The organism is Xanthomonas translucens pv. undulosa (genome assembly GCF_017301775.1).
Lineage (GTDB): Bacteria > Pseudomonadota > Gammaproteobacteria > Xanthomonadales > Xanthomonadaceae > Xanthomonas_A > Xanthomonas_A translucens.
Window position 1 is genome coordinate 1,202,086 of record NZ_CP063993.1, and the last position, 115,343, is coordinate 1,317,428.

The window sequence follows — 115,343 nt, forward strand, 5'->3', positions numbered from 1 at the left end:
CGCGCCCGGCTACAGCGAGCACCACAGCGGCGACGCGCTGGACATCGGCACGCCCGGCGAACCGCCGGCCGAAGAGAGCTTCGAGCGCACCGCGGCCTTCGCCTGGCTGTGCGCGCATGCCGCCGGCTTCGGCTACCGGATGAGCTATGCGCGCGACAATCCGCACGGCATCGTCTACGAACCCTGGCATTGGCGCTGGCACGCGGGCGCGCCGGCATGAAGGTCGGCATGCAGCAGCGTGCAGGGCGCCTGCTGTGCGGCGGCCTGGCGTGTTGCGTCCTGGGGTTGCTGGCCCTGCCGTTTGCCGCCTGCGCACAGTGGCACGATCATCAGGGCAAGCCGGTCGCCGACAGCGCCGAGCGCGCGCACGACAAGACTTTCGCAGCGGCCGTCCACGTCGCCGACGAAGCCGCGTTCGCGCGCTTCGGGAACGAGTGGACCGAAACCGACAGCAGCCACCGCCCACAATTGCGGACGGCCGCGCGCGTGCGCCGCGGCGAACCGCTGCGCGTGGTCGTGCTGTATTCGGGCTGTGCGCCAAGTTCCAACAACGACGGCGCCTGCGAGGCGCAACTTAGCCTGCGCATGCTCGGGCCGGATGGTCAGGTCGCGCTGCAGGAACCCGCGCGGCCGCTAACCACCGGCGGCAAACCGGCCGCAGCGGGCATGCTGGAACTGGCACCGCTGTCGCTGCAGTTACGCTTCGAACCCGAGGATCCGCTCGGTCCCTATGTCCTGCACGCCACGCTCAACGATCCCAGCCAGGACGCCTGGATCCGCGTGCAGACGCAGGTGGAACTGGTCGCGGATTGACGTGCAACCCCTGCCAATACCACTGAGAACACCTTAAACGTGCGGCGGAAGACCCGTTGGCGAGCACAGGCGCACTCCCTGCAACGCGACCGGAGCCTTGCTTGCTGATAACGCCCGGTCGCGGCTGAAGCCGCTCCTACAGTGCACCCAGCAAGCGCGGCAAGCTCCTGTATGAGCGGCTTCAGCCGCGACGAGCGGCGTCGGGAACCACGACGGCTTCAATCGCTATCGGGGCTGAAGGTCACTGGGACTGGAACCCTCATGCAAGGTCGGATGCGCCGCAACGCCGCTCAACGCTCAGGCGACAGACTGCGCAGGCGGCGCGCGAACGCGGCCAGTTCCGGCGTGCCCGGATCGATCGCGCGGGCGTGGCGCAGGGCTTCGCGCGCGAAGTCGGCATCGCCGGCGCTCAGGCGCTCGTCGCCGACCGCGAGCCAGCGCTGCGCCAGCCGCCGCCGCGCCGCGGCCACGCCGTTGCCGCCCGGCGCCAGCGCGCGCCAGGCGTCGTAGCACGCGCTCGCCGCCAGCACCCGGTTGCCACGCAATTCGTCGTCGAAGCAGCGCCGCAGCGCCGCCAGCACGCGCTGCTCGGCGCTGCGCACGCGCGCATCGCGCGGCGCCAGCACCTGCGCCGCCTGCAGCGCGTCGTAGGCACTGCTGCCGGGCGGGGTCAGCCAGTCGCCGCGCGCCTCGGCCGCCTGCAGCTCGCTCAGCGCGGCCTGCAGGCGGCGCGCGCGCGCGGCGGGCGACAGCGGCGAATGCAGCGTGGCCTGGCGCTGTTGCGCCCGCAGCACCGCCTGCCGCGCGTCGGCCAGCGCACGGCTGTCGGGCGCCAGCGCCTGGCCCTTCTGCAACGCGCGCTCGGCCTCGGCAAAACGGAAGTCGGCGGCCGCGCGTGTGGCCTGCGCGGCATAGGCCGCGGCCACGCGTTCGGCGCTGTCGCGCGCGCCGGCGGCATCGGGTGCGGCCGCGCGCAGCGTGGTCAGCGCCCGCGCCGCTGCGTCCAGCCGCTGCCGACGCAGCGCCGCATCGGCGTCGCGCTGCAAGGCTTCCAACGCGCGATTCAGCGCCGCCTGCGCCGCCGGCAGGTCGACATGCCCGGGATCGTAGTCGCGGGCGCTGTCCACCAGCGCCGCGGCCGCCGCCACGTCGCCGCGCGCCAGCGCCGCCTGCGCGCGCTGCAGCAACTCCGACAGCGCATCCTCGCGGCCTTCCAGCGCCTCGGTGCGTTCCGGGGCGAACTCCAGCACCTGCCGGTACAGCGGCAGCGCCGCGTCGGGCGCGCCGTCCAGGCGGCCTTCGCGGCGGGCCTGCGCCGCCCGTTTCAGCAGTTGATCGAGCCCGGCATGCGCAGCCTCGCGCCGGCGCAAGGCGGCGTCGATACGATCGGCATCGGCGCGCGGCACCTGCAGCGCGCGCGCCAGCGCCAACGCCGAGCGCACCTGCGCATAGCGTCCGGCGGCCAGCGCCGCACGCGCCTGGCCGAGCGCGGCGCGGCCGGTGGCGGCGAGTCCGGCGCGGGCCTGCAGGCGGTCGCCGTCCAGCGCCAGCGCCGCCTCGAAACGCTCGCGCGCGCCGCTGCCGTCGGCCACGCTGAGGCGGCCGGCGCGCAAGGCGGCATTGCCCTGGTCGAGCAGTTGCTGGATGCGCGTCTCCGGCCACAGCAGATCGGCCAGCGGGCCGCGGAACATCACCAGCGCCAACGCCGCCAGCAGCAGCGCCGCCAGCGCCCAGCGCCAGACACGGCGATCGCGCCACAGCGGCACCGACCGCGGCGGACGCCGGCGTTCGTCCCTGACCTGATCTGGCGGCTTGCTCACCGCGCAAGCTTAGCGCGCGTGCATGGCAAGACCATGCATGCGCCGGCCGCGCCCGGCCTGCGTTCAACCCAGGCGCCGCGCCTCGTCCACCCCGGGCAACGCGTCGAGCTTGCCGAGCAGCGTGGACAACTGCCCGTAGTCGCCGACCTTCAAGCGCAGCCGCAGCTGGGTGCGGCCGCTGTCGCGCACATTGTCGCTGTTGATCTCCAGCACGTGCGCCTCCTCCTGCGCGATCAGGTTGGTGATGTCCTTGAGCAGCCAGCGCCGGTCCATCGCCCGCACCAGCACGTCCACCTCGTAGCCGCCACCGGCATGGCCCCACTCCACCGGCAGCACCCGTTGCGGGTTGCTGGCGGCGAGCCGGGCGAAGGACGCGCAATCGACCCGGTGCACGGTGACGCCGCGGGTGCGGGTCAGGTAGCCGGCGATCGGCTCGCCGGCGACCGGCTGGCAGCAGCGTGCCAGTTGCACCAGCAGATTGCCTACGCCCTGCACGGTGAACTTGGACTTGGCCAGTCCGCTGCGGCGTGCGGTCGGCCGCGGCAGCGCCGGCGCCGCCGGCTGCGCCGCGGCGCGTTCGGCCTCGTGCAGGGCGCGGCCGACCTGGCTGGGCCCGACATCGCCCAGCGCGACCTGGATGTACAGCTCCTCGATGCCGTCGGCGTGGAATTTCTTCGCCGCCGGCAGCAGGTCGGCGTGCTGCAGGCCCAGGCGCTTGAGCTCGCGCTCGAGCAGGTCCTTGCCGGCCTGCACGTTGCGCGCGCGGTCGAGCTTGTGGAACCAGGCGCGCACCTTGTCGCGCGAACGGCCGCTGGCCAGGTAGCCGTTGGCCGGCAGCAGCCAGTCGCGGCGCGGCTCGGCCTCCTTGCCGGTGAGGATCTCGACGCGGTCGCCGCTGCGCAGCTTGTGGGTCAGCGGCACGATGCGGTTGTTGACCTTGGCGCCGCGGCAGCGGTGCCCGACCATGGTGTGCACGTGGTAAGCGAAATCCAGCGGGGTGGCGCCCTGCGGCAGGTCGATCACCTCGCCCATCGGGGTCAGCGCATAGACACGGTCCTCGACCAGCTCGGCGTCGAGCGCGCCGGCCAACCCGCCCTGCTCGCCGTCCTGCGACTGTTCCAGCAATTGCCGCATCCAGGTGATCTTGCGATCGAATGCCTTCTCCGCGCCCTTGCCGCCTTCCTTGTATTTCCAGTGCGCGGCCACGCCCAGTTCGGCCTGCGCGTGCATGTCGTGAGTACGGATCTGCACCTCGATCGTGCGCCCTTCCGGGCCGACCACGGCAGTGTGCAGCGAGCGGTAGTCGTTGGCCTTGGGCCGGGCGATATAGTCGTCGAACTCGCTCGGCACCGGCGCCCACAGCGCGTGCACCACGCCCAGCGCGGCGTAGCAGGCGGCAACGTCGTCGACCATCACCCGCACCGCGCGCAGGTCGTACAGCTGGTCGAAAGCCAGCCGCTTCTTCTGCATCTTCCGCCAGATGCTGTAGATGTGCTTGGGCCGGCCGCTGATCTCCGCACGCAGGCCCTGCTCGCTCAGCGCCTTGGACAGGATCTTCTTGACCGCTTCGATGTAGCGCTCGCGCGCCACCCGGCTCTCGTCCACCTCGCGCGCAATGCGCCGGTAGGTGTCCGGTTCCAGATGGCGGAACGCCAGGTCCTCCAGCTCCCACTTCAGCTGCCAAATGCCCAGCCGGTTGGCCAGCGGCGCGTGGATGTCGCGGGTCAGCTGCGCCAGCGCGCGGCGCTGCGCCTCGGGCAGCTTGTCGGCCACGCGCATCTTCGCCAACTGCCGCGCCAGCAGGATCGGCACCACGCGCAGGTCCTGCACGATCGACAGCAGCAGCCGGCGCAGGCCTTCGCTGTTGCGCCCGGCCTCGCGCCCGGCATGCAGCGCCCAGACCTGATCGGCCGCGTCCTGGCCATCGAGCAGGCCGACCACCGCCTGCGCCCGCGCCGGTGGCGCGACCGGCAACTGCGCCAGTTGCGCGCGCAGTCCGGGCAGGTCGAACAGCAGCGCTGCCAGCAGCGCCGCTTCGTCGGCGGCCAGCAGCGCCAGCGCATCGAGCGTATCGGCCAGCACCGGCCACGGCGCACGCGCGGTCTGTTCCGGCTGCGCGTGCCAGGCCTGCAACAGCGCTTCGCGCAGCGCGGGCGCCAGTGCGGCGGCAGCCGGACGCTGCAGCAGCGCCTCCAGGCCGGGATGAGCGAAGACAGTCAAGGAGCGGCGGTCGCGAAAAGGGATGCAGATACACTAACCCGCTTGCGCCGCGGGTCACAATCGCCCGTAGATGGCGGCCGGGCGCGCCGGGCGGCGGCGCCTTTTCGCCGGCACCGATGACATTTCGCACCGGTCGCGCGATCGCGCAACGCGGATCCCTATGCTCAGGCGCCGTGTTTCGGTAGAACTGCCATGAAAATCAGCCCAAATAGCGTGGTCAGCCCATCACGTTCGGAGCCTGCCGTTGCCGGCGGTCACAGCGACGGCAGCATCCGGCAAGCGCAAACATCCACGGAATCGGCGGTGGGCGCCGCCTTGTCGCCCCTTCCGAAAGCACCGTCGCTACGCCGCACGCGTTCGCTGCCGGCCATGGCGCTCGGCACGCCCTTGCCCTCCGCACGGCTGGATACGCTGTTCGGCAGTTGCCAGCCCGCCCGCGGCAAGGTGATGGAAAAAGACGGCGGGCTGGTCAAGAGAACGCCGATCCAGAAGCAGGAAGTCGAGAATCTCGGCGAAGGCATGGGGCGGGTCAAGATCAATCCGAGCCGGGTGGTTGTCGCCACTGCAGGGCCGTTGCGCAAGCTCGGCCGCGCAGCAACCGCCCCGGCCGCCTCCAGAGCGGCGGCCAAAGCATTGCAACTGAGCGAGGCAGAACTGCATCAGATCGCCCAGCAGCCGCCCACCCTCCTTATGCAGCAACAGATCGAGAAAATGCAGCCCCCCACGCCAGGCGTGCAGCTGGCGCAATGCCTGAACCTGGACGCGCTGCGCAAGCGCAGCCTCGAATACAAATGGAACATCAGCCGCAACGGCAGCCTGATCGTCGGCGAGACCCATCCGAATCACACGTTCACCGGCGACATGAAGGAAAAGCCGGTACGCAAAGCCGCGCAGCCGTTCGCGCAGGGGCATGTCACCCTGGTCGGTGGCCAACAATGGAACAGCCCGTGGGAACGCAATCGCTTCATTCCCGAATCGAGGATCTGCGGCAGGCTGTACTACGACGAAAAAGACCGGCTGTGCATCGACAACGACTCCGGCCGGTTCAGCGAATACGCGGACCGTACCCCGTCCCATCTGGCCAATGTCGCGGCGCTGTTCCAGGAACTTGGCTTGCACGTGGAAACCGAGTGGGTCCAGAAGAAACCGATCGAACTTGTTAAGCAGGCGCGCCGCGCGGACGCGACATCCGACTCGGCGGCAGCGGTTTCCTGATGCCGCGGGGTCGCCTGGCGACTCGGCGGCCCAAAACAACCCGCCTCCACCCCACCGCCAATTTTCTGACTCACTTTTAGCCCAGTGTGATCGGACTTACATTTGCGAACTGTTTCACTGAAAATTCACAACACCCGTCAAGTGCATGCCTATTCTGGGCATGACGCGCACTCGTCGTTTGCGGCGAATGTCGAGCGTCGTTGCCGAGCTGTTCGAACCTTCCAGAGGCATTGCAATGAAGACATGGAACAAACCCGTGATCCGCGAGATCTGCGTCGGTGCGGAAATCAACTCTTACGTTTCCGGCGAGCTTTGATCGCGTGTCAGCCGCGTTGCCGAGACGCTGCGTGACCGGCCAGGCGCCGTAGACGGAGACCGGATGCACCTCATCGTATTGGGATCGGCGGCCGGCGGCGGGCACCCGCAATGGAACTGCCGCACACCCGCGAGCCTGCGGGCATGGCAACAGCTTACGGGTGCCCAACGTCGTACCCAGGCCAGCATCGCGGTCAGCGCCGACAAACAGCACTGGCTGTTGATCAACGCCTCGCCCGATTTGCGCCAGCAACTGCTGGCGACCCCGGCGCTGTGGCCGCAACGCGGCCTGCGCCATTCCCCGATCGAAGCCGTGCTGCTGACCAGCGGCGAGATCGACCATATCGCCGGCTTGCTGTCGATGCGCGAAAGCCAGCGCTTCGATCTGTACGCCAGCGGCCGCGTGCTCGACCTGCTGGCGCAGAACCCGATCTTCGACGCGCTGCACCCGGCCCACGTGCAGCGCCATGCCTTCGCCCTGGACGCGCCGCTGTCGCTGCTCGGCCTGCAGGTGACGCCGTTCGCGGTGCCGGGCAAGGTGCCGCTGTTCATGGAGAGCCGCCACAGCGGCGACCTGGCCGGCTCCGACGGGGAAACGCTGGGCCTGACCATCGACGACGGCCGCCATCGCCTGCACTACATTCCCGGCTGCGCCGCCATGACCGACGCGCTGCGTGCGCGCCTGCGCGGTGCCGAACTGGTGTTCTTCGACGGCACCCTGTGGCGCGACGACGAACTAGTGCAGCTCGGGGTCAGCACCAAGACCGGCCAGCGCATGGGCCACCTCAGCATCGACGGCGAGGCGGGCACCCTGCGCGCGTTCGCCGACCTGGACGTGGCGCGCAAGGTCTTCATCCACATCAACACCACCAACCCGATCCTCGACGCCGGCTCGGCCGAACGCGCGGCGGTGGCCGCGCACGGCTGGGACGTCGCCCACGACGGCATGGACATCACGCTGTGAAAAACCCGCCTGCGAGCGCATTGCTGAGCCCCGAACAGCTGGAAGCGGAACTGCGCGCGATCGGCGCGCGCTTGTACCACGACCAGCATCCGTTCCACGCGCTGCTGCACAGCGGCCGACTCGAACGCGGCCAGGTGCAGGCCTGGGCATTGAACCGCTACGAATACCAGCGCTGCATCCCGCTGAAGGACGCGGCGATCCTGGCGCGGATGGACGATCCGGCGCTGCGCCGGATCTGGCGCCAGCGCATCGTCGACCACGACGGCAGCGCCGACGGCGAAGGCGGCATCGCGCGCTGGCTGCACCTGACCGACGCGCTGGGCCTGGACCGCGCGCTGGTGCAGTCCGGCCGCGCCTTGCTGCCCGGCACCCGCTTCGCGGTGCAGGCCTACCTGCAGTTCGTGCGCGAGAAGAGCCTGCTGGAGGCGATCGCCTCGTCGCTGACCGAGCTGTTCGCGCCGGGCATCATCGGCCGCCGCGTCGCCGGCATGCTGCAGCACTACGATTTCGTCTCGCGCGAGGCGCTGGCGTATTTCGAGCACCGCCTGCACGAGGCGCCGCGCGATTCGGACTTCGCCCTGGACTACGTCAGGCGCCACGCCGACACGGTGGAAAAGCAGCAGCTGGTCCAGGACGCGCTGCGCTTCAAGTGCGGCGTGCTGTGGTCGCAGCTCGACGCGCTGCACTTCGCCTACGTGCAACCCGGCGTGGCCTGGCCGGAGGCGTTCGTCGCCGCCCCGGCGCAGGCGGCGGCATGAGCGCAGCGGCGTCCGACAGCTGCCCGCGGCTGGCGGCCGGCGTGCGCCTGCAGCACGACCGCACCCGCGCGCAATGGGTATTGCTGGCGCCGGAACGGGTGATCGAACTGGATGAGATCGCGCATGCGATCGTGTCGCGCTGCGACGGCACGCGCTCGCTGGCGGCGATCGCCGCGGAGCTGGCTGCGGAATTCGATGCGGACCCGGCCGAAGTGGAGCGCGACGTGCTAGAGCTGGCCGCGGACCTGCATGGCAAGCGCCTGCTGCGCGCATGACCGCGACCGTGCCGCCGCCGCTGTCGCTGCTGCTCGAGCTGACCCACCGCTGCCCGCTGGCCTGCCCGTACTGCTCCAACCCGATCGCCCTGGCCGGCCTGCGCGAGGAAATGGACACCGCCGGCTGGCGCTCGGCGCTGGACCAGGCCGCGGCGATGGGCGTGCTGCAGGCGCATTTTTCCGGCGGCGAACCGATGCTGCGCCAGGACTTGCCCGCGCTGGTCGCGCATGCGCGCGCGCTGGGCCTGTACAGCAACCTGATCACCTCCGGCGTGGCCGGCGGCGCGCCGATGCTGGCGCAACTGGCCGCCGCCGGGCTGGAACACGTGCAACTGAGCGTGCAGGACGCCGATGCCGCCGGCGCAGACGTCATCGCCGGCTATCGCGACAGCCTTGCCAAGAAGCGCGCCTTCGCCGCAGCGGTGCGTGCGCTCGACCTGCCGCTGACGATCAATGCGGTGATCCACCGCCACAACGCCGAGCGGGTGCCGGCGATGATCGAGCTGGCGCTGGAACTGGGCGCCGAACGTCTGGAAGTGGCGCACACCCAGTACTACGGCTGGGGCCTGCGCAACCGCGCCGCGCTGATGCCCAGCCGCGCGCAGATCGATGCCACCGTGGTCGCGGTGACCGCGGCACGCGAACGCCTGCGCGAGCGCCTGGCCATCGATTTCGTCACTCCCGACTACTACGCGCACCGGCCCAAGGCGTGCATGGGCGGCTGGGGCCAGCGCTTCGTCAACATCTCCCCACGCGGCGACGTGCTGCCCTGCCACGCCGCCGAGACCTTGCCGGACATGGTGTTCGAGAACCTGCGCGAGCGGCCGCTGGCGGCGATCTGGGAGGACGGCGAAGCCTTCGCCCGCTACCGCGGCACCGCGTGGATGCCGGAGGTGTGCAAGGGCTGCCCGAAACGCGAGATCGACTGGGGCGGCTGCCGCTGCCAGGCGCTGGCGCTGAGCGGCGACGCGGCCACGCTGGACCCGGTCTGCGAGCGCGCGCCGGAGCATGCCGACCTGCAGGCGCTGGCGCAGCGTGAGGCCGCCGACGCGGCGCCGGCCTTCGTGTACCGGCGCCCGCCCCGCACCGCGTCCACGGCGGAATCCGGCGCGGGCTGAGCGCCGCCGCAACCGCGCCCATTTCGGACCAGCGCGGGCGCCGCCGCCCTGCCATGCACGCGGCGCCGGCGCCGCGTCTTGCGACTACACTAAGCCGCATTCCACTGCCCGGATCACGCCATGCTGCTTGCGCGCCTCACTCCCCTGGTCCTGTGCGCGGCGCTCGCCGTGGCCGCCGCTCCCGCCGCCGCGCAGCGCGCCGTGTCCGGCGACCTGCAGACGCAGATGTCGGCGCAGCAGTTCAAGGCAGCCGGGCTGGACAAGCTGTCGCCGCAGGAACTGACCGCGCTGAACGACTGGCTGCAGGGCAAGGTCGCCAAGGAGACCGCGGTGGCGCTGGAGAAAGCCAAGGAAGAAGGCCGCCAGGAAGTGATCGTGAAGAACCGCGGCTTCTTCGACTTCGGCAGCCAGGAACCGATCGAGAGCACCCTGGTCGGCACGTTCAGCGGCTTCTCCAAGGGCCGCCACTACGTGCTGGCCAACGGCCAGGAATGGGAGCAGACCGAAGCCGCCAGCCTGGCCAGCGTGCGCAGCAACGCGCCCAAGGTGAAGATCACCCCGGGCATCATGGGCGCGTGGTACATGCAGATCGACACCTACAACACCCGCGCCAAAGTCCGTCGCATCAAGTAACCGCCTGCCGTGAACGTGCGTCAGCAGCCGCGGCCGGGCCTGGCCGACGCCTCGCACAGCCTCGCCGACGCGCTGCGTCGGCGCTTCCGCGCCAGCGATGTCTGGTTCATCGCGCTGGCGCTGTTGGTCGGCCTGCTCGCCGGCCTGCTGACCCTGCTGCAGAGCGGCCTGGCGCACGGCGCGCAGGCCTGGCTGTACGGCCTGGACGTGGATGCCCGGCTCAGCGCGCTGCCGGAGTTGAGCCTGGGCCAGTTGCTGGTGCTGCCGCTGGGCGGGCTGCTGGTCGGCCTGCTCGGCATGGCCGCGCGCGCGCGCAAGCGCCAGCTGATCGATGCGGTCGAAGCCAATGCGCTGTACGGCGGGCGCATGTCGATGCGCGACAACCTGATCGTCTCCGCGCAGACCTTGCTGTCCAACGGCTGCGGCGCCTCGGTGGGGCTGGAGGCGGCGTACACGCAGATGGGCGCGGGCAGCGGATCGCACCTGGGGCGGATCCTGCGCCTGCGCCGCGCCGACATCCGTACCCTGGTCGGCGCCGGCGCCGGCGCGGCCATCGCCGCCGCGTTCGGCGCGCCGCTGGCCGGCGCGTTCTATGCGTTCGAGATCGTGATCGGCGCGTACTCGCCATCGGCGCTGGCGCCGGTGGCGGTGGCCTCGCTGGGCGCGGTGTTCGTGGCCCAGGCCGCCGGCGTGCAGCCGTACCTGCTGCCGGCCTCAGCGGCATCCGCGCTGGAAGCGCGCGACTACCTGCTGTACGCGCTGCTCGGCGCGATCTGCGCGCTGCTGGCGGTGGCGGTGATGCGCCTGGTCGGCGCGATCGAGCAGGCGGTCAACCGCAGCCCGCTGCCGCGCTGGGCGCGGCCGGTGGCCGGCGGCCTGATGCTGATCCCGCTGGCGCTGATCACCCCGCAAGTGCTCTCCTCCGGGCACGGCGCGCTGCACCTGGATCTGACCAGCCCGACCTCGCTGCAATGGCTGGGCGTGCTGTTGCTGCTCAAGTGCCTGGCCTCGGGCATTTCCCTGGGTTTCGGCTTCCGCGGCGGCCTGTTCTTCGCCTCGCTGTTCATGGGCTCGCTGGTCGGCGGCCTGTTCGCCGGCCTGCTGAACCTGGGTACCGGCATGGCCCTGGTCGACGGCACCGCCGCTTCGCTGGCGGGCATGGCCGCGCTGGCCGCGGCGGTGGTCGGCGCGCCGATGACGATGGCGATGCTGGTGCTCGAGGGCACCCACGATTTCGTGCTGGCCAGCGCAGTGATGGTAGCGGTGCTGGTGGCCAACACCATCGTGCGCCAGGTGTTCGGCTACTCGTTCTCGACCTGGCGCCTGCACCTGCGCGGCGAAACCATCAAGAGCGCGCGCGACGTGGGCTGGGTCAAGCACCTGAGCGCCGGGCGGATGATGCGCCAGGACGTGCACCCGCTCGCCGCCGGCACCTCGGTGGCCGAGTTCCGCCGCCGCTTCCCGCTCGGCTCGAGCACACGCGTGGTGCTGGAAGACGAACACGGCCACTACGCCGGACTGGTGACGCTGGCCGCGGCCTACGCCGACGGCGTGAACGCCGACGCGGCCATTGCCGACTACGCCGGCAACCGCGACGTGGCGCTACGCGCCGACACCGACGTAGTCACCGCGATGCGCCAGTTCGACCTGACCCAGAGCGACGAACTGGCAGTGGTCGACGCACACGGCAAGGTGCTCGGCGTACTGACCGAAAGCTTCGTGCGCAAGCGCTACGCCGAGGAGCTGGACAAGCGCCAGCGCGAGCTGATGGGCGAGCGGGTGGACGATTGAGGCGGGACTCGGGACGGCAGAATGATGTCCCGGGGTAAATTGCTGTCAAGCGATTTGATGCAAAAAGGGCCGGTTTTTTTAAAAAAAAAGCGGCTTTTTTTGCAGCTCCGGCGCAACTGCTTTTTTTGTAGGAGGGGCTTCAGCCCCGACGCGTTACCGGTAAGGCGTCGGGGCTGAAGCCCCTCCTACAGAAAAGCAGAAATGCGGCGAACTTGCGAAAATCCCGAGTCCCGAGTCCCGAGTCCCGAGTCCCGAGTCCCGAGTCCCGAAGCGTCCCGAGTCCCGAGCCTCACCGCCCCCCAGCCACCCGTTGCGCCAGCTTCTTCGCCGAGATCCCGGCCTTGGCGCCCAGTTCCTGCGCGAACAGCGACACGCGCAATTCCTCCAGGTCCCAACGCAGCGCCTGCCATTGCGGATCGGCGCTGCGTCCGGCCGCGGCGGCAGCGGCCAGCGCATCGACGAAGGGCTTCAATTCCAGCATCCGCGCCTGGTCGCGCGCCGGATCGCGCTTGGCGCGTTCGGCGCGCAGGATCATCGCGCGCAGGTAGCGCGGGAACTGCGCCAGCGCCGTGGCCGGGGTTTCGCGCAGGAAGCCCGGATGCACCAGCGCCGCCAGCTGCGCGCGCAGGTCGTCGAGGTTGCCGCTGGCCCAGCCCATCAGCGGCGATTCCAGCTGCGGTTTCAATTCCGCCGCCGCGCCCATGATCGCCTCGGCCAGCTTCAATCGCTCCATCGCCTCGCCGAACAACTGCTTGCCGGCCGCATCGCGGCGCTGGGCGAAGCTGCCCGGGTCGCGGATCGCGTCCAGGCCCTCTTCGAGCAAGGCATTCAACGCCGCATCGACCAGATCGCCGCGCAGCCGCTCCTGCGACTCGATCGCCGCATACAGCAGCCCGGTCTTCGGCGACACCGGCAGCTGCTTGCGCGCCTGCTTGACCTTGTCGGCCAGCGCGATCTCCAGCAGCCGGCGCACGCCGCGCGGATGTGCCGCCTCGGCCTGCGCGCGGTCGGCGAAGATGCGCAGCGCCGCGGCTTCGCCTGTGTCCACCAGGGCCGGATACGCCGGCACCCCCGCCTCGCCCGGCACCTGCAGCGGGATCGGCGCAGACGGGAACTCGCGCAGCCCGTCCGCAGCCATCTCGCGCCCGGCGCGTGCGGCGAAGGCCTGCCCGGCGCGATCGCCGAAGCGCGCGCGCAACGCCTCCAGGTCGCGCGATTCGGCCAGCACCTTGCCGGCATCGTCGCGCAGCCGCAGGTGCATACGCAGATGCGGCTCCAGCGCGCTTTCGTCGAAGTCCAGCGCGCTCAGCGCCGCGCCGGTGGCGCGTTGCAGGAAGCGCGCCAGCTCGCCGCGGATGTCGTCGGCACTGGGCTGCGGGAACGCCTCGTAGAAGGCGCGGGCGAAGTCCGGCGCCGGCACGTAGTTGCGGCGCAGCGCCTTGGGCAGGCTGCGGATCAACGCCGCCGCCTTGTCGGCGACGAAGCCCGGCGCCAGCCACGACAGCCGCGCCGCATCCAGCGCATTGAGCAGGTGCATCGGCACCTCCAGGGTCACGCCGTCGTCGGCCGCGCCCGGTTCGAACTTGTAATGCAGCGCCAGCCGCGCGTCGCCCAGCGCGAAGTACTTCGGATAGCGGTCGGCCTCGCTGCCTTCGCCCGGCAGCAGGTCGGTCAGCGACCAGTGCAGCGCGCGCCGCTGCTCCGGCGCCAATGCCTTCCACCACGCGTCCAGGCCGGCGGCCGAATGCAGTTCGCCGGGAATCCGGTCCAGGTACCAGCGCGCCTGCCAGTCCTCGTCGGCGACGATGCCGGCGCGGCGCAGCTTGGCTTCTTCCTCGTGCGCCTGCGCCAGCACTTTCTGGTTGTCGGCGACGAAGCTGGCGCGGGTATCGATCTCGCCCGGCACCAGGCCCTGGCGCACGAACAGTTCGTGCGCGCCGGGCGGGTCGATGCGGCCGTAATGCACCGGCTTCTTCGGCGCCAGCACCAGCCCGAACAGGCTGATCTGCTCGGAGGCAAGCACCTGCCCCTGCGCGCGCGACCAATGCGGGTCGAAATGCTTGCGCGCCAGCAGGTGCGGCAGCTCGGCGATGACCCAGTCCGGCTCGACCGCGGCATTGGTCATGCCCCACACCTTCTGCGTGTCCAGCAGCGTGGCCGGCAACACCCACGGCGGCGGCTTGCGGGCAAGCGTGGAGCCGGGGAACAGCAGGAAGCGGCGCTGCCGCGGCGCCAGGAAATCGCCCTTCTCGGTACGATGGCCGACCTGCGTCGGCAAGCCGGCAAGCAACGCGCGATGCAAGGCCTGGTAGGCGGCGGCGCGTTCCCGCTCGCTGGCACGTGGCGCGTCGCCGGTTGCGTTGGCCGGCGGCGCGGGCCTGGCAGCGACCGGCGCGACCGCCGCCGGCTCGCTGCGCCCTTCGCGCGCCAGCCGCGCCGCGCGATGCAGTTGCCCACGCGTGGCGCGCGCGCTGGTCTCGGCATCGCGGGCCGGCGGCGGCGATGCGGCACCGGCCAGCAGCGGCTGCAACGACGCGCTCGCCGGCTCCTCGCTCCAGCCCAGTTCCTCGCACAGCAGATGCAACTGGCGGTGCAGTTCGCGCCATTCGCGCATGCGCAGGAAACCGAGGAAGTGGCGCCCGCACCAATCGCGCAGCTTGGACTGGGTCAGCTCCTCGTGCGCCTGCCGGTAGCCGTCCCACAGGCGCAGGATGCCGACGAATTCCGAGCGCGCATCGGCGAATGTGGCGTGCGCGTTGTCGGCCGCCTCGCGCGCTTCCGGCGGGCGTTCGCGCGGGTCCTGGATGCCCAGGAACGCGGCGATCACCAGCATCGGCCGCAGGCAACCGTGCTGCTGCGCGGCCACCAGCATCCGCGCCAGCTTCACGTCCACCGGCAGCCGCGCCATCTTGCGGCCGATCTCGGTGAGCTTGCGCAGTCCATGGCGATCGGGCTCGCCGACCGCGCCCAGTTCCACCAGCTGCTGCCAGCCATCGGCGACCGCGCGCTCGTCCGGCGGTTCCAGGAACGGGAAATCCTCGATCCGCCCCAGCCCCAGCTGCAGCATGCGCAGGATCACCCCGGCCAGGCTGGAGCGGCGGATCTCCGGATCGGTGAACTCCGGCCGCGCCTGGAAATCGGCCTCGGCGTACAGCCGATAGCAGATGCCTTCGGCCACGCGCCCGCAACGGCCCTTGCGCTGGTTGGCACTGGCCTGCGAAATCGGTTCGATGTGCAGCCGGTCCAGCTTCTGCCGCGGGCTGTAGCGCTTGACCCGCGCATAGCCCGGATCGACCACGTAGCGGATCCGCGGCACCGTCAGCGAGGTCTCGGCGACGTTGGTGGCCAGCACCAGGCGCCGCCGCGGGCCGGGATTGAACACCCGGTCCTGATCGCTGTTGGACAGCCGCGCGTACAGCGGCAGCACTTCGGTCTCGCGGTACTTGCGCCGCTCCAGCGCCTGGTGCGCATCGCGGATCTCGCGCTCGCCGGGCAGGAACAGCAGCACGTCGCCGCGCGGATCCAGGCGGGTGATCTCGTCCACCGCGGCCACGATCGCATCGTTGACCGTGCGCTCGCCGGCACGGTCCTCGCCCTCCCCGTCCGCACCGCCGCACTCGCCCTCCAATGGCCGGTAGCGCACTTCCACCGGGAAAGTGCGGCCCTCGACACTGATCACCGGCGCGCCGTCGAAATGCTCGGCGAAGCGCGCGGTGTCGATCGTTGCCGAGGTCACGATCACCTTCAGCTCCGGGCGTTTGCGCAGCAGCTGCTTGAGGTAGCCGAGCAGGAAATCGATGTTGAGGCTGCGCTCATGCGCCTCGTCGACGATGATCGTGTCGTAGCTGGACAGCCAGCGGTCGCTGGCGATCTCGGCCAACAGGATGCCGTCGGTCATGAACTTGATCCGGGTCTCCTCGCCGACCCGGTCGTTGAAGCGCACCTGGAAGCCCACCGCCCCGCCCACCGGCGTGCGCAATTCCTCGGCCACGCGTGCGGCCACCGCGCGCGCGGCGATGCGCCGCGGCTGGGTGCAGCCGATCATGCCGGCGGCGCCGCGGCCGGCGGCCAGGCACAGCTTCGGCAGCTGCGTGGTCTTGCCCGAGCCGGTCTCGCCGGCGATGACCACAACTTGGTGGGCGCGGATCAGCGCCACGATGCGCTCGGCCTCGCGCGCGATCGGCAACTGGTCGTCCAGGGTGATCGCCGGCGCCGCTGCCGCGCGCGCCTGGCAGCGCGCCCGCGATTGCCCCAGCGCCTGCTCGAACGCTGCCTCCAATGCGGGATTGCCGGGCGCGGCCTGCCAGCGCGACCATAGGCCGAACAGCCGGCCGCGGTCGCGGGTCAGCGCCGCGTCGATCGCGTCGCGGCGCTCGCGCAGGCGGGTGGCCAGGTGTTTTTCGATCGTGCTCATCAATCGGATGCCGTTGAACGTTGAATAACAGCGCATGCTTTAGTCTGTCTATTGTGACGCCATATCGTTCCCAACCCCTCAAGAGGATTCCCTGATGGCCAAGAGCAAGACCCCCGGCAAGACCAAGCGCCCCACCAAGCAGGCAACGTCCACCATGCCGCTGGCCACGCTGGCGCCGTCCGCGCCCAACATCGATATCGGGATCAGCGGCGGCGACCGCAAGAAGATCGCCGACGGCCTGTCGCACTTCATGGCCGACGCGTTCACCCTGTACCTGAAGACCCACAACTTCCACTGGAACGTGACCGGGTCGATGTTCAACTCGCTGCACCTGATGTTCGAGACCCAGTACACCGAGCAGTGGGCGGCGCTGGACGATGTCGCCGAGCGCATCCGCGCGCTGGGCTTCAATGCGCCGGGCTCGTACAAGGAATTCGCCGCGCTGACCTCGATCCCGGAAGAGCCGGGCCTCAGCGACAGCGCCGACTGGCGCGAGATGGTGCGCCAGCTGGTGGTTGGCAACGAGGCGCTGTGCCGCACCGCGCGCAAGGCGCTGAAGACCGCCGACGACGCCGGCGACGACCCGTCGGTGGACATGCTGACCCAGCGCCTGCAGACCCACGAGAAGTACGCGTGGATGCTGCGCTCGCTGCTGCAGTAAGGGGTATGGCGGCCATGCCTGCGCAGCAGACATAGCCTCCCAGCTGCGTGGCTCCCAATCCCCACGCCTTCGGCGCGCCCCCTTACCAAGGGGGCTTGCACGCTGCAAGGTCTGCGCAAGAGGCCTCCTGCCTCATACACATCCTGCATACAGACCCACCAGGGTCGCGGCCCGCCCACATGGACGTTCGACGCGTGCTGCGTCTCCCTCGCTGCGTCGCCCGCTGTTGGCCATCGTGCCGGGATGCGCCGTCGGTGTCGCAGCCGGCGTGTCCGCCGGCTTTCATGCGTGGTAGCAGCTCAACCATTCGGGCGTGCCCACCAATAGCGGACATGGCCTGGTCGCGTTGCCGGCGTTGTCGATCGGCTATGTCGCCGGCAGGCGCCGCGTGCGTCGGGCAATACAGACGCACGCGGCAGCTGCCGCCTGACATCGCGGTGCGTGGCGGCGGCGCGCTGCCGCGCTTGACCTACGCGGTATCCTAAGCGCATGCAATCTTCCGCTCATTCCGTGCTCAACCGCGTGTTCGGCTACGACCAATTCCGCGGTCCGCAGCAGGACATCGTCGAACACGTCGCCGCCGGGCAGGACGCGCTGGTGCTGATGCCCACCGGCGGCGGCAAGTCCCTGTGCTACCAGATCCCCTCGCTGCTGCGCGACGGTACCGGCCTGGTCATCTCGCCGCTGATCGCGCTGATGCAGGATCAGGTCGAGGCGCTGCGCCAGCTAGGCGTGCGCGCCGAATACCTCAATTCCACACTGGACGCCGAGACCGCGCAGCGGGTCGAGCGCGAACTGCTGGCCGGCGAGCTGGACCTGCTGTACGTCGCTCCCGAACGCCTGCTGACCCCGCGCTTCCTGTCGCTGCTCGAACGCAGCCGCATCGCCCTGTTCGCGATCGACGAGGCGCACTGCGTGTCGCAATGGGGCCACGATTTCCGCCCCGAGTACCGGCAGCTCACCGTACTGCACGAGCGCTGGCCGCAGATCCCGCGCATCGCCCTGACCGCCACCGCCGATCCGCCGACCCAGCGCGAGATCGCCGAGCGCCTGGACCTGACCCAGGCGCGCCACTTCGTCAGCTCCTTCGACCGCCCCAACATCCGCTACACCGTGGTGCAGAAGGAGAACAGCAAGCGCCAGCTGCTGGATTTCCTGCGCGCGCACCGCGGCAGCGCCGGCATCGTCTACTGCATGTCGCGGCGCAAGGTCGAAGAGACGGCCGAATTCCTGGCCAAGGAAGGGCTCAACGCACTGCCCTACCACGCCGGCCTGCCGGCCGAGGTGCGCGCCGGCAACCAGCGCCGCTTCCTGCGCGAAGACGGCATCGTGATGTGCGCCACCATCGCCTTCGGCATGGGCATCGACAAGCCGGACGTGCGCTTCGTCGCGCATACCGACCTGCCCAAGTCGCTGGAAGGCTACTACCAGGAAACCGGCCGCGCCGGGCGCGACGGCGAAGCCGCCGAGGCCTGGCTGTGCTACGGCCTGGGCGACGTGGTGCTGCTCAAGCAGATGATCGAAAAGGGCGAAGCCGGCGAAGACCGCAAGCGGGTCGAGCGGCGCAAGCTCGACCAGCTGCTCGGCTATTGCGAATCGATGCAGTGCCGGCGCCAGGTGCTGCTGGCCGGCTTCGGCGAGACCTATCCGCAGCCCTGCGGCAACTGCGACAACTGCCTGACCCCGGCCGCGGCCTGGGACGCCACCGTGGCCGTGCAGAAGGCACTGAGCTGCGTCTACCGCAGCGGCCAGCGCTTCGGCGTCAGCCACCTGATCGACATCCTGCGCGGCAGCGACGGCGAGAAGATCAAGCAGTTCGGCCACGACCGGCTCAGCACCTACGGCATCGGCAAGGACCTGGACGCGCGCGCCTGGCGCGGCGTGTTTCGGCAACTGGTCGCCACCGGGCTGCTGGAAGTGGACAGCGACGCCTACGGCGGGCTGCGCCTGACCGACGCCAGCCGCCAGGTGCTCAAGGGCGAACGCCAGATCATGATGCGCCGCGAGGCGCCGAGCCGCGGCCGCGAACGCGGCGAGCGCAGCGGCAGCCCGCGCACCGGCGTCCCGGTGCAACCGCAGGACCTGGGCCTGTTCAACGCGCTGCGCGACCTGCGCGCCGACCTGGCCAAGGAGCAGAACGTGCCGGCGTTCGTGATCTTCCACGACAGCACCCTGCGCAATATCGCCGAACAGCGCCCGACCAGCCTGGACGAGCTGGCCCATGTCGGCGGCATCGGCGGCACCAAACTGGTCCGCTACGGCCAGCAGCTGATCGATATCGTCCTGCAGCAAGGCTAGCCGCAGTAAGAAGAAGGCGGCGCTTGCCACCGCATCGCGGAAGATGGCCGGCGCCGGCAAGAAAATTCCCCGGCACCGACAGGCCGGGTTCAACGTGCTATTGATAGCGTCGGCTGATGGTGGCGCGCAGCGGCGGCTGCCGCCGCCCTCCAGCCCCTCTTTCCTTGGCGTACGTCCGATGAAACGATCCCTCCTGGTTGCCTGCGCCCTGCTCGCCGGCCCGGCCATGGCGCAAACCTCCGCCGACGCAGGTTCCGGCAGCAGCGACAGCGCGGCGGCCAGGCGCGCGCTGGATCTGAGCGTGCCGCAGCAGCCGATCACCTACGGCAGCGACCCGGTGTACAAGGCCGATCCGCCCGGCGCCTACTACGGCGACACCAGCGGCACCTCGGCCTCGGCGCAGAAGGCCGCGGCCACCCAGGCCGTGGCCGAGGCCGAGCAAGCGCGTACCGACCGCTGCAAGGGTGATGTGCACGGCAGCGTCGCCACCGGTTTCGGTTATTCCTCGCGCGGCGGCAACAGCAACTACCAGGCCGCCAACCTCAACCTGTGCAAGACCTACTACAACGACGACGGCAAGCCGCGCGAAGTGGGCATCAGCATCAGCGTCGGCCAGAGCGAAGGCCACGGCGGCTACTACAGCCGCGGCGGCTACGGCTATCCCTACGGCGGCTGGTAGCGGCCAAGCCGCCGGCGCAGCGGCGGCATGCGAGCGTCGGCATCGGGCCGGCGCACCACGCGCGGCACTGAACTTCCCTGTCGGGCGCTACAGCGCGTCCATCTGCGCGCGCACGTCTGCGGCCATAAGGCCGTAGCCCGCCGTGGTGGGATGCGTGCCGTCGGTGGTCGCATAGCGCGCGGCTCCGGTCGCCAGAAATTTCAGATCGTCGCTGCCGCGGATCGATGGCCAATGCTGGAACGCATCGACCGCTGCGCCCATATTCGGCGCAAGCCAGGCGCTGAGTTGCGCAGCGATTCCGGTGCTGCCCCAGCCGCCAGGGCCACCGCAATAGTTCTGGTTCGCTTCGGTGGCCCAGCCGTCGGTAGAGGTGGTCCGCGGCAACAGGTCCGCGGCGAGGATCTTCTGCACCTGGTTGGCACGAAGCATCGCGTAGATGGCCGACAGCCGCATCTGCAGCGTGTCCAGCGACACGCCGGTGCCGGCGAGGCCGATGTCGTTGGTACCGTACATGACGACGGCATGCGTCGCGTATCTCGCCAGCGTCGCGCTGCGCGCATCAGCGACGGCTATCGTGCTGGTGCTGCCGTGCACGGCCATGTTCATGTAGCCGATCTGGCTTGCATCGGCGTCGCTCGAATCGCGCATTGCCCTCGACATCCAGCCCAGGCCGGCCACGCGCGTGGCGCTGCCCGCATCGCCGGTGCCCTGGCAGAGCGAATCGCCCACGCACAGCCATGCCTTGGCGGCCGCATCGACGTGCCGACCGACCAGTTTGGGCACATAACCGTTCGGGCGGCTCTGCACCGCATCTCCGGTTTGCGTCCATTGCCCCACTGCATACACGTCGCTACTGACGGTCAGCGTTGGGTCGAACCAGGCCACGCGGGCTCCGGATTGCGACGTGGCGCGCGCCGAGCTGTTGCACAGGTTCGATGCCGTGGACAGGTCGAACAGCACCAGCAGCTTCACGTACGCGGTCGTCCCGCGCGCAAACGTCGCAAGCGCGAAGTCGGCCGGCGTGAGCGGATCGCTCAGGACGTCGTTGGCGCCATCGTCCAGCGTGATACCGGCCGCGCCGCCGAAAGTGATCGGCTTCACCACGCCACCGATCTCCAACGATGCCCCCTGAATCGGCAGCGTGTTGCCCGGGTTGACCATCGCGTTGTTGCTGTAGGAAAAGCACCAGTTGTCCAACAGCAGGCGCAGCTCGGACAGGTCACCGGAGCCGAGCACGTAGGGCCAGCGGATCTGCACGCCGCGCTTGCCGATCGACTCCTTGCCGTTGTGCACCACATTGCCGGAGGACGCGAAGCGCAACGGGTTCTGCGCAACCGGAGGGTCGCCCTCGCAGTACCGCCGCGGCGGCAGCGCCTGCACGTGGCCTGCGCTGGACGCGGCCGCCGCCAACGGGACGCGCAGCAGGCCCGCGGCCGCCGCCAGCGCACTGCACTGCAGGAAACGGCGCCGCGACGGATCCTGTGCCGCCGCATCGGCAGCGTCGGCATGCACGCACTGCGCCGCATGATCAGGACCGGAAGGCGCACTCATCGGATTCCGCGCGGATGGACAGCCGCAGGATGTGATGTGGAAAAACGGCAATACATCGCTTGCTCCTATGTACTTGGCTATCCCAAGCCTAGGCCCCACCGCTGCCGCAAACAAGCGATCTGTCGCCGTTGTGCAATCGATACGCCATTACGTCTTGTCGCCAGACTGGGCAAACATCGGCAGCTGCGCGCAATCGCGTCTCTGGCTCACAGTTTCAGGCGCATCGCGCCCTCGTCCACGCGCCCGATCCCGCCTTGCACGCCGGCACGGTAGCCCATCTCGAAATGGGTCGCGCCGGCCTCGCCTGCAGCACCCACAGCGACGCGCGCGTCGATGCGCCTACCGTCTCTGCCGCCGTCGGCGCATCGCGCAGTGCGACGTTGCAGTCCTCGCGCCGAACATGGCGCAGCGCACGGCGCGCATCCCGATCATCGCCAGAGTGCAACGCGCAATGTCGCGAAAGCAAGCACATCGCGGAAAACGCTGCCGGCACATGGCGCGCGGCATGCAGGCACCGAGTAGGCAGCAGCGCAGGGATCAAGCGGGCGAGATCGGGCCGCAGAGGATGCAAACCTTATTTTTACTGGTGGGCCGTGATGGATTCGAACCATCGACCAAAAGATTAAAAGTCTTCTGCTCTACCGACTGAGCTAACGGCCCCAAACAACGTCCCGGTCTTGCGCCGGGTGCGTAGTCTACCCCAGCCCCGGGTCAACGCGAAATCAGGCGTAGCGGGTCGGGTCGGCCACGCCGGCATCGGCGAAACCGGCGGCGCGCAGCCGGCAGGCGTCGCAGTGGCCGCAGGCGCGGCCGTCGGCATCGGCGCGGTAGCAGGACACGGTGAGGCCGAAATCCACGCCCAAGCGCTCGCCCTCGCGCACGATGTCGGCCTTGCTCATACGCTGCAGCGGCGCGTGGACGCACAGGCCTGCGCCTTCCACGCCGGCCTTGGTCGCCAGGTTGGCCAGGGTCTGGAACGCGTCGATGAACTCGGGACGGCAGTCCGGGTAGCCGGAGTAGTCCACCGCGTTGACGCCGCAGAAGATGTCCGCCGCGCCCAGCACCTCGGCCCAGCCCAGCGCCACCGACAACATGATGGTGTTGCGCGCCGGCACGTAGGTGACCGGGATGCCCTCGCCGCCCGCGTCCGGCACCTCGATGTCGTCGGTCAGCGCGGAGCCGCCGATGCTGCGCAGGTCGACGTTGACGGTCTTGTGCGCCACCGCGCCGAGCGCGGCGGCCACGCGCGTGGCCGCGTCCAGTTCGGAGGTATGCCGCTGCCCATAGCTGACGCTCAGCGCATGCACGGCATAGCCCTGCTCACGGGCGATGGCGACGACGACGGCGGAATCCATGCCACCGGAGAGTAGGACGACGGCGTTTTTCATTGGGGTGCCGGGAATGGGGAATGGAGAAACGCGAATGGGTAGAGCGTAGCAGCCGCACCGAACAGGGAGGATCGCCGGTTTTCGGGAAGCGGAAGCGAGGCCAGCAACAAGACGCCTGCAATGCAGCGCTTTGCCGATTCCGGTTGCTCCATTGCCGATTCCCGGCTGCGCGCCCGCGCAGCTAACGCCCCGGCTCGTCGTTCCACAGCAGCTTGTGCAGCTGCATCTGGAAGCGCACGGGCAGGCGGTCGGCGACGATCCAGTCGGCCAGCTCGCGCGGCGCCAATTCGCTCTTGCTCGGCGAGAACCACACGGTGCAGCGCTCGTGCAGGCGGTGTTCGGCGACGATCGCGCGCGCCCAGTCGTAGTCGGCGCGGCCGCACAGCACGAACTTGATCTGGTCGCGCGCGGTCAGCAGCGGCAGGTTTTCCCAGCGGTTGCGCTGGGACTCCTGCGAGGCCGGGGTCTTGATGTCGAGCACCCGCGACACGCGCGGGTCCACGTCGGCGATGTCCAGCGCGCCGGAGGTTTCCAGCGATACGTCGTAGCCGGCGTCGCACAGTTGCTCGAGCAGGCGCAGGCAGCGCTTCTGCGCCAGCGGCTCGCCGCCGGTCACGCAGACGTGGCGCACGCCGTGGCGCGCCACTTCGGCCAGGATCGCGTCGATGTCCCACCACTGCCCGCCGTGGAAGGCGTAGGCGGTATCGCAATAGCTGCAGCGCAGCGGGCAGCCGGTCAGGCGCACGAACACGGTCGGCCAGCCGGCGCTGTCGGCCTCGCCCTGTAGCGACAGGAATATCTCCGTCAGCTTCAGGCGCGGTAGCGGGCTTTGAACGATTTCGCTTGGAACGGCGGCCATGGCGGGAAAGTATGCCCCCGCGACGATGGCGGCAGCGTTCGGGGGCTCAGCGCAGCTGCTGGCCGATGCGGATCGACTGCAGGCGGTCCTGCGCGGTGCGCGCGGCATCCGATCCAGGATACTGGCTGATCACCTGCTGCAGGGTCTGCTCGGCGTCCTGGGTGCGGCCCTCGCCGTACTGGGACAGGCCCAGCTTGAGCAGGGCGCCGGAGGCCTTGTCGTGGGTCGGATAGCGGCCGATCAGGTCGCGGAACTGCGCCTCGGCCAGCGGGAAATTCTTGGTGGCGTAATAGCTCTCACCCAGCCAGTACAAGGCATTGGGGGCATACACGCCGTTCGGGTACAGCTCGAGGAAGCTCTGGAACAGATTCGCCGAGTCAGCGTATTTGCCGGCCTTCAGCGCGTCGAAGGCGACGTTGTAGCTGGTGCGCTCGTCGCCGCTGGCGGCGAGCGTGCCGGCGTCGCCATGCACCGACGGCGGCCGTTCGGAAACGGCGGCAGCCGGCTTGGCGGCGGGTGCGGGTGCGGCAGCGGCGGGTGCGGTAGCGCCAGCCGGCGGCAACGGCGGCGTGGCGCCACCCTCGATCCGGTTCAGGCGGCCGTCCAGGTCCAGGTACTGGTCCTTGGCGCGCTGCTTGAGTTGTTCGTTGTCGTGCTGCAATTGCTCGATCGTGGCCTCCAGCGACTGCACCTGCGTCCGCAGCTGGTTGAGCTGGTTCAGCATGTCGGTGTTGCCCTGGGTGTTCATGGCCTGCTGCTCAAGCGCGGACACGCGATCGGCGAGACTTGCGCGCTGCGCATGAGCCGGCGCGGCGGCCACCAGGGCCGCCGCAACGATCATCGATGTAAGGACACCGATACGCATCTATTACTGAGCCGTGTACACGATCTCGACGCGGCGGTTCTGCGACCAGCAGGACTCGCCCGACTCGGTGCACACCGGACGCTCTTCGCCGTAGCTGACCACGGTCAGCTGCGCAGCCGAACCGCCGGCAGCCTGCAGCGCCGAAGACACGGCGTTGCCACGACGCTCGCCCAGGCCCATGTTGTACTCGCGCGAACCGCGCTCGTCGGCATTGCCCTGCAGGGTGATGCGCGAGGACGGACGGTCACGCAGGTACTTGGCGTGGCAGGCCATGATCGCCTGGAACTCCGGCTTCAGCGAGTCCTGGTCCAAATCGAAGTAGACCACGCGCTGGCGCAGGCAGGCATCGGTATTCAGATCGCCCGGGCCGTAAAGGCCGGAGGTCGACGGGCCGGTCGGGGTGGTGGAACCGGTGGTGCCGGTGGTGTCGGTCGGGGGAACTTCCTTGACCTTCTTGGAGCAGCCGGCCAGAGCTGCAACGGACAACAGCGAAACAAGCAGTACGCGGGTGGTCTTGTTCATGGGGATACCTATATGGCTCCTGAGCCGAAAAGGGGTTCAACGCAGCGAAATATTAACATCAAACTTACGTGTCAACGCGCCGTCCGGTACGGCGACCACGACGGCTCGCGCACGTCGCCATCGGCCAGCACCAGGCGCTGACGGACGCGGGCATCGGCCGAGACCGCGTATAGCACCCCTCGCCCGCCTTCGCGGGCGGCGTACAGAACCATGCTTGCGTTCGGGGCGAAGCTCGGCGACTCGTCCAGCGACCCCGTAGACAATGTGCTCCAGCGCGGCGAACCCAGGCTGCGGTCCATCATCGCGATCTTGTAGGTGTTTCCGCTGCCCTGGGCGACGGCGATCTTGTTGCCGTCGAAAGACACGCTGGCGGTGGCGTTGTAGTTGCCCTGGAAGGTGACCCGGTTGGCGCTGCCGCCGGTCGCCGCCACCTGGTAGATCTGCGGCCGGCCGCCGCGATCGGAGGTGAAGTAGATGCTGTTGCCGTCCGGCGCCCAGGTCGGCTCGGTGTCGATGCCGAAGTGGTTGGTCAGCTGGGTCAGCTGCTTGCTGCCCAGATCCATCACGTAGATCTCCGGGTTGCCGCTGCGCGACAGCGCCAGGGCCAGCTTGCGGCCGTCCGGCGAGAACGAGGGCGCGCCGTTGATGCCGCGGAAGCTGGACACCAGCTGGCGGGCGCCGGTGGCGATGTCCTGCAGGTAGATAGAGGAATTACCGCGCTCGAAGCTGACGTAGGCCAGCTTCTTGCCGTCCGGGCTCCAGTTCGGCGACAGCAGCGGTTCGGCCGAGCGCACGATGGTCTGCGGGTTGTAGCCATCGGAGTCGGCGACCATCAACGCATAGCGCATCGCCCCGCCCTTGCCGCTGGCGGTGACGTAGGCGATGCGGGTCCAGAACGCGCCGCGCACGCCGGTGATCTTCTCGTAGATCGCATCGGCCATCTGGTGCGCCACGTCGCGCATCGCACTGGCGCGCGCGGTCATCGCCAGGCCGAGCATGCGCTCGCCCTTGGCCACGTCGAACAGTTCGTACTCGACCCGGTAGGTGCCCTCGCCTGCATCCATCACCCGGCCGGCGACCAGGTAGTCCTGCTTCAGCGCGCGCCAGGTGGCGTATTGCACTTCACTGCCGCGGGTCGGGCGCTCGACGATCTGCGCCTCGGGCAGGTTGCGGAACTGGCCGGAACGGTCCAGGTCGGCACGCACCACCGCGGCCACGTCGGTGGACGGTGCGGCCGCCGAGCCCTGGTAGGGCATCGGCACGACGGTGATCGGGGTCGCCGACGCGTTGCCGCCGACGATGTCGATTTCCAGGCCCTTGTCCTGCGCGAACGCGGCCAGGGGGAGCAACAGGGCAGCCAGGACGGCAAGCCAGCGCGGCAGTTTCTTCATGGGTCGCTCAGCGGTACTCGGGAAAGGCGCAAGAGATAGCAATGCGCGGGTGAACGTATTCGCAATCATGAACCATCGATCTGTGAAGCCGATGGCAGGAAGCCCGGATTATCGCCTATCAAGCCGCCCGGGAGTGAAAGCGCAAGCTTTGAGTCCCGAGTCCCCGCATCTCACCGATCCTGCGCAGTGAAGTTGAAGGTCAGATCGCGCGCGAACACCGATTCGAAGCCCCGGTACGGCAGCGGCTGCGCCCGCAGCACCGCGGCCTCGATCGAACGCCGGCCCGCTTCGTCGTAGGGACAGTCGGGACTGACCTTGGCCTCGATCACCTGCCCGCCGACGATCTGCTTGATCGCGATCTTGCACTTCTGCCCCAGCGGCACCGAATCCGGGCGCACCCACTGGCTCAGCACCGCCTGCTGGATCGCCGCGGCGTACTTGGCCGACAGGTCGGTATTGGTGCCGTTCTGCCCAGGCGTGGCCTGCGGCGTGGACGCGGCAGTGGCCGAGGCCTGCTTGGCGCGCACGTCGGCCAGCTGGCGCAGCTTCTGCTCGGCCAGCTTGGCCTCGCGGTCGGCCTGCTCGCGCTGCTTGCGGATGTCGGCGATCTTCTTCTGCCGCTCCTCTTCCTGCTGCGCGGCCAGGCGCTGCTTCTGCTCGGCCTCTTGCTGGCGCTTCTGCTCGGTCAGGTCGATCTGCTCCTGGCGGCGCTTGGCTTCCTGCTCCTGCTTCTCCTTTTCCTGCGAGATCGCGGTGCGGCTGGCGCGGTCCTGGTCGACCTTGTCCGGCACCGGGATGAAGTCCTGCGCCTTCTGCTGCTGCTCGGTCGGCGCCTGCTGCGGCTTGGGCACGGGCACCGGTTGCGGCGGCGGCACCGTGTCGTCCTCGGCGACCTCCTTGACCGGTTCGGGCAGCGGGTCGGGCAGCGGCTTGGGCGCGTCCTGCACCGCCTTCTGCGCCGAACGCACATCCGCCGCCGACACCACCAGCGAGGCCTCGACCATCGGCGAACCGGCGGCCGGTTCCACCTCGCGCACCGGCGACCACCACCAGGCAAGGAAGAACAGCAGCCCGAGCAGCACGTGCACGGCCAGCGCGAGGAGCACGCCGACGATCAGGCCCTGGTCGCTGTCCTGTTCGCGGGGCGGTCGGGAATCGGCTTCAGCGTGCATTGGTACCGGGCTGGCTCATCAGGCCCACCTTGGGAACGCCAGCCTGCTGCAGCATGACCATGGTATCCATGACCAGCTGGTAGTTGGAATTGCCGGGCGCGGCGACGAACACCGGCACGTCCTTGTTCTGGCCGACGAAGGCCTGCATCTTCGCCTTCAGTTCCGGCGCGCCGATCTTCTCCGGCTTGCCGTCCTGCAGGGTCAGCGTGTAGTGGCCCTCGGCATCGACGCTGACGATGACAGGGTCCTTCTTGCTTTCCACCGAACGCGCGGTGGAATCGGGCAGGTCCACGTCCACGCTCAGGCTGAGCAACGGCGCGGTGACCATGAAGATGATCAGCAGCACCAGCATCACGTCGATGTACGGCACGACGTTGATCTCGGACTTGAGCTTGCGGCGTTTGCGGCGGGAAATGGCGGCAGTCATGCGGGAATCCTGGGGTCTTGGGCGGAGCGCGCGGCGGCGCTCAGTCGCCGCTGGCCTGGCGCTGCAGGATGGAGCTGAACTCTTCGGAGAAGGTCTCGAAGCGCACCGCCATCCGCTCGGCCCGGGTGGTGAAGCGGTTGTACGCCCACACCGCCGGGATCGCCACGAACAGGCCAATGGCGGTGGCGAACAGCGCCTCGGAAATGCCCGGCGCGACCGCGGCGATGCCCGCCTGCTGGCCGCTGTTGAGCATGTCGTGCATGGTCACCATGATGCCGAACACGGTGCCGACCAGGCCCACATAGGGCGCGGTGGAGCCGATGTTGGCGAGCAGCTCCAGGTTGCGCTCCAGGCGGTCCACTTCGCGCGCATAGGTCGCGCGCATCGCCCGCTGCGCGCCTTCCAGCTGGATCCGCGCATCGAGCTTGCGCTTGTCGCGCAGGCGGGTGAACTCGCGGAAACCGGCCTCGAAGATCGCCTCCAGCCCGCCGACGACGCGGTTGCGGTCGGCCGCCCCGGCGTAGAGCTTGGTCAGGTCGGTGCCGGACCAGAAGCGGTTCTCGAAGTCGTCCGCGTCGCGGTTGGCCTGCTTAAACACCCGCGCCTTACGGAAAATGATCACCCAGCTGATCAGCGAGCCGAGCAGCAGCAGCAGCACGATCACCTTGACCGGCAGGCTGGCCTTGATCAGCAGATCCAGATAGTTGATGCCGCCATGGGCGGCGGTGCTGGCGACGGCCTGCGCGGCGTTTTGGGTCACGTCCTGCGGTAGCGCCTCCGCCACCGTGTCCTGCAGGGCCAGGAGCAATGCGATCATCCGTCGTTCCTCAATAATTCGGTTTCAGTGATTTCGAGAGCTTTCAATTGGTCGTACAACGCGTCGTCGATGCCGCGCGGGCGGAAGTTGCCAGCGCCCAGCGCCGCCACCTTCACTTGCGCACGCAACAGCAACTCGCCGTCGCGGTGGATCGACTGCGCGAACAGCAGGCTGGCGCGCTTGCATTGCGACAGCGCGACACCGACCTGCAGCGTATCGTCCAGGTGAGCCGGGCGAAGGAAGTCGAGGTGCATCGCGCGCACCGCTAACACCAGATCGTGCTGCAGGCGCAAGCGCTCCTGTCCGTAGCCCAGCGCGCGCAGCCATTCCGTGCGCGCCCGCTCAAGAAAGGCGACGTAGCGTGCATGGTAGACCACGCCACCGGCATCGGTATCTTCCCAGTAGATGCGTGTCGGCCAACTGAATAGCAGGGACTGTGAACTCGGGACGCGGGACGCGGTGGTCATGAAACCGACCTGGTCGAAGAGAAAGCCCGGTGCGCCATGGCGACTGCGCGACTCAAAACAGTTCCCCCGGGTCCCGAGTCCCGTGTCCCGAGTCCCGCGGCGGCTTCAGGCCCAGGTGCAGATAGGCCTTGTTGGTCGCCATGCGCCCGCGCGCGGTGCGGATCAGGTAGCCCTGCTGGATCAGGTAGGGCTCGATCACGTCTTCCAGGGTGCCGCGCTCTTCCGACAACGAGGCGGCCAGCGACTCGACCCCGACCGGGCCGCCGTCGAAGTAATCGATGATGGTGCGCAGCAGGCGCCGATCCAGGTCGTCGAAGCCTTCCGGATCGACCCCGAGCATCTGCATCGCCGCCTGCGCCACGTCCAGGTCGATGTGGCCGCTGGCGCGGACCTGGGCGAAATCGCGGACCCGCCGCAGCAGCCGGTTGGCGATGCGCGGGGTGCCGCGCGCGCGCCGCGCGATCTCGGCGCAGCCGTCGGCGTCGCAGGCGATGCCGAGGATGCCGGCGGAACGGCGCACGATCCTGCCCAGCTCTTCGGGGGTATAGAACGCCAGGCGCTGCACGATGCCGAAGCGGTCGCGCAGCGGCGCGGTCAGCAGGCCGGCGCGGGTGGTGGCGCCGATCAGGGTGAACGGCGGCAGGTCGATCTTGATCGAGCGCGCGGCCGGGCCCTCGCCGATCATAATGTCGATCTGGAAGTCTTCCATCGCCGGATACAGCACTTCCTCGACCACCGGCGACAGGCGGTGGATCTCGTCCACGAACAGCACGTCGTGCGGCTGCAGGTTGGTCAGCAGCGCGGCCAGATCGCCGGCCTTCTCGATCACCGGGCCGGAGGTCACCCGCAGGTTGACCCCCAGTTCGTTGGCGATGACATGGCTGAGCGTGGTCTTGCCCAGGCCCGGCGGCCCGAAGATCAGCACATGGTCCAGCGCCTCGCCGCGCGCCTTGGCCGCTTCGATATAGATCGACAACTGCTCGCGCACCGGCTGCTGGCCGAGGTAGTCGGCCAGGCGCTTGGGACGGATGCTGGCCTCGACCGCGTCGTCTTCGCGGGTGGCGCTGCTGGCGATGATGCGGTCCATCAGCGCGACTCGGGACTCGGGACTCGGGACTCGGTAAACGCTCCGGCCATCGGGCGGGTCATCGGCAAACGGACAGTGGCGCGGGCGCAGGTCGGCATCCGGCTATTGTAGGCAACTGGCAGGCGAACTGCCGTTTTTCCGATTCCCGAGTCCCGAAACCCGAGTCCCGGCCCCACTCAGATCTCCACCTGCGCCCCAAGCTCCACCAGCCGGTTGCCCGGAATGCGGAAGAAGCCGGTGGCCGGGGCGGCGTTGCGGTGCATGACCGCGAACAGCTTGTCGCGCCAGATCGGCATGCCGCGGTTGGCGCTGGCCACGATGGTCTCGCGGCTGGCGAAATAGGTGGTATCCATCGGGTCGAAGTAGATGCCGCCCTGGTCGCAGGAGCGCATCAGCGCCAGCGGCACGTCGGGGGTCTCCATGAAGCCGAAGCGCACGATCACCCGGTAGAACTCGTCGCCGATGGCGTCCATCTTCAGCCGCTGCTTGGCCGTGGCGTACGGCACCGGCAGGGTCTCCACGGTCAGGAACACATTGCGCTCGTGCAGCACCTTGTTGTGCTTGAGGTTGTGCATCAGCGCGTGCGGCACCACCAGCGGATCGGCGGTCAGGAACACCGCGGTCCCCGGCACACGCACCGGCGGCGCCAGCATCAGCCCGGGAAGAAAGGTATCGAGCTTGATGCCGTCCTTGCGGATCTCGCCCTGCAGCAGCTTGCGACCGCGACGCCAGGTGCGCATCAGGGTGAACAGGATCAGCCCCAACAGCAGCGGGAACCAGGCGCCATCCATGAACTTGATGATATTGGCGTAGAAGAACGCGCAGTCCACCGCCACGAACACTACCGCCATCATCCACAGCAGGACCCTGGGCACGCGCGGATTGGCGCGCGCATAGATGACCATCAGCACGGTGGTGATGAGCATGGTGCCGGTGACCGAAACGCCGTAGGCGGTGGCCAGGGCGGTGGAATTGCCAAAGCCCAGCACGGCCATGATGACCAGCGCCAGCAGCATCCAGTTGACCCCGGGAATGTAGATCTGGCCGATCGTCGAATCGGAGGTGTGGCGGATGTGCATGCGCGGGATGTAGCCGAGCTGGATCGCCTGGCTGGCCACCGAGTAGGCGCCGGTGATCACCGCCTGCGAGGCGATCACGGTGGCCGCGGTGGCCAGCACGATCATCGGATACAGGCCCCACTCCGGCACCGATTCGTAGAACGGATTGCGCACCGCCGCCGGGTCGCGCAGCATCAATGCCCCCTGCCCCAGGTAGGTCAGGGTCAGCATCGGCAGCACCAGGAAATTCCACGAATAGCGGATCGCCTTGGCGCCGAAATGGCCCATGTCCGCATACAGCGCTTCGCCGCCAGTGACCGCCAGCACCACCGCGCCGAGGACGAACACCGCGTGCCAGTTGTGCTCGGCGAAGAAGCGCACGCCCCACCACGGATTGAGTGCGTGCAGCACCTCCGGCGCCTTGGTCAGGTTGTAGACGCCGATCGCGCCCAGCGCCAGGAACCACAGCACCGTGATCGGACCGAACGCCTTTCCGACCCGCTCGGTGCCGAAGCGCTGCGCCACGAACAGCATCACCAGCACCATCACCGTGATCGGCACGACGAAGCTGTGCAACCGCGGCGCCGCCACCTCCAGGCCCTCCACTGCCGACAACACCGAAATGGCCGGGGTGATCACCCCGTCGCCGAAAAACAACGAGGCGCCGAAAATGCCCAGGATGCCGACCACATATACCGAACGCGAGCCGCCGGGCAGCGTGCGCTGCGCCAGCGCGGTCAGCGCCATGATGCCGCCCTCGCCATCGTTGTCGGCGCGCATGATGATCGCCACGTACTTGAGCGTCACCACGATCATCAACGCCCAGAACACCAGCGACAGGATGCCCAGCACCGTGTCATGGTCCGGGGTCAGGCCGTAATGCGGCGAGAACGCTTCCTTCAAGGTATACAGCGGACTGGTGCCGATGTCGCCGAAGACGACGCCGATGGCGCCCAGTACCACGGCGAAACCGGTCTTGCCGTGCGCGGCGTCGTTGCCGTCGCAGGGGGCTGGAGTAGGAGTGTGGTTCGAGGACATGTCGAAGTCAGGTTAGCGCCGCGAGGCGTGAAGAAGGAGGTACGGCGCGCGGTCAGCGCAACGCGGCCTGCAAGGCCTTGCGGATGACGCTGGCGACCTCGTCGCCGTCGGCTGCGGCGTCGCGCGCCATCTTCGCCGCCTCGGCCGGCTTGTAGCCGAGCTGCTGCAGCGCCACGGTGGCCTCGGACACCGCATCGGTGCCGAGCTGGCCGCTGACCGGCGCGCCGCCGCTGAAGTCCGCAGCCCGGTCGCGCAGCTCCACCACCATGCGCTCGGCGGTCTTCTTGCCGATGCCGGGGATGCGGGTCAGTGCGGTGACGTCGGCCGTAGTGACCATCCGCGCGAACTCGTCCACGCTGACCCCGGACAGCACCGCCAGCGCGATCTTGGCGCCGATCCCGGTGACCCGCTGCACGTCGCGGAACAGGCGCCGCTCGCCCTCGCGCAGGAAGCCGTACAGCGACACGCTGTCCTCCTTCTGCGCGTAGTGGGTGAACAGGATCACGTCGCGGCCGACGTCGGGCAGATCGTAGAAGGTGCTCATCGGCGCCTCCAGTTCATAGCCGACCCCACCCACGTCGATCACCAGCCACGGCGGCTGCTTGTAGGCGAGGATGCCGCGCAGACGGCCGATCACTGGAGCGCTCCTTCGGGACTCGGGACTTGGGACTCGGGACTCGAAGGGCTGGCGGCACGATGGGGATGGACGGGCACGACCCGGCACGGCGGCGATGCCTCGGAACGCGACAATCCGCGGTTCCGAGTTCCGAGTCCCGAGTCCCGAGCCCCGATACATTTCATCATTTCCTGCTCCAAGCCTGCTGCGTACTGACGCCCAGGCGCTGCGCGGTCGCGCGCACGTGGGCATGGGTGATGGCCACCGCAAGCGCGTCGGCGGCGTCGGCCTGCAGTTTTCCGGTCAGACTCAACATCAGACCGACCATATGTTGCACCTGCTGCTTCTCGGCCGCACCCTTGCCGACGATCGCCAGCTTGATCTCCTTGGCCGCGTACTCGTGCACCGGCAGGTCGCGCAGCACCACCGCGCAGATCGCCGCGCCGCGCGCGTGGCCGAGCTTCAGCGCCGCGTCGGCGCTCTTGCCCATGAACACCCGCTCGATCGCCACTTCCTGCGGCTGGTATTGCTCGATCAGCGCGCCCAGCCCGTGCAGCAGGCGCTTGAGCCGCTGCGAGAAGTCGCCTTCGCCGAGCAGCAGCAACGGCGCATGGTAGACATGGGTGGTGCGGCCGCTGCCGTCGATGTCGATGATGCCCACGCCGGTGCGCTGCGAACCCGGATCGATGCCGAGGATGCGCACTCTGGCGGGACTCGGGACGCTGCCGGGACTCGGGACTCGGCACTCGGGACTCGAAGGGCTGGCGACGCGGACGGTTTGAGCGGGTACGCCCCGGGGCGCCAGCGATCCATCAGGCCCCGTCGACTCGCCGTTCCGAGTCCCGAGTGCCGAGTCCCGAGTCCCGGCCGTCGCCACCTCAGCCGCCACTCAACACGGACTGATCGGCATTGGAATACACCGCCTGCACATCATCCAGGTCTTCCAGCATGTCCAGCAGCTTGCGCACCTGCAGCGCGGTGTCGCCTTCGACGGCGATGTCGTTGTCGGCGCGGAAGCTGATCTCGGCATGGTCGGCGGACAGGCCGGCGGCCTGCATCGCGTCCTTGACCGCGTGGAACGCATCTGCCGAGGTCAGCACATCGATCGCGCCGTCCTCCGCATAGACCACGATGTCGTCGGCGCCGGCCTCGATCGCCGCCTCGGTGATGGCTTCCTCGTCGGCACCGGCAGCGAAACTGAGCACGCCCAGACGCTTGAACATGAACGCCACCGAGCCTTCGGTGCCCATGTTGCCGCCGCACTTGCTGAACGCGTGGCGCACGTCGGCCACGGTGCGCACGCGGTTGTCGGTCAGGCAATCGACGATCACCGCGACCCCGCCCGGGGCATAGCCCTCGTAGCGGATCTCCTCGTACTCCACCCCTTCCAGCTCGCCGGTGGCCTTCTTTATCGCGCGCTCGATCACGTCCTTGGACATGTTCGAGGCCAGGCCCTTGTCCATCGCCACGCGCAGGCGCGGGTTGTTGGACGGGTCGCCGCCGCCGGCGCGCGCGGCGACGCCGATCTCGCGGATGATCTTGGTGAAAATCTTGCCGCGCTTCGCATCGGATGCGTTCTTGCGGGCTTCGATCGAGGGGCCTCTACCCATGGGGCGTTCCGGACATCAGTAAGGACAAGCGGCGGATTTTACTCGATTGCGCCGCCGCGCCCGCATCGGCGACGCTGGCAGCCACCATGCCGACTGCGGCGCGCCCGTCCCAGTGGCCGAGATCCTTCTGCAGCAAGGCCGCGCTACGCCCCGGAGCGATGCCGAGGCCGCGTCGCAACAGCGACTGCGCCGCCGCGCTGCCGGCCAGCGGCATGCCCAGGCAGACCACACGGGTCACCGGCAGCTGCGGCTCCCGGCGCAAGGCATGCGGCGCGATCAGCCCGCCCAGGCTGTGCCCGGCCAGCGCCGCCTCGGCACCGCCGAACGCGGTCGAATAGCCGAAGCGGGCGACACGAAAGCCAGCGCGGCACAGCCGCCAGGCCAGCGGCCCGAGCCTGGCGCGGTCGTTCCAGATCCCATGCAGCAACAGGACCTGCGGCAACGGACCGGCCGCGGCGTTCGCGGCGCACATGGGCGCCGCCTCAGCCGCATGCACCAGCGCAGACAGCCGCACGCCCGCGAAACGGCAAAGCGTCACAGTTCGAACGACCAAGGCGACATTCTTGCCCAGCTGCTTCAAGAAAGCGCACTGCCGGTCGTTAACGCAGAGTAGTCCATTGCTGCGTCCACTCGATGTAGCAACGGCGAAAAAACCCGCGCCATCTGTGCATGCATCGAACAATCGCTGCATGGCATCGCGATAGCCGCGGGAGTGACAGAGCAGGCCCATGGAAAATTCAATCCCACGCATCAACTGACGCGCCAAGCAATCTTCAATCCGGATGCGGTCCAGGGCAAGCCGGCCTATCGACTGGCGGCGGACGAAGGAAACAGGATCGAAACGCAGGTCTGCGCAGTCAGCAAGGAGAAGCGCTGCATGTATAACAGAGGCATCATTTTGGCATCCTGCGTCGCCGTGGCGGCCGGCGTCTGGCTTGGAAGTTGCGTCTCGAAGAGCGGTGCCTCTCATGCCGCATCCAACGCCGGCCAAGCCGCCGCGCAGGGCCAAGCCCCGGTCAAAACTGCGCTTGCCCGCAGCGCCGCCAATGGCGCCTCGCCGCAGCTCGCACCAGGCGCCTCCCCCTACTTCGACGCACCGGACAACGGCACGCTGGTCACCTATGCCGGCCACGCCACGCCGACCAAGGAAGGTCCATTCGAGCTTTTCCCTGCGCGCATCAGCGAGCGTTACGCGTTGCGCGCCACGATGGAGGGCAAGATGACCATCGTCGCGCCCGACGGCACCCGGCTGCAGATGGATTACGTCCGCCACACGGAAGGCAAGAACGGCAACTGGACCTGGGTGGGACGTTTGCCCGGCGCGCTGGTGGGTGAGGAATCGGTCATCACCTTCGGCAAGAACGCGGTGTTTGGCTCGCTCGGCGCCAGCGGCGGCAAGGTCTACCGCATTTCCACCGTCGAGGGGCAACCTTATGTGATGGCGGCATCCGAAGTCGAAGTGCGATCGGCGGCGCCGAGCAGGCGTGGCGATGCGCGGGAGATGCTGCCCAGCGCCAACGCTGCGCCGCGCGCGGCGGCCACCGGCATCATTCCCAACTACAGCAACTTGGGCAAGGTCAATGCCGCCGCCGGCACCACCTCCACCAATACGATCGACGTGGTGCTTGGCTATACGCCGGACTACAAGGCATATCGGGGCGGGGAGTCGGCCACAGAGACGGTGCTGACCAATCTGGTCGAGGTCGCCAACCAAGCCTTCGCCAATGCCAATGTGCAGGCGCGCTATCGCCTGGTCGGCATCATCGAAGTCGGCTATACCAACAACAACGACAATAGCCAGGCGCTGGACGAACTGACCTGGATCCAGGCCTACAACGACGCATTCCGCCCGATTCGCCAGGTGCGCGAGAACTATGGCGCCGATCTGGTCGCACTGGTCCGTCGCTTGAATAGCGCCAGCCAAAACAGTTGCGGCGTCGCCTGGGTCAATGGAAGCACCGATTCTCGCTATGCGTACGCGATTGTTTCCGATGGTGTTGACGGCAACTACTCCTGCTACTCGACAACGCTTGGACATGAACTCGGGCACCTGCTGGGTTCGCATCACCAACGCGAAACCGGGCAAGAAACCGGCTATAACTACGGACACCGTAGCGACGTGGGCAGCTTCCACACGGTGATGGCATACGCCGTCAATGGCCAGCGCGAAGTCAACATCTACTCAACTCCCGCGATCCAGGGATGCTATGGACAGGCCTGCGGCGTGTTTGCCGAAGCCGACAACGCGTCCGCGTTCATGCTGACCGTTCCGCGCGTTGTTCAATATAGAGCGACCGTGGTGCCGTTCGAGGACTCGAGTTCGCCAGGCCAGATCGTCGGGCCCTCCGGCAAGTGCCTGGACGTGGTGGACGGCAGGACCGACAACACCGCGCGGATTCAGGTCTGGGGATGCAACGGCTTGCGCCAGCAGAAATGGCAGTGGCAAAGCAAAAGCCGGGCGCTGCGCAACAACGGCACCGACAGGGTGCTGGATATCGCCGGGGCGAAGAGCAGCAACGGCGCGGGCGTGCAGCTCTACCAGGGGTTGAACGCTTCCAACCAGCGCTGGAACTTCCGCTCGTCCTCCATCATCGCCACGGGCGGCAAGGTGCTGGACGTGGTCAACGGGGGATCTGGCAACGGCGCGCGCCTGCAGACCTGGGACAATCTCGGCGGCAGCAACCAGACCTGGCAATTCGATCCGGCCACCGGCGCCATCCAGGTGTCCAGCGGACGCTGCCTCGACGTGATGGGCGGCGGCGTGACCAATGGCACGGCAGTGCAACTCTGGGACTGTTCGGGGAATAAGTACCAGAAATGGTCGCTGGGCACGAATGGCTCGATCGTCGGCTACGGCGGCAACTGCCTTGAAGCCAGGGGGGCCTCCGGCGCGAACGGCAACACCATCCTGATGGCCACCTGCAATGGAAGCGCCGCGCAAGCCTGGCGGATTCGCGGGCAGATCCGTAGCGACCTCAACAACAAGTGCCTCGATGACTCGGAAGGCGGCAGGAGCAACGGCGCACGCGTGCAGATGTGGGACTGCCTGGGCAATCCCAACCAGACCTGGGAACTGCAGCCCAACTGACCGGGCGACCGACGAGAGCGCTTTCCAACAGGGCGTGTCGTTCCGATCCAGGTGTTCGTTGCTGTGCGGTGCATTTTCGCCGAGAACGACCCGATGGACGCGGAGCGACACGCCCTGCTGGCCTGCAGGCGTCGCGGTTGACCAAGGTACTGCGCCGCGTGCTCATTGCCGTGCAGAGCACGTTGCAAAGCCGACGGCGGCTGCAGCGCAAGCGATGCCGTTGCACACGCCGTTAGTATTGGTTGGCGTTGCGCAACGCCTGCAACGCGATACGCCGGCACGGCCGTGTGGCAGCGGCCAGGCTAGCGCCGCGACACGCGGCGCAGAATGAACTCCAGGTCGCGTGTCTGCCCGACCGGGAACTCGTAGCTGCCGACCTTCTCGAAGCCGTAGCGCGCGTAGAAACGCTGCGCGCCGAAGTTTTCCGACCACACGCCGATCCACAGCGTGCGCGGGCCTTCGCGTTCCAGCCAGGCCAGCGCGGTTTCGAACAGGCGGCTGCCCCAGCCACTGTTCTGGTGCGAACGCAGCAGGTACAGCCGCTTCAGTTCGCCGTCGCCGGGCTGCACCTCGGCATGCGGCAGGCCGCAGGGGCCGGCCGCGGCATGGCCCACCGCCACGCCGTCGTCCTCGAGCAGCCAGATCGCGTAGTCCGGATGCTGCAGGATGATGCGCTGCCGCGCGGCGGTGTAGGTCTGGTCGAGGAAGCCATGCAGGTCCTGCGGCGAATACAGGTGGCCGAAGGTCTCGGTGAAGGTGGCCGCGGCCAGCGCCGCCAGGGTGGTAGCGTCGTCCGCGGTGGCCTGGCGGATCGCCAATGCCATCGCTCAGCCCTGCACCGGCTTGGCACGCACCTGCACATGCACTTCGGCCAGCTGCGCATCGGCGATCGGCGACGGCGCGTCGGTCATCAGGTCCTGCGCACCGGTGGTCTTGGGGAACGGGATCACGTCGCGGATCGAGTCGGTGCCGGCTATCAGCGCGGCGATGCGGTCGATGCCGAAGGCGATGCCGCCATGCGGCGGCGCACCGTAGTTCAGCGCGTCGAGCAGGAAGCCGAACTTGGCGCGCGCTTCCTCGGCGCCGATGCCGAGCAATTCGAACACCGCACTCTGCATCTCTGGGCGATGGATACGGATCGAGCCGCCACCGATTTCATTGCCGTTGAGCACCATGTCGTAGCCGCGCGACACCGCGGTCCTGGCATGCGTGCGCAGCTGCGCGATGTCGTCCACCGCCGGCGCGGTGAAGGGGTGATGCAGGGCGACGTAGCGCTGTGCCTCTTCGTCCCATTCGAACATCGGGAAGTCGGTGACCCACAGCGGCGCCCAGCCGGCGGCGACCAGGCCGAAGTCCTTGCCGGCCTTCAGCCGCAGCGCGCCCATGAAATCGGAGACGGTGTTGTAGCCGCCGGCGCCGAAGAACACGATGTCGCCGTTGCCGGCGCCGACGTGCTTGACCAGTGCAGCGAAGGCCGCTTCGGAGAAGAACTTGGCGATCGGCGAGCTGATTTCGCCGGTGTCCGACAACTTGATGTAGGCCAGGCCCTTGGCGCCGTACTTGGCCGCGTGCGCGGCGTACTCGTCGATCTGCTTGCGCGACAGGCTGGCACCGCCGGGAATGCGCAGCGCGGCGACGCGGCCGGCGGCGTCGTTGGCAGCAGCGGTGAACACCGGAAACTCGCTGGACGTGACCAGTTCGGCCACATCGACCAGTTCCAGGCCGATGCGCAGGTCCGGCTTGTCCGAGCCGAAGCGGCGCATCGCCTCGGCCCAGGTCATGCGCGGAAATTCGGCGGCCAGTTCCACGTCCACCACTTGCTTGAAGATGTGACGGATCATCTGCTCCACCGCATCCTGCACATCACGCTCGCGCACGAAGGCGAATTCCATGTCGAGCTGGGTGAACTCGAGCTGGCGGTCGGCGCGCAGCGCCTCGTCGCGGAAGCAGCGCGCAATCTGGTAATAGCGGTCGAAGCCGGCCACCATCAGGATCTGCTTGAACAGCTGCGGGCTTTGCGGCAAGGCGTAGAACTCCCCCGGATGCATGCGCGCCGGCACCAGGAAGTCGCGCGCGCCTTCCGGTGTGGCCTTGGTCAGGATCGGGGTCTCGATGTCCTGGAAGCCGCGCTCGTCCAGGTAGCGGCGCAGCGCCTGCACCAGCTTGATGCGGGTGCGCTGCATGCGCTGCATCTCCGGGCGGCGCAGATCCAGGTAGCGGTACTTCAGGCGGGTTTCCTCGCCCGGGCTCTCGTGCGCATGGAACGGCAGCGGCGCGGCCTTGTTGAGGACGGTGATGCGGGTGGCGATCACCTCGACCTTGCCGCTGCGCAACTTGTCGTTGACCGCATGCCGCGCGCGCACCACGCCTTCCACCTGCAGCACGTCCTCGTAACCCAGCGAGGCGGCGACCGCGAACACCTCCGCGTTGTCCGGCTCCACCGTCACCTGGACGATACCCTCGTGGTCGCGCAGGTCGATGAAGCAGACCCCGCCGAGATTGCGGGCGACATCGGTCCAGCCGGCCAGGGTGACGGTTTGGCCGATCAAGGTCTCGTCGACCAGGCCGCAGAAGTGGGTACGCATCGCAAACTCCAAGGTGGGGCCGCTGGCGCAGAACGCGCCGGCAAGCCGGATATTCTGCGGCGCGGCGCCGGCCCGGGCAAATCGCACCGCAACTCACCTGGCCTTAAGTTTCCGTGAGGCTATAGTCCGCCCACCGTCACGGGCATCGGAGGGGACCCATGTTGAAGCAACTGAGCGGTTGGTTGTTGATGGCCGGACTGGCCTTGGCCAGCGGGCCGGTGGTCGCGCAAAGCGCGCGCGCCTACGCGCCGGAGGACCTGCGGCAGCTGTCGATGCCGAGCCGGGTGCGGGTGATCGAGCGCGAATACGCCGACCAGACCCGCGGCCGGCAGATCCCAGACGACCAGTTGGAGTTCTACATGGACCAGATCGACCGCGGCTGGGGCTTCGGCCGCATCCAGCAGGACATCGCCACCTCGCTGCGCGGCAGCAGCGGCCAGTGGCGGCCGCAGCCGGGCTTCGACGCACAGACCGTCGCCTGCTCCAGCAACGACCGCAGGCGCCGCCAGTGCGCGACCCCGTTCCGCGGCCGCGCGCGGCTGGTCGGTGCGCTGTCGGACTCGCCGTGCATCGAAGGCCAGACCTGGGGTTCCGGCCCCGGCGTGGTGTGGGTGGACGGCGGCTGCCGAGGCCGCTTCGCCGAGGGCCGCGGCGGTTGGGGCGACGGCGGTGGCCCAGGCCCAGGCGGCACCATCCGCTGCGAGAGCCAGGACCAGCGCCAGCGCGTCTGCAACACCGGCTGGCGCGATGCGGTGCTGGTCCGGCAACTGTCAGATACCCGCTGCATCGAAGGCCGTAGCTGGGGCCAGCGCGACGGCATGGTGTGGGTGGACGATGGCTGCCGTGGCGAGTTCGCCGAAGGCCGTGGCCGCGGTGGCGGTGGCTGGGGTCCGGACCGCCCGCCGTCCGGCGACGACTACTCGGTGACCTGCAGTAGCGACGACAAGCGCCTGCGCAGTTGCGCCTGGGATCGCGACCAGGGCCGCCCGAGCGTGATCCAGCAGTTGTCCGGCACCACCTGCGTCGAGGGCCGCAACTGGGGCTACGAGGGCAATGCGGTGTGGGTCAAGGAAGGCTGCCGGGCACGCTTCGGCGCGCGCTGAACCACGCTGTGCAGGAACGCGAACGGCCCGGAGGCGACTCCGGGCCGTTTGCATTTCCAGGACGCCCTGCTCAGGTCGCGGCGGGCTTGGCGGCCGGCGCCGACGCCGGTGTGGCCGCGGGTGCTGCAGCAGACTTGGCCGCGCTATCGGTGGAGGCGGCCGCGGCGGCCGGCTTGGCCTCGCCGGCAGTGCCGTTGCCGGACTCGGCCAGGTTGCGCTTTTTGTCGCCGTCCTTCTTGAAGTCGGTCTCGTACCAGCCGCTGCCGGAGAGGCGGAACGACGGTGCGGTCAGCTGGCGCTTGACCGCGGACGCCCCGCACGACGGACAGGCATCCGGATCGGGATCGGACAGTTTCTGCAGGCGGTCGAAGCTGTGACCGCACTCGGCGCATTGGAAGGCATAGATCGGCATGGCGGCAAAAACGCGAAAGGAACACAGGCAGCCAGTATGGGGCCCGGGCGCCGGCTTTCAAGCGATACCGGCGCGTGGCGCCCCGTCCTGCATTCCCCTGCGGGCCGCAGCGGCGCTACACGGGTTCGGAAACCGCGGGCCGCTCAAACGACCGCCTGCGGCAGCGCTGGCCGCGGCGGATCGAGCGGCGGCCGCGCCGGATCTTGCGCAGCCGGCGCCTCCGGCAGGCCCTGGGCCGGCGCCGCCGGCGGCGACGCGGCCTCGACCGGGTCCACGTCGAACGGCATGCGGAACAGCAGCGACGGCAGCAGCGTGCTCAGCGCCGCGTATAGCAGCAGCGCACCGAACAGCGTATCGGCGATGGCGAAGCGCTCGCGCAGGATCCCGGCCAGTACCAGGGTGAAGATCAGGGTCGGCGCCAGCGCCAGCGACACCCGCAGGCTGCTGCGCGCATCCTCGCCGAACAGCAGCCGCCGCTGCAGCCAGAGGATGCCGATGCGCAGCGGCAGCACGCACGCAGTCAGCGCCAGGCCCATGCCTAGCGCCTGCAGGCTCAGCGCCCCGGTCGGCACCTTGGTGCCGGCATTGAAGAAGTAGAACGGCACGAAGAACGAAGCGAACAGCCGCACCGCCTGCAGGTTCTCGTCGGAGGCCAGCAGCGGCATGCGCTGGCGCAGCAGGCGCGCGACCAGGCCGGCGATGAACGCGCCGACCAGGTAGTACACGCCCAGCGAATAGGTGATGTAGGCGGCGATCAGCCCGACCATCACCAGCAGCGAGAACTCCGACCCGGGCGCCTGCGGCGCCACCCAGCGCCCCAGCGCCACGAACAGCAGCGGCAGGCCGACCAGCATCGCCAGCAACGCCAGGCTGGACAGACCCATCCGCCAGGGATCGCCGGCCTGCAGGATCACGAACAACGCCGCCAACGCCAGCAATTCGCCGGCGATGGCCTTGCTGGTGACCCAGAAGCGCTCCTCCTCGCTGAGCCCGAGCCGGCCCAGCGAATCGATGATGAAGCCGGTGGACGGGGTCAGCAGGGCCAGCGCCAGCAACCCGGCCGCCTGCCACGGCAGCGCGGCGTAGCGCCAGGCCAGCCAACCGACCCCGAACAAGGTGACGCCGCGCACCAGCAGATGCAGCAGCAGCGGCCACATTCCGCGGCGCAGCGCCTTCGGGTCCACCTCCAGACCGGCGAACAGGAACAGCGAGGAGATGCCGAGCGTGGCCAGCAGCACGATCACCGGATCATGCGCCCGCTCGCCCATCGCCAGCATCGCGACGATGCCGAACAGCAGGCAGGTCAGCGGCGCAGGCAGCTTGAAGCGCTGCAGCGCGCGCGGGATCACCAGCAGGGCGAAGATCAGCAGCAGGTAGATCAGTTCGTGGCTCATCGGGCAGTGCATCCGTCGTGGTGGGGGCCGCTGGCGGCGGCGGTAATGATGCCGCGTGGCAGGCGCGGATGTCGTTAGTCGGCCCTGAAGAATCCCCGTCAGCAGATGACCGCCGCAACGACTGCGGTGGATTTCGCCATCGGCGCGAGCACGCTGGCTCGGAGCCAAGCACGCAAAAACGCGATCCAACGCATCAGCCAGCGCATATGTCCCCGAGCAAGCCGATGCGCATGCCCATGCACAAAGGGCACAGGACTAGGTCGGCTCCCACAGATCGGGCGCGCTTCTGCAAACCGGCCATAGCGATCCTGCGCGGCGCGTGATGCCGGTCATGACGTCCGGGACGTTGGCCGGTGCCTACGCGCGGTATGCCCCAGGGCCGCTATGGCTGCTGCAACGCCGCCACGATGCGGCGCACGCGCGCAACGTCGGTGCGCTGATAATCGCCGCCCAGATCGTGAATGTACGCATGCCGGGCATGCACCTGCGCGACGACCGGACTGCGCGCCGAGGCATGGAACTCACGCGCCCCGGTCCCCACCCGCAAGGCACGCACATTCTGCTCGGACACACCGGCCCCCGGCATCACGCCGATGCGCCCGTTGGCCTGGCGCAGCAGCGCGGCGATGGTGCCGATGCCGTCCAGTGCGGTCGCCCGCGCACCCGAGGTCAGCACCCGCTCGCACCCAAGCGCGATCGCATCCTCCAGCGCCCGCGACGGATCGGCACTGACATCGATCGCCCGATGGAAGGTCACGCCCAAGCCGCCGGCCGCCGCGATCAACACCCGCATCGTCGCCATATCCACTTCGCCAGCCGGATCCAGCGCGCCCAGCACCACCCCGTCGCAGCCGAGCCGTACGCACTGCTCCACGTCGCGCCGCATCGCCTCCACCTCCGCGGCGTCGAATACGAAATCGCCGACCCGCGGGCGGATCAGCACGTACAGCGGAATGGTCAATCGATCGCGCAGCACCGCCAGCGTGCCGAACGACGGCGTCAGCCCGCCGCCGTCCAGGCCGCCGCACAGTTCCACCCGCATCGCCCCGCCGGCCTGCGCCGCCAGCGCCGAACCGATCGAATCGGCGGCCACTTCCAGCCCCATCGGCACCACCCGGCTCATGCGGCCGACGTCGCGAAATGGCTCTGCCCCGGCAGCAACAGATCCTGCCGCTGCGCGTCGCAGACCGCGTAACTAAAACCGGGCTGGATCGCGAACGCACCGACCTCGCCGCGCCTGTTCATTGCCAGAAAGCCGACCTGCAGGTCGCGGGTCAACTGCGGCTTGCGTCGCACGATGCGCATCACCACCTCGCGGCAGGCCTCGGCCGGGCTCTTGCCCTGGCGCATCCTCTCCACCACCGCGAAACTGCCGACATTGCGGATGACTTCCTCGCCAACGCCGGTGGAGGTCGCCCCGCCGACCTCGTTGTCCACGTAAAGACCGGCGCCGATGATCGGACTGTCGCCCACCCGCCCGTGCATCTTCCACGCCATGCCGCTGGTGGTGCAGGCGCCGGACAGATTGCCGTGCGCATCCAGCGCCAGCATGCCGATGGTGTCGTGGTTGTCCTTCCCCCCGGGCAGCGTGCCCTGTTGGTAGGCGCGGTTCTCGATGTTCGCCTCCGGCGCGTACTTGGACGTCTTCAGCCACGCCTTCCACGCCTTTTCCGACGACGGCGTGAGCAACCTGGTGCGCTCGAAGCCCTGCGCCAGCGCGAACTGCAGCGCGCCGTCGCCGACCAGCATCACGTGCTGCGTCTTCTCCATCACCCGCCGCGCCACCGAGATCGCATGCACGATGTCTTCCAGCGCCGCGACCGACCCGCAGCCGCCGGTGTGATCCATGATGCAGGCATCGAGCGTGACCCGCCCATCGCGATCGGGATAGCCGCCCAGCCCGACGGTGGGATTGTCCGGATCGGCCTCCGGCACCCGCACCCCGGCCTCCACCGCATCCAGCGCGGCGCCGCCGCGCGCCAGCACCTGCCACGCCGCCCGGTTGGCCGCGACCCCGAAATCCCAGGTCGAGATCACCCGCGCCGCGCCGCGCGGCAGCGGCGCGACCCCGTTGCTGGCCGCGGCCCGGGCGCGCGGCAACGCCGCGGCCAGGCCGGTGGCGAGGGCGCCGAAGGCGGCGGTTTTGAGGAAATGGCGGCGTTCGTGCATGGGTTGGGCTCCTGCGCGGAAGGATGGGTGCCGGGCGAAGTTGCGCGCGGCTAGCCTTGTATCATGCGGCAGAGCGGTGTGGGATTGAAGGCATGCCCCTTGATTGGAGATATATAGCATCACCCATGCCATAAGCACATTTTAGTTGTGTACAACACATGCCCAATCTGAATCAGATTGAGAGCAAAGCTCCACACACTTCCCCTTATCCTTATTTAGCGAATGTGCGAACGCCTCACAAATCGAGACAGACTCCTTAAGGTCTGTCTGCCCCAACAAGGCACATCGGTCATCAGTAGGATTTTCAGGAACCCTAGCTTTTACAACAGCTTCATTACCCGCAACAAAAATTACTTCCTTGCCTGCATTTTTTTTAAAAAATTTCATTGAATCCTGATGGCTGCACTCGAACTCAACATCAATCAATCCATTTTTGTAAGGAACAATGCGCAGTGGAGCGTCAATTTTCAGGCCAGAAGAAATAGGCTGCGCACAAACCTGCTTAGCCTTAGATGATTCAAACAAATATTCAGAGGCTGGCCATTTTTTTATTTCATCAGAAGCCCCTACCTGTTCACAGCCAGGGACAATATACCCAAGCGACCCCGAGGATCCAGCACTAGCGCTGCAAGCAGCAAGGCCCAAAAAAGATAAAACAATAATAAAAAATTTCATACATTACCTCCTCATCATCTGAAGTTCTCGCAACCTAGCTGCGATCTCCAACGCATCCATAAATTCTGCTTGATCAGGCCCAGTCTTTGGCAACTGATCTCCAAACAGCGCCTTCCTACACTGGCATCCTCGACGCATAACATTTATGAGAGTTTGATAACCACCAATCTGCCCCTCTCTTTCCCATTCATCAGATATAGAACACTGGCCCTCTGACTTTCTACGCATGCACCACACATCAATGCAATACATCGTATAGTCCCACGGAACTAAACTTATTGCAGCAGACTCCCAATAACTTGAAATAGTGTCATGCACTGAAAAGCCCAACGGGATATTTACCCCGGGCGGAGTATATGGGATATCCGACTTGATGTTTGAATAGCCCCCTGAATTTTGCCTCCATGTATGTGAACTCGGAGCTCTAACCTGAAGTCCATATGGATCAATTGAGGTCGTAGGATCAGCATTTGTATACGCATAGATACTGGGACCGGCTCGCAACCCTATTGGGTCGGTCTGCCCATACCGCCCGGTGCCGGCATCGTAATCTCGGAAGTAGTTCTGATTGAACCCCGTCGCCGCATCGTAGCGCTGCCCAGGTAAGCGCATATCGAATACGAACGCGGTGCCGTCTTTGTCCGGGTCTTGGTCCGGTGAGGTATTGCCGAAGGCTTCGCCCTTCAGATCCCATTTCCAGATCGCCACATCGCGGGTCGGGTCGATCACCGCGCGCGGGGTGCCCAGGTGGTCGGGCTGCACGTAGCGCAGGCTGTTCTTGGACAGCACGCCGACCGGCAGGTCGTCCAGCCAGATCGCCTGCTGCAGCGTGGTGCCGTTGGCATCGTAGTTACCCAACCAATGCCCACTTTCGTCGTACAGCGTGTAGGTGTTGGTCTTGTCCACCCGCCGCACCTGCTCGCCGCGACCGTTGTAAACATACTTCATCACAACCGTACCGGCGCGCTTGGCCTGGCTCATCCTACCCGTGGCGTCGTACGCGAACTCCTGCGCTGTGCCGCCGATGGAGAGCGTGTTGCCGATCGCGTCGTAGGTGCGCGCGGTGCCGGCCACCGCGCTCAGGCGATGGCTGGTAGTCGGGTAGGTATAGCTTTGCGTGGCGGTGTTGACCTTGGCGCTGAGCCGGTTGCCGGTGGCGTCGTAGCTGTAGCCGTCGATCACCGTGCCGGTCGGGCCGTCCTTGAACGCGGTCAATCGGCCCAGCGCGTCGTAGTCCAGGCTGACCACCGGCGCGGTGTTGCCTGCCGCGGTCAGGGCGCTGAGGTTGCCGGCCGGATCGAACGCGAAGCCGGTGCTCAGGCCGTCGCTGCGGGTGTCGTTGATCGCCAGCGGGCGGTAGTCCTGGTCCAGCACGCGCTGCATCGGGCGGCCGTTGCCGTAGGACCAGCTCGCGACCGGCCCGAACGGGTAGTAGGCCGCGTTGTTCAACAGCACCTGCCGTGTGCCGCCGGCCGGCGTCACGCCCACTTCCGTGGTCTGGCCCTGGGCGTTGCGCACGTAATCCACGGCGGCACCATCTGGATAGGTCAGCCGGCTTAGCTGGCCCGCCTTGGTATACGCGTAGCGCAGCACGAACACCTTGCCGTTGGTGGTCTGCACCTTGCGCACCAAATCGCCGAAGCGGTCGTAGCAGTAGTCGATGCTGCCGCTACCGTCCTGCATCCGGGCCAGGCGGCCGATGGCGTAGGTCTCGCCGCTGGCGCACGTGGTCTGGCTGACGTCGTAGGTGTAGCTGACGTTGAGGCTGGTGGTCGGATAGGCCAGCTTGGTCAGCCGGTTCAGCGCGTCGTAGCTGTAGGTGGTCTTGATGTTGCGCGCATCGGTCTGCGTGGCGCGGTTGCCGGCGCTGTCGTAGGTGTACGTGGTGACGCCGGTGTCCGGGCTGGTGAGCTTGGTCAGGTCGCCCAGGCCGTTGTAGGCATAGGTGGTGTCCAGGCCCTTGGGGTCGGTGACCTTGGTCAGGTTGTCCAGCGCGTCGTAGCCGAACTTGGTCTCGGCCGCGATGCCGCCCACATCCTGCAGCGTGCTTGCGAGGCGGTTGAGCGGGTCATAGTCGTTCTGGGTCTTGTGGCCCAGTGCGTCGGTGACGGTGGTGGTATTGCCATTGGCGTCGTAGCCGAAGTCGGTCGGGTCGCCGCTGGCGGTGGCCTGCGTTGCCAGCTGGCCGAGCTGGTTGTAGACCCGCGACAGCGTGCGCTTGAGCGTGCCCGACGCGTCCTTGGTGTCTTCCTTGACCCGGTTGCCGGCATTGTCCAGCGTGTAGTGCAGGGTGTTGCCGGCGTTGTCGGCGATATCGGTCAGGCGGTGCGCCGCGTCGTAGGTGAAGGCGGTGAATGCGCCGTCCGGCTGGGTCACCTGCTTGACCAGTCCGGTCGGCCAGTAGCCGATCACGGTGATGCGGTCGTCGCTCTCGCTGCTGTCGTCGGCGCCCCGGACCTTGCTGGCGGTCAACCAACCGCGCGGGTGGTAAGTGTAGTCGGTGATGGTGCCATTGGCGTCTTTCACCGACAGCACACGGCCGGCGCCGTCGTAGGACAGATATTCCGTTACCTGGCCCAGGGCGCTGGTGACCTTCCAGAGGTCGCCCTTCCGATGTAGGCAGGTGGTGGGCGATGTGGCGCAGGTTGCGTCGTCGGAGGGGTAGTAGGTGTAGTCTGCGGCATCAACCAGATCGGTGCGCGTACCGTCTTGCCGCTTGAGCAGGCCGACGGTGGGGCATGGACCACCCGCCGCAACATCGTCCGTACTGCAATACGCCCGCAACTGTTGGCGAACTCCAGTCGGAGGCGTGGATGACGATCCGCAGACATAAGCGGTCGCCACCGTACTGGACGGATCGATCTCACATCGGGCGGCCAAGGCGCCATCTGCGGTGTAGGCGTAGCGCGTGGTTGCGATCATGCCGGCCGCGGTGGATGTCTGTGATTGCACGATGCGATTGTTCGCGTCGCGCGCCAAGACATGACTGCGCTGTTGCACAGTGCCTTCGGCCTCCACTTCAGTAACCGATGAGGCGCCATTGGCAAGCGTGTCGTTGTAGGTCCAAGTCTTGCGCCATCCGTTTCCATCGACCGATGCAATCGGCCTTCCTTCAACATTGAAGGTGTAGGTTCGAGAAACACCAGGCCCTTGGATACCACTGACCTGGCGGAACGCTCCAGCGCTGATGCTGTAGTCGTAGCTGGTACCGTTGGGCTGAGTGACTGTAGCGGTCTCGCTGCCGGTGTACCGCAACGTCGTCTTTTCCACCATCCCTGCGCCACCGTGCAAGCCGCTAGAGGTAACCTTGCCGTCGTTGCCATAGGCGAAAGAGGCGTAGCGTACGCCGTCTTCAACAATGCCAGTCAGCAAGTGGCGGATTGTCGCGGGCGATGCCCCGGCCTCGTTGTAGATGTAGCTGCGGCGGCTACCATCAGGACGCACCACTGCCGCCAAGTTACGTTCGCTGTCGTATTCATAGCGCATAACGCCGCCATCGCTCAGATCGATGCTAGACAGCAAGTCGTTCTCGTAGGAAAACAACAAGGTTCTGCCCACCCTATCGGTGGCTTGGACTAGTCGCCCCTTTTGGTATTTAAGAGCCACTTCTAACCCGGGTGCATTCGGCAATAAGATATCGGTAAGTTGACCTTGGGCGTTATATTTACGACGCTCGCCATCCGACTTGGTCAATATCCATGATCCATTGGAATTCATCTCCAAATAATCGCCGGCATTATGAACTCCGCGGTATTTATAATCAGAAACTTGTTTGAATTTTTCAAAATACCCCTCGGCTGTTATCATATAAGGAGTACCGTCGTAGCCCACACTCTCTAGATAGGGATGGCTCCATCCCTGGGCCATGGCACCCGGTATCTGCAGCTGCTGAAGCGAGTGGTAATATCGCTCGAAAGGGCGACCAGCAAACTCAAAATCATATTCTGCACGCAACTTGTCACCCGTGGCCGGGAAACAGGGGTGATCATTAGCAGGGCATGAAGACGTCTGGGTGATCCCTTGAGGCGCCTGTACGTCGATGTACGCAGATAATTGGCCCGCCGTACAAAGATTTGGCCAAATTGCTATGGCATCAGGGTTTCCACTATTGTTATAGGGCGGATTAAAACCCCAAATTGGCCAAAAATCTTTAGGACACTCGTAACTTTGCAATTTAATTATTTGAAACTCACGAGCATCGGGTACCGGCCAACCTGGACATTGAGTGTCCCATTTAAGCCACCTATCCTGCGGAGTCATAAATTCCAACAGCCCTATTAGATTACCCCCCCTGGAGTACACAAAGGGGTTGCCATACGAGCCTTCTATGCGTACGTTTGTAAACGTGCAAGGCGCGTACGTTTTTTCAAAATAAGCCTGAAAGCTAGCTGCAGCCTCAGACTCGTTTGCACACCGATCAGGAAAATAGGGATCTTCACTTCTAGCACAGAAATTACTTATAGTTTCATAACCCCATCCTCCAACAGTATAGCTTGCAGGGAAGAATGCTATAGGCGGTTGATCCGGCACTGCGTACCTAATAACCTGCATCGGACTCAAGCCCCCGGGATTCTTTACCGTCGATTCAACACGCCGAAAGTAGACCCCATAACTAGATTGTGCCCGCATGAAAGCTTCCGCTTCGCTCAAGCTGTCAAAGCAGGATCCCGCATGGCAATACCGCGTGTTTTGGGCTTGTGCATGCCCCGCCGAAGTCAAACCTACGCATATAGTCGCGAACCAGAGGACAATTGCGCCAAAATGCATCTTTTTCATCATAATCATACTTAAACTCCTTGACCTATAACTATCATCCATGAAATTTCAAAAAAGGCCATGTGAAATACACAGTTATCACTAGCCAAGCTCGCGCCTTATATTAAATAGTAAAAAACACAGCAGCATAAAAAAACCACACCAAACTTCAATATATCAGCTCTCACCAGTTACAACCATTTTGCAAAGAGCGAACTTGCTGCCAATTAAATCTTGGCAAGAAAACATTGCAAATTAGACCGCCGCCGAAAACCGCTCCCCAATCATCCCCTCGATCGCTTCCATATCCGGCAACAACGCACTCTGCTCGCCCAGCAACACGCGCATATGCACGCCAGCCGGCAACGTTTCTTCGGAGGCGTCGGCAAGCAAGCCGTCGCGCGGGACCGAGATCAGTTGCGGAAAGGATTGGGTGATCAGGGCGAAGTACGGCAGGTCGGGGTTGCCGCCCAGCGCCTTCAGCACGACGATCTTGTTGTTGGAAGCCACGGTTTCGCTGCCCAGGCCGGTGAGGCGGGCGAACGAGAGCAGCGGCACGTTCCAGCCGTACCAGGCGATCTGGCCGAGTAGCCAGTGTGGGGCGTCGGGCAGCGGTTCGACCGGGACGCGCGACATCACTTCGGCGACGGTGGCGTTGGGCAGCAGCGCGCGCTCGCTGCCGGCCTGGATCAGGACTCCGCGGATTGCGTCGTTGCTGGCGTAGCTGTTCATGGATTACGTCGTCCTGGAACCGGAGAAAACGCGCGGGCGACGGCTCAGCCGCCCCATCGCGCGGACAGGGCCTGCGCCAGCTGCACGGGGTCGCCGCCGGGATGGCCGCGGCCGATCAGCTGTGCGGCGGCGGCCGGGTCGTAGCAGCCGTCGCCGGTCTGGCCGGCGACCCAGGCGCCTTGCGCGGCCAGGGCCAGCACGTCCTCGACCTGGTGCGGATCGCTGCCGCTGAGCAGCAGCACGGCGCTGTGCGCGGCCGGCAAGCCGCCGACCACCGAGGCGCCGGCCTGCTGGACGACGAAACGCAGGCCGGCGGTGTCGCCGCTGCGCACGCCGATGTCGTCGGGCAGGATGTAGACGTTGCCGACGCCGACCGTCTGGCCGGCTTCGGCCAGCAGCACCGGCAGCGCAGACACGCGCGCGATCTGTTTGACCAGGTTGCCGTAGCGGCCGCCGTCCAGGCGCAACTGCACCAGCAGCGGCTGCGGGAAGTCCGCCGGCAAGGCGGCGAGCAGGCGGCGGATGGCATCGGGACCGCCGATGCCGGCCATGACCAACACGGCGCCCTGCGCGACCTTGGCGGCAGCGGCGGCAGTAGCGGGGTTATCGATGGCGGACTCCTGCTCGGACTCCAGCGCGACCAGCGACAGACCTTCGGTGGAAATCTGCATCTGGCTCAGCGGCGCGCGTGCCTGCACGAGCAGCGGCGCGTCGTCGTCCACCAGCGACCAGGCGCTGGCCGGCAACGGCGGCGGCGTGCTGGCCGGCGCCGCGCTGGCGGCCGGCGCCTGCACCGGCATGGCCAGCGGCGGCATGGCCGCGGCCTCGCCAGCGGCGGCGGCGGCTTCGGCGCTTGCGAACTGCAGGTCCTCGAACCCGGGCGCGACATCGGCCGGCGGCTGCCAGGCGTAGAAGCCGTCGCCGGGTACGGTGGTGGAGAAGCTGGCCGCTTCCTCGACATGGAAGCCGATCGGCGCGCCTGCGTGCAGTTGCGCCGGGGTCGCCGGCAGGCCGGGTTCGGGCTGCAGGCCGGTGTCGGTTTCGCGCCCCGGCGGCAGCACGTCCTGGTGGCCTTGCAGCTTGGCCGCCAGGTGCCTTGCCCAGCGCTGCGCTTCCCAGCCTTCGCGGCGCGCAGCCAGTTCGGCTTCGTCGAAGATCACGGTGAGGCCGGGCAGGTCGAGCGCGGAATCCAGCCGCTCCACGGCGTCCTCGATCGCCGGCTCCAGCGCGATCAGCACCGCGTCGGGCGCGGCGTCGGCCAGGGTCTGCGCATCGATCGCGGTGGGGTCGTCCTCCAGCACGATCGACGCGCCCACCTGGTGCAGCGCCTCGCGCAGGCGCTCGCGCGCCTGGCCGGGGCGGGCCAGCAACGCGACCGCGGTCCCGCTGGCGGTGCCGTCATTCGCGGACACGGGCGATCCCCAGCAGGTCGTACACGTTGCGCATCAGATCCAGCTCTTGGTAAGGCTTGCCCAGGTAGCGCTGCACGCCGATCTCGAAGGCGCGCTGGCGGTGCTTTTCGCCGCTGCGCGAGGTGATCATCACGATCGGGACCGCTCTGTAGCGCGGGTCGGCGCGCATCGCGGTCGCCAGTTCGTAGCCATCCATGCGCGGCATCTCGATATCCAGCAGCATCAGGTCGGGAACGCGCTCGTCGAGGCGCTCCAGCGCCTCGATGCCGTCGCGGGCGACGATCACGTCGAAGTTGTGGCGTTCCAGCACGCGGCTGGTGACCTTGCGCATGGTCAGCGAATCGTCGACCACCATCACCAGCGGCACGCGCCGCTGTTCGGTCGGCGCCGCTTCCACCACCGGCCGCGCCGGCTGCGCCAGGTAGCGGCGCACCAGCGGGGCGACGTCCAGGATCACCACCACGCGGCCATCGCCGGTGATGGTGGCGCCGTAGATGCCCGGCACCGAGGCGATCTGCAGGCCGACCGGCTTGACCACGATTTCGCGGTTGCCGAGCACCTGGTCGATCGCCACTGCGGCACGCAGGTCGCCGGCGCGCACCAGCAGCAGCGGCACCTGCATCTGCCCTTCGGCCCGTGCCGGCGCCTGGCCGACCAGCGAGCCGAGGTCGTGCAGCGCGAATTGCTCGCCGCTGTAGTGGTAGCCGCCGTCGGCCGCGTCGAAGCGCTCGCGGCTGATGCGGCCGATGCCGCTGACCGAGGCCACTGGCACGGCGAAGGTGGTCTCGCCGATCTGCACGAACACCGCCTGGGTCACCGCCAGCGTCTGCGGCAGGCGCAGGGTGAAGGTGACGCCCTGGCCCCACACCGAGTGGATGTCCACCGAGCCGCCGAGCTGGCGCACTTCGTTGCGCACCACGTCCATGCCCACGCCGCGGCCGGCCAGCTGGCTGACCTGGTCGTAGGTGCTGAAGCCGGGGGCGAAGATCAGCGAATCCAGTTCTTCCTCGGACAGCGCGGCGCCGCTCGCAATCAACCCGCGCTGTTCGGCACGGTGGCGGATCGCGTCGCGGTTGAGGCCGGCGCCGTCGTCGGCCACTTCCAGCACGATTTCCGAGCCTTCGCGGCGCAGGCGGATGGCGATGCTGCCCTCCTCCGGCTTGCCGGCGGCGCGGCGCTGCTCGGGCGTTTCCAGGCCGTGCGCGACCGAGTTGCGCAGCATGTGTTCCAGCGGCGCGATCATCCGGTCGAGCACGTTGCGGTCGAGTTCGCCGTGGGTGCCTTCCAGGGTCAGGTGCACCTGCTTGCCGGTCTCGCTGGCGGCCTGCCGCACCACGCGGCGCAGCCGCGGCACCAGCCCGTCGAACGGCACCATGCGCGCAAGCATGAGGCCGTCCTGCAGTTCCGAGCTGACCCGCGACTGCTGCTGCAGCAGGCCGTCGTACTGGCGTGCCAGGTCGTCGAGCACGCCTTGCAGGCCGCCCAGGTCGGCCGCCGATTCGTTCAGCGCGCGGCTGAGCTGCTGCAGCGTGGAGAAGCGGTCCAGTTCCAGCGGATCGAAGTTCTGCTGGGTCTGGTCCTGTTCGCGCTGGTAGCGGGCGACGATCTGCGCTTCGGTTTCCAGGTCCAGGCGCCGCAGCTGGTCGCGCAGTCGCGCGTTGGTGCGGTCCAGTTCGGACATCGCGCCACGGAACGCGCCAAGCTGCTGTTCCAGGCGCGAGCGGTAGATCGCCACTTCGCCGGCGTGGTTGACCAGGCGATCCAGCAGGTCGGCGCGCACGCGCACCTGTTCCTGCATCGGCCGCGCGATCATCGACTCCTCGTCGAGCGTGCCGTCCACCGGCAGCGGTGCCGACAGCGGCGCCGGCGCGGCCGCGGGGATCGACTCCGCAGCGACCGCGGCCTGGAGCGTCGCCGCGCCGTCGGCATCGGTCTGCGTCGCGGCGGCGGTGCCGGCCTCCAGCGGCAGGCTGCGGCCGTGCGTGCGCGCGTCGAAACGGCCGATCAGGTCGTCCGGCATGACCACCGCACGGTGGTTGCCGGTGAGGGTGAGCAACTGGTGCAAGCGGTCGAAGCCGCGTTCGAGCAATTGCACGTCGCGGCGATCGAGTTCGGTGCGGTTGGCGGCCACCGCCTCCAGCAACGATTCGATGCCGTGGCCGAGGTCGCCGATCGGATTGACCCCGGCCATGCGCGCGCCGCCCTTCAGCGTGTGCAGGTCGCGCTGCAGGCCGGCGAGCGCGTCGCGGTCCTGCGGCGCCGCGCGCAGTTCGGCGACCAGGCGGTCGCAATGGTCGAGCAGGTCCTTGCCTTCCTCGACGAAGATATCGACCAGCTCGCGGTCGAGGTCGGCGAAGTCCAACGGGCCGAGATCGACGGCGGCCAGCGCGATGGCGTCGGCCGCGGCGGTGTCGTGCGGGGCGGACTCGGCGAACGACGGCGCGTCGGCAACGTCGGCGGGCGCGTGCTGCGCGTCGCCGCTCGTGGTGTCGGCAGGCGCGTCGGTTTGCGCGTGTGCGGGCTGCTCGGCATCCGTGTGCGCAGGGTGCGCGGAGTCGCTCGGATGTTCGGCGTTGTGCGGGGTGACGTCGGCAATGTCGCTGGCTTGCGTTTCGTCGGCGGGCGTCGCATGGGCAGACGGCGCTTCGGCCGGTGTCGGGTCGAAGCCGGCGTCGCGCTCGTGCCCGGCGTGGTGCGCTGGCGCGTCGACCGTGTCGGTCGAATGCCTCTGCTCGAAGTCAGCTGTTGCGCCGAGCGCTGCGTCCGCATCGGCATCGGCAGATTCGGATTCGGATTCGGCATGCGCGCCGTCTTCGGCGTGCGGCGTCGTTACGTGATCGTGCGCGTCGATCGCGTCGACTGCTGCGGCGTCGGCCGGATGCGTTTCGATGTCGGTCTGCGCGGCGTGGGCAGCGACGTCGTGGTCAACGGCATTATGCTGCGATTGCGCTGCGGCCTCCGCGTCGTCGTGCGCGTGCGGGGCGTTGTCGGCATGCACCGCCGCGTCGTCCGCCACGGGCAGCAGTTCGGCATCGTCGTTCGCCGAGACCGGCTCGCTGCCGTGCCACTGCGTGGACGGCGGCACCGGCTCGGCGTTGAATGCATAGCCGTGCGAATCGCGCGCCTGGTCTTGCTCGTTCTGGTCGTGCGCGTCCCGCTGCGATGCTTCCTGGTCGCCGTCCTGATGCGGTTCGCCGTGCGTGGTGCCATCGACGGCGGTCGCATCCTGCTGCTGCGCTGCGAGCAGCTCTTCCGCTGGCGGCGGCAGTTCGCTGTCGGCGGGCGCACCTTCATCGGCCAGCGGCGCGTCGACGGTCAATTCGTCGAGCTTGCCGTCCTGGGCCAGCAGTGCCTGCGTGTCGGGGTCGATCGCGGCGGACGCGCTGCCGCTGTCGGCCGGCGGCGCAACGGGCGCACTCGCTTGTTCTGCAGCGTCATCGTCCTGCGCGAGGTTGGCGCCGGCGCTGGCGTGTTCCGCGTCGAACGCCACGCCGCTGCCGTCCGGCGCAGGCGTCGCCGTGGCGGCGTCGGCAGCGGCGTCGCTTGGCACCAGCATGTGAGCGTCGTCGGCAAGCGGCGGCGGCGGCGCATCGCTCGCCTGCGCCGCGGATGCATCGGCATCGGCGTTCTCGGCGACATGCGCCGCGTCGGCATGCTCGGCATCCGCGCCGGCCGCGTCGAGATGCCTGGCGTCGCCCAGGTACGCCGACAGGTCGTCGGCTGCGGTGAGTTCGACCGCCTGCAGCAACTGCGGGTCCAGCGCGGCATCGGCCTGCGGGTGCGACCGCTCTGCGTGGTCTTCTTCGTCTTCTTCGTGCGCGAGCGCGGACCACTGCAGGTCCGGCAGCGTGGCGACCAGCGCCTGCAGGCGCTGCGCCAGCGCGGTGAACGGCGGGATCACCGGCGACGGCGCCTGCAATTCCTCGATGGTGGCAGCGATGGCCTGCGCGGCATCGTCGAGCGCGCGCACGCCGTCGGCGCCGGGCACCACGGCGGCGGCCAGCAGGCGTTTGACGTAGCTCTCCGCCGGGCCGGTGACCTCGGTGATTTCCGGCACATCGGTCATCGCGAACGCACCGCTCATCGTGTGCACCGCGCGCAGCAGCGCCTCGGTGGCCGGCTGCGGCGCATGCTGCAGCCAGTCGCGGACCGTCTCCAGATGGGTGCCGACCTCGGCTTCGAGGATCTCGCGCAGCACGCTGTCCACCGACGCCGGCGTGCCGGCGCGCGGCGCGGCCCCGGCAACGGCGGGTGCGGCGGCGAAATAGTAGGCGTCCTCGCCGGCGGCGACGCGGTCGGCGACCGCCTGGATCGCGTCCAGGTCGGCGTGGATGACGCCATGCCCGCGCAGCGCGGCGTTGAGCTGCGGCAACACCTCGTAGGCCAGTTCGACCATGGTCACCACCGCCGGGCTGGCCGCGCGGGTGCCGTCGAGCACGCGATTGAGCATGCTCTCGATCTTCCAGCTGAACTCGCCGAGCACGCGCGCGCCGACCAGGCGGCCGCTGCCCTTGAGCGTGTGGAACACGCGGCGGATCGGGCGCAGGCTTTCCAGCTGGTTCGGCGCGGCGCGCCACGCCGGCAGCAGGTTGCCGAGGTTGACCAGTTCCTCGTCGAATTCCTCGAGAAACACCTCGCGAATGTCGGCGTCGATGTCGCCGTCGTCGTCGACGAAGCCGCCGTCGGTGACGACGACGGGCGCGGGCGCTTCGACGTCTTCGCCTGCATCGGTGGCGCTGGGTGTGTCGGCCGCGGCAGGCGCAGCGGTGACATCGAATTGGCTGGCGGCGGCGTCGAGTTCGGCGAGGAACGCCGCCGAGGCGGGATCCAGCGCGATCGGCTGGATGCTGGCCTGGTGCACGCCGGGTACCCGCGCTTCCGGTGCCGGGGTCGGCTCCGGCCAGGTCAGGTCGACGAACGGACTGTGTTCGGCGCCTGCATCGACGTCGGCATGCTCCGCCTCGCCGGCATGCGCGTGCGGCGCCTGGCCGGGTTCGCTCTCCGGCGCGGCCACGAACACGGTATCGCTCAAGGAAAGGTCGATGGTGGGCGTGTTGGGTTCGGCGGCGAAGTCGTTGTCGTTGTCGTTGTCGTCGGCCAGGGGCGCAGGCGTATCGTTCCAGACGATGGTGTGAACCTCGTCGGACGCGGTATCGGCAAAGGCCGGCGCATCCTCCAGTTCCATCACCAGCACATCGTCGTGGGCGGTGTCGGTGGGCGCGGCGGCCTGGGCATCGACGATGCCCAGGGACGGGTCGTCGTGTCCGGCATCGGCGTCGCGTTCGGCGTATTCGGCGGCCACCGGGTCGAAACCGTAGTTGGCCGGTGCCGCTTCGTCGGTCGCGGGCGCGGCGGCGGCGTGCATGGTCCGGAACGCATCGCCTTCCAACGCCAGGGTGTCGGTCGTGATCTGCAGCGGCTCGGCGAGGGCCGACCCTTCTTCCTGTTCCGCGGCGACGGGATCGAAACTGATCGGCGACGACACGACGACGAACGCAGCTTCGTTGCCCGCAGCGCTGACCGCCGCGGCGGACGGGTCGGCGGCGGCATCGATGCGCTCGGCAGCCTCGGCGTTCGCCATGACGGCGGCGTCTTCGTGCAACGTCCACTGCGGCGCCTGCGGCGTCTGGCTCGGCAGCGGCGGCGGCATGCTGGCGGCGATCGGCGCATCCGCGACCGGTGCCAGATCCCAGGAGGGCGCCAGCGGCGGCGCGACCACAGCGCTCGGCGCTGCGGCGACGCCGTCGGCAGGCGCGGCATCTGGCTCGGCGAGCAAAGCCGCGTCGGCGCCGCCGTTCGGTACCACGCCCTGCGGCGCCGGCACAGCGCTGGGCAACGGCCAGTAGCGCAGCGTTTCCAGGCTGGTGCGGGTGATGTCGAGGATTTCCTCGCGGCCCGGGCGGCGCTCGCGCAGCGCTTCCAGGTAGTACTCCAGGCTGGCCATCGCATCGGCCAGCGTGTCCAGCTGGCGCCCGCTGGGCACGCGGCGCTTGCCGATCAATTCGGTGGCGACGTAGCGGCGCACGCCTTCCAGGTAATCGGCCGGCTGCGGCAGTTCCAGCATGCGCAGTGCACCGGCGACCTCGCCGAGCAGGCGCGGCACCTCGCTCAGGCGCTCGTGTTCCCAATTGGTCTCGATGAAGGCGACGAAATGCTCGCGCGCGGCGGCGAAATTGGCGATCGCCTCGTGCGCCAGCACTTCCACCGTGCGCCGCGCCTCGGCGGCGCTGGCGTCGTCGTGGATGCCGGCGCTGGCGCCGAGATAGGCGACCTGGTCGTCGAGCGAGGCATCCACGTACAGCAGTGCGCCGGCGATATCCAGCAGCAGGCCCTCGTCGGCCTGGCGCTCGCCGGCGACGATGCTGCGCAGCGCATCGCGCTGCTGCACCACCACGCCGCGGGCCACGCCCAGGCCCATCACCCCGAGGGTGTCGGCGACGCTGCCCAGTTCGTCCACCTGGGTCTGCAGCGCGGCGACGTCGCCGCCGGTGCGCAGGTGCAGGTCGAGCGCGTCCTTGACCCGCAGCAGTTCTTCCTTGATCGCGGTGCCGACGGTGTCGAGCAGTTCGCGGTTGCGGCCGCTGAGGCTGCCGCGGGCATGGTCCAGTTCGGCCTCGGTGGCGGCGCTGGCGTCGGGCGACAGCGCGAACAGCGCGCCTTCGCTCAGGCCCGGCTCGCCGCGCGACGCGCGGATCTCGTTGAGCAGCGGCAGCAGCACGATCGGGATGTCGCGATGGCCGTCCTGCAGGCGCTCCAGGTAGTCGGGCAACAGCACGGTGCCGCGCATCAGTGTGGCGCAGGCCTCGTCGCGGTCGGGCACCTGGCCGTTCTGCACGGCGATGGCCAGCAGTTCCAGTTCCTCGGCGACCATCGCCGGGGCGTACAGCTCGACCATGCGCAAGGTGCCCTGCACCTGGTGCAGGTAGCCGGCGCAAAAGCGCATGCGGCTGGTGTCGGCCGGGTCCTCGACGAAGGATTCGATCTCCCCGCGCACCTGGCGCAGGGTCTCGTCCAGCTCCGGCTTGACCCAGCCCAGCGCGGCATGGCTCATCGCATCGCGCAGCGCGCTCATCGCCGCGCCTCCGCGGACGGCCGCGCGCCGCGCGTCGCCAGCGCGGCGGCGGTGTGCTGGGAATGTTCACGGTACGTCATGTGCGCTGTCCTTCCACCCTGTTCCGATCCGCTCACGCCGGCAGCTTGAAGTCGGCGACCGAGCGCCGCAGGTCCGCTGCCAGTTGCGCCAGGCGGCCGATCGATTCGGCGGTCTGCTCGGCGCCCTGCGAGGTCTGTCCGGTGATGCGGCGGATCACGTCCATGGTCTGGGTGATGTCGGTCGCCGCGGCGGACTGCTGGTGCGCGGCGATGGAGATGTTCTTGATCAGGTTGTTGAGCGCGTTGGAGACGCGCTCGATCTCGGTCAGCGCGGTGCCGGCGTCTTCGGCCAGGCGCGCGCCGGACACCACTTCGGAGGTGGTCTGCTCCATCGAGCTGACCGCTTCGTTGGTATCGGCCTGAATGGTCTGCACCAGGCCTTCGATGCGGCGCGTGGCGCCGGAGGTGCGTTCGGCCAGGCGCTGCACTTCGTCGGCGACCAGCGCGAAGCCGCGGCCGGCCTCGCCCGCCGAAGCCGCCTGCACCGCGGCGTTGAGCGCCAGGATGTTGGTCTGCTCGGAAATGTCGTTGATCAGTTCGACGATCGAGCCGATCTCCTGGGTCGATTCGCCCAGGCGCTTGATGCGCTTGGAGGTTTCCTGGATCTGGTCGCGGATCTGGTCCATGCCCTGGATGGTCTCGCGGACCACGCCGGCGCCCTCGGCGGCGATCACCACCGAACGCTGCGCCACTTCGGCCGATTCGCTGGAGTTGCGCGAGACCTGTTCGATGCTGGCGGCGATTTCGTTGATGCGCTCGGACGCCGAACCGATCTGCTCGGCCTGGTGGCCGGCGGCCTCGGCCAGCTGCAGCGCGGTGGCCTGGGTTTCCTCGGTGGAGATGGCGACCTTGGCCGAGGTGTCGTTGATCGTGGTGACCAGGTGGCGCAGCTCGTCGACCGCGTAGTTGATCGCGTCGGCGATGGCGCCGGTCATGTCCTCGGTGACCGAGGCCTTGACGGTCAGGTCGCCTTCGCCGAGCGAACTGATTTCGTCGAGCAGGCGCATGATCGCCTGCTGGTTGCGGCTGTTGTATTCGACCTGGGTCTGGTAGCGGATTTCCTGGTCGCGGGTGCGGCTGCGCACCGAGGTCCAGACGAAGCCGATGATCGACAGCAGCGCCAGCAGGCCCGACACCACGCCCAGCCAGAAGTTCGGGAACAGGCGGGTGTCGCGGGTGGAACCGAACGCGGAGAAGGCGTCGAACAGCTTCTTGCTGTCGTCGAGCATGTGGTCCGAGCCGGCGGTCAGCGCCGCGGCCGAGGACTGCGCGGCGAACAGGCTGCGCGAACTGGCCAGCAGCGCGTCCAGGTCCTTCTTCATCGCCGCCCATTGCGCCTGCGACTGCTCCAGCGCGGCAAGTGCGGCAGCGTTGCGCACCGGCGCGATGCCCAGTTCCTGGTTGCCGTTGCGCAGGCCTTCGAGCATCTGCCCGAACACCACCGAGTCGCGCGCCAGCGCATCACCGGCGCTGGCCGCGCCGCTGCCGCCGGCGCGCATCTCGGTGACGCGGCGAGCCATGGTGCCGGCCACCACCACCTGCTGCAGGGTGTTGTAGATCTGCGCGGCGGGGGCGCCGCCGACGGTCATCGCGCGCACCACCTCGTTCAACTGCGCCTGCAGCTGCGGCACGCCGCCGACGAAGCGCTCGGCGTTGCCGGCCAGCGCCAGCACCGCCGGTTCGCTGTCCATCACCTGCTGCGCGTTCTTGCCCAGCGGGGTCCAGGTGCGGTTGAGCGCGGCCAGCGGGCCGGCGATGCCGGTCTCGTTGGCGTAGCGCGCGTTGAGCGCGGCGACGGTGCTCTCCACCCGCGCCTTGGTCTGCTTGAATTCCTTGTAGGTGGCCGCGTTGCCGGAGACCGCATCGCGGCCCTGGTTGGCCAACTGCTGCGACAGCACCTGCAGGTCGGCCGCGCCGGTGCTGGCGCCGGCCAGGCGGTTGCCCAGCCAGGTGGCCACGCCGGTATTGGCGCCGAACACGATCAGCGACAGCGCCAACAGGCCCAGCCAGAAACTCGTCCCCACGCTGCCAAGCTTGCTGGCTTTGGGGGCGTCCGCTGCAGTACTCATGATTCGACCTCGATCTTCGATGCGAAGGCAGGCCGCGCGCTCAAGCGGCGGCTTGACGGAATTCGGGTGTGCGCGACAGCAACGACAGCGAGAACACGCCCCAGTCGTGGGTGTCGCCGCGGAACGCGCGGTCTACGAAATGTGCATAGCGGCCCTGCGCCAATTCGCCGGGTTGCACCGCCTGCGATTCGGCGAAGCTGCGCTGGCCGAACAGTTCGTCGATGGTCAGCGCCACGTCGCCGCCGCTCTGGCGCATGATCAACACGCGCTGGCCTTCCAGCAGCGAGGTGCGCTGGCCTTCCATGAACTGCTTCAAATCGACCACCGGGAACAGGTTGCCGCGCAGGTTGCCCACGCCCAGCAGCCACGGCTGCGCGCCCGGCACCGGGGTGATCGGCGGCATGCGCACGATTTCCACCACTTCGCGGAAATCGGACACCAGGTGCCGGTCGCCGACGCGGAAGCCGACCCCGCGCCAGATGTTCTCGTCGAATTCGCGCTCGGGCATCCGCACCGCGTGCGCCAGGCTGCGCCGCTCATAGGCCTCGAGGATGTCGAAGGGCGAACGCACGTCAGCCGACCAGCTGGTTGATGCGGGCGATCAGCTCGTCTTCGCGCGGCGGCTTGACGATGTAGTCGGTGGCGCCCTGGCGCATGCCCCAGACCTTGTCGGTCTCCATGCTCTTGGTGCTGATGATAAGCACCGGGATATGCCGGGTGGCCTCGTCGCGCGACAGCGCGCGAGTGGCCTGGAAACCGCTCATCCCCGGCAGCACCACGTCCATCAACACCAGGCTGGGCGCCTGCTCGCGCACGAGCTTCAGCCCGTCTTCGGCGTTGTCGGTGGCGAGCACCTCGTGCCCGGCTTTTTCCAGCCACTGCGTGAACACCGCCCGGTCGGTCAGTGAGTCCTCGATCAACAAAATTCGAGCCATGGTGCCTTTACCCCGGTCAGGCGTTGACGTATGTGCGGATCGCGCCCAGCAGCTCTTCACGTGTGAAGGGCTTGGTGAGGTACTGCTCGGAACCGACGATGCGCCCGCGCGCCTTGTCGAACAGGCCGTCCTTGGAGGACAGCATGATTACCGGCGTCGCCTTGAACAGCTGGTTGCCCTTGATCAGCGCGCAGGTCTGATAGCCGTCCAGCCGCGGCATCATGATGTCCACGAAGATGATCTGCGGTTGCTGATCGGCGATCTTGGCCAGGGCCTCGAAGCCGTCGGTGGCGGTGACCACCTCGCAGCCTTCGCGCTTCAACAGCGTTTCGGCGGTGCGGCGGATGGTCTTCGAGTCATCGATCACCATGACTCTCAGTCCTGCGAGTTCCCCACCCGCAGTCGTGTTTTCACTCATTCACTTGCCCCCAGGCGCGCGACGCTTCATCGGTTCCGACGCCGCTGCGAAACGACATGTATCCCAAGACCCGCTCGGACTGTCAAGGCCGCCGCCACGGCTCTGCAGTGGATCACTTTTCAGCGCTAACTATGTCACAGTTTGGTTGCCATCGCAGGGGGGCGGTGGGCCGTGCGCCACGGCCCTTGCGCACCCCTGCCGCCGACCCGCTACCATCCTCCGTTCAGTCCCTCGGGTAACGCCATGTCGTTCGATGTCATCGTGGTGATGGATCCCATCGCCAGCATCAAGATTGCCAAAGACACTACCTTCGCGATGTTGCTGGAAGCGCAGCGCCGCGGGCATCGATTGCATTACGTGCGCCCCGGCGGGCTGTCGCTGCGCGAAGGCCGCGCGCTGGCCCAGGCGGCGCCGCTGCAGGTGCGCGACCACAAGACCGGCTGGTTCGAGCTGGGCGCGTTCGCCGAGCTGGCGTTCGGCAGCGGGCAGGTGGTGCTGATGCGCAAGGACCCGCCGTTCGATGCGGAATTCCTGTACGACACCCACGTGCTGAGCGTGGCCCAGCGCGCCGGCGCGCAGGTGGTCAACGACCCGCAGGGCCTGCGCGATTTCAACGAAAAGCTGGCCGCGCAGTTGTTTCCGCACTGCTGCCCGCCGACCCTGGTCAGCCGCGACGCGGCCGCGCTGAAGGCGTTCGTGCTCGAACACGGCCAGGCGGTGCTCAAGCCGCTGGACGGCATGGGCGGGCGTTCGATCTTCCGCAGCGGCACCGGCGACCCCAACCTCAACGTGATCCTGGAGACGCTGACCGACGGCGGCCGCACGCTGGCCCTGGCGCAGCGGTTCATTCCCGACATCCGCGCCGGCGACAAGCGCATCCTGCTGGTCGATGGCGTGCCGGTGGACTACTGCCTGGCGCGGATCCCGCAGGGCGACGAATTCCGCGGCAACCTGGCCGCCGGCGGTCGCGGCGAAGGCCGCCCGCTGAGCGAGCGCGACCGCTGGATCGCCGCCCAGGTCGGTCCGGAGATGCAACGGCGCGGCATGCGCTTCGTCGGCCTGGACGTGATCGGCGATTTCCTGACCGAGGTCAACGTCACCAGCCCGACCTGCGTGCGCGAACTGGACGCGCAGTTCGGGCTGAACATCGCCGGGCTGCTGTTCGACGCCATCGAGGCTTACCCGGCGCGATGAACGCGGCCGCCGCGACGCCCGCGCCGCGCATCGGCGAGCGCGAACGGCTCAGCGCCACGTTGGTGCTGTCGCTGATCGTGCACGGCCTGCTGATCCTGGGAGTGGGCTTCGCGATCGACGACGACGCACCGCTGGTGCCTACCCTGGACGTGATCTTCAGCCAGACCAGCACCCCGCTGACGCCGAAGCAGGCCGACTTCCTGGCCCAGGCCAACCAACAGGGCGGCGGCGACCACGACACGCCGCAGCGCCCGCGCGACAGCCAGCCCGGCATCGTGCCGCAGCAGCACGACGGCCTGGCGCCGCAGGCGCTGCGCGCGCAGACCGCTGCGGCGGCGCCGGAGCCGACCCCGCGCGTGGTCAGCAGCGCGCGCGGCGAGCAGCCGCAGCCGGCGCCGCAGACCCAGCCGCGCACCGAGCAACCGACCCAGCCGGTGGATGCGCAGCGCGCCCAGCGCGATGCGGAGATGGCGCGCCTGGCCGCCGAAGTGCACCTGCGGTCGGAGCAGTACGCCAAGCGTCCGAACCGCAAGTTCGTTTCCGCCAGCACCCGCGAGTACGCTTACGCCAATTATTTGCGTGCCTGGGTCGACCGCGCCGAGCGCGTCGGCAACCTCAACTACCCCGACGAAGCGCGCCGGCAGCGGCTGGGCGGCCAGGTGGTGATCAGCGTCGGCGTGCGCCGCGACGGCAGCGTCGAGAGCAGCCGCATCCTGCGCTCCAGCGGCGTGCCGATGCTCGACGCCGCGGCGATGCGGGTGGTGCAACTGGCGCAACCGTTCCCGCCGCTGCCGCGGACCGAAGACAACATCGACATCCTGCAGGTCACCCGCACCTGGGTCTTCCTGCCCGGCGGCACGCTGCGCGACGACCGCTGAGCACCGCGCCGCACAAGCCCTTCTCCCGCCGGGAGATGGGTTGGAGGTGAGGGTACGGCCGCCACGGATCGCCTGGCGGCACCGAACGTTTCCAGGCGTCGCCCGTCCCCTCATCCGCCCCTGCGGGGCACCTTCTCCCGAAAAGGGGCCATGGTCCCGACGGGAGCAGGACATCGCGTGACGCCGCATGCACCCACACGGCAACCACCCAGATAACCATTGGTGCCGGCGACATAACCACGCGGCATTTCTGAATAGGCGTCACATTAAGGGTAATGGGGGCGGAGAACGTCACCGCGCACAGCGCATCGCCGAGGACGCCTGACTCGGAGGCCGGCGCGGCGCATCCCCGCCCCCACCATCCGAGCCGCCTCCTTCATGAAAAAGCCTCCCCTCCTTCGCAGGCCCGCCCTGCTCGCGCTGGCGCTGAGCGCCGCCCTCGCTGCGCCGCCCGCTCTGGCCCAGTCCACCACCGGCGCCGTCGCCGGCAAGGCGCCGGCCAATGCGCAACGCGTGCAGGTGCGCAGCGCCAGCGGCCTCAGCCGCGAAGTCGCGGTCGATGCGCGCGGCCGCTACAGCATCGGCCAGCTGCCGCTGGGGACCTACACCATCGTCGCCAAGGGCGCCGACGACGCCGTGCTCGGCAGCCGCGAGGGCGTGGGCCTGACCGTCGGCGCGGTCACCGACGTCTCCTTCGTCCCTGTCGCCAGCCTGGCCGGCGTCCAGGTCAGCGCCGACCGCGCCGCCGCCGCGATCGACGTGGGCAGCGTCGACTCGCGCACAGTGATCGATGCCGAACAGTTGCAACGCCTGCCGCTGGGACGCTCGGCCGAGGCCATCGCGCAATTGGCGCCTGGCGTCGCCGGCAACAGCGGCAGCGGCAGCTACATCGGCCCGACCGGCGCGCAGTTGCTCAGCTTCGGCGGCGCATCGGCGGCGGAGAACGCGTACTACATCAACGGCTTCAACACCACCGACCCGCTGCGCGGGCTGGGCGGGCTGACCCTGCCCTACCGGCAGCATCGACCAGTTGCAGGTCTACACCGGCGGCTACAGCGCCAAGTACGGGCGTTCCGACGGCGGCGTGATCAACGCGGTCGGCAAGCGCGGCAGCAACGCATGGCATTTCGGCGGCCAGGCGACCTGGGAACCCGATGGCCTGCGCTCCTCGCAGAAGGACGTCTACGCGCCTGGCGACGGCAGCCTGTACCGGCCGGACAGCAAGAGCGGTTCCACGCTCAGCACCCAGAGCCTGTACGCGGGCGGCCCGCTGATCCAGGACAAGCTGTTCTTCTTCGGTTCCTACGAACTGCAGCGCCAGGATGGCGGCAGGTTCTACGGTGCGCGCGAAACCACCCCAGGTGAGTATTATTCCGACTATCGCTATCGCCGGCCAAGCTGGTATGCCAAGTTCGACTGGAACATCAGCGACAACCAGCTGCTGGAGATCACCGGCGCCTCCAGCCGCTACATCACCCGCGGCAAGTACTACAACTACAGCGGCCACGACATCGGCGACCTGCGCGGCAGCGCCGACACCAGCAAGACCGGCGGCGACCTGTGGACCGCCAAGTACACCGGCTACCTCACCGACCGCCTGACCTTCAGCGCCCAGTACGGCAAGCAGCGCAGCGACGACTACACCGGCAACCCCAACTACAACGGTGCGCTGACCTACCTCGGCGGCACCTCGTTCCAGAACCCGGCCTACACCGGCGGCACCCCGATCACCAACGCGCAGACCACCTCGCTGCTGGTCGATCCCGACCGCGGCAACCACACCGACAACCTGCGGCTGGACCTGAACTACGTCATCGGCGAGCACAGCATCACCGTCGGCATCGACAACCAGAACGCGCGCGCTCAACCACGGCTCGGTGGCCTCGGGTGATGGCTACCAATGGATCTACGACCAGTCCAACCCAGGCATACCGATCAACACCGGCCTCGGCGTGCCGGCCACCGGCGGCTATGCCAACGGCGAGGACGGCTATTACGTGCGCCGGTACGTCTACAGCGCCCTGGCCTCGGTGCGCGCGGTGCAGCGTGCGCAGTACGTCGAGGACAACTGGCAGGTCAGCGACCGCTTCCTGCTCAGCCTCGGCCTGCGCCCGGACCAGTTCACCAACTACAACCGCGACGGCGACGCCTACATCAAGCAGAGCAGCGGGCAGTGGGCGCCGCGCCTGGATTTCAGCTGGGACGTCGACGGCGATGCGCGCTTCAAGGTCTACGGCAACGCCGGCCGCTACTACCTGGCGCTGCCGCTCAACCCTGCGTTCAATGCCGCCGGCGCGACGCTGGCGACCTCGACCTACTACACCTATGGCGGCATCGACGGCAACGGCTACCCGACCGGCCTGACCCAGATCTCCGGTGCGGTCTCGGCCAACAACTACTAAGGCATCCTGCCCGATGCCAGGACCGTGGCCGCGCAAGGCATCAAGCCCTCGTTCCAGGACGAGTTCATCCTCGGCTTCAGCAAGGCCTGGGGCGACAGCTGGGTTTACGGCGTCAAGGGCACCTACCGCCTGCTGCGCAGCGGCGTGGACGACTACTGCGACAGCGGCACGGTGTTCGCCGCGGCGGCGGCGCACGGGCAGACGGTGACCCTGGACAGCAATCCGGTCAGCTGCTGGCTGATCAACCCGGGCAAGACCAACACCTTCACCCTGGTGGACACCTCGGGCAACTACGCCAGCGTGCCGCTGAGCAACGCCCAGTTCGGCTTTCCCGAGTTCAAGCGCAATTACTACGGCCTCAACCTGTCGCTGGAGCACCCGTTCGACCAGCGCTGGTACGGGCGCCTCGACTACATGTGGTCGCGCAGCTACGGCACCACCGAAGGCCAGCTGCTGTCGGGCATCGGCCAGACCGCGGTGTCCACCACCCAGGCCTGGGACTACGCGCAGCTGATGGAACACACCAACGGCCCGCAGAGCAACGACCACACCCACCAGTTCAAGTTCTATGGCTATTACCAGCTCACCCCCGACTGGCTGGTGTCGGCCAATCTCAAGCTGGTGTCCGGCACCCCGTTCAGCGCGCTGGGGGCCTACGGCGCCGACCACAGCGACCCGTCCGGCTACGGCATCGCCTACCACTACGACCATGGCCAAGCGGCGCCTCCGGGGAGCCAGGGCCGCCTGCCGTGGCTGAAGCAGCTCGATCTCGGGGTGTCGTGGCGGCCGGCCTACGCCGAGCACAGGCTGGCCTTCAACCTGGACGTATTCAACGTCTTCAACGGCCAGACCACGCTGTGGAAGTATCCGTATGCGGAAACCGACCCGGGCGTGAGCGATCCCGTCTATGGCGCGGCGTTGTTGCGCCAGGCGCCGCGCTCGCTGCGCTTGAGCGTCAGCTACGACTACTGAGCGCAGTCGCGGTGTGTGCGGCGCCGGCCGGAGAAGCCCGGCCTGCCCGGATTATCGTGCGGCGCGCTGCGCCTGCTGTTCGGCCAGGGTCAGCGCGACGTTGTCGCGCAGGTAGGCCGGCTCGGCGCGTTCCGGCGCGATCGCTTCGCCGCGCGCATAGGCGGCCAGCGCCAGGGTCAGCACGTCGGCGGCATGCGGCAGGGCCTGCGCATCGACGCTGTGCAACTGCGCGTGCAGGCGCCGCTGCAGCGTCGCCTCGATGGCGGCGAAGCCGGTGCCGACGCCGTACCAGGGCGCATCCGTCTGCGGCAGCACGAACGCGTCCGGGATCAGCACCTGCTCGGGGGTCAGCGCATGCAGGCCATCGGCATCGCGCACGAAGGCCGCCGCATAGATTTCGCCCATGCGTGCATCGATCGCGGCCAGCACCTGCGGCGCGTCGGCCGGCGCGCGCAAGGCCAGCGCCTGCAGCGTGGACACCGGCAACACCGGCAGGTCCAGCGCCAGCGCGATGCCCTGCGCCAGCGCGATCGCCAGGCGCACGCCGGTGAACGCGCCGGGGCCGCGGCCGAAGGCGATCGCATCGAGCTGGCGGCGGGCGATGCCGGCCTCGGCCAGCAACTGCTCGGCCCACGGCAGCGCCAGCTCGGCATGGCGGCGCGGCGCGAGCTCGAACCGCTCGCGTACCTCGCCATCGACATGTACGGCGACGGAGAGAGCTTCTGTGGAGGTTTCGAAGGCGAGAATGTTCATGGAAAATCGGGACTCGGGACTCGGGACTCGGGACCCGGAAAGGCGAAAAGCCTAGCATCCTTCGCCTCATCAGCACCCGGACGAGCGTACATCCGGAGGCTCCCGGACCGAAGGCCGTGGCGGCGAGCGAACATCAGTGCGCTCCGGCTTCTTCGAGTCCCGAGTCCCCAGTCCCGAGTCCCGACGCAAAAAACGCCCGCACATCCTCCACATCGCGCGTCCGCGCGAACGGCGGCAGCGACTCCAGGAAGGTGCGGCCGTAGGATTTGGACAGTAGCCGCGGATCGCACAGCACCAGCACGCCGCGGTCGGTCTCGCTGCGGATCAGCCGGCCCACGCCCTGCTTCAGTGCGATCACCGCCTGCGGCAGCTGTTCGTCGCGGAACGGGTTGCCGCCGTCACGGCGGATCGCGTCCAGCCGCGCCTCGAACACCGGATCGTCCGGCGCGGCGAACGGCAGCTTGTCGATCACCACCACGCTCAGCGCATCGCCGACCACGTCCACGCCTTCGCGGAAGCTGGCCGAGCCGAGCAGCACGCCGTTGCCGGACTCGCGGAAGCGCTGCAGCAAGCGCGCGCGCGGCGCCTCGCCCTGCACGAACAGCGGCCACGGCCCGTCGCGCAGCGCCTCGGCGGCTTCGCGCAGCGCGCGGTGCGAGGCGAACAGCAGGAACGCGCGACCCTGCGAGGCCTGCAGCACCGGATGCAGCGCGGCGATCAAGGCGGTGCCGAAGCCGCGGGCGTTCGGGTCCGGCAGGGTCGGCAGATAACACAGCGCCTGCCGCGCCCAGTCGAACGGACTGGGCTGCAGCAGGGTCATCGGATCGCTCAGGCCCAGGCGCGTGGCGATGTGCTCGAAGTCGCCCTTCACCGCCAGCGTCGCCGAGGTGAACACCCAGGCCGCGTGCGACGTTTCGCGGTGCAGGCGCAGCGGGCCGGACACGTCCAGCGGGGTGCGCTGGCAGCGGAAACCGCGCGCGCTCAGTTCGTACCACAGCACATCGTTGGAGGGCGGCGCCGGCTCGGCGTCGAAATCGGCGATCGGCGCGTCGTCGCCGAGCCAGTGGCCCAGGCGTGCGCGCATCTCCTGCGCGCGCGCCGCGCACGCGTCGAAACCGGGCGAGGCCTCGCGCAGCGCCGCCAGACTGTCTTGCAGGCGCGCCAGTTCCACCTGCAGCGCATCGAAGCCGTCGCGCACCTGCGGCTTGGCCAGCAGCCGCCATTGCGTGCCGCGGGTGGGCAAGCCTTCCATCGCCGCGCGCAGTTCGCGCAAAGCCTGCTCCAACGCCTGCACCGGCGCCTGCAGGCTGGCCAGCGCGCCGGCGACGTGGCGGCTCTCGGCCAGGCAGTCGCGCGCCAGCTCCTGCAGCGGGCGCATGCCGAAACTTTCGCCGAAGAAGTTCGCCGCCAGTTCCGGCAGTTGGTGCGCCTCGTCGATGACGAAGACCTGCGCGCCGGGCAGGATCTCGCCGAAGCCTTCCTGCTTCAGCGCCAGGTCGGCCAACAGCAGGTGATGGTTGACCACCACCACGTCGGCGGCCTGCGCGCGTTGCCGCGCCTGCACCACGAAGCACTCGCCCCAGAACGGGCATTCGGTACCCAGGCAGTTGTCCATGGTCGAGGTGACCATCGGCAGCAGCGGCGAATCGTCGGGCAGCGCGTCCAGCTCGGCGATGTCGCCGAAGCGGGTGCGCCCGCCCCAGGCGACGATGCGCTGGAACTGCGCGATCTGCTCGCGCGCGGTGAAGCGCGGCTCGCCCTTGGCCTGCTCCAGCCGGTACTTGCACAGATAGTTGGCCCGCCCCTTCAGCAGTGCGCTGTTGAGGCCCACGCCCAGCGCCGCGCGCACCCGCGGCAAGTCGCGGTGGTAGAGCTGGTCCTGCAGCGCGCGGGTGCCGGTGGAGACGATGGTCTTCAATCCGGACAGCAAGGCCGGCACCAGATACGCATAGGTCTTGCCGGTGCCGGTGCCGGCCTCGGCGAGCAGCACGTCGCGCTGCTCGAACGCTTCGGCGATGGCCGCGGTCAGCCGCAGCTGCGCCGCCCGCGGCACGAATGCATCGAGCTGGCGGGCGAGCGCACCGCCTTCGCTGAGCGCTTCGGTGCTGGCGTGGGCGAGGGACATTTCGGGACTCGGGACTGGGGACTCGGGACCCGGAACAGCGGCTGGCCGGGATCCGATGATGTATCAGCGATCAGCCGGCGGAACGCGCCATTGCCATGGCAATGAATCAACCAGCCCTGCGCTCTTCCGAGTCCCGGGTCCCGGGTCCCGATCACCACCTCAATAGCGCTTGATCCCCGCCACCGTACAACCCTCGATATGCGCCTGCGCGGACGCCGCGTTCTCCTTCTGCCCGCGCGCCAGCCGCGCTTGCTCGATGGTGGCCCAGTGGCGCCGGCACAGCGGGCCGGTCTGCGAGCCCAGGTCGATGGCCCGCTTCGCGAAGGCTTCGGCGCCCGCGTCGTCCTTCAGCAGCAAGGCGAGTTCGGCGCGGTCCTGCAGCAGCGCCGGGTCTTGCGGCACCAGTTGCAGGGCCTGGTCCAGCGCCGCCGCCGCGCCGGCCAGGTCGCCGGCCGTGCGCTTGCGCTTGGCGCTGTCGCGCAGGTCCTCGACCTGCGGATCGCGCAAGGGCTGCACGCTCAGTTCGGTGTCGTCGGCGCCGCCGCTGGCGTCGATCGCGGCCAGCCGCTGCGCCGGGGTGGTGGTGTCCACCGGCGGCGGCGGCGGCGGGGGCGGCGGGGCGCTGACGCAGGAGGCCAGCAGCAGGCTGAGCGCGGCGATGGCGACGGCGGGGGTGTATCGGGTCATGGCAGGCATCCGTGGATCATTGCGCCGGAGGAGTGGACGCCGCGTCGGCGGGCGGCGTTTCTTTCTTCTTGTCCAGGCCGAACCAGCTGCGCCAGCCGCCGCCATGGCGTTCCTCGCCGTCGGCGGGGGCGGGCGGCGCCTGCCCTTCTTCGGGCAGCGCCTGCGGCGGCGCGCATGGCGCAAACGCCGGGGCGAAGCCGACCACGAACGGGAACTGGCGCGCGCCGGGGCAGCTGGGATCGGTGCTGTTGCTGCCGGCCGGGTCCATCCATTGCCAGTCGATGCCCTTGCCCTGCACCTTCAGCGGCGAACTCGGCAGCCGCGCGAAGATGCCCGACCACACCCGCATCGCGCCGGTGGCGCCGTACAGGCCGGTCTGCTTGTTCTGGTCGTTGCCGATCCAGATCACCGCCAGATGATCGCCGGTATAGCCGGCGTACCAGCTGTCCACGCCATCGTTGCTGGTGCCGGTCTTGCCGGCCGGGGACAGCTTGCCCAGGCCGTCGCCGAGCAGTTGCCGCGCAGTGCCGTTGCTGACCACCTGCTGCAGCGCCAGCCCGACCAGGTTGGCCGCGACCGAATCGCCTTCCTGCGCCGGCGCCGGGGCCTTGTCGTAGCGCTTGAGCAGCTTGCCCTGCGGATCGAGCACGCCGCGCACCGCGTGCAGCGGCTGGATCTCGCCGCCGGAGGCCAGGAACTGGTACAGCTGGGTCATCGCGTACGGGCTCTGGTCGGTCGCGCCCAGGATCAGCGACGGATTGTTCTCGGCCTCGAGCCCGGCCAGCACCTTGATCAGCTGCGCCACCCGCTCCGGCCCGACCTGCATGCCGATCCGCACCGTGGCCTGGTTGTACGAATGCGCCAGCGCATCGACCAGGCGCACCATGCCATGGCTGCGGTTGTCGGAATTGCCCGGGGTCCAGCGCTTGCCGCGGCTGAGCTGCACCGTCACCGGCGAATCGTCGACCCAACTGGCCAGCGAGTAATGGTCCGGCTGCGCCAGCGCCAGCAGGTACACGAACGGCTTGAGCAACGAGCCGACCTGGCGCTGCGCCTCGATCGCGCGGTTGAAGCCGGGCTGCGCCACGTCGCGGCTGCCGACCACCGCCAGCACGTCGCCGTTGTGGGTATCGGTCAGCACCAGCCCGGCCTGCAGCGGCGGGCGCTTCTTGTTGGTCTCCAGCGCAGTGAGGGTGCGGGTCACCGCGCCTTCGGCATAGGCCTGCGCCGACGGCGACATGCCGGTCATCACGCTCAATCCGGCGCCCTGCAGCGCGCTTTCCGGGTAGTCGCGCGCCAGCTGGCGGCGCACCAGATCCACATACGCCGGGAAGCGGTTGGCCGCGACCAGGCCCGGATTGGCAGGCACCCCCAACGGCGCGGCCAGCGCCTTGCGGTAGGTAGGTTCGTCGATCAGCTCGCTTTCGCGCAGCTTGCCGAGCACGAAGTTGCGCCGGTCCAGCGCGCGCTCGGGGAAGCGCCGCGGGTCGTAGTAGGACGGACCCTTGACCAGGCCGATCAGCAACGCCACCTGTTCCGGCGGCAGCGAATCCAGCTCGCGCCCGAACCAGAACTCCGCGCCCGAGGCCACGCCGTGGATCGCCTGGCTGCCGCGCTGACCCAGGTAGACCTGGTTCAGATAGGCCTCGAGGATGGTGCGCTTGTCGTAGCGCGCTTCCATGATCAGCGCGTACAGGATTTCGTTGAACTTGCGGGTGAGCGTCTGCTCCTTGCCGATGCCGAGCAGGCCGCTGCGCGCCAGCTGCTGGGTCAGGGTGCTGGCGCCCTGCCGGCTCTTGCCGCCGGAGCGCACCATCACCCACGCCGCGCGCACCATGCCGCTGAGATCGACGCCGTGGTGATAGTTGAAGTCGCGGTCTTCCACCGCCTGCAGGCCGGTCACCAGCAGTTCGGGCACTTCGTCCACCCGCACCAGCCGCCGCTCTTCCTGCTTCTGCCCGTACAAGGTGGCGATACGCGCCGGATCCAGGCGCGCGGCGCTGAGCGACTTGCGCGTCTGCGCATCGCGCAGCGCCGCCACGCGGCCGCCGGACAGGCTCACTTCCACGCGCCTGGGCACCACCCGGCCATCCACGTCGTTATAGCCACGGCTGGCGATGACGAAGCGGTTGCCGTCCTGCTGATAGGTGCCGGGACGCTGCGCCCCGGCATCCTCGCGGTAGCTGGCCGCGTCCAGTTCGGCCTTCAGCGTCTGCACGTCCATCGCCGTGTCCGGTGCCAGCCCCAGCGGGCGGGCGTAGACCCGGGTCGGAATCTGCCAGCGCAGTTCGCCGAAGCGCTGCGTCACCTGTTTGTTCAGATAGACCGTGTACGGGATCAGGAAGCCCAGGCCTAGCGCGGTGGCCGCCAGGCCCCAGGTAAGCAGGCGCCGGCGCCAGGGCGAGGCGCCGCTGTCGAGATCGTCGGTGATCTGATCGTCGGTGTCTTTGTCGTCGTAGCGTCGTGGCACGGGGATGCGAGAATGTAAATTCCGGCGAGTCTAGCGCAGGCCAGCAGGCAGCGCGGCGCGGGGGTCCCTTTGTTTAAGCTGGAGTTGCAACGGATGTCGATGTCCTGGGCGAACCTGCGCTACGCCCTGAACCGTTTTGCCGGCCTGCTGCGGCGCGGCCTGGCCAGCCTGCGTGCGCGCGGCTGGCGCAGCACCTGGCAGCGGCTGCGGGTGCATGCGCTGCCGCTGCCGCCGCCGCGGCGCACGCTGTTCGCGGTCGCGCCGCAACCGTTCGCAGCCTTCGCGGTGCCGGCCAGCGACGCGCCGCTGGCGAGCATCGTGATCCCGGTCTACAACCACGTTGCGCACACCCTCGCCTGCCTGCGCGCGTTGGCCGCGCACCCGCCGGCGGCGGCCTGCGAGATCCTGGTGATTGACGACGGCAGCAGCGACGAGACCGTGCAGTGGCTGCCGCAGATCCAGGGCCTGCACTACCACGTGCGCAGCCACAACGGCGGCTTCATCGCCAGCTGCAACGACGGCGCGGCGCACGCGCGCGGCCGCTACGTGGTGTTCCTCAACAACGACACGGTGCCGCAACCGGGCTGGCTGGATGCGCTGCTGGACACCTTCATGCAGGTGCCGCAGGCCGGGCTGGTCACCGCGCAACTGCTGTACCCGGACGGGCGCTTGCAGGAAGCCGGCGGCGTGGTCTTCGCCGACGGCAGCGCCTGGAGCTACGGCCGCTTCGAATCGCCGGACGATCCGCGCTACGCCTACCTGCGCGACATCGACTACGGCGCCGGCGCGGCGCTGGCGATCGAGCGCGAACGCTTCCTGGCGCTGGGCGGCTTCGACACGCGCTACATGCCGGCCTACTACGAAGACACCGACCTGGCCTTCGCTGTACGCCAGGCCGGACTGCGCACCCTGCTGCAGCCGGCGAGCCAGGTGGTGCACGACGAAGGCACCAGCAACGGCACCGATACCGACAGCGGGATCAAGGCTTATCAGGTGCGCAACCGCGGCGTGTTCGCGGCCAAATGGGCCGACGTGCTGGCGCAGCAACTGCCGCCGGGGACCACGCCGACCCCGGCGCAGCTGCACCGGCAGCAGCGCCAGGTGCTGATCCTCGACGAGACCCTGCCGCAGCCGGACCGCGACTCGGCCTCGCTGCGCCAGCTCAACCTGATCCGCCTGCTGCTGCAGGAAGGCGCGCACGTGGTGTTCGTACCCAGTGGCCGCGAATACGCCAGCCGCCACAGCGAGGCGCTGCAGCGGCTCGGTGTGGAGGTGTGGTATGCGCCGTACCTGAAGAGCGTGAGCGGGTTCCTGCAACAGCACAGCGCGCGCTTCCACGCGGTGCTGCTGGTGCGCCACCACGTCGCCCACGCCTGCCTGCCGCTGTTGCGCCGGTTCGCGCCGCAGGCGCGGCGGCTGTTCGATACCGTGGACCTGCACTACCTGCGCGAGCGCCGCGGCGCCGAGCTGGCCGGCGACGCGCGGCTGCTGCGTGAAGCCGAGCGCACCCGCGCGCGCGAGCTGGAGGTGATGGCGCAGGTCGATGTCACCGTGCTGGTCAGCGGGGTCGAGCGCGCGCAATTGCAGCGCGAGGCGCCGCAGGTGCGCACCGCGCTGATCTCCAACCTGCACGAAGTGGCCGGACCGGGCCTGCCGTGGGCGCAGCGCCGCGACCTGGTATTCGTCGGCGGCTTCCGCCATGCGCCCAACGTGGACGCGGTGCGCTGGTTCCTGCAGGAGGTGTTCCCGCCGCTGCGCGCGCTGCTGCCGGAGCTGCGTTTCCACTGCATCGGCGCCGACATGCCCGACGACATCCGCCGTCTCGGCGCCGCCACGCCCGGGGTGGCATTGCTCGGCTACGTGCCGGACATCACCGCCTACATGGACGAGATCCGCATCGCAGTGGCGCCGCTGCGCTTCGGCGCCGGGGTCAAGGGCAAGGTCAACCTGAGCATGGCGCACGGGCAACCGGTGGTGGCCACGCCGTGCGCGGTGGAAGGCATGCACCTGCGTCACGGCGAGGACGTGCTGATCGCCGAGACCGCGCCGCAGTTCGTCGCCGCGCTGGCGCAGCTGTACACCGACGAGGCGCTGTGGAACACGCTGGCCGGCAACGGCCTGCGCAACATCGCCACGCACTTCTCGCTGGACGCAGCGCGCGCCACGGTGCGGCAGGTGTTCCTGGACTAGCAAGAAGTGCTGCGCTCCGTTGGCGCCCGGCAGCTTCGGACAGAAGTGGCGCTGGCTGGCGTCGGGCCATCGACGCGATGCGTTACCGGTAAAGCGTCGCGGCTGAAGCCGCTCCTACACCGCCTGCGGATCGCCTGCTGGTTGCACTGTAGGAGCGGCTTCAGCCGCGACAACCTCCGAAGCCGGAAGGCCCGCCGCTGCGCTCGTCGCGACTGAAGTCGCTCCCACAGGGGCGCCACCGCCGGCGGGGAGCGACGAGGCATCTTGTGGGAGGGACTTCAGTCCCGACTGCATGCCAGTTCGGAACATTCACCACTCCGCTCGTCGCGGCTGAAGCCGCTCCTACAGAGGAGCATCACGCTGCCGCTGCGCGCTCCTAGGCCTGCGAACGCGGCGTGGGCGGCTTGGCGGCGTCGCTGAGATCGGCGATCTTCCACAAGTAGAAGCTGGCATAGCTGCGATACGGACCCCAACGCTCGCCATGCTCGGCCAGCGACTGCGGCGCGGGCATCTGCTGCAGCTGGTCCACCCGCTGGGCGCCTTTGCGCACGCCCAGGTCGTCCACCGGCAGCAGGTCGGGGCGGCCCAGGCGGAACAGCAGCATCATCTCCACCGTCCAGCGGCCGATGCCGCGGACCGGCAGCAGCGCCTGCACGATCGCCTCGTCGTCCATGAAGGCAAGCTTGCGTAACGAGGGAATCTCGCCGGCCGCCTCGCGCCGCGCCAGATCGCGCAGCGCCAGCGCCTTGTTGGCGGACACGCCGCAGGCGCGCAGGCCAGGATCGTCGATCCGCGCCAGCGTGTCGGCATGCAGCCGGATGCTGCCGATCGCCGCCTCGACACGGCCGACGATGGTCGCCGCGGCCTTGCCGCTGAGTTGCTGGAACAGGATCGCGCGCGCCAGCGCATCGACCGGATCGAACGGCCTGGCCCAGCCCGGTTGCGGCGCGATCGGGCCGATCCGGCGCATCCACGCGCCGAGCTTGCGGTCGCGCCGGCTCAGGTGGTCGTAGGCGGCCTGGGTGTCGAATCCGCGCGCGTAACGGGGCATCTCAACGCCTCAGCGCATCCAGCGCGTACAGCGCCCAGCCCAGCATCAGCGTGGTGCCGCCGACCGGGGCCAGCCGCGTCGGCCATTGCGCCAGCGCGTTGCCGGCCAGGCTGCCGGTGAACAACAGCGTGCCGAGCAGCAGCAGCGCCAGCGCGGCGCGCGCGAGCAGGCGCTCGCTGCTGCGGGCCAATGCCGCCAGCGCCAGCCCATGGCCGAAGGCATACAGCGCCGCGGTCTGCAGATGCGATTGCGCCAGCGGCTCGCTCACGCCGTGCGAGGCATAGGCGGACAGGCCGATCGCGGTGGCCGCCAACAGGCCGCCGGCGCAGGCCAGCCAGGAGCGTTTACGCGAACGCCGATCGAGATTCAGCATGACGATGCTCCGTTTCGGCCGGCGTTGCGGCCCCATAAACGAAACGCGCCGCAAGCAGCGGCGCGTTTCGTGTCACACATCCATGCAGGCGAGGCTTACTTGATCGTCCAGTAGATGTCGTACGTGCCATCCGGCGTGAACGACTTGTCCACCCCGCCCTTCCAGGCTTCGTACGGACGGTCGGTCACGTCGTAGCCGCTGGTGGCGGCCCAGGCGCGGACTGCATTGCGTGCCGCATCCAGGCCCGCCATGTGTCCGGTGTAGCTGGCGAACGCGGAACGGTGCGCCTGGGTACGCAGATAGGTGACCGGCGCGCCCTGCGGGATGGTCAGCTTCAGCGGCTCGCCGCTGGCGGCAACCGGGGTGGCATCGACCGGAGCGGCCGCAGCAGCAGCCGCGTCGTCCTTCTTGTCGCCCTTCTTGTCTTCCGGCTTGGCCGCCGCGTCCGGCTTCGGCGCGCCACCGGCACGCTTGCGCACCGGCTGAGTCACGTCGAAGGCGTACTTGTCGGAACCGAAGTCGGTGGTGACGATGCGCACCGGACCGGCCGCTTCCAGGCCGTTGGCGTCCATCACCCGCTTGATCCACTCCTGATTGTCCTTGATGGACTTCTTGATGGCCTCGTTGTCGCGGTCGATGTTGCCGGCGTTGACCACCAGCAGATCTTCGGCCGGAACGTCGACGACCTTCAGGTCCTTCAACGGGGTTTCATCGGAGCGGTAGTCGACGTTCGGCACGGTGGCCAGCACGTTGCTCAGTCGCGACAGGCCCAGCTTGATGTCGTCGCCGACATGGCGGCTCACGTACAGGCCGGCATAGCGACCGAACAGGTCCCAACCGTACTTGACCGTGTAGTCCTGGGTGATCTTGACGTTGCGGCCGCTCTTGCCAGTCGACTCGAGCTTGAACGACGTGATCTTGTCACGGCCCTTGCTCTCGTCTTCGATGGCGACGACAACCTGCTTGTTCTGCTCGGTCGAGGTGATGGTCCAGCTGCCCTTGCCGATGTAGCCCTCGTTGGAGGCGTAGTCGAGGCGGGCGCCGACGCCGGCTTCGGGGCCGGAGAGCTTCAGCTGGATACGCGGATCGCGCAGCACCAGCGGATTCCAGTCCTTGAACCGACGCAGGCTGTTCACCGTGTCATAGACGATGGTCATGCGCCGATTGGTTTCGACGCTCTCGGACATGTGACGTTCCGAAGGCAGCACCAGGCCAACGATGACAAACAGGCCAGCTACGATCCCCAGCGCGATCAGGAATTCGATAATACGGGTCATTCAGAAGGTCTCCGGGGCCGATCCCACGGCCGGGTTAATGAAGCGAAGCGCCCATCCTAGCAGGCTTCGCGGCTCGTGGTCAGCAGATGGCGACGCGGAATTCGGCATAGTGGCGAAAACCCTGCGAACGCGCAGTGCACAGCGCCGCGGCGCGGGCGACCAGACCATTATCACCCAGGCAGTAGCGGACGGGCAGGCAGCGGCGCCGTGCGGCCGCAGGCAAGCCACACCCGGCCAGGCGTTTGCGGCTGCGCGCGGGAACCGCCGGCGGTCCCGGCGGGCAGACCAGTGCGTCCGCACCGAGGCCGGGGCTGGGGGCATCGGCCCAGCACGGCCGAGGATGCGGCAGGCATGCCGCTGCGCTCGTCGCGACTGAAGTCGCTCCTACAAGGATTTCACCGGCGCCGTGGAGCGGCGCGGCCTCTTGTGGGAGGGACTTCAGTCCCGACTGCATACCAGTTCGGCAAATTCACCACTCCGCTCGTCGCGACTGAAGCCGCTTCTACAAGAGGCTGGCGCCCGCAAACGCCCGGCGCGCTGCGTCGGGACGGGCATCCTGGCGCATCAGACCAACTGCAACTCGAACGCCTTCAGTACCGCCCGGGTGCGGTCGCGAACGCCGAGTTTCGACAGAATGTTGGATACATGGTTCTTGATCGTGCCCTCGGCCACGCCCAGCGAGTTGGCGATCTCCTTGTTGGAGAAGCCGCTGGCCATCAGCCGCAGGATCTCGGTCTCCCGGTCGGTCAGCGGGTCGGGCCGGTCCAGGCTGACGAAGTCGTTGCGCATGTGCTCCAGGCCCGACAGCAGGCGCTGGGTCACCGCCGGCTGCACCAGCGAACCGCCGGCGGCGACCGCGCGGATCGCCCCGACCAGCTGTTCCAGCGACACGTCCTTGAGCAGGTAGCCCTTGGCCCCGGCCTTGAGCCCGGCCAGCACCAGCTGGTCGTCGTCGAAGGTGGTCAGGATGATGGTCGGCGGCAGCGTGCCGTTGCGCGACAGCATCTGCAGCGCCTCCAGCCCGGACATCGCCGGCATGCGCATGTCCATCAGCACCACGTCCGGCTTCACCTGCGGGATCAGCTCCACCGCCTGGCGGCCATCGTTGGCTTCGGCGATCACCTCGATCCCGCCGTCCAACGCCAGCAGCGAGCGGATCCCTTGCCGCACCAGGGTTTGGTCGTCGACCAGGCAGACACGGATCATCACAGCACTCCTTGTGAAACGGCGGGCGGCAGCAACGCGGCCGCACTCGGGACCGCGACGCGCAGGCGAAAGCCCGTGCCCTGCGGCGCATCGATCTCCAGGCTGCCACCATACTGGCTCAGCCGCTCGCGCATGCCGCGCAGGCCGTTGCCGGGCAGCACGGTCTCGCAGCCGCGGCCGTCGTCGTGGGCCTGGATCAGTACCAGCGGTCCCTCGCGGCGCACCTGGATCCACAGGTTGTCGGCCTGCGCATGGCGCACCGTATTGGTGATGATTTCCTGGGTGCAGCGCAGCAAGACATGCGCGCGCTCCGGATCCTCGACGGTCAACGGCGCGTCCACCTGCAGGTGGATCCGCAGCGACGGCACCCGCTCCACCAGCGGCCGCAGCGCCGCGGCCAGGTCGATCGCGCCGCTGTCGCGCAGATGGCTGACCGCCTCGCGCACGTCGGTCAGCAGCAGCTTGGCCAGGGTATGCGCTTGGTGCACATGCTCTTGCGCGCGGCCCTCGGTGATGTGGCCGGCCACTTCCAGGTTCAGGCTCAGCGCGGTCAGGTGGTGGCCGAGCAGGTCGTGCAGCTCGCGCGAGATACGGGTGCGCTCGTTGACCCGGGCGCTTTCGGCCAGCAGTGCGCGGGTGGCGCGCAGCTCGGCATTGAGTTGGCGCTGCTCCTCGCGGGCCTGGGCCTGCTGCCGCGCGACCAGGCTGGTGACGAAGATGAACATGGAGAAACCGCCGTACAGCAGCGACTGCATCAGCGCGTCGAACATCGGAAAGCCGACCAGCAGATAGTAGACCGGCAGCACCGCCAACTGGCTGAGCACCAGCCACAGCACGCCGATCCGCACCGGCAGCAGCCACGGGATCACGCCTGCCGCCACCATCATCAGGATGCTGCCCAGCCCGCTTCCGGTCAGATAACTGACCGCCAGCGCGCAGACGGTGAGCAGCAGCAGGATCAGGCGATCGTACCAATGCGCATGGCCGCCGCTGCCCAGTCCGCGGGTCAGCCAGTAGTAGCTGCCGCCGAAGGCGATGAAGAAGCCGGACATCATCGCCGCCTCCCAGCCGCCACGCCGGTTCGCGCCCTCTTCCGGGATCCAGTAGGTGTAGACCAGCGGCATGGCGATCATGGCCCAGGTGAACAGGCCGGCGAAGCGCAGGACGCGGGTATGGCTGAGGTTTCCCAACATGCACGCATCTTAGGATGAACGGCGCGCAATGCACTCCCACGGAAGTCATGCATGCGCGGCTCGCCGCCCCGCGCCCCGCGTGCGATAATCCAGCTGGCGGTCCGCATCTGGCCGCGCGCGCATCAGCAACGGAGTCCCAATGTCGATCGTCATCCGCGACGTGCGCGAGCACGAGCTCGATTCGGTCCTGGCCCTGAACAACAATGCCGGCCTGGCGATCCTGCCGCTGGATTCAGCCAAGCTGCACCGCTTCTACGAGACCGCAGACTATTTCCGCATCGCCGAGCGCGACGGCAACCTGGCTGGTTTCCTGGTCGGCTTCGGCGCCGACAGCGACCACGACAGCAGCAATTTCGCCTGGTTTCGCGAGCGCTATCCGGCGTTCTTCTATATCGACCGCATCGTGGTGGCCAGCCGCCGCCGCGGCGGTGGCGTCGGCCGCGCGTTCTATGCCGACGTGCAGAGCTATGCCGAGCTGCGCTATCCGCAGCTGGCGTGCGAGGTTTTCCTGGATCACGGCGCGGACGCGGCGCTGCTGTTCCATGGCAGCTTCGGTTTCCGCGAAGTGGGCCAGAACACGATGAACGAGGTGGAGGTGCGTGCGAGCATGCTGTTGAAGGATTTGTGCAGTTACGCCTGGGTCCGCGAGACCTACGGCGAGCAGTTGCCCGACCTGCCCTGGGCCGGCCATGCCCACCGCCTGCAACGGGCTCCGCGCCCGGCCGGGGACTGAGCGTGTCGTCGGTGAATCTGGATTTCGAGCAGGCAGGCGAACTGAAGATCGGCCAGGTCGGCATCGCCAACCTGCGCATCCGCACCCTGGACGTGGCGCGCCTGGCGCAGGAGATGCGCGAGCGCGTGCAGCGCGCGCCCAAACTGTTCGGCCGCGCCGCGGTGATCATCGATTTCGGCGGCCTGGCGCAGACGCCCGACACCGCCACCGCGCGCGCGCTGCTGGACGGCCTGCGCGCGGCCGGCGTGCTGCCGGTGGCGCTGGCCTACGGCACCCGCGAGACCGAACAGCTGTCCGAGGCGCTGGGCTTGCCGCTGCTGGCCAAGTTCCGCGCCCAGTACGAACGCATCGACGGCGGCGCGCCCGCCGCCGCGCCAGCCCCGGTCTCGCCGCCCCCGCCGCCGCCCGCCCCTGCGGCACGCCCGCAGCCGGGCCGCATGCAGAAGACCGCGGTGCGCTCGGGCCAGCAGCTGTATGCAGAGAACTGCGACCTGACCGTGGTGGCCACGGTCGGTGCCGGCGCTGAAGTGATCTCCGACGGCAGCATCCATATCTACGGCAGCCTGCGCGGTCGCGCGCTGGCCGGCGCGCAAGGCAACACCGAGGCGCGGATCTTCTGCCGCGACTTCCACGCCGAACTGGTCGCCATCGCCGGCCACTACAAGGTGCTGGACGATATTCCCAAGGAACTGCGTGGCAAGGCCGTCCAGGTCTGGCTGGAGCAGGACCAGATCAAGATCGCCGCGCAAGATTGACGCGGCCCTACAACCGAACGCATCAGGAGACATTCCTTTGGCTGAAATTATCGTAGTCACCTCCGGCAAGGGCGGCGTCGGCAAGACCACCACCAGCGCGAGCCTGGCTTGCGGGCTGGCGCGACGCGGCAAGAAGGTCGCCGTGATCGACTTCGACGTGGGCCTGCGCAACCTCGACCTGATCATGGGCTGCGAGCGCCGGGTGGTGTACGACTTCGTCAACGTGGTGCACGGCGAGGCCACGCTCAAGCAGTCGCTGATCAAGGACAAGCGCTTCGACAACCTGTACGTGCTGGCCGCCTCGCAGACCCGCGACAAGGACGCGCTGACCCAGGACGGCGTGGAGAAGGTGCTCAAGGACCTGGTCGCCGAAGGCTTCGAATACATCGTCTGCGATTCGCCGGCCGGCATCGAGAAGGGCGCGTTCCTGGCGATGTATTTCGCCGACCGCGCGGTGGTCGTGGTCAATCCTGAAGTCTCTTCGGTGCGCGACTCCGACCGCATCATCGGCCTGCTCGACTCCAAGACCCGCAAGGCCGAGCAAGGCCAGACCGTGCCGGCGTTCCTGCTGCTGACCCGCTACAGCCCGGGCCGGGTGGAAGGCGGCGAGATGCTCAGCATCACCGACGTGGAGGAAGTGCTGGGGCTGAAGGCGATCGGCGTGATCCCCGAATCCGGCGACGTGCTCAACGCCTCCAACAAGGGCGAGCCGGTGATCCTGGACGGCGAATCCCCGGCCGGCCAGGCCTACGACGACGCGGTGGCCCGGATCATGGGCGAAGAGCGCCCGATGCGCTTCATCTCCGTGGAGAAGAAGGGCTTCTTCACCAAGTTGTTCGGAGGGTGAGCATGGGACTGTTCGACTTCCTCAAGGCCAAGAAGAACACCGCCGAGACGGCCAAGAACCGCCTGCAGATCATCATCGCGCAGGAGCGCAACCACCGCGGCGGCCCGGATTACCTGCCGCTGCTGCAACGCGAACTGCTGGAAGTGATCAAGAAGTACGTCAACATCGACGCCGACGCGGTCAAGGTGGACCTGGTCAAGGACGGCGAACACGACGTGCTCGATATCTCGGTGGCATTGCCGGAAGGGCCGTCGCCCTGAGCAATGCGGCGCGTTGCGCTCGCCGACAGCGGCCGCGGCGTGCTGCAGCGCCGATGTTGCGTTCTGGGTGACGTGCTGGCGAGGATGCACCGCGGCGCCTGCCATTGGCCGCAGTTGCATGTACCCCGCCAGCGGCGCGCAGCGAACGCATGCTCTTCAGCGGTGCGATGGTCGCGTCATCCGCTTGCCGCAACCATCCGCCAACGCGTTGCCGATTGCGCCACGCGCCCCTCTCTTTTCCGACCTTCCGATGCAGACCGACGACTCCCGTTCCGCACCCGCTGCCCAGGTCCTGACCGTCGGCGCCATCGGTCTGGACGCGCCGCGCGCACTGTTGGCCCGGCATGGGCTGAGGCTGCACCGGGTCGCCGACGGCGCCAGGATTCCCGGCAGCTACTGGGGCGAACCGGAAGCCGGGGTGATCGCCAGCAACGTGTACGTGCGCGACGACACGCCGGTGCACTCGCTGCTGCACGAAGCCTGCCACCTGATCGTGCTGCCGCCGGAACGGCGTGCACGGGTGCATACCGACGCCACCGACTCGGACGAGGAAGAGGACGCCACCTGCTACCTGCAGATCGTGCTGGCCGACGCGCTGCCCGGCGTGGGCAGCGCGCGGCTGATGGCCGACATGGACGCGTGGGGCTATACCTACCGGCTGGGCTCCACCCGCGCCTGGTTCGAACAGGATGCCGAGGACGCGCGCGCCTGGCTGCTGCAGCGCGGACTGTTGCCGCAGCAAGCCTGAGGCCCGCGCACGCAAGCTCTTCGGCGCTCTGAACGCCTGTATGAGCCTCAGCCGCGACGAACGAAAGCGCCGGCCTGACGGCGACGGAGACTGTCGCGGCTGAAGCCGCTCCTACAGTTCAGCCAGCCCGCTTCACGCAAGCCCCTGTAAGAGCGGCTTCAGCCGCGACGAACGAAGCACGCAGGCCAACCGGCTGCGCATGCCGTCGGGACTGAAGTCCCTCCCACAGTGCACCCCAACCAATCTGCCGCAAGCCATTTTAGGAGCGGCTTCAGCCGCGACGAACGGAGCTGGATAGCGCCAAGGCTGCGGATGCCGTCTAGGCGCGGAGGCCAACCCGGCTGCGGGCGCAGTGGCGGCTCAAGCCGCTCACAGGATTGCGCCGCCAGAGCTGCGCTGCCGATGCCGCTTCGGTGCAAGCGCGGCAATGCACTACGCCGCGCCGCCGTTCTCCAATGCCGGACGCAGATCCAATGTCGCCCGCGTACCCTGCCCGGCATCCGAATCCAGGTGCAGCGACCAGCCCAGGTGCTCGCACAGGCGCGCGATCAGGTCCAGGCCGATGCCGCTGCCCTCGCGGCCGCCGCCGCGGGCCATGCGCATGTAAATCGCGCTGATCTCCTCGGGCGCCATGCCGTGGCCGGGGTCGTCGATGCGCACCACGCCCGGCGCCGGCATCGCGATGTGGATGACGCCCTGGTCGCTGTTCTCGATCGCGTTGCGCAGCAGGTTGCCGATCGCCGCCTGCACGATCGCCAGCGGCGCCAGCACCTCGCACGGCGGCAACGGCGCCAGCGCCAGTTCCAGGCGCTTGTCGGCGCACAGGTGGCGATGGTCCTCGACGATGTCCGGCAACAGCTGGTCCAGCCGCACCAGGTCGCTGCCGCGCGCCAGCCGCGCCGGATCCTTGGCCAGCACCAGCAGCAATGAGATCAGTTGGCCGACGCCGCTGGCGGTGCGGCGGATGCGCAGCAGCTGGTTGCGCGCGCTGGGCGGGATGTCGGACTGCTCCAGCGCCAGTTCGGCGGCGCCGCCGATCACCGCCACCGGCGTGCGCAATTCATGGCTGGTGCTGTCGATGAAGGCGCGCTCGCGCTCGACGAACAGGTCGTTGCGCAGCAGGTAGTCGTTCAACGCATCGGCGATCACCACCTGTTCGGCGCTGGCGCGCGGATGCACGTCGATGCGCTGGCCGGGCCGGTCCGGGCGCAGGCTGCCGATGCGTTGCGCCATGTCGGTGAGCGGCTGCACCACCCAGCCCAGGCCCCAGGCCACCAGCGCGCCGAGCAGCAGCACCGCGATCACGTTGGACAGCAGCATCCACAGCGCCAGGTTCTCCTCGTGCTTCTGCAGCTCGGTGATGTCCAGTGCCAGCGCCAGGCGGCGGCCGTGCACGTCCTGCACCAGCACCACCTTGTCGCGGCCTTCCAGCGGCACGTCGTCGTGCAGGCCCGGCGCCAGCGCCGCCACCGCCGGCGGCAGCGGCTCGCCGCCGGCGTCGCCGTACAGGCTCACGGTGCGGGTGTCGATCCAGCGGTAGTCCGGATCGACCGCGCTGCGCGCCAGGAAATGTTCCAGTTCCGAACTCAGCAGCGAACGCCAGGTCAGCTGTTCGGCCTGGTCGTTGACGATGTAGCCGTGCACGAACACCGCCAGCGACAGCAGCGCCGCATAGCCGACCAGCCACAGGGTGATGCGCTGCCGCAGCCCGGTCCTACGCGGCATGCTCTTGCTCGTGCGGGCCCACCACCGCGAGCCGGTAGCCGATCCGCGGCAGGGTGTGGATCAGCTTGGCCGCGAACGGGCCATCCACGCTGCGCCGCAGGTCGTAGATATGCGAGCGCAGCATGTCGCCGTCCGGCGGCTCGTCGCCCCACAGCGCCTGCTCCAGGCGATCGCGGGTGACCGCAGCCGGGCTGGCCTGCATCAGCACTTCCAGCAGTTTGCGGCAGGCCGGATACAGGTGCAGGGTGCGGCCGCCGCGAGTCGCCTCCAGCGTGCCCAGGTCCAGTTGCAGGTCGCCCACGCGCAGCAGCTTGCTGCGGCCGCGGCCGTTGGCGCGCAGCAGCAGCGCCTCCAGCCGCACTTCCAGTTCCGGCAGCGCGAATGGCTTGGTCAGGTAGTCGTCGGCACCGGCGCGGAAACCGGCGATCTTGTCCGGCAGTTCGTCGCGCGCGGTGAGCATGATCACCGGCACCTCGGCGTGGTGCTGCTCGCGCATCGCGCGCAGCACCTGCGGCCCGTCCAGGCGCGGCAGCATCCAGTCCAGGATCACCGCGTCGTAGTGCTGGGTGGTGGCCAGGTGCAGCCCGGTGACGCCGTCCGGCGCCGCGTCCAGGGTGTGGCCGCGCACCTCGAAGTAGTCGAACAGGTTCGCGACCAGGTTCCGGTTGTCCTCTATCACCAACAGCCGCATGGCACTCGCTCGCATTCCGGGACGTCGGGGGGATGACGCCATGCTAGCGGATGCGCGTCGGAACACGGTCGGAATGGGGCATCTTGATCGAATCTCGATGAAACCTGGATGGAACCCGCATACCGCGACGGCAACCTGGGCTGAAGCGCCGCAGCGGTGGCACCCCAATCCGACCGGTCTCCGACAAGCAGCCCAACACCATGACGCCCGCCACCGTTCGCGCGTCCAGCCCGCCTGCCTCCATGCACAGCCCGTCCCTGCCCCTGTCCGCCGTCGCCGTCCTGCCCGCGCCGTCGGCGCTCTATCGCCAGCATCTGTGGCTGCCGCTGGCCGCGGCGCTGCTGGTCAGCGGCGTGCTGATGGGCCTGGGCGGCGACTTCTGGTTCGCCGACCTGTTGTACCGCTGGGAAGGCGGCCACTGGGCGCTGAAGAATGCCGCGCTGACCCGCAGCCTGATCCATCACGACGGCAAGCTGCTCAGCACCGTGGCCTGGGTGGCGACGGCCGGCCTGGCGGCGTGGGCATGGCGCCGTGCCGACAGCCAGCGCTACCGGCTACCGCTGCTGTACCTGGCGCTGGCGGTGGCCTTGAGCACCGGCGTGGTGTCGCTACTGAAGTCGCTGACCCATATGGACTGCCCGTGGGACCTGAGCCGTTACGGCGGCCACCTGCCCTACATCGGCCTGTTCGAGCCGCGGCCGGCCGGCATGCCGCATGCGGCCTGCTTCCCGGCCGGGCATTCCAGCGCCGGCTACGCCTGGGTGGCGCTGTATTTCGTCGCGCTGGCGCTGAAGCCGGCCTGGCGCTGGCCGGCGCTGGCGGTCGGGCTAGGCGCCGGACTGCTGTTTGGCCTTGGCCAGCAGCTGCGCGGCGCGCACTTCCTGTCCCACGATCTGTGGACGCTGTCGCTGAGTTGGGGCGTGGCCCTGGGCCTGTACCGCGTGTTGCTATGGCGGCCGCAGGTTTCGGCCCGATCCATGCATGTCGCTTTGCCTGTCGTGAAGGAAAGCCGCGTATGAGCATCTCGTTGCCGCATCCCAGCAGCCAGTCCCCGACCCGCTGGTGGCGCTACCGTCCGCTGCTGAGCAACGAAGCGCTGGCGTTGGCGGCCAGCGCGTTCTTCGCGCTGGTCTGTAACGGCATGTTCTGGCGCAGCGCGATGAGCGGCCACCCCGGCGACCTGAAGCTAGGCCTGTCGCTGTTCCTGCTGCTGCTGTCGGTGCACGGCCTGCTGCTGGGCCTGCTGCTGTGGCGCGGCGTGTCCAAGCCGCTGCTGACCGTGCTGCTGCTCACCACCGCGTTCGCCGCGCACTACATGAACAGCTACAGCGTCTACCTGGACGCGGACATGCTGCGCAACGTGCTGGCCACAGACCACAAGGAATCGCGCGAACTGATGACCCCGGCGCTGATCGCGCCGCTGCTGTTCTACGCCGCGCTGCCGATCCTGGCGCTGTGGCGGCTGCGCCTGGTGCGGCGTCCGCCGGGCAAGGCGCTGGCGATCCGCGCCGGCTTCCTGCTGGCGATGCTGGCGCTGGGCGGCGTCGGCGCGATGCTGTCGTTCCAGGACCTGTCGGCGATGATGCGCAACCATCGCGAGATCCGCTACCTGGCCACGCCGATCAACTACCTGGTCGCGTTGCGGCAGGACCTGAAGTCCGACAGCCCAACGCACAAGGCGCCGAAGCTGCCGATCGAGCACGACGCGATCGCCACCGCGCGCGCGCCCGGCAGCAAGCCGCGGCTGCTGGTGGTGGTGCTGGGCGAAACCGCACGCGCGCAGAACTGGGGCTTGAACGGCTACGTGCGCCAGACCACGCCGCAGCTGGCGCAGCTGGGCGTGATCAATTTCCCCGACATGCATTCGTGCGGCACCAGCACCGAGGTCTCGGTGCCGTGCATGTTCTCCCCGTTCGGCCGCCACGACTACAACGAAAGCAACATCCGCAAGCACCAGTCGCTGCTGCACGTGCTTGAGCACGCCGGCATCGCCACGCTGTGGCGCGACAACCAGTCCGGCTGCAAGGGCGTGTGCGACGGCCTGCCGATCCAGCGCCTGGACGACGCCAAGGACCCGCAGCTGTGCAAGGCCGGGCGCTGCATGGACGAAATCCTGCTGCAGGATCTGGCTACACAGGTGCGCGCCAAGCCCGGCGACCGCGTGGTCGTGCTGCACCAGCTCGGCAGCCACGGCCCCAGCTATTTCGAACGCTATCCGGCCGGCTTCCGCCGCTTCACGCCCACCTGCGACAGCGCCGACCTGGGCAACTGCGGGCGCGACCTGATCGCCAATGCCTACGACAACTCGCTGCTGTACACCGACCACCTGTTGGCGCGCACCGTATCCACGCTGGAAGCGATGCCCGACTACGACACCGCGATGATCTATCTGTCCGACCACGGCGAGTCGCTGGGCGAGAAGGGCCTGTACCTGCACGGCGTGCCGTATGCGATCGCGCCGCAGGAGCAGACCCACGTGCCGATGGTGATGTGGTTCTCGCCCGGCTTCGCCAGCGACCGCGGCCTGGACCTGGCCTGCGTGCGGGCGCGTTCGCGCCAGTACGCCGACCAGGACAACCTGTTCCCGTCGGTGCTGGGGCTGATGCAGGTCAAGACCGGGATCTACGACCGCACCCGCGACCTCTTCGCGCAGTGCGCCGGTAGTGGCAGCGCAATCGCCGCCGGCGCCGCAAGCCGCTAAGCGGCGGCCTGCGCCAGCTGCGCGGCGCTGCCGGCCCTTGCGGCGGAAGGGGTGGACACACTAGCCTTCGTCGCATTCGCCACCGAAGGATTCGCCGTGAACCACCGCCCTCTGCTGCTTGCGCTGTGCATCGGCGCGAGCGTGCTTGCGCTGTCCGCGTGCCGCAAGGAAGCCAGCACCGAGACCGACACCGCGCCGGCGCCGGCCGCACCCGGCGAAAGCGCCGACCAGTTCGTCGCCCGCATCAACGAGGAGTACCGCGCGCTGCTGCCGGAGCTGACCTCGGCGCAGTGGCTGTCGATCACCTACATCAACGGCGATTCGGAGCGGCTGGTGTCCAAGGCCAACGCGCGCTGGCTGACCACGCTCAATGGCTGGATCGCGCAGGCCAAGCGCTACGAGGGCAAGCCGATGTCCGCCGACAGCGCGCGTGCGCTGCAGCTGCTGAAGCTGATGACCGCGATGCCGGCGCCGCGCGACCCGGCCAAGCTGGCCGAACTGGCCACTCTCGCATCGAAGATGGAAGGCGCCTACGGCGCGGCGACTTATTGCACCGGCGAGGGCGACGCGCGCCGCTGCCGGCAGCTGGGCGAACTGGAGGACGTGCTGCGCCGCAGCCGCGACTACGACCAGCAGCTCGACGCATGGCAGGGCTGGCACGGCACCGCGCAGCCGCTGCGCCAGGACTACCGGCGCTTCGTCGAACTGGTCAACGAAGGCGCGCGAGAGATGGGCTATGCCGACACCGGCGCGATGTGGCGCAGCGGCTACGACATGCCGCCGGCGCAGATCGCCGCCGAGACCGACCGGCTGTGGACCCAGGTCAAGCCGCTGTACGCGCAACTGCACTGCTACACCCGCGGCAAGCTCGACGCCGAATACGGCAAGGACAAGGGCGAGGTCGCCGGCGGCCTGCTGCCGGCGCACCTGCTCGGCAACATGTGGCAGCAGGACTGGAGCAACCTGTGGGACCTGCTGCAGCCCTACCCCGGTGCCGGCAGCCTGGACATCACCGACACCCTGGAAAAGCAGTACCAGAGCAACCTCGGCGCGGCGCTGGCGCGGCGCAATGGCGACACCTCGCCGGAAGCGCGATTCATGGCCCAGCGCGACGCGCAGTTGCAGAGCGCCAAGCAGATGACCGAGCGCGCGCAGGATTTCTACACCTCCCTGGCGATGCCCAAGCTGCCCGACAGCTACTGGGCGCGCAGCCAGTTCATCAAGCCGCTGGAGCGCAACGTGGTCTGCCATGCCAGCGCCTGGGACATGGACATGGCCGGCGACGTGCGTACCAAGATGTGCATCCAGCCGAACGAGGAAGACTTCACCACCATCTACCACGAGCTCGGCCACCTTTATTACGACCTTGCCTACAATCCGTTGCCGCCGCTGTTCCAGGGCGGCGCCAACGACGGTTTCCACGAGGCGATCGGCGACACCATCGTGCTGGCGATGACCCCGCACTACCTGCATTCGATCGGCCTGGTCGAAGCGCCGCAGCGCAGCCGCGAGGCGCTGATCAATGCGCAGATGCGCATGGCGCTGAGCAAGGTCGCCTTCCTGCCGTTCGGGCTGATGATCGACCGCTGGCGCTGGGGCGTGTTCGATGGCTCGATCGCGCCGGAGCACTACAACCAGGCCTGGTGGGAACTGAAGGCCAGGTACCAGGGCGTGGCCCCGCCGACGCCGCGCGGCGAGGATTTCTTCGACCCCGGCGCCAAGTACCACGTACCAGGCAACACGCCGTACACGCGCTACTTCCTGTCGCACATCCTGCAATTCCAGTTCTACAAGGGCCTGTGCGACGCGGCCGGCTACAAAGGCCCGCTGTACGAGTGCAGCTTCTACGGCAACAAAGAAGCCGGGCAGAAATTCTGGTCGATGCTGCAGCGTGGCGGCAGCCAGCCGTGGCAGCAAACGCTGAAGGAACTGACCGGCAACGACAAGCTCGACGCCGCGCCGCTACTGGAATATTTCGCGCCGATGCAGGAGTGGCTCAAGCAGCAGAACCAGGGGCAGCTGTGCGGCTGGGAGGCGGCAAAGGCCGTGCAGGCAGGCGCCGCCGCGGCTCCCGCGACGCCTGCGCCCAAGCCGCAGTAAGCGCCGCGGCGCGACCGCCAGCACGCCGCCTCAATCGTCCGCCAACCGCGCCCAACGCTCATGGTCGCGCCACACCCCGCCGATGCGCAGGTAGCGCGGCGAATAGCCTTCGTGGCGGAAGCCGGCGCGCCGCACCAGCGCCAGCGAACGTGCGTTGTCCGGCTGGATGTTGGCCTCCACGCGATGCAGGCCCAGTTCGGAGAACGCGTAGGCCACGCACAGCCGCAGCGCGTGGGTCATCAGCCCGCGGCCTTCGTAGCCGGCCATCGCGTGGTAGCCCAGGTAGGCGCTCTGGAAGCAGCCGCCGACCACCTGGCTGAAGGTGAACAGGCCGGCAGGCTGGCCGCTGTCGCGCGCGCGCGCCAGCAGCGCGACGTTGCTGCCGTCCAGGGTCTGCGCGTACCAGGCGTTGAAGCCGGGCACGTCGGTGAACGGATATGTCCACGGATGATGCAGGGCGGTGCTGGCGCGGTGCGCCTGGATCAGCGCGAGACCGTCGCGGCGCCGCACCCGCGCCAGCAACACGGCGGCGTCGGCGGCCTGGCTTGCGCTCTGGCCCATGGTCTCAGCCCGGTGGCGCCGTGCCGGCGCCGCGCTGCATGGCCTGCGCGTGGCGGTCCTTGAACTCGTCGAAACTCAGCCCCTGCGCCTGCGCATCGGCCTGCGCGGCGTCCTTCAGCGCATCCGAATACACCAGCCGCACCGGCGTGCCGGCGCGCTCGTGCAATTCCGCGGCCTGCATGATCAGCGACAGCACCTGCGCGGCGCTCTCGCTGTGTCCGGCGATGCGCCCGGCCATGCCCAGCACCCACTCGCCATCGCGGCGCACGATGCCGGCCAGCAGCGTGCGCTGCTGGTCGCGCAGCTCCGCGTGCGGCTCGATCGAGGTGGCGGCGGCGGCATCGCTGCGGTGGCGCAGGCGTTCGGCAAGCTTCTTGCGCACGTCGCGGCGCTGCTTGGACTGGATGGACATGCGGTTTCCTCAACAATGACCCGGCGACGATAGCCCAACCGCGGCGTCGGCGTCACACCGGATCGGCCGGTTCCAGTTGCGGCACCTGGCTGCCGGGCCGCGGCAGGCGCTTGCCGCTGCGCCGCTCCCAGCGCCAGAAGCCCCAACCGATCAGGAACAACGCGCCCGAGCCCAGCGCCAGATGCATCGGCCGGCCGCTGAGCAGCGGCGACAGCGCCCCGGCCACCACGGTGTTGAGGATCAGCTGGGTGAAGGCCTGCAGCGACGAGGCCAGCCCGCGCTGGCGCGGGTACATGTCCAGCACCGCCAGCGCCAGGATGGGGAAGATCAACGCCATGCCCAGGCCGGCCACGAAAATCGGCAGCACCGCCCACGGCAGCGCGATCTGCGGCGCGATCGCGGTATAGGCGATGTTGCCGAGCACCGACGCGCCGCAGCAGATGAAGCCGATGCGCACCTGCCGCAGCGGCCCGATGCGCCCGGCCATGCACCCGGACAGGAACGAGCCCAGGGTCATGCCGCCGATGGTCGGAATGAACAGCCAGGCGAAATCGCGCTCGGTGCGGTGCAGCAGGTCGATGATGAACACCGGCGCCGAGGCGATGTACAGGAACACGCCGGCGAAGTTGAACGCGCTGGCGGCGGCCAGACGCTGGAAGCGCGCATTGAACGCGATCGCAATGTAGTCGCGCAGCAGCGTGCGCGGTGCCAGCGGGGTGCGCGCTTCCAACGGATGCGTCTCCGGCATCCAGCGCAGCGTGGCCGCCAGCAACAGCAGCGAGAACCCGACCAGGAACCAGAAGATCAGCGGCCAGCCGGCGCCGGTGGCCAGCAGCCAGCCGCCGATGATCGGCGCGATCGCCGGGGCGATGCCGAAGATCGTCGACACCTGGCTCATCAGCCGCTGCGCGTCGTGGCCCTGGTACAGGTCGCGGATCACCGCACGGCCGACGATCATGCCCACGCCGGCGGAAAATCCCTGCAGCGCGCGGAACGCCAGCAGCGTGCCCAGGTCGCGCGACAGCGCGCAGCCGGCCGAGCCCAGCGCGAACACCAGCAGCCCGCCGACGATCACCGGCTTGCGGCCCCAGGCGTCGGACAGCGGCCCGTGTGCCAGGCCCATCAGCGCATAGGCCAGCAGATAGACGCTGACCGTCTGCTGGATCGCCACCGGATCGGCGCGCAGGCGCTGCGCCAGCTGCGGGAACGCCGGGAAGATGGTGTCGATCGCGAACGGGCCGAACATCGCCAGGCCGGCGAGCAGCAGCGCCATGTAGCGGGTGGAGGGAACGGCCGGGGTCATGCGCGGCAATATCGCGGATTGCGCCCACGCACGCCACTGCGCCGGCCCCACCGGCCGGCCCTGGCCCCGGCATCGGCGCAGCCGCGGCCGGCGCGCCGGGCGCGCGCTCAGGAGGCCAGGCCGTCCTCGACGGGCGCTTGCGCGGGGAGCCGCAGCCAGTCCTCGATCGGGTGGTCGCCGACCACGCGGCCGTGCTCCAGGGTGATGACCCGTGCCGCCATGCGCAGGGTTTCGCGGCGGTGCGCGACGATGATCCGGGTCAGTTGCAGGGCCTGGATCGCGGCATTGACGCGGCTTTCGTTCATCACGTCCAGGTGGCTGGTCGCCTCGTCCAGGACCAGGATCCGCGGCGATTTGTACAGCGCGCGCGCCAGCAGCAGGCGTTGCCGCTGTCCGCCGGACAGCCCGGCGCCGGCCTCGCTCAACGCCGAGTCGTAGCCCAGCGGCATCCGCTCCACGTCCTCGTGCACCGCTGCCATGCGCGCGCAATCGCGCATGCGTTCATGATCCGGCTCCGGATCGAAGAAGGTGATGTTGTCGGCCACCGATCCGGTGAACAGCATGTCGTCCTGCATCACCGTGCCGACGTTGGCGCGGTACTGCGCCAACAGCGCGCCGGTCAGGGGCCGGCCGCCGATCCGGATCTCGCCCTCGGTCGGCTCGAGCAGGCCCAGCATCAGCTTGACCAGCGTGGTCTTGCCGCACCCGGACACGCCGGTGATGGCGACGCATTCGCCGGCGCGGATCTGCAGGTTCACCTGATCCAGCACCGGCGCCGCATCGTCCGCATAACGGAAGCCAAGCCCGCGCAGCTCGATGCCGGTGTCGTGCCAGCGCCCCGGGTCGGCCTGTTGGCCGGCCTGTTCGCGCGGGTGATGGACGATATCGGCGACGCGCTCCAGGTGGATCCGCAGCAGACGGAATTCGGCAAGCCGGTCGATCAACCCGCTCAGCCGCAGCGCGAACTGTTCGCGATAGGCGAGAAACGCCAGCAGCATGCCCAGCGACAGCTGATTGCGCAGCACCGCGAATGCCGCCAGCCACACCACCAGCACGCGCTCGGCGCCGAACAGCAGCAGTTTCACCGACGCCAGCGAGACCTCGCCGCGGTTCAGCCGCAAGTGCGCATTGGTCTGCTCGGCCAGCAGATGGGTCCAGTCCATCCGCCGCTGCTGCTGCCGTCCGAACAAGCGGATGGCCTGCACGCCGCGCACGCTTTCCAGGAAATGGGTGTGCTGGCGGGCGTCCCACAGCACTTCCTCGGCCGCCGCATCGCGCAACCTGCCCAGCCACAGCGCGCGCATGCCCGCATAGGCGGCCACCGCCAGCAAGGTGATCGCGCTCAGGCCCGGGCTGTAGGCCAGCATCAGGCACAACGTGCCGATCACCAGCACGCCATCGACCATGGTCTGCATGAACCCGGTGGTCAAGGTGCGCTGAATCCGCTGGATGGAGTCGAACCGCGACTGGATGCCGCCGAGGTGGCGTTTCTCGAAATACGCCAACGGCAGCGCGAGCAGATGCGCGAAGACCTGCCCCATCCATTGGAACGCGAGTTGCGCCGAAAACGTGGTGATCAACCAGCCGCGCAGCAGGCCGATCGCGGCCTGCAGCAGCACCAGCAGCAAAAATCCGATCCCCAGCGCGTCGATCAAGCCGATATCGGCCGACGGCAATGCCTGGTCCACGATCCATTGCAACTGGAACGGCATGCCCAGGCTGACCAGTTCCAATGCCAGCGCCAACGCCACTATCTGCCAGACCGCGCGTTTCAATCCATGCACGCGGCCGATCAGCGAGGACCAGGCCAACGGCGGCGGCGCGGGCTGCGGGCGGAAGTCCGCCGCCGGCGCCAGTTCCAGCGCGATCCCGGTGAAATGCTTGGCGAACTCGGCCCGCTGCAGACGACGCGGGCCATTGGCCGGATCGTTGATCTCGATATAGCGCGCGCCGACCCGCTTGAGCACCACGAAATGATTGAGATCCCAATGCAGGATGCACGGCAGCTGCAGGTCCTCGAGCGCCTCCATCTCCAGGCGCAGCGCCCGCGCCTGCAGGCCGAGCGCCTGCGCGATCGCCACCAGGCTGGCCAGCGTGGTGCCCTGCCGCGACAGCAGGAAACGCCGCCGCAACGCGGCAAGGCCGACGTGGCAGCCGTGGTAGTGGGCGACCATCGCCATCGCTGCCAGCCCGCATTCGCCTACCTGGCCCTGCAGGACGATCGGCATGCGGCGCGCACCGGCCAGTCTGCGCAGCTGCTGCAGCCACACGCTCATCGCGCGCCGCCGCGCAGATCGGCGAGCGGCTCGAACGCCCACTGCGCAAAGCGCCGCCACTCCAGCTTGAGCGTGCCCTGCACGGGCATGCCTGGCCGCAGCACGGCGCCAAGCCGGGCGCGAACGGCAGCGCCTTCGGCAAGGCGCACGCGGACCCGGTACAGTGGCTCGGCCGCCGCTCCCACGCCGGCCGCGGCCGGCTCCGGCATCCGCGCCACCGCGACCACGCGGCCGGCGAACTGCCCGTAGTGCTGGTAAGGCAGCGCATCGAAGCGCAGTTGCACCGGCATCCCCGGCCGCGTCAGCCCCACCGCCTGCGAGGGGGCGTACAGCACCACGTCCAACGCAGTGGAGGCCGGCACCACGTCGGCCAGGCGCTGCCCTGCGGCCACCGCCTGCCCACGCAGCAGCGGCCGCAGGGCGAGGCGTCCGGCACACGGCGCGCGCACCTCCCATTGCGCGGCAGCGGCCTGCTCGATGCTCTCGCGCCTGGCCTGCTGCAGGCTCGCATCGGCGGCGAGCAGTTGTTCGCGCTGGCCTGGCTGCAGCTGGCGCAGGTCCTGGCGCGCTTGCGCCAGCGCATCGGCCAGCGCCATGCGCTCGCGCTCCAGGGCCAGGGTCCGCGCGCGCTGGTCCATCGACTCGGCCATCTTCTCGTCGACGAATTGCTGACTGACCAGGCCGCGCGCCATCGCGGTGCGGTAGCGCTGCTCGATCGCTTCGGTCAGTTGCTGGCGCCGGCGCAGCACCGCAAGCTCGCCGTCCAGGTGCGCCAGCCTGGCCTGCATGCCGGTCATGGACTGCGCCAGCGCCTGCTGCTGCATGCGGCCCTGGGTGCGGATCTGCTCCATGGCCTCGACTGCCAGGCGCTCGCGCTCGGCCAACACCGACGCGGCCCGCGCGGTCGGCCGCTGGCGGTCGTCGCGGTGCTCGGCCGACAGCACGAACAGCACCCGCCCGGCCGCCACGCCCTGCCCCTCCGCCGCCCGGATCGCGACCACCACACCGGCCTGGGGACTGCTGATCGCCACCGTGCCCTGCGTCGGGGTGAGCACGCCCTGCAAGGTCTGGCTGCGCGCAAAACCCAGGCAGAAGAACGCGGCGACCAGTCCGGCCACGATCAGCGTCACCGCCAGCACGCCCAGCTGCGTCGCGCGCCCGTGCCTGAGCACGATGCGCCCGAGCCCGGCGCGCCGCTGGTGATCCAAGGCCTGGCGACGGAACAGCATGCTCAGGCGCGGCCGTGCACGCGAGGTCGGCCAGCGGGCACCGCGCCCTTCATACGATGCGCACGCCAGGCACGCGCTCGGTTTCCCAGAACGCCAGCTGCTGCAGCCGCTCGAACAGCTCCGGCGGCAGCACGCTGCGACGCGGCACATAGCCCACCGTGCGGCGGACGCGATGCAGGCCCGGGGTCTGCAGGGCCGCATCGAATCGCTCGGCATCGCCCTCCAGGTTGGCATAGTCGTGGGCGAAGGCGGGCATCTGCAGGAACGCGTACACCTGCTCCATCGCCTGTGCCGGATGCCGTGCCAGCGTCTCGTAGCGCAGCAGCAGCAGGCGGCCGGCATGGTCGCCGTAGACCGCCTGGCGCAGGCCGTCCAGCGCATAGCCGAGCACGCCGCGCGCGCCGGTCAGCAGATCGGCGCGCATGGACAGCGAATCCTCCGGATCGTAGCCGAACAGCGCCGACAGCCGCAGCGGTTGCGCCTGCGCCAGGCGCTCGAAGCTGTCCACGATCCAGCCCACCTCGCGCACGCAGCAGACGATGCGCGTGTCCGGAAACAGGGTGGCCAGCGCCGGCAGCCGGCTGCACCAGGCGCGGTTGGTGTCGAACACCCACTGCGCCTGCCGCCGGTCCTGGTAGAAGGCGTCGAAGATCCCGCGCAACAGGCGCGCGCGCTGGGCATCGTCCAGCTGCACGTTGGAGGGGTACTCCTCGCTCATGCCCATCAGCATCGCCGCGTACAGCCTGGCCAGCGGCGAGGTGACCTCGGCATGCACGCGCGGATTCTGGCGCAGCAACGCGGCCAGCAAGGACGATCCGGAGCGAGGCAGGCCGGAGATGAAGTGGTAGTCCAACGTAACGCGTCCTTATGGCATGGGGTGCATGGCCTCGGCCCGGCCGCAGTGCGTGTCCGGCCTGCGCGTTGGCGACCGACAGCTTGCGCATTGCGCGCGGCCGCGCCTGCACGGCCGCGCAGATCGGTATCCATCTGCGAACCGGTCGCTTCGCCAGCGGCGGCCGTCGCAGCTGCACCGTGACCCAGTCCACAGACCACAGACAGCGGCGCCGCGGCTTCGCGTACGCGCACAGGCCATCGCATGGCGTCCCGCCCAGACTGCCGCCGCCGCGCACCGTGGGACGCAGACGGGTCCAGGTATGCGCCCCACCGTCTCCGCGCATCGCAACGATGGCGCGGCGGCGCAAACACGGCCATGGCATGGCGGTCGTCCGGTATCCCCCTTCGGGCCGGGCGACTCTGTCTCCGAGGGGACCATCAAGGAATTCATTCAATGCATCTACTGAACAAGCGCAAGCCGACCGGCCTTCGCCCGCTGCAGACGGAATCGCAGCCCAAGCGCGTGGCCCCGCTGGACGAAGCCCTGTGGAAGAAAGTGGGCGGCGGCGATTACCCGCCTCCGAGCTCCAACGGTAGGCACGACCCGCCTGGGCATCATCACTGACCCAATGGCTCGCTGCCTGCGATGTCGGCAGCGCGAGGCTGCGCTGCGCTATGGCGGAGCGAAGTCAGACATGTAAACAGACCCGGCTCCCGGGCGGGACAACTCGCCCGGGCATTGCCGGGTGTGCCCGGTTGGGGTGCGCTTCGCCAATCCCGCGCGGCGCTGGCTATATACTGTGGGCGCAACATGGTGGGAGAAGCGGCACTGCCGCTGCCGAAGGCGCAACGCCCGTAATCGCTCAGGCCCAAGACCATCCGTACCACAACTCTGGAGAGACCGGTTGACTCCGGCGCCGAAGGGGCACGAAACGCAGGCAGGCCCAGGCCGCGGCCGCGTTTTTAAACTCTCAGGCAAAAGGACAGAGGGGCGCGAGGAAGACCTTCGCTGCGACAGGTCGCGGCATGCCACTTGGCGTGCCATGCCGGCGGCGCTGCTTCCGACCTTTCGCATGCCCTCTTGCTCCGGATGCCCGCCATGTCCCAGACCACGTCCTCGCTGCGCGACCTCGAACACCACTGCGCCTTCGTCGAGCGCCATATCGGCCCGAACGACGCCGAGATCACGCACATGCTGCGCATCGTCGGCCACGACTCGCTGGAGGCGCTGACCGACGCCATCGTCCCGGGCAAGATCAAGTCGCCGCTGCCGCTGGCGCTGCCCGACGCGGTCACCGAAGAGGAAGCGCTGGCCAAGATCGGCGCCATCGCCGGCAAGAATCAGGTGCTGCGCAGCTTCATCGGTCAGGGCTACTACGGCACCCACACGCCGAAGGTGATCCTGCGCAACATCCTGGAGAATCCGGCCTGGTACACCGCCTACACGCCGTACCAGGCGGAAATCTCGCAAGGCCGCATGGAAGCGCTGATCAACTTCCAGACCATGTGCGCGGACCTGACCGGCATGGAGATCGCCAACGCTTCGTTGCTCGACGAGGCCACCGCCGCGGCCGAGGCGATGACCCTGGCCAAGCGCTCGGCCAAGGCCAGATCGGACATCTTCTTCGTGCACGACGCGTTGCATCCGCAGACCCTGGAACTGCTGCGCACCCGCGCCGAGCCGCTGGGCATCGTGCTGCGCGTGGGCACGCCGGAGGAAGCGCTGCAGGCCGAGTGCTTCGGCGTGCTGCTGCAGTATCCGGACAGCTTCGGCCAGCTGTCGATCGGCACGCTCGGCGACCACAAGGCATTGGCCGACGCTGTGCACGCGAAAGGCGGTCTGGTCGCGGTGGCCACCGACCTGCTGGCGCTGACCCTGATCGCCGCGCCCGGCGAATGGGGCGCGGACATCGTGGTCGGCAACTCGCAGCGCTTCGGCGTGCCGTTCGGCTTCGGCGGTCCGCATGCCGCGTTCATGGCGTGCCGGGATGCCTACAAGCGCTCGATGCCGGGCCGCCTGATCGGCGTGTCGATCGATGCCGCCGGCAATCCCGCCTACCGCCTCGCCCTGCAGACCCGCGAGCAGCACATCCGCCGCGAGAAGGCCACCTCCAACATCTGCACCGCACAGGTGCTGCTGGCGGTGATGGCCTCGATGTACGCGGTCTACCATGGCCCCGAAGGCCTGACGCGCATCGCGCGGCGCACCCATCGCCTGGCCGCGATCCTGGCCGCGGCGCTGCGCAATGCAGGCGTCAACGTCGGCGAGCGCTTCTTCGACACCCTGCACGTCAAGGCGGTCGATGCCGAGGCGATCCACGCCAGGGCGCGCGCGGCCGGCTTCAACCTGCGCGCGATCGACAGCGAAGCGCTCGGCATCAGCCTGGACGAAACCACCACCCGCGCCGATGTGGTCGCGCTGGCGCAGCTGTTCGGGGCGAGCGCCGATGTCGATGCGCTCGATGCAATCACTGCCGACGCATTGCCGCAAGACCTCAAGCGCAGCAGCGCGTTCCTGCAGCACCCGGTGTTCAACACCCATCACAGCGAACACGAACTGCTGCGCTACATGCGCGCGCTGGCCGACAAGGACCTGGCGATGGATCGCACCATGATCCCGCTGGGCAGCTGCACGATGAAGCTCAACGCCACCGCCGAGATGATCCCGGTGACCTGGCCGCAGTTCGGCGCGATCCATCCGCTGGCGCCGGCCGCGCAATCCAGCGGCTATGCGCAGCTGATCGGCGAACTGGAAGCGATGCTGGTCGAATGCACCGGCTACGACGCGGTCAGCCTGCAGCCCAACTCCGGCGCGCAGGGCGAGTACGCCGGCCTGCTGGCGATCCGTGCCTATCACCGTGCGCGCGGGCAAGCGCATCGCGACATCTGCCTGATCCCCGAGTCGGCGCACGGCACCAACCCGGCCTCGGCGCAGATGTGCGGCATGAAGGTCGTGGTCACCAAGTGCGACGCCAACGGCAACGTCGATGTCGACGACATCCGCGCCCAGGCCGAGAAGTACAGCGAGCGCCTGGCCGCGCTGATGATCACCTACCCGTCCACCCACGGCGTATTCGAGGAAGACGTGGTGGCGATCTGCGAGGCGGTGCATGCGCACGGCGGCCAGGTCTACACCGACGGCGCCAACATGAACGCGCTGGTCGGCGTGGCCAAGCCCGGCAAGTGGGGCTCGGACGTGTCGCACCTGAACCTGCACAAGACCTTCTGCATCCCGCACGGCGGCGGCGGCCCGGGCGTGGGGCCGTGCGCGGTGAAATCGCATCTTGCGCCCTACCTGCCGAAAACGCTGGGCGGCGAAGGCGACGTCGGCATGGTCAGCGCGGCCAGCTTCGGCAGCGCCTCGATCCTGCCGATCAGCTGGATGTACATCACCATGATGGGCAGCGCCGGGCTGCGCAAGGCGACCCAGGTCGCGCTGCTCAACGCCAACTACATCGCCAGGCGCCTGGCCCCGCACTACAAGACCCTGTACACCGGCCGCAACGGCCTGGTCGCGCACGAGTGCATCCTCGACGTGCGCCCGCTGGAGAAGAGCACCGGCATCGGCGCCGAGGACGTGGCCAAGCGCCTGATCGATTTCGGCTTCCATGCGCCGACGCTGAGTTTTCCCGTCGCCGGCACGCTGATGGTGGAGCCGACCGAGAGCGAATCGCTGCACGAGCTGGACCGCTTCATCGACGCGATGATCCAGATCCGTGAGGAGATCCGCGCGATCGAGGACGGCCGCCTGGACCGCGAGGACAACCCGCTCAAGCACGCCCCGCACACCGCCGCGCAGGTCACCGCCGGCGAATGGACCCACGCCTACCCGCGCGAGCTGGCCGCGTTCCCGCTGCCCACGCTCAAGCAGGCCAAGTACTGGCCGCCGGTGGCGCGGGTGGACAACGTCTATGGCGACAAGCACGTGATGTGCGCGTGCATCCCGGTGGAGGCGTACAAGGACGACGTGGTGGCGTAACGCCCCACCGCTTCGCCGCGCTTCGCCACGCCAGCCCCGCACGCCGGGGCTGGCGTTTTTTGTGGACCGACACCGGAGCGCACGCGGCACGCGCAGCGTTTGCCGCGCACGCTCGGCCCGGCGCGGCGACGCCCTGCAGCGCCGCCGCCGCGTCCTGCGCATGCGCGCAGCAATTGCGGCCATTGCGCTTGGCGCGGTACAGCGCCGCATCGGCCTGCTGCAGCAGGTTGATCGCCGCATAGGCGGTGGCCGGACAGATGGCGATGCCGATGCTGACCGTAACCAGGCCCAGCGGGCTGGCCGGGTGCGGAATCTGCCGCTGCTCGATGGTCGCCAGCAGCCGCCGCGCGATCGCGTACAGCGCCGGGATCATCGCCGAGCCGGAAAACATCACGCCCAGCAGTTGCAGCATCGAACCGTGCTGCGGCAACAACAGCGCCAGCAGATTGCAGCCGGTCCACAGCATCTGCACCCCGACCACGCCACCCAGCAGCCGCCACGGCCAGTGATCCACCGCCGGCGCACGCCGCAGCCGACGCAACACCGCCAGCAGCGCCATCGCCTGCACCGCCACTTCGCATTATTGCGCTGCAGGCGTAGCGCTGCCGCCCGCGTGCGCGACAAGCGCATGCGCGAACAACATCCCGATCACGACGATGGGCAAGTACACGTTCGGTCTCCGTCGCACGCCATGCTGCACTGCATCGGCCGCTGCCGCTGCGCTGTCCCCGCGCTCGCAGCCCCCATGGGAAGAATAGGCGCGTAACGCCATATCGGCCGCGCAGCCTTCCTGTAGCCCCAGCTTGGCGGCAATGCCTGCACTCGTTTGGTGATTGCGTGCATTGCCACGTTTCAGCCGCAGCAGGTAGGCACTGCAGTTCGCCGCAACTGCCGACGGGCGACGCCAGGCGGCGGCACGCCGCGCGCGCGTTTACGCTTTGTGCGAACTGCAACACATGCGGTAGTGCGGTCCTCACGCCATGCTCGGACAGGTTGCACGGACCGTTAACGCCTGCCGGCACAGCATCGGTCGGACCCCTGACAGCCTTTCTCTGTCGCGCATCGCACAGCCGTTCGCAGCGCGCATCCTCTCTGCCGTCCCCGCCTCATCCCCCGGAGCGCTCATCCATGGCCAGCCCTCGCAAGCCCAGCAAATCCAGCACGCCCGTCGATATCAACGCCGTCGCCGACCAGCGTGGTCGCGGCGACGAACTGCACCAGCATGCCGGCGGCACGCATCCGCCACTGACCACCAACCAGGGCATCCCGATCGCCGACAACCAGAACTCGCTGCGCGCCACCCCGCGCGGACCGACACTCCTGGAAGACTTCATCCTGCGCGAGAAGATCACCCACTTCGACCACGAACGCATTCCCGAGCGCATCGTGCACGCGCGCGGCAGCGCTGCGCACGGCTATTTCGAGCTGACCGCCTCGCTGCACAAGTACACCACCGCCAAGATCCTCACCGAGGTCGGGGTGAAGACGCCGGTGTTCACCCGCTTCTCCACCGTCGCCGGCGGCGCCGGTTCGGTGGACACGCCGCGCGACGTGCGCGGCTTCGCGGTCAAGTTCTATACCAAGGAAGGCAACTGGGACCTGGTCGGTAATAACATCCCGGTGTTCTTCATCCAGGATGCGATCAAGTTCCCGGACCTGATCCACGCGGTGAAGATGGAGCCGGACCGCGGCTTCCCGCAGGCGGCCAGCGCCCACGACACGTTCTGGGATTTCATTTCGCTGACCCCCGAGTCGCTGCACATGATCATGTGGGCGATGAGCGATCGCACCATTCCGCGTTCGCTGCGCATGATCGAAGGCTTCGGCATCCACAGCTTCCGCCTGCTCGACGGCAACGGCAACAGCAACTTCGTCAAGTTCCACTGGCGGCCCAAGCTCGGCCTGCAGTCCACGGTCTGGGATGAGGCGGTGAAGCTGGCCGGCGCCGACCCGGACTTCCATCGCCGCGATCTGTTCGAAGCGATCCAGCAAGGCGATTTCCCGGAATGGGAGCTGGGCGTGCAGCTGTTCACCGAGGAGGAAGCCGACAAATTCCCGTTCGACCATCTCGATTCCACCAAGCTGATCCCGGAAGAACTGGTGCCGCTGAAGATCGTCGGGCGCATGGTGCTAGACCGCTGGCCGGACAACTTCTTCGCCGAGACCGAGCAGGTGGCGTATTGCCCGGCCAACATCGCCCCCGGCATCGACTTCTCCAACGATCCGCTGCTGCAGGGTCGCCTGTTCTCCTACCTGGACACCCAGCTCAGCCGCCTGGGCGGGCCGAACTTCCACCAGATCCCGATCAACGCGCCGAAGTGCCCGTTCGCCAACCTGCAGCGCGACGGCCACATGCAGATGGGCGTGCCCAAGGGCCGCGTCGCCTACGAGCCCAGCTCGCTGCAGGACGATACCCCGCGCGAAAGCGTACGCGGCTTCCCCAGCCACGCCACGCCGAGCGAGGACGGCGGCAAGGGCCGCGTGCGCGCTGCGAGCTTCGCCGACCACTACAGCCAGGCGCGGCTGTTCTTCCGCAGCCAGAGCAAGCCCGAACAGGCGCATCTGGCCTCGGCGCTGGTGTTCGAGTTGTCCAAGGTGGAGGCCGTCCATGTGCGTGCGGCGGTGGTCGGGCACCTGCGCCACATCGATCCGGCGCTGGCGCAGCGCGTGGCCGACGGCCTGGGCATGGACGCGTTGCCGCCAGCACCGCCGGCCGCCGTCGCGCCGCAGGACATGCCGCCATCGCCGGCGCTGCAACTGATCGGCAAGATGAAGCACACCTTGCAGGGGCGCGCGATCGGCATCCTGGTCCACGACGGGTCCGACGCGGCGACGGTGAAAGCCTTGCAGAAGGCGGCGCGCGACGCCGGCGCCACGGTCAAGATCGTCGCGCCGAAGGTCGGTGGCGCCAAGCTCAGCGACGGCAAGAAGCTGGCCGCGGACGGGCAGCTGGCCGGCACCCCGTCGTTCGTGTTCGACGCGGTGGCGGTGGTGCTGTCGGCCGAGGCCGGCAAGCAACTGAGCAAGGAGTCGGCGGCGGTCGATTTCGTCAGCAACGCCTTCGCGCACCTGAAGGCGATCGCCGCCGATGCCGGGGCGCAACCGCTGCTGAAGGCTGGCAACGTGGTGAAGGACGCAGGCGTGCTCGATGCCGGCAACGCCAAGGGCTTCATCGAGGCGGCCAAGACCCGCCAGTGGGACCGCGAACCGAAACTGCGCATGCTCGCCTGAGCCTGCGTCGTCAGCGCTCCCTGCCCGGACCGCGTCCTGCCTGCGCATGGCGCGGTTTTGCTGTGCAGGCGGCCGATGCAACGGATCGCAGCGTTGGCTGCGCCGACCTGCGGATGGCGACCGATGCGAGCGCAGGAAATGGTCCTGTCTAATTTTTCGCCATGTCTCTTGACAGTCTTGTGGCACGGGGCCGCGATGGGCTTATCCACACCCTTATGCAGAAGTCATCCACACCCCTTGTGGACAACCTCGCGCTCGCCGGCGCAGCAGAGGACATTGTGCAAGCCATTGAAAAATATAAGAAACTGCTGAGCCCTTGTTGACAAACCCGGATCCACAGCCGGGCCGGCTGCTGTCCCGGAACAAACCCGGGACAAAACTTATCCCGAGGCGTGGCCGCTGCGGGCACGGTTCCCCGTTATTGGCTGAATGCGCGTTGCCCTGGGAGGGGTCGTACCCTGTGCAGGCAGCTGGGTGGTCGCCGTCATGAGACGGACATGGGCGTGGAGATGGGGGTACGGACAGCCTTGTGCGCTTGAACTCCGCGAGACGCTTCGCGCCGTCCCCTCGCCCCAATCCCTCTCCCGACGGGAAAGGAGCTTTGGCTTGTCCTTTTCCCCTCGGGAGAAGGTGGCCGGCAGGGTACGGACGCAGCCTCACGCACCCAGACCCGGCAAGACGCTCCGCGCAAGCTCAAGCCAATACGTCCCCACCCGGCGTATGCAGCAGCGATTCGGCCAGAGTGCGTTCCATCTGCTTCAGATAATCGCTGAAACCACCTCGCGTCCGCGCCACGCGTCGGGCGCTGGTGACCACCACCGGCTGCGCGCGGCGTGCGATCCGCGCATCCACACGCACCATCGCTTCGACCAGGGCCACGTCCTCGTGCGCGGTCAGTGGCAGGAAGCCGCCGCAGCGCCGGTACAGCGCGGCGCTGAGGCCCAGGTTGGCGCCGTGCACGTGCGGGTGGTCGTCGCGGCGGCATTCGCCGGCGCGGTAGGCATCGCGCATCGCACTGTCGTAGTCGTCCCAGTCACCGACCGTGACGATGCCGCAGAACGCGTCGCTGGCGCAGTCCAGTTGCGCCGACAGCCAGTTCGCCGGCACTACCGAATCGGCGTCGGTGCAGGCCAGCCAGCGCGCGCCGGCATCCAACGCGGCCTGCGCCGCTGCGGCGCGGGCGCTGCCGACATTGCCGGCCTGCAGCACGATGGCCTGCGCGCAGTGCGCGGCGACGATGCCGGCGGTGCCGTCGCTGCAGCGGTCCAGGGCGACAAATACCTGCACCGCCTCGCCGCGCAGGCCGGCGCAGTGCGCCGCCAGCGCCACCGAGCGCAGGCAGGCGCCGATCAGCAGTTCCTCGTCGTGCGCCGGAATCAGCACCGCGATCACCACAGTCGCTCCGCGGCCGCGACCGAATACGGGGTGGCGCTCCAGGCTTCGAGCAGCACGTCGTCGTCCTCGTAGCGCAGCAGGCGCGGCAGCTGCAGGGTCTGCGCCAGGCAGGCATGCACCGCGCGTCCGTCCATGCACGCCTGCGCGAACGGATGCAGCCAGTGGCAGGCGACCAGCACACCGTGCTCGGTCAGCGATGCGCGCAGGCGTTGGGTGCAGTCCTGCAACTGCGGCAACGGCAGGTAGTAACCGACTTCACTGAACACGATCAGATCGAAACGGCCCGGCGGCCAGCTGCGCGGATGCTCGGCCTGCTGCACCTGCACGTGCGCGGAGTGCGCATTGCGCTGCGCGGCCAGGGCCACCGCGCGCTCGGACAGGTCGGTGGCCAGCAGCGCGTCGCAGCGCGGCGCCAGCGCCGCGGTCAGTTCGCCGTTGGAGCAGCCCAGTTCCCAGGCGTGCGCGAAGCGCGCGCGTGGCAGGCTGGCCAGCAACAGGTCGCGCTTGCGCGCCTCGTACCAGCGTTCGCGATAGCCGAACGGATCGTCGTCGCGGTAGATGGCGCCGAAATACTGCTGCACCGCGCTCATGCGATAAAGACCTCGAAGCGGCGCGCGAAACGTTCCAGCACCTGCGGCGGTAGGATCGGCGCCGGGACCGCCGGTTGCGCGGTGCCCAGCTGCGAGGCGAAGCAGCGCAGCGCCTGTTGCTTTGCCTGCCAATCGGCATCGTCCAGCACGTAGCGGACCGCGCCAGGCAGCGCCTGCTGCGGCGCGCCGGCATCCATCCAGTGCCAGGCCCAGACCGGGAATTCGGCCATGCGCGCAGCGCAGGCGGCGACGGCGCGCTGCACCGCGCGCGCGGCGGCTTCGTGGTCGGGATGGCCGTCGTGGCGCCAGGTGGTCAGCACTAGATCGCCGGCATGCAGCTGCGCGTGGATGCGTTCGGCGACCACGAACTCGCGCTGGCCGACCTGGCCGTCGGCGATGCGCAGATGGCAGATCGCATCGGCGTCCAGGCCCAGGCACTGCGCGGCGGCAGCCAGTTCGGCGCGGCGCACGTCGCGCAGGCGCTGCGGCGTCCAGTACGGATCGTCCGGATAGCAGGCTTCGCCATCGGTCACCGCGATCAGGCACACGGGCATGCGCAGCCGCCGGGCACAGGCGACCGCGCCGCCGCAGCCCAGCGCTTCGTCGTCCGGATGCGGCGACACCACCACCACGCGGCCTGCGCCGGCGATCAGGTCTTCGATCCGGCGCTGCGGCAAGGCGGCCAGCCACAGCGAGCGCTGCCACGCCGACTCCGGCGTGCCGTCGCCGTGGATCTGCGCCGCGCTCACAGCCGCCATGGCTGCACCTGTTCGGCCAGCGCCTGGCCCAGCGCCGCCCAATCGTGCTCGGCATGGCTCTGGCGCACGAACACGGCCAGGTCGGCGCAGCGCAGGGCGTGGTCGCGATCGCTGCACAGCGGCGCCGGTCCCAGCGCGCGGCCGACGCGATCGAGCACGTCGCTGGCGGCGCGCTCCACGAACGAACGCAGCCGGATCACCGCATGCCGGTGATCGTGTGCGGGCGCCGCGTCGATCGCCGCGGCCAGTTCGCGCAGCAGCGCACGCGCCGCGCCGAGTTGCTGGTCGATCGCGCCCAGGTGCATCGCAGCGTGCGCGTCGCGCTGCAGCTTGGGATGCGCGCGCAGGCGTTCGGCCACCGCGGCGGCCGCGCCGAACCAGCAGGCGGCGATGCCGGCGCCGCCGTGCCAGAACCCCGGACGCGTCAGATACTGGCCAGGCGCACCGATCGCGCTGGCCGGCACCGCATCGAACGTCACCGGCCCACTGACCACCCGCGCCATGCCGAGCGCCGCCCAGTCCTGCGTGTCGATGGCGATGCCGGGCTGGCGCAACTGCACCTGCACCAGCTGCTGGCGATCGTCTTCATGCGCGGTGAGCAGCGCGCCATCGACCAGACCGGCACCGGAGCACCAGGCCTTGCGGCCGTGCACTTCGCCACGCCCGGCGGCGCGGCGATAGGCCAGGCGCGCATCCAGCGCTTCGGCGGCCCACACCGCGAACAGTTGCCCAGGCGCAGGCGCCGCGGCGCCCAGCTCGGCCAGGATCGCCTGCGCGTCGTAATGCGCCTCCAGCACCTTGGCCAGGCACACGTCGGCCGCGGCGATCTCGGCCAGGATCCGCCAGCGATCCAGGGTGTTGCCGGCGCCAGGCAGCGGCAGCTGCGGATAACGTTCGAGCACGCGCAAGGCGGCGCTGCGCAGATCGCTGGCGTTGCCCAATGCGGTAGGGGAAAGCAGGTCGGTCAAGGAAGTGTCTCTGCGGCGGAGAGAAGCAGCGCCTGCGCTGTCCGCGCTGTGTTGCGCGGGATGCGGCGGCGCTGCGTTGGCGCTGCGTTGGCGCGATCAAAACAGGTGCTGCGCCCACTAGCGTGTGCAAGCGACATAGCGGCGTACACATCGATAAGAGTTCATCTGACGCGCCTGCCGACGCCATGCAGCGCGACGGCGACGCGGCGACAGGCTGGCTTACGGGGTCAGGATCACCTTGCGGCAGTCCTGTTCCTTCTTGTCGAAGATCGCGTAGCCGTCGGCCGCCTGCGCCAGGCGCATGCGATGGGTAATGATCTCGTTCGGCTTGAGCCGGCCTTCGCCGATATGCTCCAGCAGCTCCGGCAGGAAGCGCTGCACGTGGGTCTGGCCCATCTTGAAGGTCAGGCCCTTGTCGAAGGCGTCGCCGAACAGGAAGCCGTGGATGAAGCCGGCATACACGCCGGGCACGCTGACCGTGCCGCCGCGGCGCGTGGCGGCGATGCACTGGCGCAAGGCGGTGCCGCTGCTGCCTTCCAGCTTCAGCGTGGCCATCACCGTTTCCACGGTGCTGCCCTTGGCCTCGAAGCCGACCGCATCGATGCTGGCATCCACGCCGCGGCCATCGGTCTGGCCGACGATGATGTCGGCCGGATCGTCGATCTGTTCGAAATTGAGCGGAATCACGCCATAGGTCTTCTGCGCGAAATCCAGCCGGTACTGATAACGGTCGATCATGAAGATGCGCTCGGCGCCGAGCATGCGGCAGCAGGCGGCGGTCATCAGCCCGACCGGACCGGCGCCGAAGATCGCCACGGTGCTGCCCTGGCCCACGCCGGCGTTGAGCGCGGCCTGGTAGCCGGTGGGCAGGATGTCGGACAGGAACAGCACCTGCTCGTCGTGCAGCGCGTCCGGCACCACCAGCGGGCCGACGTTGGCCTTGGGTACGCGCACGTACTCGGCCTGGCCGCCGGCCACGCCGCCGTACAGATGGCTGTAGCCGAACAGCGCCGCCGGCGGGCGGATGCCTTTCTGATTCAGCGCGGCGCCCTTGCCGGTATTGGTGGTCTCGCAGGCGGCGTATTCGGTCAGGCGACAGTGGAAGCACTCGCCGCAGGCGATCACGAACGGGATCACCACGCGGTCGCCTTGCTTCACGCGCGTCACCTCCGGGCCGACGTCTTCGACCACGCCCATGAATTCGTGACCGAGCACGTCGCCGCTGTGCAGGTCGGGGATCTTGCCGCGATACAGGTGCAGGTCGGAGCCGCAGATCGCCGTGGCGGTGACGCGCAGCACGATGTCGTCGGCATCGATCAGCACCGGATCGGGAACGGTTTCCACGCGCACGTCCTTGGTGCCGTGATAGGTGAGAGCTTGCATCGGATGGAGTCCTGTTGCGACGGCGTGGACAGCAGTGTTGCCGCAGGCGACGTGCAACCCGGGTGACCATGCCGTGAGGCCAGTGTGGCGGGATCGACGCAGCGCCAGACACCGCAGCGCTGAGGCGTGCCATCGAGTGCCGGGCGATCCGCACGACGGCGTGCGCTCGTGACGCGATGACGCGACTCAGTGCGGCAACAGCCGCGTATCGATCGCATGCTCGGCGAGCATCGCCGCCAACGCCTGCCGCGCCTGCGCGCGATCGCCCGGGTCCGCAGCGTCCAGCAGTTCCTGCGCGAGCGCACTGAACTGCGGCCAGAACTCCGCCGGATGGCGCAGATGCGCGGTCCACTCCGGCAGCATCGCCGCCATATGCGCCAATGCCGCCTGCGTCTGCGCGCGCGTGTTCATGTCGGCGCGCGCGGCTGCCGCCATTGCACGCGATGCGTCTGGCCGTCGTCGACCAACGCGATGCGCGCGTCCTGCTGGCGCAAGCCGTCCACGAACAGCCCGCCGCTGTCGGCGGCATCCGCACCGGCGTCCGCCTCAGCGGCAGCCGACTGCAGCAGTTCGATGTGGTACGTGCTGCTGCGGTGACGGTACTGCAGTTCGCAGCGTTCCCAGTCGGCCGGCAGGCAAGGCCGCAGGCGCAGGCTGTCGCCTTCGCGCTGCAGGCCGAGCAGCGATTCGACCAGCAGCCGGTACATCCAGCCGGCCGAGCCGGTGTACCAGGTCCAGCCGCCGCGGCCCACGTGCGGCGCCACGCCGTAGACGTCGGCGGCGAGCACGTAGGGTTCGACCTTGTAGCGCTCGCTGGCCGCCGCATCCAGGCTGTGCTGGATCGGGTTGATCATCCGCGCCAGTTCCCAGGCGCGTTCGCCATCGCCGAGGTGGGCGAAGGCCATCGCCGCCCACACCGCCGCATGCGTGTACTGCCCGCCGTTCTCGCGCACGCCCGGCACGTAGCCGCGAATGTAGCCGGGGTCGTGCGCGATGCGGTCGAACGGCGGCTCCAGCAGCTGGATCAGGCCGGCATCGCGCTTGACCAGATGCTGGTCCAGCGCGGCCATCGCCTGCTGCGCGCGCGCAGGCTCGGCCGCGCCGGACAGCACCGACCAGCTCTGCGAGATCGAGTCGATGCGGCATTCGGTGTTTTGCGCCGAACCCAGCGCAGTGCCGTCGTCGAACCACGCGCGCCGGTACCAGCCGCCATCCCAGGCATGCGCCTCGAGATTGCCGCGCAGCGCATGCGCCGCCGCATCGCACTCGTTGGCGAAGGCCGCATCGTCGCACCCGCGCGCCAGCGCCGCGAACTGCTGCAGCACGTGGTACAGGAAGAAGCCCAGCCACACGCTCTCGCCCTTGCCGCCCTCGCCCACCCGGTTCATGCCATCGTTCCAGTCGCCGGTGCCGATCAGCGGCAACCCGCGTTCGCCGAGCAGGGCCATGCCGCGGCGCAGCGCCTGCACGCAGTGCGCGTACAGCGGCGCACGCTGGTTCGACGGCACCGGCAGGTCGTAGTACGACTCCTCGTCGGCGCCGACGGCGCGGCCTTCGATGTAGCGCACCTCCTCGTCGAGCACGCTGCGGTCGCCGGTGACCTGCAGGTAGCGGCACGCCGCCAGCGGCAGCCACAGGTAATCGTCCGAACAGCGCGTGCGCACGCCGCGGTCCTGCGGCGGATGCCACCAGTGCAGCACGTCGCCCTGCGGGAACTGGTGCGCGGCGCTGGCGAGCAGGTGCTCGCGCGCCAGTTCCGGCGTGGCATGGACCAGCGCCATCATGTCCTGCAGCTGATCGCGGAAACCGAACGCGCCGCCGGACTGGTAGTAGCCGCTGCGCGCCAGGTAGCGGCAGGCCAGGGTCTGGTACGGCAGCCAGCCGTTGACCAGCAGATCCACGCTGGGATCGGGAGTTTTCACCTGCAAGCCGCCTAGCAGTTGCCGCCAGTGGATGCGCACCGCGTCCAGCGCGTCGTGCGCGGCATCGCGGCCGCGCATGCGCCGCGCCAGTTCCAGCGCCGCGTCATGGTCCTTGCCGGCGCCGAGCCGGAACACCGTCTCGCACTCGGCGCCGGCAGCCAGGCTCAGCGGCACCTGAATCGCCGCGCACGGATCCAGCCCGGCGCCGAGGCGTCCGGACAGGCGTTCGCGGCGCAGCGCCTGCGGATCGGCCATGTCGCCGTTGCGGCCGAGGAACTCGCTACGGTCGCCGCTGCAGCTGCGCGTGTCCGCGTCCACGTCGAAGAACGCGGTGCGCGCGGAGAACTCGGCGTTGTAGGGATTGTGCGCCAGCAGTGCACCGTGCGCGCCGTCCTGCTCGGTGACCACGTGCATCTGCGACTTCACCCGCAGATCGCCCAGCACCCATTCCACATAGCCGGTCGCCGACAGGCGCCGGCTGCGGCCGGACAGGTTGCGCAGCTTCAGCACCGAGAACTTCACCGCCTCATGCAGCGCCACGTACACCCACAGCTCGCTGGCGATGCCGTCCTGCACGTGCTCGTAGACGCTGTAGCCGAAGCCATGGCGGGTGCGGTAGTCGCCCTCGCCGCGGCGCGGCAGCGCTTGCGGCGACCATACCCGCCCGCTGTCCTCGTCGCGCAGGTAGAACGCTTCGCCGCAGGCGTCGCCGACCGGGTCGTTGTGCCACGGCGACAGGCGGAACTCGTGCGCGTTCTCGAACCAGGTGTAGCCGGCGGCACTTTCGCTGAGCACCGTGCCCAGCTGCGCATTGGCCAGCACGTTGGACCACGGCGCCGGGGTCGGCGCACCCTCGCGCAGCGCGACCAGGTATTCGCGACCGTCGGCAGCAAAGGCGCCGGTACCGTTGTCGAACAGCACCTCGGCATGCGCCGGCGCGAACGGCCACGGATCCTCGTGCGCATCGCCGCCCGCATGCACAGGCACTGCCAAGGCCTGCGCCTCGGCCAGTGCGGCGGCCGCCAGCGGCACCAGCTCGGGCACGCCGCGCGGCGGCGGCAGATGCCGGCCGATCTGCGCGGCCAGGGTGCCGCGCTGGTCGCTGACGATGACCCGCGCCACCACCTGCAGCAGGATGCGGTCCTCCTGCGAGATGTTCTGCACCGGGCGCACGAAGATGCCGCCGGGGCGCTCCAGCACGCTGGCGTCCGGATCGGCCGCGACCATGCCCAGGATCTGCTCCTGCAGCTGCTGCCGGTAGCCGCTCTGGCTCTCGTTCCAGATCACCAGGTCCGCATGCAGGCCCTTGAGCCGCCAGTACGCGTGCGCCTGCACCATCTGCCGCACCAGTTCGATGTTGTCGGCATCGCCGATCTGCAGCAGCGCGATCGGCAGATCGCCGGAGATCGCATGGCCCCACAGTCCGGACT

Annotated in this window: 88 protein-coding genes, 1 tRNA gene, 1 pseudogene and 1 riboswitch (2 of these 91 only partly in view); of the genes and pseudogenes, 30 read left to right on the forward strand and 60 right to left on the reverse strand. The window is 68.6% G+C overall.

Features of this window, described 5'->3' with window-relative positions; genetic code table 11:
* Window positions 1-220, forward strand: partial view of a M15 family metallopeptidase gene (locus ISN38_RS04985; protein WP_058195577.1) — the 3' end only. Its footprint begins 587 nt before the window's first position; 220 of the gene's 807 nt are visible here — the last part of the coding sequence; its start codon lies off the left edge, out of view; the stop codon is at window positions 218-220.
* Window positions 221-228: 8 nt separating this feature from the next.
* Window positions 229-813 carry a hypothetical protein gene (locus ISN38_RS04990; protein WP_241754001.1) on the forward strand — a complete coding sequence of 195 codons (585 nt, stop codon included), beginning with the start codon at window positions 229-231 and terminating at the stop codon, window positions 811-813.
* Between the two features lie 290 nt (window positions 814-1,103).
* Here ISN38_RS04990 and ISN38_RS04995 read toward each other — a convergent pair whose 3' ends face one another.
* Together ISN38_RS04995 and ISN38_RS05000 are read right to left on the reverse strand one after the other, a co-directional pair.
* Complete coding sequence (locus ISN38_RS04995) at window positions 1,104-2,633, reverse strand: hypothetical protein (protein ID WP_080964750.1); 1,530 nt, start codon at window positions 2,631-2,633, stop codon at window positions 1,104-1,106.
* 63 nt (window positions 2,634-2,696) lie between these two features.
* Window positions 2,697-4,853: a RelA/SpoT family protein gene (locus tag ISN38_RS05000; RefSeq protein WP_003472328.1), complete on the reverse strand. Its 2,157-nt coding sequence runs from the start codon at window positions 4,851-4,853 to the stop codon at window positions 2,697-2,699.
* 192 nt (window positions 4,854-5,045) lie between these two features.
* On the opposite strand from ISN38_RS05000, the gene xopV reads away from it, so the two are divergent.
* The 8 genes from xopV to ISN38_RS05040 all read left to right on the forward strand — a co-directional run bounded on the left by xopV (window position 5,046) and on the right by ISN38_RS05040 (window position 11,922).
* Window positions 5,046-6,068, forward strand: a complete 1,023-nt coding sequence (xopV, locus tag ISN38_RS05005; protein ID WP_230938698.1) for a XopV/AopV family type III secretion system effector — start codon at window positions 5,046-5,048, stop codon at window positions 6,066-6,068.
* Window positions 6,069-6,213: 145 nt separating this feature from the next.
* On the forward strand, window positions 6,214-6,384 hold the full coding sequence (pqqA, locus tag ISN38_RS20140) for a pyrroloquinoline quinone precursor peptide PqqA (protein WP_230811822.1): 171 nt from the start codon (window positions 6,214-6,216) through the stop codon (window positions 6,382-6,384).
* Window positions 6,385-6,447: 63 nt separating this feature from the next.
* Window positions 6,448-7,347, forward strand: a complete 900-nt coding sequence (gene pqqB / locus ISN38_RS05015; RefSeq protein ID WP_003472330.1) for a pyrroloquinoline quinone biosynthesis protein PqqB — start codon at window positions 6,448-6,450, stop codon at window positions 7,345-7,347.
* Window positions 7,344-8,105 (forward strand): pyrroloquinoline-quinone synthase PqqC, encoded by a 762-nt coding sequence (pqqC, locus tag ISN38_RS05020; RefSeq protein ID WP_171815545.1) that lies wholly within the window; start codon window positions 7,344-7,346, stop codon window positions 8,103-8,105. Before pqqB ends, pqqC begins: the two co-directional genes overlap by 4 nt.
* Complete coding sequence (pqqD, locus tag ISN38_RS05025; RefSeq protein WP_003472335.1) at window positions 8,102-8,380, forward strand: pyrroloquinoline quinone biosynthesis peptide chaperone PqqD; 279 nt, start codon at window positions 8,102-8,104, stop codon at window positions 8,378-8,380. Before pqqC ends, pqqD begins: the two co-directional genes overlap by 4 nt.
* Complete coding sequence (pqqE, locus tag ISN38_RS05030) at window positions 8,377-9,498, forward strand: pyrroloquinoline quinone biosynthesis protein PqqE (protein WP_004426554.1); 1,122 nt, start codon at window positions 8,377-8,379, stop codon at window positions 9,496-9,498. The genes pqqD and pqqE overlap by 4 nt, the downstream gene beginning before the upstream one ends.
* A gap of 120 nt (window positions 9,499-9,618) precedes the next feature.
* Window positions 9,619-10,131, forward strand: coding sequence for a hypothetical protein (locus ISN38_RS05035; protein ID WP_206712088.1), 513 nt, complete (start codon window positions 9,619-9,621; stop codon window positions 10,129-10,131).
* A gap of 15 nt (window positions 10,132-10,146) precedes the next feature.
* The gene (locus ISN38_RS05040; protein WP_399507483.1) at window positions 10,147-11,922 is read left to right on the forward strand and encodes a chloride channel protein; all 1,776 of its coding nucleotides are present in this window, start codon (window positions 10,147-10,149) and stop codon (window positions 11,920-11,922) included.
* Between the two features lie 289 nt (window positions 11,923-12,211).
* Here the strand turns inward: ISN38_RS05040 and hrpA are convergent, their stop codons facing one another.
* Window positions 12,212-16,336 carry an ATP-dependent RNA helicase HrpA gene (gene hrpA, locus ISN38_RS05045; RefSeq protein WP_058358495.1) on the reverse strand — a complete coding sequence of 1,375 codons (4,125 nt, stop codon included), beginning with the start codon at window positions 16,334-16,336 and terminating at the stop codon, window positions 12,212-12,214.
* Window positions 16,337-16,490: 154 nt separating this feature from the next.
* Between hrpA and ISN38_RS05050 the strand changes: the two genes are divergently transcribed.
* The 3 genes from ISN38_RS05050 to ISN38_RS05060 all read left to right on the forward strand — a co-directional run bounded on the left by ISN38_RS05050 (window position 16,491) and on the right by ISN38_RS05060 (window position 19,974).
* The gene (locus ISN38_RS05050) at window positions 16,491-16,997 is read left to right on the forward strand and encodes a Dps family protein (protein WP_171815550.1); all 507 of its coding nucleotides are present in this window, start codon (window positions 16,491-16,493) and stop codon (window positions 16,995-16,997) included.
* Window positions 16,998-17,486: 489 nt separating this feature from the next.
* Window positions 17,487-19,295: a DNA helicase RecQ gene (recQ, locus tag ISN38_RS05055; RefSeq protein ID WP_003472540.1), complete on the forward strand. Its 1,809-nt coding sequence runs from the start codon at window positions 17,487-17,489 to the stop codon at window positions 19,293-19,295.
* Window positions 19,296-19,473: 178 nt separating this feature from the next.
* The gene (locus ISN38_RS05060) at window positions 19,474-19,974 is read left to right on the forward strand and encodes a DUF2059 domain-containing protein (RefSeq protein ID WP_058358493.1); all 501 of its coding nucleotides are present in this window, start codon (window positions 19,474-19,476) and stop codon (window positions 19,972-19,974) included.
* A gap of 87 nt (window positions 19,975-20,061) precedes the next feature.
* Here ISN38_RS05060 and ISN38_RS05065 read toward each other — a convergent pair whose 3' ends face one another.
* The 17 genes from ISN38_RS05065 to ISN38_RS20790 all read right to left on the reverse strand — a co-directional run bounded on the left by ISN38_RS05065 (window position 20,062) and on the right by ISN38_RS20790 (window position 35,572).
* Window positions 20,062-21,576: an SGNH/GDSL hydrolase family protein gene (locus ISN38_RS05065; protein ID WP_241753986.1), complete on the reverse strand. Its 1,515-nt coding sequence runs from the start codon at window positions 21,574-21,576 to the stop codon at window positions 20,062-20,064.
* A gap of 533 nt (window positions 21,577-22,109) precedes the next feature.
* Window positions 22,110-22,185: transfer RNA gene (locus ISN38_RS05070), tRNA-Lys, on the reverse strand.
* Between the two features lie 62 nt (window positions 22,186-22,247).
* Window positions 22,248-22,913: a 7-cyano-7-deazaguanine synthase QueC gene (gene queC / locus ISN38_RS05075; protein WP_047324644.1), complete on the reverse strand. Its 666-nt coding sequence runs from the start codon at window positions 22,911-22,913 to the stop codon at window positions 22,248-22,250.
* A 181-nt stretch (window positions 22,914-23,094) separates the two neighbouring features.
* Entirely contained in the window at window positions 23,095-23,772 is a 678-nt protein-coding gene (gene queE, locus ISN38_RS05080) for a 7-carboxy-7-deazaguanine synthase QueE (RefSeq protein WP_047324643.1), read from the reverse strand.
* 46 nt (window positions 23,773-23,818) lie between these two features.
* Window positions 23,819-24,637, reverse strand: a complete 819-nt coding sequence (gene ybgF, locus ISN38_RS05085; RefSeq protein ID WP_058362289.1) for a tol-pal system protein YbgF — start codon at window positions 24,635-24,637, stop codon at window positions 23,819-23,821.
* A 3-nt stretch (window positions 24,638-24,640) separates the two neighbouring features.
* A complete protein-coding gene (gene pal / locus ISN38_RS05090; protein WP_003472553.1) occupies window positions 24,641-25,159 on the reverse strand; it encodes a peptidoglycan-associated lipoprotein Pal in 519 nt (172 codons plus the stop codon).
* A 71-nt stretch (window positions 25,160-25,230) separates the two neighbouring features.
* Entirely contained in the window at window positions 25,231-26,550 is a 1,320-nt protein-coding gene (tolB, locus tag ISN38_RS05095) for a Tol-Pal system beta propeller repeat protein TolB (RefSeq protein WP_003472556.1), read from the reverse strand.
* A gap of 170 nt (window positions 26,551-26,720) precedes the next feature.
* Window positions 26,721-27,722 carry a cell envelope integrity protein TolA gene (gene tolA / locus ISN38_RS05100; protein WP_003472559.1) on the reverse strand — a complete coding sequence of 334 codons (1,002 nt, stop codon included), beginning with the start codon at window positions 27,720-27,722 and terminating at the stop codon, window positions 26,721-26,723.
* Window positions 27,712-28,149 carry a protein TolR gene (tolR, locus tag ISN38_RS05105; protein ID WP_003472563.1) on the reverse strand — a complete coding sequence of 146 codons (438 nt, stop codon included), beginning with the start codon at window positions 28,147-28,149 and terminating at the stop codon, window positions 27,712-27,714. Before tolR ends, tolA begins: the two co-directional genes overlap by 11 nt.
* A gap of 40 nt (window positions 28,150-28,189) precedes the next feature.
* Entirely contained in the window at window positions 28,190-28,966 is a 777-nt protein-coding gene (gene tolQ, locus ISN38_RS05110) for a protein TolQ (protein WP_206712089.1), read from the reverse strand.
* Complete coding sequence (gene ybgC, locus ISN38_RS05115; protein WP_058363855.1) at window positions 28,963-29,433, reverse strand: tol-pal system-associated acyl-CoA thioesterase; 471 nt, start codon at window positions 29,431-29,433, stop codon at window positions 28,963-28,965. Before ybgC ends, tolQ begins: the two co-directional genes overlap by 4 nt.
* A 52-nt stretch (window positions 29,434-29,485) precedes the next feature.
* The gene (gene ruvB / locus ISN38_RS05120) at window positions 29,486-30,520 is read right to left on the reverse strand and encodes a Holliday junction branch migration DNA helicase RuvB (protein WP_003472573.1); all 1,035 of its coding nucleotides are present in this window, start codon (window positions 30,518-30,520) and stop codon (window positions 29,486-29,488) included.
* Window positions 30,521-30,696: 176 nt separating this feature from the next.
* Window positions 30,697-32,616 carry a potassium transporter Kup gene (locus tag ISN38_RS05125; protein WP_003472575.1) on the reverse strand — a complete coding sequence of 640 codons (1,920 nt, stop codon included), beginning with the start codon at window positions 32,614-32,616 and terminating at the stop codon, window positions 30,697-30,699.
* A gap of 52 nt (window positions 32,617-32,668) precedes the next feature.
* Window positions 32,669-33,253 (reverse strand): Holliday junction branch migration protein RuvA, encoded by a 585-nt coding sequence (ruvA, locus tag ISN38_RS05130; protein ID WP_003472576.1) that lies wholly within the window; start codon window positions 33,251-33,253, stop codon window positions 32,669-32,671.
* Between the two features lie 163 nt (window positions 33,254-33,416).
* Window positions 33,417-33,935: a crossover junction endodeoxyribonuclease RuvC gene (ruvC, locus tag ISN38_RS05135; RefSeq protein ID WP_003472578.1), complete on the reverse strand. Its 519-nt coding sequence runs from the start codon at window positions 33,933-33,935 to the stop codon at window positions 33,417-33,419.
* A gap of 175 nt (window positions 33,936-34,110) precedes the next feature.
* Entirely contained in the window at window positions 34,111-34,842 is a 732-nt protein-coding gene (locus ISN38_RS05140; protein WP_003472580.1) for a YebC/PmpR family DNA-binding transcriptional regulator, read from the reverse strand.
* Entirely contained in the window at window positions 34,835-35,572 is a 738-nt protein-coding gene (locus ISN38_RS20790; protein ID WP_230811730.1) for an esterase/lipase family protein, read from the reverse strand. The genes ISN38_RS05140 and ISN38_RS20790 overlap by 8 nt, the downstream gene beginning before the upstream one ends.
* Between ISN38_RS20790 and ISN38_RS05150 the strand changes: the two genes are divergently transcribed.
* Window positions 35,555-37,930: a ricin-type beta-trefoil lectin domain protein gene (locus ISN38_RS05150; protein ID WP_233243518.1), complete on the forward strand. Its 2,376-nt coding sequence runs from the start codon at window positions 35,555-35,557 to the stop codon at window positions 37,928-37,930. The two genes, ISN38_RS20790 and ISN38_RS05150, sit on opposite strands and share 18 nt — an antisense overlap.
* 302 nt (window positions 37,931-38,232) lie before the next feature.
* Here the strand turns inward: ISN38_RS05150 and ISN38_RS05155 are convergent, their stop codons facing one another.
* Together ISN38_RS05155 and aspS are read right to left on the reverse strand one after the other, a co-directional pair.
* Window positions 38,233-38,754 (reverse strand): GNAT family N-acetyltransferase, encoded by a 522-nt coding sequence (locus ISN38_RS05155; RefSeq protein WP_003472586.1) that lies wholly within the window; start codon window positions 38,752-38,754, stop codon window positions 38,233-38,235.
* Between the two features lie 3 nt (window positions 38,755-38,757).
* Complete coding sequence (aspS, locus tag ISN38_RS05160) at window positions 38,758-40,515, reverse strand: aspartate--tRNA ligase (protein WP_206712090.1); 1,758 nt, start codon at window positions 40,513-40,515, stop codon at window positions 38,758-38,760.
* Between the two features lie 158 nt (window positions 40,516-40,673).
* Between aspS and ISN38_RS05165 the strand changes: the two genes are divergently transcribed.
* On the forward strand, window positions 40,674-41,618 hold the full coding sequence (locus tag ISN38_RS05165; RefSeq protein WP_206712091.1) for a DUF3011 domain-containing protein: 945 nt from the start codon (window positions 40,674-40,676) through the stop codon (window positions 41,616-41,618).
* A gap of 70 nt (window positions 41,619-41,688) precedes the next feature.
* On the opposite strand, the gene ISN38_RS05170 is transcribed toward ISN38_RS05165, so the two are convergent.
* The 13 genes from ISN38_RS05170 to pilG form a co-directional block, all read right to left on the reverse strand.
* Window positions 41,689-42,030: an FmdB family zinc ribbon protein gene (locus tag ISN38_RS05170; RefSeq protein ID WP_047324637.1), complete on the reverse strand. Its 342-nt coding sequence runs from the start codon at window positions 42,028-42,030 to the stop codon at window positions 41,689-41,691.
* 143 nt (window positions 42,031-42,173) lie between these two features.
* The gene (locus ISN38_RS05175; protein WP_003472597.1) at window positions 42,174-43,424 is read right to left on the reverse strand and encodes a cation:proton antiporter; all 1,251 of its coding nucleotides are present in this window, start codon (window positions 43,422-43,424) and stop codon (window positions 42,174-42,176) included.
* A 382-nt stretch (window positions 43,425-43,806) separates the two neighbouring features.
* The gene (locus ISN38_RS05180; RefSeq protein ID WP_047325555.1) at window positions 43,807-44,529 is read right to left on the reverse strand and encodes a copper homeostasis protein CutC; all 723 of its coding nucleotides are present in this window, start codon (window positions 44,527-44,529) and stop codon (window positions 43,807-43,809) included.
* A 14-nt stretch (window positions 44,530-44,543) separates the two neighbouring features.
* Window positions 44,544-45,593, reverse strand: coding sequence for a glycosylasparaginase (locus ISN38_RS05185; RefSeq protein ID WP_206712092.1), 1,050 nt, complete (start codon window positions 45,591-45,593; stop codon window positions 44,544-44,546).
* A gap of 141 nt (window positions 45,594-45,734) precedes the next feature.
* Entirely contained in the window at window positions 45,735-46,268 is a 534-nt protein-coding gene (locus ISN38_RS05190; RefSeq protein WP_206712093.1) for a hypothetical protein, read from the reverse strand.
* A gap of 3 nt (window positions 46,269-46,271) precedes the next feature.
* Entirely contained in the window at window positions 46,272-50,222 is a 3,951-nt protein-coding gene (locus tag ISN38_RS20150) for an RHS repeat-associated core domain-containing protein (protein WP_241753987.1), read from the reverse strand.
* A gap of 1,056 nt (window positions 50,223-51,278) precedes the next feature.
* Window positions 51,279-51,755, reverse strand: coding sequence for a chemotaxis protein CheW (locus ISN38_RS05200; protein WP_068873557.1), 477 nt, complete (start codon window positions 51,753-51,755; stop codon window positions 51,279-51,281).
* Window positions 51,756-51,799: 44 nt separating this feature from the next.
* The gene (locus ISN38_RS05205; protein WP_058361683.1) at window positions 51,800-53,167 is read right to left on the reverse strand and encodes a chemotaxis protein CheB; all 1,368 of its coding nucleotides are present in this window, start codon (window positions 53,165-53,167) and stop codon (window positions 51,800-51,802) included.
* Window positions 53,154-60,239, reverse strand: a complete 7,086-nt coding sequence (locus ISN38_RS05210; protein ID WP_206712094.1) for an Hpt domain-containing protein — start codon at window positions 60,237-60,239, stop codon at window positions 53,154-53,156. Before ISN38_RS05210 ends, ISN38_RS05205 begins: the two co-directional genes overlap by 14 nt.
* A 112-nt stretch (window positions 60,240-60,351) precedes the next feature.
* Entirely contained in the window at window positions 60,352-62,388 is a 2,037-nt protein-coding gene (locus ISN38_RS05215) for a methyl-accepting chemotaxis protein (RefSeq protein ID WP_003472641.1), read from the reverse strand.
* Window positions 62,389-62,428: 40 nt separating this feature from the next.
* Window positions 62,429-62,959 (reverse strand): chemotaxis protein CheW, encoded by a 531-nt coding sequence (locus ISN38_RS05220; protein WP_003472644.1) that lies wholly within the window; start codon window positions 62,957-62,959, stop codon window positions 62,429-62,431.
* Window position 62,960: 1 nt separating this feature from the next.
* Window positions 62,961-63,323 (reverse strand): response regulator, encoded by a 363-nt coding sequence (locus ISN38_RS05225; RefSeq protein WP_003472647.1) that lies wholly within the window; start codon window positions 63,321-63,323, stop codon window positions 62,961-62,963.
* A gap of 16 nt (window positions 63,324-63,339) precedes the next feature.
* Entirely contained in the window at window positions 63,340-63,741 is a 402-nt protein-coding gene (pilG, locus tag ISN38_RS05230; RefSeq protein ID WP_003472648.1) for a twitching motility response regulator PilG, read from the reverse strand.
* Between the two features lie 243 nt (window positions 63,742-63,984).
* On the opposite strand from pilG, the gene gshB reads away from it, so the two are divergent.
* The 3 genes and pseudogenes from gshB (at window position 63,985) to ISN38_RS05245 (ending at window position 69,187) form a co-directional block, all read left to right on the forward strand.
* On the forward strand, window positions 63,985-64,935 hold the full coding sequence (gene gshB, locus ISN38_RS05235; RefSeq protein WP_003472649.1) for a glutathione synthase: 951 nt from the start codon (window positions 63,985-63,987) through the stop codon (window positions 64,933-64,935).
* Window positions 64,932-65,813 (forward strand): energy transducer TonB, encoded by an 882-nt coding sequence (locus tag ISN38_RS05240; RefSeq protein WP_047324630.1) that lies wholly within the window; start codon window positions 64,932-64,934, stop codon window positions 65,811-65,813. The genes gshB and ISN38_RS05240 overlap by 4 nt, the downstream gene beginning before the upstream one ends.
* Window positions 65,814-66,191: 378 nt before the next feature.
* Window positions 66,192-69,187: pseudogene (locus ISN38_RS05245) on the forward strand (TonB-dependent receptor).
* A 51-nt stretch (window positions 69,188-69,238) separates the two neighbouring features.
* Here the strand turns inward: ISN38_RS05245 and tsaB are convergent.
* The 4 genes from tsaB to mrcB form a co-directional block, all read right to left on the reverse strand.
* On the reverse strand, window positions 69,239-69,940 hold the full coding sequence (tsaB, locus tag ISN38_RS05250) for a tRNA (adenosine(37)-N6)-threonylcarbamoyltransferase complex dimerization subunit type 1 TsaB (RefSeq protein ID WP_003465632.1): 702 nt from the start codon (window positions 69,938-69,940) through the stop codon (window positions 69,239-69,241).
* 133 nt (window positions 69,941-70,073) lie between these two features.
* Complete coding sequence (gene yoaA, locus ISN38_RS05255) at window positions 70,074-72,065, reverse strand: DNA repair helicase YoaA (protein ID WP_003465630.1); 1,992 nt, start codon at window positions 72,063-72,065, stop codon at window positions 70,074-70,076.
* Between the two features lie 159 nt (window positions 72,066-72,224).
* Window positions 72,225-72,752, reverse strand: a complete 528-nt coding sequence (locus ISN38_RS05260) for a hypothetical protein (RefSeq protein ID WP_206709905.1) — start codon at window positions 72,750-72,752, stop codon at window positions 72,225-72,227.
* A gap of 16 nt (window positions 72,753-72,768) precedes the next feature.
* On the reverse strand, window positions 72,769-75,222 hold the full coding sequence (mrcB, locus tag ISN38_RS05265; RefSeq protein ID WP_206712095.1) for a penicillin-binding protein 1B: 2,454 nt from the start codon (window positions 75,220-75,222) through the stop codon (window positions 72,769-72,771).
* Between the two features lie 93 nt (window positions 75,223-75,315).
* On the opposite strand from mrcB, the gene ISN38_RS05270 reads away from it, so the two are divergent.
* Entirely contained in the window at window positions 75,316-77,412 is a 2,097-nt protein-coding gene (locus tag ISN38_RS05270; protein ID WP_058361676.1) for a glycosyltransferase, read from the forward strand.
* A gap of 376 nt (window positions 77,413-77,788) precedes the next feature.
* On the opposite strand, the gene ISN38_RS05275 is transcribed toward ISN38_RS05270, so the two are convergent.
* The 5 genes from ISN38_RS05275 to ISN38_RS05295 all read right to left on the reverse strand — a co-directional run bounded on the left by ISN38_RS05275 (window position 77,789) and on the right by ISN38_RS05295 (window position 82,512).
* Entirely contained in the window at window positions 77,789-78,463 is a 675-nt protein-coding gene (locus tag ISN38_RS05275; RefSeq protein ID WP_003465623.1) for a DNA-3-methyladenine glycosylase family protein, read from the reverse strand.
* Between the two features lies 1 nt (window position 78,464).
* The gene (locus ISN38_RS05280) at window positions 78,465-78,836 is read right to left on the reverse strand and encodes a DUF423 domain-containing protein (RefSeq protein WP_003465622.1); all 372 of its coding nucleotides are present in this window, start codon (window positions 78,834-78,836) and stop codon (window positions 78,465-78,467) included.
* A 95-nt stretch (window positions 78,837-78,931) separates the two neighbouring features.
* Complete coding sequence (locus ISN38_RS05285; RefSeq protein ID WP_003465621.1) at window positions 78,932-80,113, reverse strand: polyketide cyclase; 1,182 nt, start codon at window positions 80,111-80,113, stop codon at window positions 78,932-78,934.
* Between the two features lie 564 nt (window positions 80,114-80,677).
* On the reverse strand, window positions 80,678-81,319 hold the full coding sequence (locus ISN38_RS05290) for a response regulator (RefSeq protein ID WP_003465620.1): 642 nt from the start codon (window positions 81,317-81,319) through the stop codon (window positions 80,678-80,680).
* On the reverse strand, window positions 81,319-82,512 hold the full coding sequence (locus tag ISN38_RS05295) for a sensor histidine kinase (protein WP_003465619.1): 1,194 nt from the start codon (window positions 82,510-82,512) through the stop codon (window positions 81,319-81,321). The genes ISN38_RS05290 and ISN38_RS05295 overlap by 1 nt, the downstream gene beginning before the upstream one ends.
* A gap of 139 nt (window positions 82,513-82,651) precedes the next feature.
* Between ISN38_RS05295 and ISN38_RS05300 the strand changes: the two genes are divergently transcribed.
* The 5 genes from ISN38_RS05300 (at window position 82,652) to ISN38_RS05320 (ending at window position 85,855) form a co-directional block, all read left to right on the forward strand.
* Window positions 82,652-83,245, forward strand: a complete 594-nt coding sequence (locus ISN38_RS05300; RefSeq protein WP_003465618.1) for a GNAT family N-acetyltransferase — start codon at window positions 82,652-82,654, stop codon at window positions 83,243-83,245.
* Window positions 83,246-83,247: 2 nt separating this feature from the next.
* Window positions 83,248-84,000, forward strand: coding sequence for a septum site-determining protein MinC (gene minC / locus ISN38_RS05305; RefSeq protein ID WP_003465617.1), 753 nt, complete (start codon window positions 83,248-83,250; stop codon window positions 83,998-84,000).
* A gap of 37 nt (window positions 84,001-84,037) precedes the next feature.
* A complete protein-coding gene (gene minD / locus ISN38_RS05310; RefSeq protein WP_003465615.1) occupies window positions 84,038-84,847 on the forward strand; it encodes a septum site-determining protein MinD in 810 nt (269 codons plus the stop codon).
* A gap of 2 nt (window positions 84,848-84,849) precedes the next feature.
* On the forward strand, window positions 84,850-85,107 hold the full coding sequence (gene minE / locus ISN38_RS05315) for a cell division topological specificity factor MinE (protein WP_003465613.1): 258 nt from the start codon (window positions 84,850-84,852) through the stop codon (window positions 85,105-85,107).
* A 250-nt stretch (window positions 85,108-85,357) separates the two neighbouring features.
* Entirely contained in the window at window positions 85,358-85,855 is a 498-nt protein-coding gene (locus ISN38_RS05320; RefSeq protein WP_047324626.1) for a hypothetical protein, read from the forward strand.
* Between the two features lie 432 nt (window positions 85,856-86,287).
* Here the strand turns inward: ISN38_RS05320 and ISN38_RS05325 are convergent, their stop codons facing one another.
* Window positions 86,288-87,580 carry a sensor histidine kinase gene (locus ISN38_RS05325; RefSeq protein ID WP_206712096.1) on the reverse strand — a complete coding sequence of 431 codons (1,293 nt, stop codon included), beginning with the start codon at window positions 87,578-87,580 and terminating at the stop codon, window positions 86,288-86,290.
* Complete coding sequence (locus ISN38_RS05330; RefSeq protein WP_003465605.1) at window positions 87,570-88,271, reverse strand: response regulator transcription factor; 702 nt, start codon at window positions 88,269-88,271, stop codon at window positions 87,570-87,572. Before ISN38_RS05330 ends, ISN38_RS05325 begins: the two co-directional genes overlap by 11 nt.
* A 242-nt stretch (window positions 88,272-88,513) precedes the next feature.
* On the opposite strand from ISN38_RS05330, the gene ISN38_RS05335 reads away from it, so the two are divergent.
* The 3 genes from ISN38_RS05335 to ISN38_RS05345 all read left to right on the forward strand — a co-directional run bounded on the left by ISN38_RS05335 (window position 88,514) and on the right by ISN38_RS05345 (window position 93,072).
* Window positions 88,514-89,290, forward strand: coding sequence for a phosphatase PAP2 family protein (locus ISN38_RS05335; protein WP_003465602.1), 777 nt, complete (start codon window positions 88,514-88,516; stop codon window positions 89,288-89,290).
* A complete protein-coding gene (locus tag ISN38_RS05340; RefSeq protein WP_206712097.1) occupies window positions 89,287-90,972 on the forward strand; it encodes a phosphoethanolamine transferase in 1,686 nt (561 codons plus the stop codon). Before ISN38_RS05335 ends, ISN38_RS05340 begins: the two co-directional genes overlap by 4 nt.
* A 96-nt stretch (window positions 90,973-91,068) precedes the next feature.
* Window positions 91,069-93,072, forward strand: coding sequence for a M2 family metallopeptidase (locus tag ISN38_RS05345; protein ID WP_058358500.1), 2,004 nt, complete (start codon window positions 91,069-91,071; stop codon window positions 93,070-93,072).
* A gap of 30 nt (window positions 93,073-93,102) precedes the next feature.
* Here the strand turns inward: ISN38_RS05345 and ISN38_RS05350 are convergent, their stop codons facing one another.
* From ISN38_RS05350 to raxST, 6 genes are all read right to left on the reverse strand, one after another.
* Window positions 93,103-93,633, reverse strand: coding sequence for a GNAT family N-acetyltransferase (locus ISN38_RS05350; RefSeq protein WP_003465597.1), 531 nt, complete (start codon window positions 93,631-93,633; stop codon window positions 93,103-93,105).
* Window positions 93,634-93,637: 4 nt separating this feature from the next.
* Entirely contained in the window at window positions 93,638-94,045 is a 408-nt protein-coding gene (locus tag ISN38_RS05355; RefSeq protein ID WP_003465595.1) for a hypothetical protein, read from the reverse strand.
* 52 nt (window positions 94,046-94,097) lie between these two features.
* Window positions 94,098-95,348 (reverse strand): multidrug effflux MFS transporter, encoded by a 1,251-nt coding sequence (locus ISN38_RS05360; protein ID WP_003465592.1) that lies wholly within the window; start codon window positions 95,346-95,348, stop codon window positions 94,098-94,100.
* A gap of 107 nt (window positions 95,349-95,455) precedes the next feature.
* Window positions 95,456-97,624 carry a peptidase domain-containing ABC transporter RaxB gene (gene raxB, locus ISN38_RS05365; protein WP_003465590.1) on the reverse strand — a complete coding sequence of 723 codons (2,169 nt, stop codon included), beginning with the start codon at window positions 97,622-97,624 and terminating at the stop codon, window positions 95,456-95,458.
* Window positions 97,621-98,859 carry an HlyD family secretion protein gene (locus ISN38_RS05370; protein WP_206712199.1) on the reverse strand — a complete coding sequence of 413 codons (1,239 nt, stop codon included), beginning with the start codon at window positions 98,857-98,859 and terminating at the stop codon, window positions 97,621-97,623. The genes raxB and ISN38_RS05370 overlap by 4 nt, the downstream gene beginning before the upstream one ends.
* Before the next feature lie 43 nt (window positions 98,860-98,902).
* Complete coding sequence (gene raxST, locus ISN38_RS05375; RefSeq protein ID WP_003465587.1) at window positions 98,903-99,706, reverse strand: RiPP modification sulfotransferase RaxST; 804 nt, start codon at window positions 99,704-99,706, stop codon at window positions 98,903-98,905.
* A gap of 435 nt (window positions 99,707-100,141) precedes the next feature.
* Between raxST and raxX the strand changes: the two genes are divergently transcribed.
* Window positions 100,142-100,312: a RaxX family RiPP gene (gene raxX, locus ISN38_RS05380; protein ID WP_003465586.1), complete on the forward strand. Its 171-nt coding sequence runs from the start codon at window positions 100,142-100,144 to the stop codon at window positions 100,310-100,312.
* A 257-nt stretch (window positions 100,313-100,569) separates the two neighbouring features.
* Window positions 100,570-100,684: riboswitch (glycine riboswitch) on the forward strand.
* A 93-nt stretch (window positions 100,685-100,777) separates the two neighbouring features.
* Window positions 100,778-103,666 carry an aminomethyl-transferring glycine dehydrogenase gene (gene gcvP, locus ISN38_RS05385; protein WP_171815501.1) on the forward strand — a complete coding sequence of 963 codons (2,889 nt, stop codon included), beginning with the start codon at window positions 100,778-100,780 and terminating at the stop codon, window positions 103,664-103,666.
* Here gcvP and ISN38_RS05390 read toward each other — a convergent pair.
* Complete coding sequence (locus ISN38_RS05390; protein WP_139115906.1) at window positions 103,551-104,225, reverse strand: diguanylate cyclase; 675 nt, start codon at window positions 104,223-104,225, stop codon at window positions 103,551-103,553. The two genes, gcvP and ISN38_RS05390, sit on opposite strands and share 116 nt — an antisense overlap.
* Before the next feature lie 569 nt (window positions 104,226-104,794).
* Between ISN38_RS05390 and ISN38_RS05395 the strand changes: the two genes are divergently transcribed.
* The gene (locus ISN38_RS05395) at window positions 104,795-106,897 is read left to right on the forward strand and encodes a catalase (protein WP_003465583.1); all 2,103 of its coding nucleotides are present in this window, start codon (window positions 104,795-104,797) and stop codon (window positions 106,895-106,897) included.
* Window positions 106,898-107,590: 693 nt separating this feature from the next.
* Here the strand turns inward: ISN38_RS05395 and ISN38_RS05400 are convergent.
* The 7 genes from ISN38_RS05400 to ISN38_RS05430 form a co-directional block, all read right to left on the reverse strand.
* Complete coding sequence (locus ISN38_RS05400; protein ID WP_003465582.1) at window positions 107,591-108,289, reverse strand: glycosyltransferase family 2 protein; 699 nt, start codon at window positions 108,287-108,289, stop codon at window positions 107,591-107,593.
* Window positions 108,286-108,882 carry a class I SAM-dependent DNA methyltransferase gene (locus ISN38_RS05405; protein WP_206712098.1) on the reverse strand — a complete coding sequence of 199 codons (597 nt, stop codon included), beginning with the start codon at window positions 108,880-108,882 and terminating at the stop codon, window positions 108,286-108,288. Before ISN38_RS05405 ends, ISN38_RS05400 begins: the two co-directional genes overlap by 4 nt.
* Window positions 108,879-109,640: a PIG-L deacetylase family protein gene (locus ISN38_RS05410; protein WP_058361552.1), complete on the reverse strand. Its 762-nt coding sequence runs from the start codon at window positions 109,638-109,640 to the stop codon at window positions 108,879-108,881. Before ISN38_RS05410 ends, ISN38_RS05405 begins: the two co-directional genes overlap by 4 nt.
* Entirely contained in the window at window positions 109,628-110,608 is a 981-nt protein-coding gene (locus ISN38_RS05415; RefSeq protein ID WP_081318731.1) for an acyl-CoA dehydrogenase family protein, read from the reverse strand. The genes ISN38_RS05410 and ISN38_RS05415 overlap by 13 nt, the downstream gene beginning before the upstream one ends.
* 219 nt (window positions 110,609-110,827) lie before the next feature.
* The gene (locus ISN38_RS05420; protein ID WP_047324619.1) at window positions 110,828-111,991 is read right to left on the reverse strand and encodes a zinc-dependent alcohol dehydrogenase; all 1,164 of its coding nucleotides are present in this window, start codon (window positions 111,989-111,991) and stop codon (window positions 110,828-110,830) included.
* 186 nt (window positions 111,992-112,177) lie between these two features.
* Window positions 112,178-112,402 carry a hypothetical protein gene (locus ISN38_RS05425; RefSeq protein WP_230811794.1) on the reverse strand — a complete coding sequence of 75 codons (225 nt, stop codon included), beginning with the start codon at window positions 112,400-112,402 and terminating at the stop codon, window positions 112,178-112,180.
* On the reverse strand, window positions 112,399-115,343 hold the 3' portion of the coding sequence (locus ISN38_RS05430; protein WP_241753989.1) for a glycoside hydrolase family 94 protein. It continues 5,752 nt past the right edge of the window; the window shows 2,945 of its 8,697 coding nt (coding positions 5,753-8,697); its start codon lies off the right edge, out of view — the gene reads right to left on this strand; the stop codon is at window positions 112,399-112,401. Before ISN38_RS05430 ends, ISN38_RS05425 begins: the two co-directional genes overlap by 4 nt.

What these genes read in the sequence shown, in the direction of transcription:
- ISN38_RS04990 (WP_241754001.1), top strand. Translation starts at nt 229, where the DNA reads ATGCAGCAGCGTGCAGGGCGCCTGCTGTGCGGCGGCCTGGCGTGTTGC.
- xopV (WP_230938698.1), top strand. Translation starts at nt 5,046, where the DNA reads ATGAAAATCAGCCCAAATAGCGTGGTCAGCCCATCACGTTCGGAGCCT.
- pqqA (WP_230811822.1), top strand. Translation starts at nt 6,214, where the DNA reads ATGCCTATTCTGGGCATGACGCGCACTCGTCGTTTGCGGCGAATGTCG.
- pqqB (WP_003472330.1), top strand. Translation starts at nt 6,448, where the DNA reads ATGCACCTCATCGTATTGGGATCGGCGGCCGGCGGCGGGCACCCGCAA.
- pqqD (WP_003472335.1), top strand. Translation starts at nt 8,102, where the DNA reads ATGAGCGCAGCGGCGTCCGACAGCTGCCCGCGGCTGGCGGCCGGCGTG.
- pqqE (WP_004426554.1), top strand. Translation starts at nt 8,377, where the DNA reads ATGACCGCGACCGTGCCGCCGCCGCTGTCGCTGCTGCTCGAGCTGACC.
- ISN38_RS05035 (WP_206712088.1), top strand. Translation starts at nt 9,619, where the DNA reads ATGCTGCTTGCGCGCCTCACTCCCCTGGTCCTGTGCGCGGCGCTCGCC.
- hrpA (WP_058358495.1), bottom strand. Translation starts at nt 16,336, where the DNA reads ATGAGCACGATCGAAAAACACCTGGCCACCCGCCTGCGCGAGCGCCGC.
- ISN38_RS05050 (WP_171815550.1), top strand. Translation starts at nt 16,491, where the DNA reads ATGCCGCTGGCCACGCTGGCGCCGTCCGCGCCCAACATCGATATCGGG.
- recQ (WP_003472540.1), top strand. Translation starts at nt 17,487, where the DNA reads ATGCAATCTTCCGCTCATTCCGTGCTCAACCGCGTGTTCGGCTACGAC.
- ISN38_RS05060 (WP_058358493.1), top strand. Translation starts at nt 19,474, where the DNA reads ATGAAACGATCCCTCCTGGTTGCCTGCGCCCTGCTCGCCGGCCCGGCC.
- queC (WP_047324644.1), bottom strand. Translation starts at nt 22,913, where the DNA reads ATGAAAAACGCCGTCGTCCTACTCTCCGGTGGCATGGATTCCGCCGTC.
- queE (WP_047324643.1), bottom strand. Translation starts at nt 23,772, where the DNA reads ATGGCCGCCGTTCCAAGCGAAATCGTTCAAAGCCCGCTACCGCGCCTG.
- ybgF (WP_058362289.1), bottom strand. Translation starts at nt 24,637, where the DNA reads ATGCGTATCGGTGTCCTTACATCGATGATCGTTGCGGCGGCCCTGGTG.
- pal (WP_003472553.1), bottom strand. Translation starts at nt 25,159, where the DNA reads ATGAACAAGACCACCCGCGTACTGCTTGTTTCGCTGTTGTCCGTTGCA.
- tolB (WP_003472556.1), bottom strand. Translation starts at nt 26,550, where the DNA reads ATGAAGAAACTGCCGCGCTGGCTTGCCGTCCTGGCTGCCCTGTTGCTC.
- tolA (WP_003472559.1), bottom strand. Translation starts at nt 27,722, where the DNA reads ATGCACGCTGAAGCCGATTCCCGACCGCCCCGCGAACAGGACAGCGAC.
- tolR (WP_003472563.1), bottom strand. Translation starts at nt 28,149, where the DNA reads ATGACTGCCGCCATTTCCCGCCGCAAACGCCGCAAGCTCAAGTCCGAG.
- tolQ (WP_206712089.1), bottom strand. Translation starts at nt 28,966, where the DNA reads ATGATCGCATTGCTCCTGGCCCTGCAGGACACGGTGGCGGAGGCGCTA.
- ybgC (WP_058363855.1), bottom strand. Translation starts at nt 29,433, where the DNA reads ATGACCACCGCGTCCCGCGTCCCGAGTTCACAGTCCCTGCTATTCAGT.
- ruvB (WP_003472573.1), bottom strand. Translation starts at nt 30,520, where the DNA reads ATGGACCGCATCATCGCCAGCAGCGCCACCCGCGAAGACGACGCGGTC.
- ISN38_RS05125 (WP_003472575.1), bottom strand. Translation starts at nt 32,616, where the DNA reads ATGTCCTCGAACCACACTCCTACTCCAGCCCCCTGCGACGGCAACGAC.
- ISN38_RS05140 (WP_003472580.1), bottom strand. Translation starts at nt 34,842, where the DNA reads ATGGGTAGAGGCCCCTCGATCGAAGCCCGCAAGAACGCATCCGATGCG.
- ISN38_RS20790 (WP_230811730.1), bottom strand. Translation starts at nt 35,572, where the DNA reads ATGGGCCTGCTCTGTCACTCCCGCGGCTATCGCGATGCCATGCAGCGA.
- ISN38_RS05155 (WP_003472586.1), bottom strand. Translation starts at nt 38,754, where the DNA reads ATGGCATTGGCGATCCGCCAGGCCACCGCGGACGACGCTACCACCCTG.
- aspS (WP_206712090.1), bottom strand. Translation starts at nt 40,515, where the DNA reads ATGCGTACCCACTTCTGCGGCCTGGTCGACGAGACCTTGATCGGCCAA.
- ISN38_RS05165 (WP_206712091.1), top strand. Translation starts at nt 40,674, where the DNA reads ATGTTGAAGCAACTGAGCGGTTGGTTGTTGATGGCCGGACTGGCCTTG.
- ISN38_RS05170 (WP_047324637.1), bottom strand. Translation starts at nt 42,030, where the DNA reads ATGCCGATCTATGCCTTCCAATGCGCCGAGTGCGGTCACAGCTTCGAC.
- ISN38_RS05175 (WP_003472597.1), bottom strand. Translation starts at nt 43,424, where the DNA reads ATGAGCCACGAACTGATCTACCTGCTGCTGATCTTCGCCCTGCTGGTG.
- ISN38_RS05180 (WP_047325555.1), bottom strand. Translation starts at nt 44,529, where the DNA reads ATGGGGCTGGAAGTGGCCGCCGATTCGATCGGTTCGGCGCTGGCGGCG.
- ISN38_RS05185 (WP_206712092.1), bottom strand. Translation starts at nt 45,593, where the DNA reads ATGCACGAACGCCGCCATTTCCTCAAAACCGCCGCCTTCGGCGCCCTC.
- ISN38_RS05190 (WP_206712093.1), bottom strand. Translation starts at nt 46,268, where the DNA reads ATGAAATTTTTTATTATTGTTTTATCTTTTTTGGGCCTTGCTGCTTGC.
- ISN38_RS05200 (WP_068873557.1), bottom strand. Translation starts at nt 51,755, where the DNA reads ATGAACAGCTACGCCAGCAACGACGCAATCCGCGGAGTCCTGATCCAG.
- ISN38_RS05210 (WP_206712094.1), bottom strand. Translation starts at nt 60,239, where the DNA reads ATGAGCGCGCTGCGCGATGCGATGAGCCATGCCGCGCTGGGCTGGGTC.
- ISN38_RS05215 (WP_003472641.1), bottom strand. Translation starts at nt 62,388, where the DNA reads ATGAGTACTGCAGCGGACGCCCCCAAAGCCAGCAAGCTTGGCAGCGTG.
- ISN38_RS05225 (WP_003472647.1), bottom strand. Translation starts at nt 63,323, where the DNA reads ATGGCTCGAATTTTGTTGATCGAGGACTCACTGACCGACCGGGCGGTG.
- pilG (WP_003472648.1), bottom strand. Translation starts at nt 63,741, where the DNA reads ATGAGTGAAAACACGACTGCGGGTGGGGAACTCGCAGGACTGAGAGTC.
- gshB (WP_003472649.1), top strand. Translation starts at nt 63,985, where the DNA reads ATGTCGTTCGATGTCATCGTGGTGATGGATCCCATCGCCAGCATCAAG.
- ISN38_RS05240 (WP_047324630.1), top strand. Translation starts at nt 64,932, where the DNA reads ATGAACGCGGCCGCCGCGACGCCCGCGCCGCGCATCGGCGAGCGCGAA.
- tsaB (WP_003465632.1), bottom strand. Translation starts at nt 69,940, where the DNA reads ATGAACATTCTCGCCTTCGAAACCTCCACAGAAGCTCTCTCCGTCGCC.
- yoaA (WP_003465630.1), bottom strand. Translation starts at nt 72,065, where the DNA reads ATGTCCCTCGCCCACGCCAGCACCGAAGCGCTCAGCGAAGGCGGTGCG.
- ISN38_RS05260 (WP_206709905.1), bottom strand. Translation starts at nt 72,752, where the DNA reads ATGACCCGATACACCCCCGCCGTCGCCATCGCCGCGCTCAGCCTGCTG.
- ISN38_RS05270 (WP_058361676.1), top strand. Translation starts at nt 75,316, where the DNA reads ATGTCGATGTCCTGGGCGAACCTGCGCTACGCCCTGAACCGTTTTGCC.
- ISN38_RS05275 (WP_003465623.1), bottom strand. Translation starts at nt 78,463, where the DNA reads ATGCCCCGTTACGCGCGCGGATTCGACACCCAGGCCGCCTACGACCAC.
- ISN38_RS05280 (WP_003465622.1), bottom strand. Translation starts at nt 78,836, where the DNA reads ATGCTGAATCTCGATCGGCGTTCGCGTAAACGCTCCTGGCTGGCCTGC.
- ISN38_RS05285 (WP_003465621.1), bottom strand. Translation starts at nt 80,113, where the DNA reads ATGACCCGTATTATCGAATTCCTGATCGCGCTGGGGATCGTAGCTGGC.
- ISN38_RS05290 (WP_003465620.1), bottom strand. Translation starts at nt 81,319, where the DNA reads ATGATCCGTGTCTGCCTGGTCGACGACCAAACCCTGGTGCGGCAAGGG.
- ISN38_RS05295 (WP_003465619.1), bottom strand. Translation starts at nt 82,512, where the DNA reads ATGTTGGGAAACCTCAGCCATACCCGCGTCCTGCGCTTCGCCGGCCTG.
- ISN38_RS05300 (WP_003465618.1), top strand. Translation starts at nt 82,652, where the DNA reads ATGTCGATCGTCATCCGCGACGTGCGCGAGCACGAGCTCGATTCGGTC.
- minE (WP_003465613.1), top strand. Translation starts at nt 84,850, where the DNA reads ATGGGACTGTTCGACTTCCTCAAGGCCAAGAAGAACACCGCCGAGACG.
- ISN38_RS05320 (WP_047324626.1), top strand. Translation starts at nt 85,358, where the DNA reads ATGCAGACCGACGACTCCCGTTCCGCACCCGCTGCCCAGGTCCTGACC.
- ISN38_RS05325 (WP_206712096.1), bottom strand. Translation starts at nt 87,580, where the DNA reads ATGCCGCGTAGGACCGGGCTGCGGCAGCGCATCACCCTGTGGCTGGTC.
- ISN38_RS05330 (WP_003465605.1), bottom strand. Translation starts at nt 88,271, where the DNA reads ATGCGGCTGTTGGTGATAGAGGACAACCGGAACCTGGTCGCGAACCTG.
- ISN38_RS05335 (WP_003465602.1), top strand. Translation starts at nt 88,514, where the DNA reads ATGCACAGCCCGTCCCTGCCCCTGTCCGCCGTCGCCGTCCTGCCCGCG.
- ISN38_RS05340 (WP_206712097.1), top strand. Translation starts at nt 89,287, where the DNA reads ATGAGCATCTCGTTGCCGCATCCCAGCAGCCAGTCCCCGACCCGCTGG.
- ISN38_RS05350 (WP_003465597.1), bottom strand. Translation starts at nt 93,633, where the DNA reads ATGGGCCAGAGCGCAAGCCAGGCCGCCGACGCCGCCGTGTTGCTGGCG.
- ISN38_RS05355 (WP_003465595.1), bottom strand. Translation starts at nt 94,045, where the DNA reads ATGTCCATCCAGTCCAAGCAGCGCCGCGACGTGCGCAAGAAGCTTGCC.
- ISN38_RS05360 (WP_003465592.1), bottom strand. Translation starts at nt 95,348, where the DNA reads ATGACCCCGGCCGTTCCCTCCACCCGCTACATGGCGCTGCTGCTCGCC.
- raxB (WP_003465590.1), bottom strand. Translation starts at nt 97,624, where the DNA reads ATGAGCGTGTGGCTGCAGCAGCTGCGCAGACTGGCCGGTGCGCGCCGC.
- raxX (WP_003465586.1), top strand. Translation starts at nt 100,142, where the DNA reads ATGCATCTACTGAACAAGCGCAAGCCGACCGGCCTTCGCCCGCTGCAG.
- gcvP (WP_171815501.1), top strand. Translation starts at nt 100,778, where the DNA reads ATGCCCGCCATGTCCCAGACCACGTCCTCGCTGCGCGACCTCGAACAC.
- ISN38_RS05390 (WP_139115906.1), bottom strand. Translation starts at nt 104,225, where the DNA reads ATGGCGCTGCTGGCGGTGTTGCGTCGGCTGCGGCGTGCGCCGGCGGTG.
- ISN38_RS05395 (WP_003465583.1), top strand. Translation starts at nt 104,795, where the DNA reads ATGGCCAGCCCTCGCAAGCCCAGCAAATCCAGCACGCCCGTCGATATC.
- ISN38_RS05405 (WP_206712098.1), bottom strand. Translation starts at nt 108,882, where the DNA reads ATGAGCGCGGTGCAGCAGTATTTCGGCGCCATCTACCGCGACGACGAT.
- ISN38_RS05410 (WP_058361552.1), bottom strand. Translation starts at nt 109,640, where the DNA reads ATGGCGGCTGTGAGCGCGGCGCAGATCCACGGCGACGGCACGCCGGAG.
- ISN38_RS05420 (WP_047324619.1), bottom strand. Translation starts at nt 111,991, where the DNA reads ATGCAAGCTCTCACCTATCACGGCACCAAGGACGTGCGCGTGGAAACC.
- ISN38_RS05425 (WP_230811794.1), bottom strand. Translation starts at nt 112,402, where the DNA reads ATGAACACGCGCGCGCAGACGCAGGCGGCATTGGCGCATATGGCGGCG.